The 112,094-nt window shown below is 72.6% G+C and carries 99 protein-coding genes and 2 pseudogenes; 46 read left to right on the top strand and 55 right to left on the bottom strand.

Features of this window, described 5'->3' with window-relative positions:
* Positions 1 to 105 precede the first annotated feature (105 nt).
* The gene (locus tag ABZV34_RS23245; RefSeq protein ID WP_356279742.1) at positions 106 to 1,059 is read right to left on the bottom strand and encodes a LysR family transcriptional regulator; all 954 of its coding nucleotides are present in this window, start codon (positions 1,057 to 1,059) and stop codon (positions 106 to 108) included.
* A gap of 107 nt (positions 1,060 to 1,166) precedes the next feature.
* Between ABZV34_RS23245 and ABZV34_RS23240 the strand changes: the two genes are divergently transcribed.
* Together ABZV34_RS23240 and ABZV34_RS23235 are read left to right on the top strand one after the other, a co-directional pair.
* Positions 1,167 to 2,060: an NAD(P)H-binding protein gene (locus ABZV34_RS23240; RefSeq protein ID WP_356279739.1), complete on the top strand. Its 894-nt coding sequence runs from the start codon at positions 1,167 to 1,169 to the stop codon at positions 2,058 to 2,060.
* A gap of 76 nt (positions 2,061 to 2,136) precedes the next feature.
* Positions 2,137 to 2,502 carry a darcynin family protein gene (locus ABZV34_RS23235; protein WP_356279750.1) on the top strand — a complete coding sequence of 122 codons (366 nt, stop codon included), beginning with the start codon at positions 2,137 to 2,139 and terminating at the stop codon, positions 2,500 to 2,502.
* A gap of 154 nt (positions 2,503 to 2,656) precedes the next feature.
* Here the strand turns inward: ABZV34_RS23235 and ABZV34_RS23230 are convergent, their stop codons facing one another.
* From ABZV34_RS23230 to ABZV34_RS23210, 5 genes are all read right to left on the bottom strand, one after another.
* Positions 2,657 to 3,385, bottom strand: a complete 729-nt coding sequence (locus ABZV34_RS23230; protein ID WP_356279736.1) for a peptidyl-tRNA hydrolase — start codon at positions 3,383 to 3,385, stop codon at positions 2,657 to 2,659.
* 215 nt (positions 3,386 to 3,600) lie between these two features.
* Positions 3,601 to 3,780, bottom strand: coding sequence for a hypothetical protein (locus ABZV34_RS23225; protein WP_356279733.1), 180 nt, complete (start codon positions 3,778 to 3,780; stop codon positions 3,601 to 3,603).
* A gap of 31 nt (positions 3,781 to 3,811) precedes the next feature.
* Positions 3,812 to 4,687, bottom strand: a complete 876-nt coding sequence (locus ABZV34_RS23220; RefSeq protein WP_356279730.1) for a polysaccharide deacetylase family protein — start codon at positions 4,685 to 4,687, stop codon at positions 3,812 to 3,814.
* A 130-nt stretch (positions 4,688 to 4,817) separates the two neighbouring features.
* Entirely contained in the window at positions 4,818 to 5,642 is an 825-nt protein-coding gene (locus tag ABZV34_RS23215) for an SDR family oxidoreductase (RefSeq protein ID WP_356279727.1), read from the bottom strand.
* A 147-nt stretch (positions 5,643 to 5,789) separates the two neighbouring features.
* Positions 5,790 to 6,614 carry a PPK2 family polyphosphate kinase gene (locus tag ABZV34_RS23210; RefSeq protein WP_356279748.1) on the bottom strand — a complete coding sequence of 275 codons (825 nt, stop codon included), beginning with the start codon at positions 6,612 to 6,614 and terminating at the stop codon, positions 5,790 to 5,792.
* Positions 6,615 to 7,642: 1,028 nt separating this feature from the next.
* Here ABZV34_RS23210 and ABZV34_RS23205 point away from each other — a divergent pair.
* Positions 7,643 to 7,945 carry a hypothetical protein gene (locus ABZV34_RS23205; RefSeq protein ID WP_356279725.1) on the top strand — a complete coding sequence of 101 codons (303 nt, stop codon included), beginning with the start codon at positions 7,643 to 7,645 and terminating at the stop codon, positions 7,943 to 7,945.
* Between the two features lie 228 nt (positions 7,946 to 8,173).
* Here the strand turns inward: ABZV34_RS23205 and ABZV34_RS23200 are convergent, their stop codons facing one another.
* Both ABZV34_RS23200 and zapE read right to left on the bottom strand, forming a co-directional pair.
* Positions 8,174 to 9,046, bottom strand: coding sequence for a slipin family protein (locus tag ABZV34_RS23200; RefSeq protein ID WP_356279722.1), 873 nt, complete (start codon positions 9,044 to 9,046; stop codon positions 8,174 to 8,176).
* Positions 9,047 to 9,206: 160 nt separating this feature from the next.
* Positions 9,207 to 10,310: a cell division protein ZapE gene (zapE, locus tag ABZV34_RS23195; protein ID WP_356279719.1), complete on the bottom strand. Its 1,104-nt coding sequence runs from the start codon at positions 10,308 to 10,310 to the stop codon at positions 9,207 to 9,209.
* 37 nt (positions 10,311 to 10,347) lie between these two features.
* Here zapE and ABZV34_RS23190 point away from each other — a divergent pair, with 37 nt between their 5' ends.
* From ABZV34_RS23190 to ABZV34_RS23170, 5 genes are all read left to right on the top strand, one after another.
* The gene (locus ABZV34_RS23190; protein WP_356279716.1) at positions 10,348 to 11,184 is read left to right on the top strand and encodes a pyrimidine reductase family protein; all 837 of its coding nucleotides are present in this window, start codon (positions 10,348 to 10,350) and stop codon (positions 11,182 to 11,184) included.
* 132 nt (positions 11,185 to 11,316) lie between these two features.
* Positions 11,317 to 11,790, top strand: coding sequence for an indole-3-glycerol phosphate synthase (locus ABZV34_RS23185; RefSeq protein ID WP_356279713.1), 474 nt, complete (start codon positions 11,317 to 11,319; stop codon positions 11,788 to 11,790).
* 121 nt (positions 11,791 to 11,911) lie between these two features.
* Positions 11,912 to 13,297, top strand: a complete 1,386-nt coding sequence (gene murC, locus ABZV34_RS23180) for a UDP-N-acetylmuramate--L-alanine ligase (protein ID WP_356279710.1) — start codon at positions 11,912 to 11,914, stop codon at positions 13,295 to 13,297.
* A gap of 28 nt (positions 13,298 to 13,325) precedes the next feature.
* A complete protein-coding gene (gene msrB, locus ABZV34_RS23175; protein WP_356279707.1) occupies positions 13,326 to 13,742 on the top strand; it encodes a peptide-methionine (R)-S-oxide reductase MsrB in 417 nt (138 codons plus the stop codon).
* 283 nt (positions 13,743 to 14,025) lie between these two features.
* Entirely contained in the window at positions 14,026 to 14,583 is a 558-nt protein-coding gene (locus ABZV34_RS23170) for a cysteine hydrolase family protein (protein WP_356279704.1), read from the top strand.
* 11 nt (positions 14,584 to 14,594) lie between these two features.
* On the opposite strand, the gene ABZV34_RS23165 is transcribed toward ABZV34_RS23170, so the two are convergent.
* The 5 genes from ABZV34_RS23165 to ABZV34_RS23145 form a co-directional block, all read right to left on the bottom strand.
* Positions 14,595 to 15,131, bottom strand: a complete 537-nt coding sequence (locus tag ABZV34_RS23165; RefSeq protein ID WP_356279745.1) for an ATP/GTP-binding protein — start codon at positions 15,129 to 15,131, stop codon at positions 14,595 to 14,597.
* Positions 15,132 to 15,252: 121 nt separating this feature from the next.
* Complete coding sequence (locus tag ABZV34_RS23160) at positions 15,253 to 15,609, bottom strand: DUF742 domain-containing protein (RefSeq protein ID WP_356279701.1); 357 nt, start codon at positions 15,607 to 15,609, stop codon at positions 15,253 to 15,255.
* A 1-nt stretch (position 15,610) separates the two neighbouring features.
* Positions 15,611 to 16,039: a roadblock/LC7 domain-containing protein gene (locus tag ABZV34_RS23155; protein ID WP_356279699.1), complete on the bottom strand. Its 429-nt coding sequence runs from the start codon at positions 16,037 to 16,039 to the stop codon at positions 15,611 to 15,613.
* An 11-nt stretch (positions 16,040 to 16,050) separates the two neighbouring features.
* Complete coding sequence (locus ABZV34_RS23150; RefSeq protein WP_356279696.1) at positions 16,051 to 18,624, bottom strand: nitrate- and nitrite sensing domain-containing protein; 2,574 nt, start codon at positions 18,622 to 18,624, stop codon at positions 16,051 to 16,053.
* Between the two features lie 191 nt (positions 18,625 to 18,815).
* Positions 18,816 to 19,823 carry a substrate-binding domain-containing protein gene (locus tag ABZV34_RS23145; protein ID WP_356279694.1) on the bottom strand — a complete coding sequence of 336 codons (1,008 nt, stop codon included), beginning with the start codon at positions 19,821 to 19,823 and terminating at the stop codon, positions 18,816 to 18,818.
* A gap of 266 nt (positions 19,824 to 20,089) precedes the next feature.
* Here ABZV34_RS23145 and ABZV34_RS23140 point away from each other — a divergent pair, with 266 nt between their 5' ends.
* The gene (locus ABZV34_RS23140) at positions 20,090 to 20,269 is read left to right on the top strand and encodes a hypothetical protein (RefSeq protein WP_356279691.1); all 180 of its coding nucleotides are present in this window, start codon (positions 20,090 to 20,092) and stop codon (positions 20,267 to 20,269) included.
* A 127-nt stretch (positions 20,270 to 20,396) separates the two neighbouring features.
* Complete coding sequence (locus ABZV34_RS23135) at positions 20,397 to 20,969, top strand: CGNR zinc finger domain-containing protein (RefSeq protein ID WP_356279689.1); 573 nt, start codon at positions 20,397 to 20,399, stop codon at positions 20,967 to 20,969.
* A 46-nt stretch (positions 20,970 to 21,015) separates the two neighbouring features.
* Here the strand turns inward: ABZV34_RS23135 and ABZV34_RS23130 are convergent, their stop codons facing one another.
* From ABZV34_RS23130 to ABZV34_RS23110, 5 genes are all read right to left on the bottom strand, one after another.
* Positions 21,016 to 22,068 carry an alpha/beta hydrolase gene (locus ABZV34_RS23130; RefSeq protein WP_356279687.1) on the bottom strand — a complete coding sequence of 351 codons (1,053 nt, stop codon included), beginning with the start codon at positions 22,066 to 22,068 and terminating at the stop codon, positions 21,016 to 21,018.
* A 21-nt stretch (positions 22,069 to 22,089) separates the two neighbouring features.
* Positions 22,090 to 22,368 carry a hypothetical protein gene (locus ABZV34_RS23125; RefSeq protein WP_356279753.1) on the bottom strand — a complete coding sequence of 93 codons (279 nt, stop codon included), beginning with the start codon at positions 22,366 to 22,368 and terminating at the stop codon, positions 22,090 to 22,092.
* Between the two features lie 48 nt (positions 22,369 to 22,416).
* Positions 22,417 to 22,995, bottom strand: a complete 579-nt coding sequence (locus ABZV34_RS23120; RefSeq protein ID WP_356279684.1) for a DUF6461 domain-containing protein — start codon at positions 22,993 to 22,995, stop codon at positions 22,417 to 22,419.
* 398 nt (positions 22,996 to 23,393) lie between these two features.
* Positions 23,394 to 23,813 carry a DUF6114 domain-containing protein gene (locus ABZV34_RS23115; protein WP_356279682.1) on the bottom strand — a complete coding sequence of 140 codons (420 nt, stop codon included), beginning with the start codon at positions 23,811 to 23,813 and terminating at the stop codon, positions 23,394 to 23,396.
* The gene (locus ABZV34_RS23110; RefSeq protein ID WP_356279680.1) at positions 23,813 to 24,472 is read right to left on the bottom strand and encodes a DUF6230 family protein; all 660 of its coding nucleotides are present in this window, start codon (positions 24,470 to 24,472) and stop codon (positions 23,813 to 23,815) included. The genes ABZV34_RS23115 and ABZV34_RS23110 overlap by 1 nt, the downstream gene beginning before the upstream one ends.
* Positions 24,473 to 25,123: 651 nt before the next feature.
* Between ABZV34_RS23110 and ABZV34_RS23105 the strand changes: the two genes are divergently transcribed.
* Positions 25,124 to 25,774, top strand: a complete 651-nt coding sequence (locus ABZV34_RS23105) for a Tat pathway signal sequence domain protein (protein WP_356279677.1) — start codon at positions 25,124 to 25,126, stop codon at positions 25,772 to 25,774.
* 18 nt (positions 25,775 to 25,792) lie between these two features.
* Here ABZV34_RS23105 and ABZV34_RS23100 read toward each other — a convergent pair whose 3' ends face one another.
* Complete coding sequence (locus ABZV34_RS23100) at positions 25,793 to 26,734, bottom strand: lytic polysaccharide monooxygenase (RefSeq protein WP_356279674.1); 942 nt, start codon at positions 26,732 to 26,734, stop codon at positions 25,793 to 25,795.
* Between the two features lie 357 nt (positions 26,735 to 27,091).
* Here ABZV34_RS23100 and ABZV34_RS23095 point away from each other — a divergent pair, with 357 nt between their 5' ends.
* Entirely contained in the window at positions 27,092 to 28,285 is a 1,194-nt protein-coding gene (locus tag ABZV34_RS23095) for a damage-control phosphatase ARMT1 family protein (protein ID WP_356279671.1), read from the top strand.
* A 10-nt stretch (positions 28,286 to 28,295) separates the two neighbouring features.
* Here the strand turns inward: ABZV34_RS23095 and ABZV34_RS23090 are convergent, their stop codons facing one another.
* Together ABZV34_RS23090 and ABZV34_RS23085 are read right to left on the bottom strand one after the other, a co-directional pair.
* A complete protein-coding gene (locus ABZV34_RS23090) occupies positions 28,296 to 29,561 on the bottom strand; it encodes a cytochrome P450 (protein ID WP_356279668.1) in 1,266 nt (421 codons plus the stop codon).
* On the bottom strand, positions 29,558 to 30,358 hold the full coding sequence (locus tag ABZV34_RS23085; protein WP_356279665.1) for an alpha/beta hydrolase: 801 nt from the start codon (positions 30,356 to 30,358) through the stop codon (positions 29,558 to 29,560). The genes ABZV34_RS23090 and ABZV34_RS23085 overlap by 4 nt, the downstream gene beginning before the upstream one ends.
* A 335-nt stretch (positions 30,359 to 30,693) precedes the next feature.
* On the opposite strand from ABZV34_RS23085, the gene ABZV34_RS23080 reads away from it, so the two are divergent.
* Positions 30,694 to 33,063: a terpene synthase family protein gene (locus ABZV34_RS23080; RefSeq protein ID WP_356279662.1), complete on the top strand. Its 2,370-nt coding sequence runs from the start codon at positions 30,694 to 30,696 to the stop codon at positions 33,061 to 33,063.
* Here ABZV34_RS23080 and ABZV34_RS23075 read toward each other — a convergent pair.
* Positions 33,008 to 34,018, bottom strand: a complete 1,011-nt coding sequence (locus ABZV34_RS23075; protein ID WP_356279659.1) for a hypothetical protein — start codon at positions 34,016 to 34,018, stop codon at positions 33,008 to 33,010. The genes ABZV34_RS23080 and ABZV34_RS23075 overlap by 56 nt on opposite strands.
* Before the next feature lie 187 nt (positions 34,019 to 34,205).
* Between ABZV34_RS23075 and ABZV34_RS23070 the strand changes: the two genes are divergently transcribed.
* The 3 genes from ABZV34_RS23070 (at position 34,206) to ABZV34_RS23060 (ending at position 37,182) form a co-directional block, all read left to right on the top strand.
* Positions 34,206 to 34,883, top strand: coding sequence for a PDZ domain-containing protein (locus ABZV34_RS23070; RefSeq protein ID WP_356279656.1), 678 nt, complete (start codon positions 34,206 to 34,208; stop codon positions 34,881 to 34,883).
* Between the two features lie 224 nt (positions 34,884 to 35,107).
* Positions 35,108 to 36,223 carry an aminopeptidase P family protein gene (locus ABZV34_RS23065; RefSeq protein WP_356279654.1) on the top strand — a complete coding sequence of 372 codons (1,116 nt, stop codon included), beginning with the start codon at positions 35,108 to 35,110 and terminating at the stop codon, positions 36,221 to 36,223.
* The gene (locus tag ABZV34_RS23060) at positions 36,178 to 37,182 is read left to right on the top strand and encodes an aminoglycoside phosphotransferase family protein (protein ID WP_356279651.1); all 1,005 of its coding nucleotides are present in this window, start codon (positions 36,178 to 36,180) and stop codon (positions 37,180 to 37,182) included. The genes ABZV34_RS23065 and ABZV34_RS23060 overlap by 46 nt, the downstream gene beginning before the upstream one ends.
* Positions 37,183 to 37,391: 209 nt before the next feature.
* Here ABZV34_RS23060 and treZ read toward each other — a convergent pair whose 3' ends face one another.
* The gene (gene treZ, locus ABZV34_RS23055; RefSeq protein WP_356279648.1) at positions 37,392 to 39,137 is read right to left on the bottom strand and encodes a malto-oligosyltrehalose trehalohydrolase; all 1,746 of its coding nucleotides are present in this window, start codon (positions 39,135 to 39,137) and stop codon (positions 37,392 to 37,394) included.
* A 193-nt stretch (positions 39,138 to 39,330) separates the two neighbouring features.
* Between treZ and ABZV34_RS23050 the strand changes: the two genes are divergently transcribed.
* The 3 genes from ABZV34_RS23050 to ABZV34_RS23040 all read left to right on the top strand — a co-directional run bounded on the left by ABZV34_RS23050 (position 39,331) and on the right by ABZV34_RS23040 (position 42,206).
* Complete coding sequence (locus ABZV34_RS23050; RefSeq protein WP_356279645.1) at positions 39,331 to 39,882, top strand: DUF1707 and FHA domain-containing protein; 552 nt, start codon at positions 39,331 to 39,333, stop codon at positions 39,880 to 39,882.
* 246 nt (positions 39,883 to 40,128) lie between these two features.
* Positions 40,129 to 41,496 carry a M14 family zinc carboxypeptidase gene (locus tag ABZV34_RS23045; protein WP_356279642.1) on the top strand — a complete coding sequence of 456 codons (1,368 nt, stop codon included), beginning with the start codon at positions 40,129 to 40,131 and terminating at the stop codon, positions 41,494 to 41,496.
* A 305-nt stretch (positions 41,497 to 41,801) separates the two neighbouring features.
* Positions 41,802 to 42,206, top strand: a complete 405-nt coding sequence (locus ABZV34_RS23040) for an SSI family serine proteinase inhibitor (protein WP_356279639.1) — start codon at positions 41,802 to 41,804, stop codon at positions 42,204 to 42,206.
* A gap of 1 nt (position 42,207) precedes the next feature.
* Here ABZV34_RS23040 and ABZV34_RS23035 read toward each other — a convergent pair whose 3' ends face one another.
* The 3 genes from ABZV34_RS23035 to glgX form a co-directional block, all read right to left on the bottom strand.
* The gene (locus ABZV34_RS23035; RefSeq protein WP_356279636.1) at positions 42,208 to 43,458 is read right to left on the bottom strand and encodes a M14 family zinc carboxypeptidase; all 1,251 of its coding nucleotides are present in this window, start codon (positions 43,456 to 43,458) and stop codon (positions 42,208 to 42,210) included.
* 274 nt (positions 43,459 to 43,732) lie between these two features.
* Entirely contained in the window at positions 43,733 to 46,201 is a 2,469-nt protein-coding gene (treY, locus tag ABZV34_RS23030) for a malto-oligosyltrehalose synthase (protein WP_356279633.1), read from the bottom strand.
* A gap of 258 nt (positions 46,202 to 46,459) precedes the next feature.
* Entirely contained in the window at positions 46,460 to 48,577 is a 2,118-nt protein-coding gene (gene glgX, locus ABZV34_RS23025; RefSeq protein ID WP_356279630.1) for a glycogen debranching protein GlgX, read from the bottom strand.
* A gap of 178 nt (positions 48,578 to 48,755) precedes the next feature.
* On the opposite strand from glgX, the gene ABZV34_RS23020 reads away from it, so the two are divergent.
* From ABZV34_RS23020 to ABZV34_RS23005, 4 genes are all read left to right on the top strand, one after another.
* Positions 48,756 to 49,565: a Tat pathway signal sequence domain protein gene (locus tag ABZV34_RS23020; protein WP_356279627.1), complete on the top strand. Its 810-nt coding sequence runs from the start codon at positions 48,756 to 48,758 to the stop codon at positions 49,563 to 49,565.
* A 93-nt stretch (positions 49,566 to 49,658) separates the two neighbouring features.
* Positions 49,659 to 50,975, top strand: a complete 1,317-nt coding sequence (locus ABZV34_RS23015; RefSeq protein ID WP_356279624.1) for a copper amine oxidase — start codon at positions 49,659 to 49,661, stop codon at positions 50,973 to 50,975.
* Between the two features lie 114 nt (positions 50,976 to 51,089).
* Positions 51,090 to 52,328 carry an SAV2148 family HEPN domain-containing protein gene (locus ABZV34_RS23010; RefSeq protein WP_356279621.1) on the top strand — a complete coding sequence of 413 codons (1,239 nt, stop codon included), beginning with the start codon at positions 51,090 to 51,092 and terminating at the stop codon, positions 52,326 to 52,328.
* A 105-nt stretch (positions 52,329 to 52,433) separates the two neighbouring features.
* On the top strand, positions 52,434 to 53,156 hold the full coding sequence (locus ABZV34_RS23005) for a 3'-5' exonuclease (RefSeq protein WP_356279618.1): 723 nt from the start codon (positions 52,434 to 52,436) through the stop codon (positions 53,154 to 53,156).
* 94 nt (positions 53,157 to 53,250) lie between these two features.
* On the opposite strand, the gene ABZV34_RS23000 is transcribed toward ABZV34_RS23005, so the two are convergent.
* Positions 53,251 to 54,114 (bottom strand): aminoglycoside phosphotransferase family protein, encoded by an 864-nt coding sequence (locus ABZV34_RS23000; protein WP_356279615.1) that lies wholly within the window; start codon positions 54,112 to 54,114, stop codon positions 53,251 to 53,253.
* Positions 54,115 to 54,346: 232 nt separating this feature from the next.
* Here ABZV34_RS23000 and ABZV34_RS22995 point away from each other — a divergent pair, with 232 nt between their 5' ends.
* The 5 genes and pseudogenes from ABZV34_RS22995 to ABZV34_RS22975 all read left to right on the top strand — a co-directional run bounded on the left by ABZV34_RS22995 (position 54,347) and on the right by ABZV34_RS22975 (position 58,553).
* Positions 54,347 to 55,282 carry a sugar ABC transporter permease gene (locus ABZV34_RS22995; RefSeq protein ID WP_356279612.1) on the top strand — a complete coding sequence of 312 codons (936 nt, stop codon included), beginning with the start codon at positions 54,347 to 54,349 and terminating at the stop codon, positions 55,280 to 55,282.
* Positions 55,279 to 56,112 carry a carbohydrate ABC transporter permease gene (locus ABZV34_RS22990; protein WP_356279609.1) on the top strand — a complete coding sequence of 278 codons (834 nt, stop codon included), beginning with the start codon at positions 55,279 to 55,281 and terminating at the stop codon, positions 56,110 to 56,112. The genes ABZV34_RS22995 and ABZV34_RS22990 overlap by 4 nt, the downstream gene beginning before the upstream one ends.
* A gap of 17 nt (positions 56,113 to 56,129) precedes the next feature.
* Complete coding sequence (locus ABZV34_RS22985; protein ID WP_356279606.1) at positions 56,130 to 57,410, top strand: extracellular solute-binding protein; 1,281 nt, start codon at positions 56,130 to 56,132, stop codon at positions 57,408 to 57,410.
* A gap of 128 nt (positions 57,411 to 57,538) precedes the next feature.
* Positions 57,539 to 57,942, top strand: a pseudogene (locus tag ABZV34_RS22980) (IS630 family transposase); the annotation flags it as partial.
* A 50-nt stretch (positions 57,943 to 57,992) separates the two neighbouring features.
* Positions 57,993 to 58,553: a histidine phosphatase family protein gene (locus ABZV34_RS22975; RefSeq protein WP_356279603.1), complete on the top strand. Its 561-nt coding sequence runs from the start codon at positions 57,993 to 57,995 to the stop codon at positions 58,551 to 58,553.
* An 18-nt stretch (positions 58,554 to 58,571) separates the two neighbouring features.
* Here ABZV34_RS22975 and ABZV34_RS22970 read toward each other — a convergent pair whose 3' ends face one another.
* Together ABZV34_RS22970 and ABZV34_RS22965 are read right to left on the bottom strand one after the other, a co-directional pair.
* Positions 58,572 to 58,943 carry a VOC family protein gene (locus tag ABZV34_RS22970; RefSeq protein ID WP_356279600.1) on the bottom strand — a complete coding sequence of 124 codons (372 nt, stop codon included), beginning with the start codon at positions 58,941 to 58,943 and terminating at the stop codon, positions 58,572 to 58,574.
* 165 nt (positions 58,944 to 59,108) lie between these two features.
* Entirely contained in the window at positions 59,109 to 61,379 is a 2,271-nt protein-coding gene (locus ABZV34_RS22965; protein WP_356279597.1) for an MMPL family transporter, read from the bottom strand.
* Between the two features lie 252 nt (positions 61,380 to 61,631).
* Between ABZV34_RS22965 and ABZV34_RS22960 the strand changes: the two genes are divergently transcribed.
* On the top strand, positions 61,632 to 62,180 hold the full coding sequence (locus tag ABZV34_RS22960; protein ID WP_356279594.1) for a DUF1697 domain-containing protein: 549 nt from the start codon (positions 61,632 to 61,634) through the stop codon (positions 62,178 to 62,180).
* Positions 62,173 to 62,583 (top strand): nuclear transport factor 2 family protein, encoded by a 411-nt coding sequence (locus ABZV34_RS22955; protein ID WP_356279591.1) that lies wholly within the window; start codon positions 62,173 to 62,175, stop codon positions 62,581 to 62,583. Before ABZV34_RS22960 ends, ABZV34_RS22955 begins: the two co-directional genes overlap by 8 nt.
* 339 nt (positions 62,584 to 62,922) lie before the next feature.
* On the opposite strand, the gene ABZV34_RS22950 is transcribed toward ABZV34_RS22955, so the two are convergent.
* On the bottom strand, positions 62,923 to 63,753 hold the full coding sequence (locus ABZV34_RS22950; RefSeq protein WP_356279588.1) for an aldo/keto reductase: 831 nt from the start codon (positions 63,751 to 63,753) through the stop codon (positions 62,923 to 62,925).
* Between the two features lie 51 nt (positions 63,754 to 63,804).
* Here ABZV34_RS22950 and ABZV34_RS22945 point away from each other — a divergent pair, with 51 nt between their 5' ends.
* Positions 63,805 to 64,845 (top strand): 2-dehydropantoate 2-reductase N-terminal domain-containing protein, encoded by a 1,041-nt coding sequence (locus tag ABZV34_RS22945; protein ID WP_356279585.1) that lies wholly within the window; start codon positions 63,805 to 63,807, stop codon positions 64,843 to 64,845.
* 91 nt (positions 64,846 to 64,936) lie between these two features.
* Here the strand turns inward: ABZV34_RS22945 and ABZV34_RS22940 are convergent, their stop codons facing one another.
* The 15 genes from ABZV34_RS22940 to ABZV34_RS22870 form a co-directional block, all read right to left on the bottom strand.
* Positions 64,937 to 65,674 carry a sirohydrochlorin chelatase gene (locus tag ABZV34_RS22940; protein WP_356279582.1) on the bottom strand — a complete coding sequence of 246 codons (738 nt, stop codon included), beginning with the start codon at positions 65,672 to 65,674 and terminating at the stop codon, positions 64,937 to 64,939.
* A 7-nt stretch (positions 65,675 to 65,681) separates the two neighbouring features.
* On the bottom strand, positions 65,682 to 66,575 hold the full coding sequence (locus ABZV34_RS22935; RefSeq protein ID WP_356279579.1) for an ABC transporter permease: 894 nt from the start codon (positions 66,573 to 66,575) through the stop codon (positions 65,682 to 65,684).
* Positions 66,562 to 67,359, bottom strand: a complete 798-nt coding sequence (locus tag ABZV34_RS22930; RefSeq protein ID WP_356279576.1) for an ABC transporter ATP-binding protein — start codon at positions 67,357 to 67,359, stop codon at positions 66,562 to 66,564. The genes ABZV34_RS22935 and ABZV34_RS22930 overlap by 14 nt, the downstream gene beginning before the upstream one ends.
* A gap of 36 nt (positions 67,360 to 67,395) precedes the next feature.
* Positions 67,396 to 68,508 carry an aliphatic sulfonate ABC transporter substrate-binding protein gene (locus tag ABZV34_RS22925; RefSeq protein WP_356279573.1) on the bottom strand — a complete coding sequence of 371 codons (1,113 nt, stop codon included), beginning with the start codon at positions 68,506 to 68,508 and terminating at the stop codon, positions 67,396 to 67,398.
* Positions 68,509 to 68,776: 268 nt separating this feature from the next.
* Entirely contained in the window at positions 68,777 to 70,132 is a 1,356-nt protein-coding gene (locus tag ABZV34_RS22920; protein ID WP_356279570.1) for a GTP-binding protein, read from the bottom strand.
* Between the two features lie 2 nt (positions 70,133 to 70,134).
* Entirely contained in the window at positions 70,135 to 71,085 is a 951-nt protein-coding gene (gene cysD / locus ABZV34_RS22915; protein WP_356279567.1) for a sulfate adenylyltransferase subunit CysD, read from the bottom strand.
* On the bottom strand, positions 71,082 to 71,648 hold the full coding sequence (gene cysC, locus ABZV34_RS22910) for an adenylyl-sulfate kinase (protein WP_356279564.1): 567 nt from the start codon (positions 71,646 to 71,648) through the stop codon (positions 71,082 to 71,084). The genes cysD and cysC overlap by 4 nt, the downstream gene beginning before the upstream one ends.
* A gap of 2 nt (positions 71,649 to 71,650) precedes the next feature.
* The gene (locus tag ABZV34_RS22905) at positions 71,651 to 72,370 is read right to left on the bottom strand and encodes a phosphoadenylyl-sulfate reductase (protein ID WP_356279561.1); all 720 of its coding nucleotides are present in this window, start codon (positions 72,368 to 72,370) and stop codon (positions 71,651 to 71,653) included.
* On the bottom strand, positions 72,367 to 72,573 hold the full coding sequence (locus ABZV34_RS22900) for a hypothetical protein (RefSeq protein ID WP_168530730.1): 207 nt from the start codon (positions 72,571 to 72,573) through the stop codon (positions 72,367 to 72,369). Before ABZV34_RS22900 ends, ABZV34_RS22905 begins: the two co-directional genes overlap by 4 nt.
* Positions 72,570 to 74,264 carry a nitrite/sulfite reductase gene (locus ABZV34_RS22895; RefSeq protein WP_356279558.1) on the bottom strand — a complete coding sequence of 565 codons (1,695 nt, stop codon included), beginning with the start codon at positions 74,262 to 74,264 and terminating at the stop codon, positions 72,570 to 72,572. The genes ABZV34_RS22900 and ABZV34_RS22895 overlap by 4 nt, the downstream gene beginning before the upstream one ends.
* Before the next feature lie 135 nt (positions 74,265 to 74,399).
* Positions 74,400 to 74,483, bottom strand: coding sequence for a putative leader peptide (locus ABZV34_RS22890; protein ID WP_309500612.1), 84 nt, complete (start codon positions 74,481 to 74,483; stop codon positions 74,400 to 74,402).
* 132 nt (positions 74,484 to 74,615) lie between these two features.
* On the bottom strand, positions 74,616 to 75,188 hold the full coding sequence (locus tag ABZV34_RS22885; protein WP_356279555.1) for a GNAT family N-acetyltransferase: 573 nt from the start codon (positions 75,186 to 75,188) through the stop codon (positions 74,616 to 74,618).
* A gap of 116 nt (positions 75,189 to 75,304) precedes the next feature.
* Entirely contained in the window at positions 75,305 to 76,672 is a 1,368-nt protein-coding gene (locus ABZV34_RS22880; protein ID WP_356279552.1) for a hypothetical protein, read from the bottom strand.
* A gap of 81 nt (positions 76,673 to 76,753) precedes the next feature.
* Positions 76,754 to 78,136 carry a GAF domain-containing protein gene (locus ABZV34_RS22875; RefSeq protein ID WP_356279549.1) on the bottom strand — a complete coding sequence of 461 codons (1,383 nt, stop codon included), beginning with the start codon at positions 78,134 to 78,136 and terminating at the stop codon, positions 76,754 to 76,756.
* Between the two features lie 298 nt (positions 78,137 to 78,434).
* On the bottom strand, positions 78,435 to 80,069 hold the full coding sequence (locus ABZV34_RS22870; protein WP_356279546.1) for an acyl-CoA dehydrogenase family protein: 1,635 nt from the start codon (positions 80,067 to 80,069) through the stop codon (positions 78,435 to 78,437).
* 17 nt (positions 80,070 to 80,086) lie between these two features.
* Between ABZV34_RS22870 and ABZV34_RS22865 the strand changes: the two genes are divergently transcribed.
* On the top strand, positions 80,087 to 81,259 hold the full coding sequence (locus ABZV34_RS22865; RefSeq protein ID WP_356279543.1) for a YihY/virulence factor BrkB family protein: 1,173 nt from the start codon (positions 80,087 to 80,089) through the stop codon (positions 81,257 to 81,259).
* Positions 81,260 to 81,334: 75 nt separating this feature from the next.
* Here ABZV34_RS22865 and ABZV34_RS22860 read toward each other — a convergent pair whose 3' ends face one another.
* Positions 81,335 to 82,195: an NAD(P)H-binding protein gene (locus ABZV34_RS22860; RefSeq protein WP_356279540.1), complete on the bottom strand. Its 861-nt coding sequence runs from the start codon at positions 82,193 to 82,195 to the stop codon at positions 81,335 to 81,337.
* 103 nt (positions 82,196 to 82,298) lie between these two features.
* Between ABZV34_RS22860 and ABZV34_RS22855 the strand changes: the two genes are divergently transcribed.
* On the top strand, positions 82,299 to 83,234 hold the full coding sequence (locus ABZV34_RS22855; protein WP_356279537.1) for an AraC family transcriptional regulator: 936 nt from the start codon (positions 82,299 to 82,301) through the stop codon (positions 83,232 to 83,234).
* 10 nt (positions 83,235 to 83,244) lie between these two features.
* Positions 83,245 to 83,937: a helix-turn-helix domain-containing protein gene (locus tag ABZV34_RS22850; protein WP_356279534.1), complete on the top strand. Its 693-nt coding sequence runs from the start codon at positions 83,245 to 83,247 to the stop codon at positions 83,935 to 83,937.
* Between the two features lie 36 nt (positions 83,938 to 83,973).
* Here ABZV34_RS22850 and ABZV34_RS22845 read toward each other — a convergent pair whose 3' ends face one another.
* Complete coding sequence (locus ABZV34_RS22845; protein ID WP_356279531.1) at positions 83,974 to 84,375, bottom strand: VOC family protein; 402 nt, start codon at positions 84,373 to 84,375, stop codon at positions 83,974 to 83,976.
* An 88-nt stretch (positions 84,376 to 84,463) separates the two neighbouring features.
* Here ABZV34_RS22845 and ABZV34_RS22840 point away from each other — a divergent pair, with 88 nt between their 5' ends.
* Positions 84,464 to 85,177: a ThuA domain-containing protein gene (locus ABZV34_RS22840; protein WP_356279528.1), complete on the top strand. Its 714-nt coding sequence runs from the start codon at positions 84,464 to 84,466 to the stop codon at positions 85,175 to 85,177.
* A 135-nt stretch (positions 85,178 to 85,312) separates the two neighbouring features.
* Positions 85,313 to 86,935, top strand: coding sequence for a carboxylesterase family protein (locus tag ABZV34_RS22835; RefSeq protein ID WP_356279525.1), 1,623 nt, complete (start codon positions 85,313 to 85,315; stop codon positions 86,933 to 86,935).
* Positions 86,936 to 87,071: 136 nt separating this feature from the next.
* On the opposite strand, the gene mmuM is transcribed toward ABZV34_RS22835, so the two are convergent.
* On the bottom strand, positions 87,072 to 88,016 hold the full coding sequence (gene mmuM / locus ABZV34_RS22830; RefSeq protein WP_356279522.1) for a homocysteine S-methyltransferase: 945 nt from the start codon (positions 88,014 to 88,016) through the stop codon (positions 87,072 to 87,074).
* Between the two features lie 147 nt (positions 88,017 to 88,163).
* Between mmuM and ABZV34_RS22825 the strand changes: the two genes are divergently transcribed.
* Positions 88,164 to 89,966, top strand: a complete 1,803-nt coding sequence (locus ABZV34_RS22825; protein ID WP_356279519.1) for a DUF2264 domain-containing protein — start codon at positions 88,164 to 88,166, stop codon at positions 89,964 to 89,966.
* Positions 89,967 to 90,055: 89 nt separating this feature from the next.
* The gene (locus tag ABZV34_RS22820) at positions 90,056 to 90,907 is read left to right on the top strand and encodes an isocitrate lyase/phosphoenolpyruvate mutase family protein (RefSeq protein WP_356279516.1); all 852 of its coding nucleotides are present in this window, start codon (positions 90,056 to 90,058) and stop codon (positions 90,905 to 90,907) included.
* A gap of 293 nt (positions 90,908 to 91,200) precedes the next feature.
* Here ABZV34_RS22820 and ABZV34_RS22815 read toward each other — a convergent pair whose 3' ends face one another.
* Positions 91,201 to 91,911 (bottom strand): TetR/AcrR family transcriptional regulator, encoded by a 711-nt coding sequence (locus tag ABZV34_RS22815; protein WP_356279513.1) that lies wholly within the window; start codon positions 91,909 to 91,911, stop codon positions 91,201 to 91,203.
* Between the two features lie 91 nt (positions 91,912 to 92,002).
* Here ABZV34_RS22815 and ABZV34_RS22810 point away from each other — a divergent pair, with 91 nt between their 5' ends.
* Positions 92,003 to 92,866 (top strand): NAD(P)H-binding protein, encoded by an 864-nt coding sequence (locus ABZV34_RS22810; protein WP_356279510.1) that lies wholly within the window; start codon positions 92,003 to 92,005, stop codon positions 92,864 to 92,866.
* 66 nt (positions 92,867 to 92,932) lie between these two features.
* Here ABZV34_RS22810 and ABZV34_RS22805 read toward each other — a convergent pair whose 3' ends face one another.
* The 3 genes from ABZV34_RS22805 to ABZV34_RS22795 all read right to left on the bottom strand — a co-directional run bounded on the left by ABZV34_RS22805 (position 92,933) and on the right by ABZV34_RS22795 (position 98,715).
* A complete protein-coding gene (locus tag ABZV34_RS22805; RefSeq protein ID WP_356279507.1) occupies positions 92,933 to 95,842 on the bottom strand; it encodes a glycoside hydrolase family 2 TIM barrel-domain containing protein in 2,910 nt (969 codons plus the stop codon).
* Between the two features lie 206 nt (positions 95,843 to 96,048).
* Positions 96,049 to 97,311 carry an ROK family transcriptional regulator gene (locus ABZV34_RS22800; RefSeq protein ID WP_356279504.1) on the bottom strand — a complete coding sequence of 421 codons (1,263 nt, stop codon included), beginning with the start codon at positions 97,309 to 97,311 and terminating at the stop codon, positions 96,049 to 96,051.
* Between the two features lie 153 nt (positions 97,312 to 97,464).
* Positions 97,465 to 98,715: an FAD-binding protein gene (locus ABZV34_RS22795; protein WP_356279501.1), complete on the bottom strand. Its 1,251-nt coding sequence runs from the start codon at positions 98,713 to 98,715 to the stop codon at positions 97,465 to 97,467.
* 179 nt (positions 98,716 to 98,894) lie between these two features.
* On the opposite strand from ABZV34_RS22795, the gene ABZV34_RS22790 reads away from it, so the two are divergent.
* The 6 genes from ABZV34_RS22790 to ABZV34_RS22765 all read left to right on the top strand — a co-directional run bounded on the left by ABZV34_RS22790 (position 98,895) and on the right by ABZV34_RS22765 (position 107,272).
* On the top strand, positions 98,895 to 99,902 hold the full coding sequence (locus tag ABZV34_RS22790; RefSeq protein ID WP_356279498.1) for a hydroxyacid dehydrogenase: 1,008 nt from the start codon (positions 98,895 to 98,897) through the stop codon (positions 99,900 to 99,902).
* Between the two features lie 187 nt (positions 99,903 to 100,089).
* Complete coding sequence (locus ABZV34_RS22785) at positions 100,090 to 100,752, top strand: pyridoxamine 5'-phosphate oxidase family protein (RefSeq protein WP_356279495.1); 663 nt, start codon at positions 100,090 to 100,092, stop codon at positions 100,750 to 100,752.
* A gap of 72 nt (positions 100,753 to 100,824) precedes the next feature.
* Entirely contained in the window at positions 100,825 to 102,171 is a 1,347-nt protein-coding gene (locus ABZV34_RS22780; RefSeq protein ID WP_356279492.1) for a radical SAM protein, read from the top strand.
* A gap of 257 nt (positions 102,172 to 102,428) precedes the next feature.
* On the top strand, positions 102,429 to 103,919 hold the full coding sequence (locus tag ABZV34_RS22775) for a cellulose-binding domain-containing protein (RefSeq protein ID WP_356279489.1): 1,491 nt from the start codon (positions 102,429 to 102,431) through the stop codon (positions 103,917 to 103,919).
* Positions 103,920 to 104,385: 466 nt separating this feature from the next.
* Positions 104,386 to 105,477, top strand: a complete 1,092-nt coding sequence (rsgA, locus tag ABZV34_RS22770; protein ID WP_356279486.1) for a ribosome small subunit-dependent GTPase A — start codon at positions 104,386 to 104,388, stop codon at positions 105,475 to 105,477.
* Positions 105,478 to 105,859: 382 nt separating this feature from the next.
* Positions 105,860 to 107,272 carry an AlkA N-terminal domain-containing protein gene (locus ABZV34_RS22765; RefSeq protein ID WP_356279483.1) on the top strand — a complete coding sequence of 471 codons (1,413 nt, stop codon included), beginning with the start codon at positions 105,860 to 105,862 and terminating at the stop codon, positions 107,270 to 107,272.
* 33 nt (positions 107,273 to 107,305) lie between these two features.
* Here ABZV34_RS22765 and ABZV34_RS22760 read toward each other — a convergent pair.
* A pseudogene (locus ABZV34_RS22760) lies at positions 107,306 to 107,581 on the bottom strand (PPOX class F420-dependent oxidoreductase); the annotation flags it as partial.
* A 111-nt stretch (positions 107,582 to 107,692) separates the two neighbouring features.
* Between ABZV34_RS22760 and ABZV34_RS22755 the strand changes: the two are divergent.
* Positions 107,693 to 108,937, top strand: a complete 1,245-nt coding sequence (locus ABZV34_RS22755) for an SGNH/GDSL hydrolase family protein (protein WP_356279480.1) — start codon at positions 107,693 to 107,695, stop codon at positions 108,935 to 108,937.
* Positions 108,938 to 109,064: 127 nt separating this feature from the next.
* Here the strand turns inward: ABZV34_RS22755 and ABZV34_RS22750 are convergent, their stop codons facing one another.
* Complete coding sequence (locus tag ABZV34_RS22750) at positions 109,065 to 109,547, bottom strand: DUF456 domain-containing protein (RefSeq protein WP_356279477.1); 483 nt, start codon at positions 109,545 to 109,547, stop codon at positions 109,065 to 109,067.
* Between the two features lie 36 nt (positions 109,548 to 109,583).
* Entirely contained in the window at positions 109,584 to 110,564 is a 981-nt protein-coding gene (locus ABZV34_RS22745) for a winged helix-turn-helix transcriptional regulator (protein ID WP_356279475.1), read from the bottom strand.
* Positions 110,565 to 112,094 lie beyond the last annotated feature (1,530 nt).

Raw genomic sequence — 112,094 nt, 5'->3', positions numbered from 1 at the left:
GGCCGGTGCGGCGGGCCCGGTCGGACCGGCGGTCGGGAGGGCCGCCTTGTCGTTTTCGAGGGCGCAGGTCATGCCCCTCGGGAGGACCGGAGTCACCGGACCGCTTCAGGCGGTCCGGCCGCCGGATGCGTGCAGGGTCCGGCGGACCGCGCCGCGGAGCCAGTGGTGGCCGCCGTCGGCCGCGTGGCGGGGGTGCCACGCCATGCCGATGGCCAGGGGCGGCAGGGGCAGCGGGATGTCGAGGAGGCGCAGGCCGAGGGCGGTGGCGGCCTCGGTCAGGGGGGAGCAGTCGGCGCCGGGGGGCGCGGTGGGGACGAGACAGACGACGTCGCTGCGGGCCGCGAGGGTCATCGCGGCCAGGTGACCAGGGAGGACGACGGCGACCCGCCGGTGGAGGTTCCGCTCGGCCAGGGCGGTGTCCAGAGGGCCGGTGAACCGGCCGCGGCGGCTCACCACGACGTGCTCGGCGGCGGCGAGCCGGTCCGGCGTCAGGGGGCCCTCGGTGAGGGGGTGGCCGGACCGGACGGCCGCCGCCATCCGGAGGGTGACCAGGTGCTCGACCCGCGTCTCGGGGTCGACGTGGTCGATGGATCCGACCTCCAGGTCGATCCGGCCGTCGCGGAGGGCCGGCCCGGCTTCCCACTCCTCGGCCCGGAACCGCAACGAGACCCCCGGCGCCTCCTGCCCGGCCAGGCGCAGGAGCCCGGGAGCCAGTGCCGCGCCGACCAGGTCGGCCGCCTGGAGGGTGAAGGTGCCGTGCAGGACGGCGGGGTCGACGCCGGCGCCGGGAGCGAGCAGCGCGCCGAGGCGGCGCACCACCGTGGCGGCCTCGTCGCGCAGGGCCTGCGCGCGGGGAGTGGGGACCATGGTCTGACCGGCCCGGACCAGGAGGGGGTCCTGGAGGACGCGCCGCAGGCGGGCGAGGGTGCGGCTCATGGCGGCGGGGGACGTGTGCAGGCGGGCGGCGGCGCGGGTGACGCTCTGCTCGGCCAGCAGCGCGTTCAGGGCGACGGCGAGATTGGCGTCGAGGACGGGCTCTGGGCTGCTGCTCATCGGCATAATTCCATTTCGGGCAATGATTCCCTGCTGAAGTTCCCATTGTGGCAACACCGAGGTCCTCCGCAGGATGAGGGACGTACCGATCCGGCACGACCCACGAGGTTTTCATGATCGTCATCACTGCTCCCACCGGGAACATCGGCCGCCGTCTGCTGCCCCTGCTCCTGGAGTCCGCCCCCGCCCACGACGAGGAACTGCGCGTCGTCGTACGCGACCCCGCCCGGCTGCCCGACGCGGTCCGCGAACGCGTCGAGGTGATCACCGGCTCGCACGGCGACGCCGAGGTCGTCGACCGGGCCTTCGAGGGTGCCGACGCCGTGTTCTGGCTCGTTCCCCCGGACGCCTCCCTGCCCCCGCACGACGCCTACTGCGGCTTCACCGGCCCCGCCACGAAGGCCCTCGTCGCCCACGGTGTCGGCCACGTCGTCGGCGTCTCCGCGCTCGGCCGCGGGACCCCGGCCGCCGGCCGCGCGGGACTCGTCACCGCGTCCCTCGCCATGGACGACCTCATCGCCGGCACCGGCGTCGCGTACCGGGCCCTGGCCAGCCCCTCGTTCTTCGAGAACCTCCTGGAGGAGGCCGGAACGATCCGGGAGAAGGGCGTCTTCACCGACGTCGTCGACGCCGGACGCAAGGCCCCCCTCGTCGCCGTCGCCGACCTCGCGGCCGTCGCCGCCGGGCTGTTGCTCGACCGCTCGTGGACCGGCAACGACAGCGTCCCGGTCCTCGGGCCGCAGGACCTGTCCCCCGACGACCTGGCCCGCATCATGAGCGAGCGGCTCGGCCGTCCCGTCCGCTACGAACGCCGTCCGCTCGGCGAGCTGTACACCACCCTCGTCGGCCACGGCCTCGACGAGACGTTCGTCCAGGGCATCGTCGACATGAAGCGGGCCAAGGACGAAGGCCTCGACGCGGGCGTCGTCCGCACCCCGGACACCGCCTCTCCCACCACCTTCGCACAGTGGTGCGCCCAGACCCTCGGGCCCGCCGTCCTCTCCTGATGACGCGCCCGCCCCCTCACCAGGACCCGGGATGCCCACCACACCGAAACCGTCCACCACTTCGGAGTCGCCCGTCATGCCCGCCGAGGAATCCGCGCCACCGGTCACCGCGTTCATGCTCATCAAGACCACACCCGAGTGGCTCGCCATGACCCCTCGGGAACGGGTTGACGCCTTCGCCACCCAGGTCGTCCCCGCGATCAGGGCCAGGACCACCGGCGTTCGGTCACGCTTCTACGACACGGAGTTCTACTCCACCCGCGTCACCGACGTCTGGGTCTGGGAGGCCGACGACCACGAGGCCTACCACCTCCTCGTCGACGCGCTGCGCGAAACCCCGTTCTGGGACCGGTACTTCGAGATCGTCGACCTCCTCGTCGGCACCGAGAACGGCTACGCCCGGACCTACGGCATCGACCCGGTCGCCACCATCACCACCTGATCGACCGTCCGTGAAGCGCCGCCCATGTCCTCCGGCTCCACCGGGCCGAGGGCGTCGGCGCGCGGCGGGCGCGGCGGGCGCGGCGCGGGGAAGCGGGCCGCGCGCGACCGTCGTCAGCGTGGGAGCGACCTGAAGCGGTCCATTCCTACCGTCGTCAGCGCGCGAGCGACCTGACGCGGTCCACCCCTTCGACCACGACGGTCTCCCCGGGCGCGATCTCCGTGAAGCCCGCGTCGCGGACCAACGGCATCCCGGACACGACGAGTTCACCCCAGCGGTCCTTCTCCGCCGTGCGGACCGCGAGCGGGAGACCGGCGTCGCGCCAGGCCGCCCGTTCCGCGTCCGACAGCTCCCACCAGGCCAGTTGGGCGCCGTGCCCGGCCTGCGCCATCGTCTTGCCGGCGGACATGTCGAGATGGGGGTTGAGCCACAGCGTCGGTCCGGTGGTGTCGGTGTCCACCGGTGGCTCCGGATCGTCGAGATCCGTACCGGACACCTGGAGCCGGGCGAGATCCTTCGGCCAGCCGTCCAGCGGGACCGGCGGGAAGACCCGTACCTCGGCCGACTTCCCGGTCACCGTGATGCCCGGCAGCGCCTCGGCCCGCCGCCACTCCGCACCACGCGCCCGGCGCACGACCTTGCGGATCCGGGCGTCCTGCCAGTCCAGCATGGCCTGCGCCCACTCGCCGTCCCCCAGCGACCGCTCGTCGGCGAGGATCGTCAGCACGGCGCGGGCCGCGGTCTCCAGCGCGTCCGTCCGCGCCGGGGGAGCGGTCTTCTCGATGCGCACGACCATGGGCAGTACGAACTGAGGTGCCTCGTCGCGCGCGATGCGCTCGTTGCGGAAGGGACTGTCGCCGGAGGGGGTGGGGTCGCTGCTCACCTCCCCAGTGTGCCAGGCGGAAGATCCGTTCTTCGGCGCGTGCCGCCCCGGGGCCGTCCGGCCGTTCCCGTCCGCCCCGCGACGGCGGAAACCGCCGGACAGGCCCTGGCCCGCGCGAGGACGACCGCATGAACAACGCGCTCCACGACTCACGGGCGTCGGGCGCCGTTACGGGCTCCGGGGCTCCTGGATCCCGTGCGGCGCCGACCTCGACGTCACCCGGAGCAGGCCGTCCGCTGTGCCTCCTGCCACGCGCAGACCGGGCAGAGCGTGATCCCCTTGTAGGACTCCGGGTACTCCGTCGGCTTTTGGCACAGCACACACTCGGCGAACGGCGGGCCGGCCACGGCGGGGGCGGTCGGCGTGCCCGGGGAGGTGCGGTTGTCCTCGCTCATGGGCCCAGCGTACGGCGGACGGCCGGGGTGCCTACCGGTGCTGGTTCGCCGCTCCGATCAGTTCGGACACCTTGACGAAGCGGAAACCCCTCTTCCGTAGTTCGGGGACGATCGTGCGCAGAGCCCGCTCGGTCGCCGGAGCCGCACTCCGTGTGCAGTGCATGACGACGACGGACCCGGGCCTCACCCCCTCGAGCACCTGCCGGGCCACGGCGTCGGAGTCGGTGGCGAACGCGTCCCCGCTCACCACGTCCCACTGCACGGCGGTCACCCCGGTCGCGCTCAGGGTCCGCAGCGCCTGCTGGTCGTAGCACCCGCCGGGGAAGCGGAAGTACGGCATCGGGTGGGGCACGCCCGCCCTCCTGAACGCGGCGTAGGCCCTTTCCACGTCGGCCCGCATCCTGTCCTTGGCGACGGTCGGCAGCCCGTAGCAGTCCTTGGTGAAGGCGTAGTGGCTGTACGAGTGGTTCGCGACCTCGAAGAGGGGGTCCCGCCCGACGGCCCTCGCTTCCGCCGGGTACTGGTCGGCCCAGCGCCCCGTCATGAACACGGTCGCCGGCACCTTGAACGCGCGGAGCGTGTTGATCAGCCGCGGATTGTCGAAGTGCTCCCCGCCCGCCGCCCGGGGTCCCTGGTCGGCCGTCATGTCCGCATCGAAGGTCAGGGCCACAGTTCTGCCCCGGGTGCGCGGGCCGTTCGTGAAGACAGGGGTCAGCCCGCCCGGGCCCGGGGCCAGCGTGGGCGGCCGTGGAGGCACGGCGCTGCCGGAGGCCGACGCCGGGGGACCCGGCGGGGCCGGCTTCGGGGCCCGGGCCCCGGGAGCCTCCGAGGTTCCGCAGGCAGCTAGGGCGACTCCTAGGGCCCCGAGGGCGCAGGTCGCGACGATGCGTCGTACTGGAATCAACACGGGACGAAGATATCTAGGTAAATGTGACCATCGGGTCGTCGATGAAATGAGTGGGTCGACCGCGGCACTGAAGCCACCCGTCCGGCTGCCTCGGGCCGACCGGCTGCCCGCGCCGACCCGGCGTCGTCGCTCAGCCCTGGGCGAGCTCCGCCACCGGCTGCCACTTCTCCCACGTCGCCAGACGCTGCTCGTAGTCGGCCTTCGCGATGCCCAGCGGGGCCGTGCCGAAGAAGCAGCGAAGGGGCGGCTCGGCGGCGTCCACGAGTTCCAGCACGGCCGCGGCGGACGCCTGCGGGTCCCCCGGGGTGCCCACGCGCGCACGGCGCTGTGCCTGCACCTGCTCGTGGTACTCGGCGTACGCCGGCAGCTGCTGGGACGTGCTCGACGAGGATCCGGCCCAGTCGGTGGCGAATCCGCCGGGCTCGATCAGGGTGACCTTGATGCCGAACGGCGCCACCTCCTGGGCCAGCGACTGGCTGATCCCCTCGAGCGCCCACTTCGACGCGTGGTAGATGCCGACCAGCGGGAACGCGCTGATGCCGCCGATGGAGGAGACCTGCAGGATGTGACCGCTGCCCTGCTCGCGCAGGAACGGCAGTGCCGCCTGGGTGACCCACAGCGCCCCGAACAGGTTCGTCTCCAGCTGCGCGCGGGCTTCCGCCTCCGTGAGCTCCTCGACCATTCCGAAGTGACCGTAGCCGGCGTTGTTGACCACCACGTCGAGACGTCCGAACCGCTCGTGCGCCTGGCGCACGGCGGCGAAGTCGGCGTCCCGGTCCGTGACGTCGAGCCGCAGGGGCAGGAACCGCTCCCCGTAGGTCGCGGAGAGATCGTCCAGGGTGGACAGATCGCGGGCCGTGGCGGCCACCGAGTCGCCGCGCTCCAGCGCCGCGATCGCCCACTCCCGGCCGAAGCCCCGTGAGGCACCGGTGATGAACCAGATCTTCTGCGTCATGGTGTGCTCCTCGTGAAACCCGGCGCCCACTCCGTCGAGACGCCGTGATGCTTCTCGCGCCAGCGAACACCTTGGAGTGCGCTCCATGGCAACTCCGGCCGCGGTGGGCTGCCCCGGAAAGCGCCGAGTAGCCCCCGCCGATGTGGATCAAACGCTCTTCAGCAGCTGATTCCGGTACTCCGTCACGTCGAAGTCGGCCTTCGGGTACCGCGGGTCCAGCGCTTCGAGGTGCTCCAGGAGCAGCGTGCCGATCGCCCAGTTCCGGTACCACTTGCGGTCGGCGGGAACCACGAACCACGGCGCCCGGGGTGTGGAGCAGCGGTCGAGCGCGATCTCGTACGCCTCGCGGTACTCGGGCCACAGCGCGCGGTCCTCGATGTCGCCGGCGCTGAACTTCCAGTGCTTGGCCGGATTGTCGAGGCGGCGCAGCAGACGGCGGCGCTGCTGGTCGTAGGAGAGGTGCAGGAAGCACTTCACGACGGTGACGCCGTCGTCGGCGAGGGACTCCTCGAAACGGTTGATCTCCCGGTAGCGGCGAGCGATCTCCTTGTGCGGAGCCAGCCCGCGGACCCGGGCGACCAGGACGTCCTCGTAGTGCGAACGGTCGAAGATGCCGATCTCGCCCGCTTCGGGCAGCGCCCGCCTGATCCGCCACAGGAAGGAGTGCTTGCGTTCCTCGGGAGTCGGCGCCTTGAAGGCGCGGATACGGCAGCCGGCCGGGTTGAACATCCCGACGACGTGCTTCACGGCGCCGCCCTTACCGCTGGTGTCCATGCCCTGCAGGATCAACAGCACCCGCCGCCGGTCGCCCGCCGTGCTCGCCGCCCACAGGCGTTCCTGCAGGTCGGCGAGGCCCTGGCGCATGTCCTCGGTGGCGGCCAGACCGGCGGCCTTGCCGTCCTGCCAGGCGGGGGTGTCCCGGGCGTCGTACGAGGTCAGGTCGACGCCGTCGCCGTCCGGAAGGCGCAGCAGCGCACTGACCCGGGCGGGCCCCTCGGGCTCCTGCGGGCCGCCCGCCTTCTCCCGTCCGCCCGCCTTCTTCGGCCCGCTGCCCTCTCTGCCGTCCTTCTCGCCCACCGCGCACCCCTTCCGGCCGTGTCCCTCGATGGTGCGTCGGGAGCGCGGGCCCCGCTACTCACGGCTCGGGCTCCCGACGTGGCGACGTGGTGATGTGGTGATGTGGCTCGGCATACGGCGCGGCGGGCGTGGGGTGTCGCGGTCCGGTCGAGTGGGTGCCGGTGCCGGTGCCGTGATCGGTGGGCATGGACGATCGGTGCGCTGCGGCGCGGTACGTCCCCGGTGGCCCGCGGACGCCGGGCGAGCCGGCCGTCGGCGGACAGCTTCGAGCGGTGGGGGACGGCTTCGAGCGGTACGCCGCCAACTCGGCGACACGCAGCGTGAGTTCGCGGTAGCTGTGTGAGCGGGACCGGTGGACGGGGGCAAGGGCCGGCAGCCGGCGCGCCGGGACACTCTCCGGCGTCGTCCTCCTTACGGCGGTACGCCGCATGCGTGCGAGGGGGGCAGGGGGAGCGTCCCATCGGGCGCGGCGATCGGAGCCGGCGGGGCCGGTCCCGGCGCACCTCAATTGCGCGATGGCGCGAGTGAATTGGGGGCGGGGTACGGTGCGGTTTCCCGGCGCCGGTGGCCGTTTCGCTCGGTTTGACTTCCCTGTCCGGTATGTCTAGGTTGGATGGAGATCAAACGAGATAGCCGCCTTTTACCTGGTATAGGGCGGACAATTTCCTCTCCTGATCGACGGCCAGATGGTCGCCGAACTGTTCGACGGAACGGGTGTCCCGCCGCGAGGTCTGCTGAACGCAGAGGCCTCGGTGGGCCCGATGCCACGCTTGTCGCGTGTGAGTCGACGACGGCAACTCCCGTTCATTCCACGGCCGATGTACCGGGCCCTCTCGCAGACGTCTCAGTGCCTCACCCGCGCTGAGCGTCAACGCGGTCACCAGGACATGGACCCGTCAACGCCCCCTGGAAGGGAAAGCACCATGCGGGTAAAGAAAGTAACGATCTTCAGGCTGCTCGCCAGCCTGTTCGCCACTCTGGCCCTGGCCATCGGTGGAGCGAGCATAGCGAGTGCCGCCACCACCACCAGTCACACCCAAGCAGTGGCATCCGACTACAACTGGGGCGGCCACGGTGGCGGCGGCTGGGGTGGCGGCGGCTACGGCGGTTACGGCGGCGGCGGCTGGGGCGGCGGCTACGGCGGCGGCGGTTGGGGCGGCGGCGGCTGGGGTGGCGGCGGCCACGGCGGCGGCTGGGGTGGCGGCGGCTGGGGCGGCGACTGCTGACACCTGAGAGAAACAGCGCACCGGGAGCCGGAGTCGGCAACGACTCCGGCTCCTGCCTGTCGCCCAACGGTCCGTCGCCGAGCGGTCCGTTGCCGCACGGCTCGCTGCTGAACGGTCCGTTGCCGCACGGCTCGCTGAGAGCGGTCCGTTGCCGAACGGTCCATGGCGGGAGAGTGATGCGAGCGCGGTCTCACGACGAGGCCGCCGGAACCACGCGTATCGCCGGTGTCACCCCCCGTCGCCGGGCCTGTCGCGGAGTTCGCCGGACTCGTCGCGAAGTTCGGTCGCTGGTGCGGCAGTTGAGGACGGGGGCGATGACGGCGTCGCCGGCGCGGTCGGCTGGGTCTGGGCCCGCTCCAGGAACCGCAGCAGTTCGACGGGGAAGGGCAGGACGAGCGTGGAGTTCTTCTCCGCCGCCACCGCCACCACCGTCTGCAGCAGCCTCAGCTGCAACGCGGCCGGCTGCTCGGACATCACCCCGGCGGCCTCCGCCAGCTTCCTCGACGCCTGCAGTTCCGCGTCCGCGTTGATGATCCGCGCCCGCCGCTCGCGGTCGGCCTCGGCCTGCCGGGCCATCGACCGCTTCATCGTCTCCGGCAGCGAGACGTCCTTGATCTCCACCCGGTCGATCTGCACGCCCCAGCCCATGGCCGGACTGTCGATCATCAGCTCCAGGCCCTGGTTGAGCTTCTCGCGGTTGGAGAGGAGGTCGTCGAGGTCGCTCTTGCCGATGATCGACCGCAGCGACGTCTGCGCCATCTGCGAGACCGCGAAGCGGTAGTCCTCGACCTGGATGACCGCGTCGGCCGCGTCCACCACCTTGAAGTAGATGACCGCGTCCACGCGCACCGTGACGTTGTCCCGGGTGATGCCGTCCTGCGCGGGCACCGGCATCGTGACGATCTGCATGTTGACCTTGCGCAGCCTGTCCACGCCTGGGACGACCAGGGTGAAACCGGGTGGGCGTACCCCACCCCTGAGCCGCCCGAGCCGGAAAACCACGCCCCGTTCGTACTGCTTGACGACCCGGGCCGCCGCCGCGACGTACACCAGCCCCGCGGAACCGACCGCCACCCCGGTCACCAGGATTTCCTGGAGCATGACGACCCCCTTTCGAGTCGCCCGCTGCGCCTGAGCGCACCAAGCCCGATATGCGAATTTTACGCCGGTCGGGCCGGGCGCGATCACGCCGTGCGTCCGCGTGACCTCCATCGCCCCGGGCGGGGTCGAGCCGGCGTCACGCCTCGCGGGGTGCTGGGAACTACGCCTCCACGAGCCCCTTGGCGTCCCGCGCGAGGGCGGTCAGCCGGGATATCGCGCGGAAGTACTTCTTGCGGTAGCCGCCGTTCAGCATCTCCTCGCTGAAGAGCGTGTCGAAGGGCATGCCGGAGGCGAGGACGGGCACCTCACGGTCGTAGAGCCGGTCGGCGAGCACCACGAGCCGCAGCGCCGTCGACTGGTCCTTGACCGGCTGGACGTCCGTGAGGCAGACGGCCTCGAGGTCGTCCGTGAGCGCGCCGTAGCGGCTGGGGTGCACGCGCGCGAGGTGGTCGAGCAGATGCGGGAAGTCGTCGAGGGACGCGCCCCCGGTGGCGTACGCGGCCTTCGTGACCTGCTCGTCGGTGAACGGAGCCGGGGCCTCGGGCAGCCCGCGGTGGCGGTAGTCCTCGCCGTCGATGCGCAGCGGACGGAAGTGTGCGGACAGGCCCTGGATCTCGCGCAGGAAGTCGGCCGCCGCGAACCGGCCCTCGCCGAGCTTTCCGGGCAGCGTGTTCGACGTGGCCGCGAGCGCGACCCCCGCGCCGACCAGCTTGCCGAGCAGCGTGGAGACGAGGACGGTGTCGCCCGGGTCGTCGAGTTCGAACTCGTCGATGCACAGGAGACGGTGGCCGGAGAGCGTCTGCACGGTCTTCTGGAAGCCGAGCGCGCCGACCAGGTTCGTCAGCTCCACGAAGGTGCCGAAGGCCTTGAGCGAGGGCTCCGCCGGGGTCGCGTGCCACAGCGAGGCGAGCAGATGGGTCTTGCCGACTCCGTAGCCGCCGTCGAGGTAGACGCCGCGGGGGCCGGCGGGGGTTTTCGGCGCCCTGCTCCTGCCGAAGCCGAAGAGGCCCCGTTTCGCTCCCCCCACGGCGTGTGCCCCGCCGAGCCCGGCCGCGAAGTCCGCGAGGACGCGTACGGCCTCGGTCTGGCTCGGCTGGTTCGGGTCCGGGATGTACGAATCGAAGCGCACCGAGTCGAAGCGCGGCGGCGGCACCATCTCGGCGACGAGCCGGTCCGCGGGCACGTGCGGCTCGCGGGCGCACAGGGACAGGGGGGCTGCGTCGGGTATCGGATCGATCCCGGAGGCGGCGGTGGAGGACGACACGGTTAACCACTCTAAGCGCCGTGCCACACTGCACGACATGCGACGCCTGTTCCCTGTGACCTACGAAACAGCAGCCCAGGGCGCGACCGGGACCCCTGCCACCCCTGACGCGCCCGGTGCGCGCGGTGCGGATGTGACGGACCGCGAGTGGGGGCTTCTGGAGCTGGCGGAGGTCTACGCCTACCCGGACGCGCGTGCCGACGGCGTCCGTACGCCCTGGCTGCGGGCCAACATGGTCTCCACGCTCGACGGCGCCGCTCAGCACGAGGGGAAGTCCCAGGGCATCTCCAGCGCCGCCGACATGCGGATCTTCGGGGTGCTGAGGGCGCTCGCGGACGTCGTGGTCGTCGGTGCGGAAACGGTACGCCAGGAGGGGTACCGCCCGGCACGCGCGCGGACCGAGTTCGCGGCGTCACGGGAGGCGTCCGGGCAGGGTCCCGCGCCCGCCATCGCCGTCGTCACGGCGGGTCTGGACCTGGACTTCTCGCTCCCTCTCTTCACCTCGCCCCTGGTGCCCACGCTGGTCGTGACAGGGGCCGCGGCGGCTCCGGACCGGGTCGCGGCCGCGGAGAGGTCGGGCGCCGAGGTGGTGTTCGCCGGGGAGGGCGCCGGGGTGGACCCCGTCCGGGCCGTCCGGGCCCTCGCCGACCGCGGGCTGACCCGGCTGCTCACGGAGGGGGGCCCGCGACTGCTGGGCCAGCTGGTGGCGGCCGGGGTGCTCGACGAACTGTGCCTGACGATGTCGCCGACCCTCACCGCGGGCGGCGCGCAGCGGATCGCCGGCGGCCCCTCGACGGAGGTCCCGAAGCGGTTCGAACTGGCGTCCTTGCTGGAAGAGGCCGGGTTTCTGTTCACCCGATACCGTCGATCCTGACCAGCCGTCGGAAGATCCAGTTCCGTTTATCTTCCGCTGGGCACAGCAAATCGCGCAGACCCCGTGCGATCACGGGGCAGGATGGTTTCCGCAGGGGGCCAGCGAGTCCCACGGAGGAGAAGGGCGTCTGTCGTGTTCACAAGCGTATTGATGATCGAGAAGGCCCTGACGTCCGCCGATATCGAGTTCGTCACCACCTTGCACGGTGATGAGACGGTCACCTTTCATGTGCTGCTCCAGCCACGGGGCGACCAGGCGGACCGGCTGCTGCGGGCCATCGACGACGTGGCGCTGGGCGAGCTGGACGAGGCGGCCCACGAGCGCGAGACCCCAGAGGGCGAGGAGGCGGCCGGCCAGGGACAGCGGGCGCTGGAGGTGTCGCTGGTGGCACTGCGCGCCTCGGGCAGCGAGGCCGAGGGCCGGCTCATCGAGGACCACCCGCTGGACGCGCTGAAGGGGCTGGTCGACGAGATCGGCGCGGACGAGGTCATCGTGCTGACCGACCCGCACTACGTGGAGGAGTTCTTCCACCGGGACTGGGCCTCGCGCGCCCGCCACAAGGTCGGTGTGCCGGTGCTGAAACTGTTCTCGCACAGCAAGGCATAGGCTTGGGCCGTCCGGCGTAGCACGCCGGACGCACCGCGGCGGCGGTCGTAAGACCCGTCGCACCACTCCTGTCGCAGTTCTTGTCGCAATTTCTTGTCGCACCACCTGGGGAGAGACACGCATGGCACCCGGCCTTCCTACCGCCATGGACCGACCGCACTTCATCGGGATCGGCGGAGCCGGGATGTCGGGCATCGCGAAGATCCTGGCGCAGCGCGGGGCGAAGGTGGCGGGCAGCGACGCGAAGGAGTCCGCGACCGCCGAGGCCCTGCGCGCGCTGGGCGCGACGGTGCACATCGGGCACGCCGCGGACCACCTGGCCTCCGACGCCACGTGTGTGGTCGTCTCGTCCGCGATCCGCGCCGACAACCCGGAGCTGGCCCGCGCCGCCGAGCTGGGTGTCCCGGTCGTCCACCGTTCGGACGCCCTCGCCCGGCTGATGGACGGGCTGCGCCCGATCGCGGTCGCGGGCACGCACGGCAAGACCACGACGACGTCGATGCTGGCGGTGTCGCTCTCGGAACTGGGGCTGCTGCCCTCGTACGCGATCGGCGGCGACCTGGACGAACCGGGCTCGAACGCGCTGCACGGCGAGGGCGAGATCTTCGTCGCCGAGGCCGACGAGTCGGACCGCAGCTTCCACAAGTACGCGCCCGAGGTGGCGATCGTCCTCAACGTGGAGCTGGACCACCACGCCAACTACGCGTCCATGGAAGAGATCTACGAGTCCTTCGAGACGTTCGCGGGCAGGATCGTCCCCGGCGGCACCCTGGTGATCTCCGCGGACAACGAGGGCGCGCGCGAGCTGACGCGTCGGCTGCCGGCCGACGTGCGCGTGGTGACGTACGGTGACTCGGCGGACGCGGACGTCCGTGTCCTGTCCGTCGTCCCCCAGGGCCTGAGGAGCGAGGTGACGGTGGACCTCGACGGTTCGCGGCTCACCTTCACGGTCTCCGTCCCCGGCCGCCACTACGCGCACAACGCGGTGGCCGCGCTGGCGGCCGGCGTGGCGCTGGGCGTCCCGGCGGCCGAGCTGGCCCCGGCGCTCGCCTCCTACACCGGGGTGAAGCGCCGCCTCCAGCTGAAGGGCGAGGAGGCGGGTGTGCAGGTCGTCGACTCGTACGCGCACCACCCGACGGAGATGACGGCGGACCTGGAGGCGATGCGCGCGAGCGTCTCCGGCCGCATCCTGGTCCTGTTCCAGCCGCACCTGTTCTCCCGCACGCAGCAACTGGCGAAGGAGATGGGCGAGGCCCTGTCGCTGGCGGACGCCTCCGTGGTCCTCGACATCTATCCGGCCCGCGAGGACCCGATCCCGGGGGTCACCAGCGAGCTGATCGTCGAGGCGGCGCGGGCGGCGGGCGCGGACGTCACGCCGGTCCACGACAAGGCGGAGGCACCTTCGGTCGTCGCGGGAATGGCGAAGCCGGGTGATCTCGTTCTCACGATGGGCGCGGGTGACGTGACCGATCTCGGCCCCGGGATCCTGGCCCGTCTGTCGAAGTAGTCACAGCGTTTGTAAGGGGTTGAGCTTCATGTCGTACGACATCGAAAAGCCGGACGAGCAGTGGCGCGCGGAGCTGACCCCCGCCGAGTACACGGTTCTGCGCCGGGCGGGCACGGAGCCGGCGTTCACCGGGGAGTACACCGACACCAAGGCCAAGGGCGTGTACTCCTGTCGCGCCTGCGGTGCCGAGCTGTTCACCTCCCACGAGAAGTTCGAGTCGCACTGCGGCTGGCCGTCCTTCTACGACCCGAAGGACTCCGAGTCGGTCGAGCTGATCGAGGACCGCGCGCACGGGATGGTACGGACCGAGGTGCGGTGCTCCCGCTGCGGATCGCATCTCGGACACGTCTTCGAGGGCGAGGGGTACGCGACCCCCACCGATCAGCGGTACTGCATCAACTCGATCTCACTGCGGCTGGCGCCGGACGGGGGTGATCAGGGCTGAGGTCGGCCAGATCCTCCAGGAGCGCGTCCGCCATCTGCTCCTCCAGGACCGCGACCCCGCTCTTGCGCAGGACGGTGCGAGCTCCGCGTCCCAGGGGCCCTTCGAACCCCACTGCCCCCCAGGTCCGGTGGTGGAGCAACGGTAGCCCAACGCCCCGTACACGAAGGGGAGTCAGGGAAGTCGGAAGACGCAGGTGCCCGGGGCCACGGCGACCGGGCCGTTGTCAGTGGCGCGTTCTAGTGTGGTGCGGCGGGAGATTTACGACGAGAGACAGGAGGTTCTCATGACGAACCTGCCCGATCGGCCGCACACCGCGCTGCTCGTCATCGACGTCCAGAACGGGGCGATGGCGGGTACCCACGGGCGCGACGAGGTGATCGCGAACATCAACACCCTGGTCGACAAGGCCCGTGCCGAGGACGTGCCCGTGGTCTGGGTGCAGCACTCCGACGACAACCTCGTGCTGGGCAGCGAGAGCTGGCGGTACGTGCCGGAGCTGGTCCGGCGGGACGGGGAACCGCTCGTCCACAAGACCTACGGCGACTCCTTCGAGAACACCGCACTGGAGGAACTGCTCGCCGAGCGCGGCGTGGGCCGGATCGTGGTCGCGGGCGCGCAGACCGACGCGTGCATCCGCGGGACCCTGCACGGTGGTCTGGTCCGCGGGTACGACGTGACGCTGGTCGGCGACGCGCACACGACGGAGGACCTCACGGCGTACGGCGCCCCGCCTCCGGACCAGGTGATCGCGCACACCAATCTCTACTGGCGTGAGGAGAGCGCGCCCGGCCGTCGCGGAGGGACCGTCGACACGGCCGAGGTGACGTTCGCGGCGTACTGAGCGACGCGCCGCTACCGCCGGCCCCGCGCGGAGGAGGCGAGCAACTCGTCGATGAGGGTGATCAGCACGTCCCGGCACGACCCCCGCTCCCGCGCGTCGCAGAGGAGCACGGGGGTTCGCTCCGGCAGGGCCAAGGCGTCCCGGATCTCCTCGGGTGTGTACGGATGCCGTCCGTGGAAGCCGTTGACGCCCACGACGAACGGGATACCGCGGCGCTCGAAGAAGTCGACGGCGGCGAAGCTGGACTCCGGCCGGCGCACGTCGATGAGGACCACCGCCCCGAGGGCGCCGATGGCGAGGTCGTTCCACATGAACCAGAACCGCTGCTGGCCAGGGGTTCCGAAGAGATACAGGACCAGTTCGGGGCTGAGGGTGATGCGGCCGAAGTCCAGGGCCACGGTGGTCGCCCTTTTCTCCTCGATGCCGTCGAGGTCGTCGACGTCCAGACCGGCGGAGGTGAGGGGTTCCTCGGTGCGCAGCGGGACGATCTCGCTGACCGATCCGACCATGGTCGTCTTGCCGACGCCGAATCCCCCGGCGATCAGGATCTTGACCGCTTCGGGTGCTTCGGACGCTTCGGCTGTCTGCGCTGTCTGCGCTGTCTGTGGTGCCTGTAGTGCTTCTTGTGTCTGTGGTGTTTCGGGTGCTGAAGTCCTCCGCGTGGCGGGGTCAGAGCCGGCCAAGGCCGTCCCTCACTTTCTGCAGCAGGTCCGGATCCGGGGTGCGGGAGACGAGACGCGGCGCCTGGACCGTGATCCGCCCCGCCTCCAGCAGATCGCAGAGCAGGATGACGACGACGCTCACCGGGAGGTCGAGCTGGGCGGCGAGTTCCGCCACCACGACCGGCCGCGCGCACAGCCGCACGATGCGCTGGTGCTCGGGCTGTGACCGGTCGGACCCGTCGGGCGGCGGATCCACGGCGGTCACCGAGGTGATGAGGGTGAAGTCGGCGCGGCTGGGCCGGGTTCGGCCTCCGGTCAGGGTGAACGGCCGTACCAGACGGCCGGCCGCGTCGCCTTCGCTCACCTCACTCGCCGTTGCCGGCGGGGGCGCCGCCCGCACGCGGCGCCGCCCTGAGGTGCTCGCCGATCTTCTTCACCAGCATGTTCATCTGGTAGGCCACCACGCCGACGTCCGCGCCCTTGTTGGTGAGCACGGCGAGATGGGCGCCGGGTCCCGCGGCGGTGAGGATCAGATAGCAGTCGCGCATCTCGATGAGCGCCTGCCGTACGGGTCCGCCGCGGAAGTCCATGCTGACCCCCTTGCTCAGGCTCATCAGGCCGGACGCGGTCGCCGCCAGCCGCTCGGCGTCGTCGCGGACGAACGCCGTGGACTTGCTGACGACCAGTCCGTCCTCGGACAGTACGACGGCGTGGTTCACGTCGGCCACCCGTTCCACCAGTCCGGTGAGCAGCTGGTCGAGCTGGCTGTGTGTGGCGGGGCTGGGGCGTGTCATTTCTCAGTCCTTCACGTGCGGTCTGCGGGTGGAGTCGACGAGCGGTCTGCGGGCGCGCCGGAAGAGTGGCCCGCGGGCGGGGACGACGAAGGACCCGCGGGCCGGGGCGACGAGCGGTCCGGGGTTGTGGTGCGGGATCGGTCCGCGGCGGGGACCCGGTCACCCGGCTTCCCGGGCGTGTTCCCCTGCTCGCCCGGTTCGGCTGGTTCGCCCGGTTCGTACGCCGCCCCGTCGTCGTCGGTGTCACGGGCCCGGAGCGTGCCGCGCTGGAAGCCGGCGAGTGAGGAGGCCGCCCGTTCCGCGGTGAAGTCGGTGACATCGCCGTCCGCGTCCTGGTCGCCGGTGCCGGCGGGCCCGGCGTCCTCCCGAAGTTCGGTGGCCAGGCTGGTCTGCGGCACCCGGCGCGGCAGCGGGGTGAGTCCATCCCGACGGACGGCGGCCGTGGCCGGGGCGGCGCCGGTGCCGTGGCCGGACCGGGAGGCGGAGGGGTCGGCCGTGCGCGTCCGGGCGGCGGGCCGCGCCTCTCCCGTGCGCTCGTGCGACGGCCGGCCCTCGGAGGGAGCGGCGCCCGGACCCGTCGCGGCCGTGGCCGGCTCTGGTACGCCGGCGTCCGCCGGGCCGGCGGCGCCCGTGTCCGGAGCGGACGCGCCCGGTGTCTCGCGCACCACGATCTCGTGCGGGATCAGCACGATCGCGGTGGTCCCGCCGTACGGCGAGGACCGCAGGGTGACGACGATGCCGTGCCGGGTGGCGAGCCGGGCGATCACGAACATGCCGAGCCGCAGGTCGTCGGCGAGCGCCACCACGTCGAACTGCGGAGCCACCGCCAACTGGGCGTTGAACGCCGCGTAGTCCTCCTCGGACAGGCCCAGACCCCGGTCCTCGATCTCCACGGCCAGTCCCTTGGCCACCATCGCGGCGCGCACGCCCACCGGGCCGGGCGCGGGGGAGTAGGCGGTGGCGTTGTCGATGAGCTCCGCCAGCAGGTGGATGACGTCGGCCACCGCGGGCGGGGTGAGGTACACCTCGTCGTCGGCGTGCACCTCCACCCGCTGGTACTGGGCGACCTCGCCGACGGCGCTGCGCAGGATGTCGATCAGCGCGACCGGCTCGGTCCAGCTGCGCCGGGGCTGCTCTCCGCTGATGATGACGAGGTTCTCCTCGTAGCGCCTCAACTGGCTCGCCGTGGAGTCGAGTTCGTACAGACCCTGGAGGAACCGCGGGTCCTGGAATTCGCGCTCCATCGCGTCGAGCCTGCTGAGCTGGAGGTTGACCAGGTTCTGGCTCTGCCGGGCGATGCCCAGGATCACCTTCTGGAAGCCGCGTCTGGTGTCGGCGAGTTCCACCGCGGTGTGCACGGCCGTACGCTGCGCGGTGTTGAAGGCCTCCGCCACCTGCCCGAGTTCGTCCCCGCCGTAGTCCAGCGGCGGGGTGGCGAGGTCCACGTCCACCTTCTCGCCCCGGTCCAGTCTGGCGACCACGTCGGGCAGCCGCTCCTGGGCCAGGCTGAGCGTGGCCAGCCGCAGACCGCGAAGCCGCCGGGACAGGGAGCGCGTGATGCGCCACGACATCACGACGCACAGCAGCAGGGCGACGAGTCCGCCCGCGCTCAGCGCGGCCGCCTTGACCAGCAGTCCGTGGGCCTTGTCGGCGCTGCGGTCGAGGAGTCCCGTGGTCTGCTGCCGGATCAGGTCCGAGTACCGGCCGGAGATCCTGGTGAGAGCGGCGTTCCAGCGCCGGCCCGCGTCCGGCAGCGGGACCGTCCGGGCCACCGCGCCGTGCGCCGTCCGGGCCGCGATCACCTGGTCCTCGACGGACTCCAGCGTCTTCCAGTCCTGGCTCTGCAGTACCCGTTCGACCCGCGCCTTGACGGCGCCGTCCAGGGAGGAGAGGGCCTGGCTCCGGAAGACCCAGCGCCGTACGTCGACGAGTTGCGCGAACCGTGTCCACGCCTTCTCGTCGAGCCTCCCCGACGGCCAGGCGAGTGCGAGTTCGGCGTCCTCCTGGGCGACCAGTTCCGCGCCGCTTCCCAGGGTGATCAGCGGGCCCGCCTGGGAGGTGAGGTCGCCGTCGTCGACCTGGGAGAGTTCCTGGAAGGCCTGGATCTGGCCGTCGATGATCGCGGTGTACTGGTCCAGCGCCTGCTGGGCGGTGATGTCGGTGGGGTGGTCCACCTGTCCCCGGTAGTACTCCAGGCTCCCCACCGACGCCAGGACCGAGTACAGCCGGTCCCCGATCCGGGCGGGCGCGTTCTTGATGTCGTCCGAGCGGCGCACCAGTTTCGCGACGGCCTCGTCGGTCCTCCCGCGCTGCTGGTCCAGTGCGGTCCGCGAGCCGTGCGGAGAGGCCAGCCACGCCGCCGACAGACTGCGCTCCTGTTGCAGCGCGAGTGTCGCGTCGGTGCCCATGGCGCCGGTGGACCTGCTCAGTTCGGTCTGCGACCGCAGCCGCAGCCCCTCCGAGAAGATCTGTGTGGTCGTCACACCCCACATGGCGCCGAGGGTGACGCTGGGCACCAGCGCCAGCAGGATCAGGGAGAGACGTATGGAGCCGAGACGGCGCCGGGCACCTGTCCGTGGAGACATCGTCGTCCTAGTGCGATCAGCGAGGGGAGGAGCGGTTCGGCGGAACGGGCGGTGGGTGACCGCGTGTCCGGTACGGCACTGGGGGTGCGCAGGATGCTATCCGTACAAGTGCCCGTACGCACCGTGAGTGTCCGAAAACCTTGGGGCGCGTGGTGCCGCTCGTGCGGCCGCGCACGAGCGGCGGGAGCGGCTCAACGGGTCCCGTCGGCCGCGAACTTGGCGACCGAGGCGACGTTCTCCTTGGTGACGAACGCCGGTCCGGTGAGTACGGGCGCGGTGCCGCCGCCGCTGAAGTTGCCGTTGGACTTGTAGAGCCAGAGCGAGTCCACGGCGAGATAGCCCTGCAGGTAGGGCTGTTGGTCCACCGCGAACTGCACGTCCCCGCTCCGCACCGCCTTCACCAGGCTGCTGTTGAGGTCGAAGGTGGCGACCGCGGCCCCGCTGCCCGCCTCCTTCACCGACTTCACCGCGCCGAGCGCGAACTGCGCGCCCATCATGACGACTTCGTCGATGCCAGGGTCCTGCCGAAGCCGGGCGGCGACGGCGGCGGTGACCGCCTTCATGTCGGTGCCGTTGACATAGAGCAGGTCGGTATCGCCGGAGAACGCCTTCTTCACCCCGGCGCAGCGCGCCTCCAGGGCGACGTTTCCCTGCTCGTGGATGACGCAGAGGGCGTGCTTGGCCTTGAGTTCGTCCAGCTTGTCGCCGAGCGCCCGGCCCGCGACGCTCTCGTCCTGGCCGAAGTACTCCAGCAGGCCCTCGGACCGCCAGGCGTCGATACCGGAGTTGAGGCCGACCACCGGTATGTCCGCGCCCCTGGCCTCGGTGACGGCGCTCTTCATCGCCTCCGGCTTGGCCAGGGTCACCGCGATGCCGTCGACCCGGTCGCGGACCGCGTCCCGCACCAGACTCGCCTGCCCCGCGGGGTCGGAGTCGCTCGCGTAGGTGAGGTCGATGTCGTCCTTGGCGGCAGCCGCCTGCGCGCCCCTCCGCACCATCTCCCAGAAGGCGTCTCCGTCTGCGCCGTGGGTGATCAGGGCGACCTTGATGTGGCCGGTGCCCGCCTTCCCCGCCGCTCCGGTGTCCGCGCCGGAGTCCGATCCGCCGGAGCAGCCGGCCAGAAGCAGGGTGACGGCGACGACCAGGACGGTGCCGTGCGCGGATCTGGGGGAGTGGTGAGGTGTGGGGGACGTGTTCATCGGAGTGCGGCACCTCGCTGTGCGGCCCAGCAGAAGGACGGGGAGGGGGAAGTCGGCGCGGCCATCGGGCTGTTGTGCACCGACTGTCGGACTTTCGTTGGGCCGGAGCCAATCGTGTGTGACGCACGGGCGTCAAGTGAGCGGTCATGAGCGGGGAGTGCGCACGGTCGAGTCCAGGCCTCGTCGGCACCCTGTCCGTCACTGCCTTGACAGGTGACGGATGGCTTGCGACCATCAGGCACAACATTCATGACGGGGAGGTCGCGATGACGGGTGAGGGGCAGAATCCGGGCATGGCCGAGGCAGCGGTCCGGCGGGCCCGGTTCGGCGCGCTTCCGGAGCGGATCCGCCTGGAGGACACGGTCGAGGAACGGCCGGCCACGGTGCCGGATCCCGCGAGGGACGCGTACAACGAGGACGAGTGGCTCGTCCGTACGTGCCTGTGAGGGCGCGTTCCGGCCGACCGGCGCGGGCGTCAGCCCCCTGTGGGCGGCGCTCCGCGCAGGGCTGAGGGGTCCACGCGGGATGGGCCGGTCGTTGCCTGTCGTGGCCGTCACCTGTCAAGATGGTGATGTGAATCTGGAACACGTCTTTCTCTGCGGAAACCCGGCCCTCGACTTCGCCGCCACCCTCAGGGCCCGCCGGACGCTGCGTTTCGAGATGTTCGTGTCGCCGCAACGGCTGGACGCCTGGTACCTGGGGTCCGGGATCGTCGACGCCCTCACGGTCGCGGCCCGGGAGTCCGACGTCCAGGAGGCCGTGGTCGTACGGGAGGCCGTCTACGAGCTGGTCACCGCGCGGGCCGCGGGGGAGGCGTACGACGCCACGGCCCTCGGTGTCGTGAACGGCACGGCGCGCGAGCCCTCCGTCACACCGCAACTGTCGGCCGCCGGGCGACGGGCGGAGGCGACGCCCGCCGAGGCCCTGTCCAGCGTGGCGCGGCAGGCCGTGGAACTCCTGGGCGGACCGGATGTCCCGCTGCTCAAGGAGTGCGGCAACCCCGAATGCACCCGGGTCTACATCGACCGGTCGCGCGGCATGCGCCGCCAGTGGTGCGGCATGGAGTCCTGTGGGAACAAGCTCAAGGCGGCGGCCTACCGCGCCCGCAAGAAGCAGCACGAGCGGAGCGCGGCCGCCGCCTCCTGACGCCGCCGCCTCCTGACGCAGCGGTCTCCTGACGCCGCCGGCGCGGTCAGCGCCCGGCGAGCCCGTCCGCCTCCACGACCGCCCGCGCGAAGGCCTCGGGCGCTTCCTGCGGCACGTTGTGGCCGATGTCGGCCAGGGTGCGGTGCGCGTAGGGCCCCGAGAACCGGTCGCGGTACGACGATCCGTCGCCGGCCGGGGTGAAGGGGTCCTTCCGGCCGTCGAGGGTGACGGTGGGCACCGTGACGACAGGCCCCGCGGCGAGCTGCCGCTCCAGCCGGTCGTAGCGCGGATCGCCTTGCGCCAGGCCGAGCCGCCAACGGTAGTTGTGGATCACGATGGCCACGTAGTCCGGATTGTCGAAAGCCTTCGCCGTGCGGTCGAACGTGGCGTCGTCGTAGTGCCACGTCGGGGAGTTGAACGTCCAGACCAGGCGTGCCAGGTCGGCCCTGTTCCGCTCGAGGCCGAGCCGTCCGCGCTCCGTGGCGAAGTAGTACTGGTACCACCACGCCCACTCGGCCTTCGGCGGCAACGGCTGCTTGTTGCGCTCACGGTCGGTGATCAGATAGCCGCCCACGGAGACCAGGGCCCGGCACCGCTCGGGCCGGAGCACGGCGATGATGTCGGCGGTCCGCGCTCCCCAGTCGAAACCGGCCAGCACCGCCTTCTCGATCTTGAGCGCGTCCAGCAGCGCGATGATGTCGAGCGCGACCACGGACTGCTGGGCGTTGCGGAAGGTCCTGGCGGAGCGGAAGCGCGTGGTGCCGTGGCCGCGCAGGTACGGGACGATCACCCGGTGGCCGCGAGCCGCCAGCAGCGGCGCGACCTCGACGAAGCTGTGGATGTCGTAGGGCCAGCCGTGCAGCAGGACGACGGCGGGGCCGTGGGCGGGGCCGGCCTCCGCGTAGCCGATGCTCAGTTCACCGGCGTCGATCCGCCGGAGACGGCCGAAGGACGCGTGCCCCGGTGAGAGCGTCGGCGAGGCCGTCGCCGTGGGCTCCTCGGCCGTCCCGTCCGCGCGGGCGTTCCCGGACCACCCGGTGAGCGACGCCCCTGCCGCGCCGACGCCCATGATCTTGCCGAAGCTCCGTCGGTCGACCATCCGAAACCCCTTCCGTCGTGGTCAGGGGACCGGCAGCGCCTGCTCGGCCCGGAACGCCTTCCCGGCCGAGGTCGTGCGGGTGCCCCAGCGGTCGGTGAGCTGGGTGACGAGGAGCGGACCGCCGCGGCCCCCCTCGTCGTAGGCGCGGGTCCTGCGCCAGGCGTACGTGCGCGGCCCGGCGAGGGAGCGGGTCCAGCACTCGTGGGGGACCGGCCGTCCGGTCGCTCCAGCCCCTGACCACGCCGTGTGCGCCGACCGCCGCCATGGCGTCGCCTCTCGCGGCCGCGCATCCCGCAGCACCCGGTGATGTCAGCATATGTATCAGCATGCGGTGATCGGGCAGCCGCATCAACCCAGGGGCCGGAGCGGGCGCCGGGCTCGTTCGGGTGTCTCGCGCACGATGAAGAGCGGGAGCCGTCCGTGCAGCACGTCGGTCCGCGGCAGCCGCAACCCGAAGTGTTCCTCGATCGTCAGTACGCTCAGTCGGCGGACCCGTTCGGCGTCGGCTTCGCGGAGATCCGACCGTGCCGGCAGGACTCCCACCTCGGTGAGAGCCGGGACCAGCAGGTCAGGGCTGTGGCCCCACCGACGGGCTTCTTCCCCGATGCCGAAGGAACAGACGTGGGCGCGGTCGCGGTAGTGGCTGAACATCGACGGCGGGTGCCACGGAGTCAGGAGGAAGTTGACCGTCTCCACACCCTCGGCCGAGACGGCCCCCAGGCCGGTGGCGGTGGAGCCGACCGCGTCGCCGTACTCGACGGCGAAGGACCAGTCGCCGGTACGGCCCACCCTGGCGACGCCTGTGACGCCGTCACCGGAGAGCAGGTCCACCGCGTCCTCGGCGGAGCCGCGAGGTGCCGGCCGGCCTGGGCGTGCTCCCAGCCGGGAGGCGAGACCGACCGGATCGATGCCACGGGCGAACGTCACGCACTCGATCGGACAAGGCTCCAGAATCCAGGCGATGCCGCCGGCCACACTCTCCCCCTCGACGCGAACCTACCTCGCATCCTCTCCCGTGCCACTGACAACGCGGGGCAGCCCCGCCCCCGCAGGGCCCGAGCCGCCGGGCACGGCTTGGCGGGGCGCAGTCCGTGCGCCCCACGGCGACTTCCCCGTGCGTGAGGGAAGGCGCGTGCTGCAGGCGTCGTACGGTCATGCGGTCCGTCAACTCACCTCTGTGAGTGCGGACTTCGAGAACGGCTGGATCCCCTGGTAGCGGCCGGCCCGCCATCCGGGGCCGTGCCGTCACGGCTTCCACCCCGGCCGTCCCCTGTCCTGCGCCCGGCCGGGGCGTGCTGTTGGGCCGGGCCCTCCGAGACGCTGGGCTACGCCTTCGTCGCCGTGGTCTGCCGCTGCCGGCGCCCGCGCAGCAGACGTCTGCGCGGCTCCTGGTCGGGCAGCCAGCCGAAGGCCATGCAACTGCCGACCGCCCCGAGGAGCAGGCCGATGAAGAAGCCGCCGAGATTGGAGGTGAGCCAGGTGCCCAGCGACAGAAGGATGCCGAGCAGCGAGTAGAACAGCCGCTGCGCCGGGTTGAAGAGGATCAGCAGACCGCACACGAGCATGACCGTCGGCAGCAGATAGCCCGCCACGCCCTGCATGCCGATGTGCATGACGACCTTGAGGGACGCCTTCTCGGTCAGGAGGATCTCCGCGCCGCCCAGGGTGAGCAGCAGCCCGCCCCAGAAGGGGCGGCGCGCGCGCCACTGCCGGAAGTCCGACCTCGGATTCCGGAGCCGGGACATCAGCAACCCGTGCCGCTGAAGCGGAGCTTGAGGCCCGGAAGTTTGAACACGGCGGCGGTGGTGGCGTAGTTGGTCTGCCGCAGATTGCCGATGTGGACGGTGTCGGCCTGCTGGCTGAAGACGCCCTTGTTCCCCTGGGCATCGGCCTTGTCGAGCGTGCTCGCGTCGTTGCCGATCTCGATGTTCCCGAAGGACGCGTCACCCGACAGCTCGGTCGAGTCGGTGGTCAGGTTTGTCGCCTGCACCTTGTCCGAGCCGCCGCCCGCGGTGATGACCAGGTTGGTGCCGCCCAGGTCGACGCTCTGGCACAGCTTGGTGAGCGTCGCGTTCTTGATGGCGGAGGTGACGACGAGGACCTGGCCGCCGGTGTCGCCGGCGTTCGGGCTGTCCTCGGCCATGTTGTCGAGGTTCCCGAACTGCTCGAAGCCGGTGCCGTTCAGCTCCGTGGCCGTCACGACGAACGGCATGCCGGAGATGGCGAACTGCACGCCCAGGGCTCCCTGGGCGGTGAGGATCATCAGTCCCGCGGCGATCGCGGTGGCGGGCACCGCCATCACCGCGGCGCGGCGCAGACGGACCCGCCCGCGTCGGTCGGAACCGCTTTCGGGGTTCACGGGGGTGGGGCCGGTGGACGCCGTGGCGTCCGAGGACGAGGCCATGTTCTGCTCCCTGGACATAGTCAACGCAGGTGCGGCTTGAGGCACGTGTCCTGGCGCGGACAGGGCTGCCGCGCACGCCTCCTCGCGACTCCCGGCGGTCGCAAGGGCTTTCTCGTTACGCGGCAGTAGCCTTCCTGGAAGTTACCGGGGGTTACATTCGTGGGTCAAGGGACTTGTGGCAAGCGGATGTCGATTGTGTGGCATCTGTGTGCACGGCTTCATACCGACGACTCGCTGACCTCCAACTTCCCTACTGTGCCTTGACGTTGACCATCCATCAGGTCTACAACTCAGCCTTGTTTCCGATGGATCCGTGGCGCCGGGTCCGTCAGCACGGCGCATGTCACCCTCCCGGCCCCCGCCCCCTGCGGCGGGGCGTGCGTGACACCTCCGAACGTCCCGTGCGTGTCCTCGTCACCGTCGTCACCCCCCCACGGCACCGGCACGGCCGCCTTCCCCCCTTGGGGCCGCGCCCGGTAGCCCCTCGCCGCTGCCGGTCCGTCGCGTACGGAGAAGACGTCACGGGCCGGCAGTGGCCCGCAGCTCCGTGTCCACCGGGACGGCCAGGACCATGCCCCCCGGTGAGCCCGGGACCGCACCTCTCTCCGAACCAGGCCCCGCACCCCCGTCAGATCAGAAAGAGGCTCCCCCATGCGTACGCGATCCCTGTTCGCCCTCGTCGGTGTCGCCGCGGCCCTCTCGGTCTCCGCGATCTCCCCCGCCTCCGCCGACGACACCCCGGTGCTCACCGCGGGCGGCGCCGCCGTCGCCACCGGCGATGTGCTCACCGCCTCGCTGGCGAGCGGCACCAAGGCCACCCTCTACTCCAGCAGCACCGGCACGAGCGGCGTCTCCTGTGCCGCGTCGGCTTTCACCGCCACGGCCACCGCCAATCCGACAGCCCCCGGCGCCGCCACCGAGTCGCTCACCGGTCACACCTTCGGAAGTTGCACCAGCAACGTCATCGGTGTACTCGGCGTCACCGGCGTCACGGTCAACAACCTCTCGTACACCACCACCGTCGCCTCCGACGGCACGGTCACCGTCACCCCGGCCGCCGGCTCGACCATCCAGACCACCGTCGTGCTGCGCACCCTTCTCGGCAGCATCACCTGTGTCTACCAGGCCCCCAGCCTGACCGGCGCGGCGAGCAACGCGGACAACAGCATCACCTTCACCAACCAGCAGTTCGCGAAGGCCTCGGGCTCGTCCCTGTGCTTCAGCAACGGCTACTTCACCGCCAAGTACGCCCCCGTCACCGACACCACCCAGCCGGGCAGCCCGGTGGTCACCGTCAACTGACCGACCACCGGACCACGGTCACCGCCGGCGTCGCAGCGTGAGCGCGACGCCCGCGGTGAGCAGGAGGGCCGCCGCTCCCCCCGCCCCCGCGACGAGGGGGAGCGAGCCGCTGCCCCCGGACGAGGTGTCGGCGGCCGGAGTGAGGTGGTCGGGCGCGGACACCTGCGCCACGGACGGCGCGGCCGACCGCGACGGCTCCGGGGACTGCTCGGCCGGGGACTTCGTCGGCTGCGCGGTCTTCCCGGCCGCGCGGTCGGGCGCGGTCGTCCGCGGCGCAGGTGCCGTCGACGCCGCCTTGCCACCGCCGCCCGCGCCACGGGCGGCGGCGGGGAAGACCACGTCCGAGCACGAGTAGTAGGTGTCCGTCGTGCTCGTGTTCTGCCAGATCGTGTACAGCATCTGACGGCCGGTGCGGTCGGACGGGAGCGTGGCCCTGATCCGGTACGCGCCGTTCACCAGCGCCGGGTCGGTGGCCGTGGCGAACGGCTTGGTCGGCAGGTCGGACCAGGTCAGGGGCTTGGACGGGTCGTAACCCGGCTTGCTCAGATACAGCTTGAAGGTCCCCGTGTGCGGAATCGTCGAACTGTAGGAGAGCGTGAAGGCCGCGCCCGGTGTCATCCGGGTCGAGGGCCAGTCGGCGCGGGCGAGGTCGAGTCCCTTGTACGCGGGCAGGTTCCCGCTGCACAGCTTCCCGTCGGGGATCACCTGCCGGTCCCTGCCGTTGACGCCGGCCACCCGGAGGTTGTCCCACGCGGTGAAGGGCGCGCCGTTCGCCGCGATCGCCGCCCCGCAGGCCGCGGTGCGGTTGTTGCTGCCGCCCTCGGGGGAGCAGGCCACCACCCGGCTGACCGGATCCGTCGGCGCTCCGTGCGCCTGGGCCGGTCCCACGGCCCACGTCAGCAGGAGCAGCGGGGCCGCCGCGGCGACAGCGGCCGCGGTGGCGGTGCGGTGTGCGGTCATCCGGTGGGTCTCCTCGACGGCTGGGGATGCGGGCGCTGCCGTACCGCGTCTCGCGGCGACGGCCGCAGGGCTGCACTGCATGACGGCCGCAGGGCTGCACTGCAAGGTGGAGTACGGGGGCGCGCGGCCATGTGTTCAGATCCGGAGTACGCCGGTGTGCGGGGGCGTGCGGCCGTGGGCCGGGATCCGGGGTGCGGGGCGGTTCGCCGGATGTCCGCGTCCGGGGCGGGCTGCCGGGCGCGTGAAGGAGCACCTCCGGCGGGCCGGGGCCACTGCCGGACGGGGAGCGCCGACGCGCTGCCGCGGCCCGCCGCCGGCTCGGCCGGTACCGCCGCCGCGGCCGGTACGGTGAGCCGCATGCCTGAGCCCGTCGCTTCCGCCGAACCCCCCGCTCCCTCCGGCGCGCCCGTGATCCTCGGCAACGTACCGGGCTCGTTCCCCCGGAGCGTGCTGGCGGAACGGCATCCGGCGCTCATCCGGAAGGTGCGGGACGCCTTCCCGTACGGCCCCGAACAGCGCCGCGCGCTCGACGCCCTGCTGAAGAACTCCGCCGAGGGTGTCATCGAACCGCTCGGCGAGCGGGCGCGGGACCGCGGGCAGTGGGAGGCCTGGGGCGGCCGGGAGTACTTCGGCCGGCCCTGGTTCGACGTGCCCTTCCTCTGGTCCGAGAGCTACTTCTACCGCCAACTTCTCGACGCCGTCGACTACTTCACCCCCGGCCCCTGGCAGGGCATCGACCCCTTCCGGCCGTTCAAGCTCGCCGAGCTCGACACCCCTGAGGCGGACGAGGAGCTCGCCGCGCTCGACGAACTGGCCGACCGGCCCGTGGCGGAACAGGAGGAGGCGCTGCTGCTGGGATCGCTGTGGGGCAACCGCGCGGACCTCGGATTCCGCCTCGCGGCCGCGGACGACGAGACGGCCGCCGACTCCCAACTGGTCGTCCACGAGGGCGAGATGCTGCGGTCCCTGTTCGCCGGCGGCACCCTCTGCGTGGTCGCGGACAACTCCGGCCGGGAACTCATCCCCGATCTGCTGCTCATCGACCACCTCCTGCGCGGTCGTCACGCCGAGCGGGCCGTACTGCACGTGAAGCCGTACCCGTACTACGTCTCCGACGCCACCACCGCCGACGTGATCGACGCCCTGCGCCGCCTCACGGCCGCTCCCGGGGCGGCCGGAGCGTCGGGCCACCGCCTGTGGTCGGCGATGACCGACGGCCGCCTCACGGTCCGGGCCCACCCCTTCTCCTGTGCCCCGCTGCCGTACGCCGACATGCCCGACGACCTGCGCCGGGACTTCGCGGAGGCCGACGTCACCCTGATGAAGGGCGACCTGAACTACCGCCGCCTCGTCGGCGACCGGCGCTATCCGGCCACCACTCCCTTCGCCGGGACGACCGCCTACTTCCCGGGGCCGGTGGCCGCCCTGCGCACGCTCAAGTCCGACGTGGTCGTCGGTCTCGACCCCCGCACCGAGACCGCGCTCGTCGCGGCCGGGGGCCAGCGCTGGCGCACCGGCGGCACCCACGCGCTGATCCAGGTACGGCGCTGAGCCCGCGGGCTCATCCCACCCGCACGGGCAGTGACTTGAGACCGTTGATGAAGTTCGAGACGAGACGGCGCGGGGCCCCCGCCGTGGTCAGTGACGGCAGCACGCGCAGCGACTCCTCGTAGAGCACCCGCAGTTGCAGCCGCGCGAAGTGCGCGCCCAGACAGACGTGCGGCCCGTCGCCGAAGGAGACATGGGGGTTGGGGGAGCGGGCCAGGTCGACCCGGTGCGGGTCGGTGAAGACGCGCTCGTCATGGTTGGCCGAGGCGTGGAAGACGACGACCTTGTCGCCCGCGCGGATGCGCTGCCCCGCCAGCTCGGTGTCGACGGCCGCCGTACGGCGGAAGGTCAGGACGGGCGGGTGCAGACGCAGCAACTCGTCCACGGCCGTGTCGAGCCCGACCCGCCCGGAGCGCAGGGCGGCATACGCGTCCGGATGCCGGGCGAGCGTCAGAAGGCCGCCCGGAGCCGCGCCGCGCACGGTGTCGTTGCCCGCGACGGTGAGCAGGAAGAAGAACATCTCCAGTTCCGCCGGGGCGAGTTCGGGGTCGGTGGCGAGCGTGGTCATCACGTCGTCGCCCGGATGGGTCTTCTTGTGGAGCGCCAGTTGGTGGGCGTAGGCGAACATGTCCCGCAGCAGGGCGGGGGAGCGCGGATCGACGGGCCTGCCGTGCGCGTCGTGGACGGGCTTGCCCGCCTCGTCAGGGTCCTGGTAGCCGATCACACGACGCGTCCAGTGCAGCAGCAGTCCGCGGTCGCGCTCCGGTACGCCGAGCAGGTCCGCGAGGTTGAGCAGGGCGTAGTCGTCGGTGACGGAGGCGACGAGGTCGCAGCGCCCGTCACCCGCGCGGGCCTCGCGGACCGCGCCTTCGAGCAGGGCACGGGCCCGTCCGCGGACGGCCGACGCGAAGCGCTCGGTCCGGCGGGGTGTGAAGGCGCGGCTGACCAGCCGCCTCAGCCGGCCGTGGTCCGGAGGGTCCTGATTGAGCATCATCCGGCGGATGAACGGCAGGTCGTCCGGGTCGGGGTCCCGGATCTGGGTCGCTCCGAGACGGGAGGAGTACGTCCCCGTGTCCTTGAGGACCCGGACCACGTCCGCGTGCCGGGTCACCGCCCAGAACCCGGTTCCGGCGGGCCAGCCGAGCACCTCGGGTTCGTCCTGCCAGGCCACGGGGTGATGGTCGCGCAGCGTGCGGTAGGCGGCGTGCGGGACCCCGTCGGCGTACCGCCGGGGGTCGAAGACGTCGGGCACGGGCGGCGCGGTCTCCCGTACGCTCACGCCTCGACCCCGGCCCCGGCCGCGTCGGCTTCCTCCGCGCGCAGGAAGGACTCCACCACGCCGATCAGGTCGAGCGGACTCTCGTCCATCGCGTAGTGCCCGGTCCTGGCCAGTTCATGGAGTTCGGCGTCCGGGTACCAGCGCATCCAGGTCTCCCGCATCAGCGCCGCCGACAGGGCGGGGTCCAGCGCGCCCGTGACGGCCAGCGCCGGCACCCGTGCGCCCTCGACCTCGGCGTGGAAGTCCGCGCCGGCCCACGAGTCCAGATAGGCGCGAAACGCCTTCGGGTCGCTGAGCGCCAGTGACCGCGTCACCATCCGGTCCAGCCAGGCCGCGGGCAGCCGGCCGCCGGTCGTGACGTCCATGATGGCCCGCCGGTTCTCCGGCCGGTGCGCCGCGTCCGCGAACAGCTCCCACTGGTCCACCGGCAGGGACAGCCCCGACGCGGGCACCGGCGAGACCCCGACCAGTCGGCGCAGCCGGTCCGGGGCGAGCGAGAGCACGCGCTGCGCGACGGCGCCCCCCATCGAGTGGCCGATCACCGAGAACCGCGCCCACCCCAGCCGGTCGGCCAGTTCGACGACGTCGGCTGCCGCCTCGGAGGTCGTGTACGCGCCCGCGACGTCCCTCGCCTCCCCGTAGCCGCGCAGGTCGACCAGCGCGTACTGGAACGCGGCGCGGTCGAGGTCGGGCAGCACGGCCGCGTACGCGGACCGGTCGGCGAACCAGCCGTGCACGGCGATCACCTTGTGGGCGCCGTCGCCGTGCACTTCATGAGGAAGCACGAAGGAGGTCATGCGCCCACGGTGACGCCGGGCGCCCGCGTCGGCAAGAGCGCCCGCGGACGACCGGCCGACCGCCGGGGGAGCGTCCGGCCCCGCGACCGTCACCACTCCGCATCCGGGGCGAGCCTCACCGCGTCGGGGAACCGCCGGGGTGAGCTCACCGCGTTCCGGGTGCCGTTCTTCGCCGGCGATGTCACGCCACAGCCGGGCGGGTTCGTGCCGGTCTCTCGCGGGATCCGCTCGGACAGCGGCACCTTGGTGGGTGCCCTTTCGTAGGGATTCACGCGATGGTGTGATCATGTCCCGGTGGGTGGATGTGCCCGGAGGGCCATGGGTAGGGCCCGGCCATGACGCAGCCGTTCGCACTCCCGCACTTCTACATGCCGTATCCCGCGCGGCTGAACCCGCACCTCGACGAGGCGCGTGCCCACACGGTCGAATGGGCCCGGGGGATGGGCATGCTGGAGGGCTCCGGGATCTGGGAGCGGTCCGACCTCGACGCGCACGACTACGGCCTGCTGTGCGCGTACACACACCCCGACTGCGACGGGCCGGCCCTCTCGCTCATCACCGACTGGTACGTGTGGGTCTTCTTCTTCGACGACCACTTCCTGGAGACCTTCAAACGCACCCAGGACCGCCAGGGCGGCAAGGACTACCTGGACCGGCTGCCCCTCTTCATGCCGCTGGACCTCTCGGCTCCCGTGCCGGAGCCGCGGAACCCGGTCGAGGCGGGGCTGGCCGACCTCTGGGCGCGCACGGTGCCCTCGATGTCGCTCGGGTGGCGCGAGCGCTTCGCGGTCTCCACCGAGCATCTGCTCAACGAGTCGATGTGGGAACTGTCCAACATCAACGAGGGGCGGATCGCCAACCCCGTCGAGTACATCGAGATGCGCCGCAAGGTGGGCGGAGCCCCCTGGTCGGCCGGACTCGTCGAGTACGCGACGGCCGAAGTGCCCGCCCCGGTGGCCGGGTCGAGGCCGCTGCGGGTGCTCATGGAGACGTTCTCGGACGGCGTGCACCTGCGCAACGACCTGTTCTCCTACCAGCGGGAGGTCGAGGAGGAGGGTGAACTCAGCAACGGCGTCCTCGTCCTGGAGACCTTCTTCGGCTGCACCACCCAGCAGGCCGCCGAGACCGTCAACGGCATCCTCACCTCCCGCCTGCACCAGTTCGAGCACACGGCCCTGACCGAGGTCCCCGCGCTCGCCGTGGAGAACGGTCTCACCCCGGACCAGGTCGCGGCGGTCGCCGCGTACACCCAGGGGCTCCAGGACTGGCAGTCGGGCGGCCACGAGTGGCACATGCGGTCCAGCCGGTACATGAACGAAGGCGCCCTGGAGGAGAACCGGCCGTTCGGCGCCGGCGCCCTGGGCACCTCGGCCCTGGACGTAGGCGCCCTGCTCTCCGCCGCCGGGGCGGAGCGGCTGCGCGCGTACACCCATGTCCCGTTCCAGAAGGTCGGCCCGTCGCGACTGCCCGACTTCCTGATGCCGTTCGAGGTGACGCTCAGTCCTCATCTCGACGGGGCCCGGCACCGCCTCACCGACTGGATGCACACCATGGGCATGCTCCAGGAGGGCGTCTGGGACGAGGACAAGCTGGACGCGTACGACCTTCCGCTGTGCGCGGCCGGTATCCATCCGGACGCCACCGCGGACGCCCTCGACGTCAGCTCGCGGTGGCTGGCCTGGGGCACGTACGGGGACGACTACTATCCGCTCGTCTTCGGCAACCGCCGCGACCTGGCCGCGGCCAAACTGGTCACCGCGCGTCTGTCGGCCTGCATGCCCGTCGACGGCGAGGAGGTCCCCGTCCCCGCCAACGGCATGGAGCGAGGCCTCATCGACCTCTGGCAGCGCACCGCCGCGGGCATGAACACCGACGAGCGGCGGCAGTTCCGGTCCGCGATCGACGTGATGACGGAGAGCTGGGTGTGGGAGCTGTCCAACCAGCTCCAGCACCGCATCCCCGATCCGGTCGACTACCTGGAGATGCGCCGGGCCACCTTCGGCTCGGAGCTCACCATGAGCCTGTGCCGGCTCGGCCACGGCCGGAAGGTCCCGCCGGAGGTCTACCGCAGCGGTCCCGTCCGGTCGCTGGAGAACGCGGCGATGGACTACGCGATGCTCCTGAACGACGTCTTCTCGTACCAGAAGGAGATCGAGTACGAGGGTGAGATCCACAACGGAATCCTCGTCGTCCAGAACTTCTTCGGCTGCGACTACCCGACCGCACTCGGCGTCATCCACGACCTGATGACCCAGCGCATGCAGCAGTTCCAGCACGTCGCCGCCCACGAACTTCCCCTTCTGTACGAGGACTTCAAACTCCCGGAGGAGGTGCGCGAGATCATGGAGGGCTATGTCGGGGAGCTGCGGAACTGGCTGGCCGGAATCCTCAAGTGGCACCGGGAATCCCGCCGTTACGGTGCCGAGGACCTCGCCCGTCGCGCCCACGGCTTCGTACCGGACCGGGTACCCGGGGTTCCCCTCGGCGGTGCGGGAACCGGCCCGGCGCCGGTTCCGGTGCCGGGCCGGTTCCCGGCACCGGCTGCCGAGGCCGCGTCCGCGTTCCGTCTGCCCGCCGGGGTGGGGGCCGGGGGAACCGGTGACGCGAAGGCCTTCAGGCCTCCCCGGGGCACGGGAGCGGCCGCCCAGTTCACCCTGCCGTGGGATCCCAAGGACCCGGCGGACCCGGCGGACCAGAGGGAGTAGGCGAATGCGGCGGGTCCGACGGATCGGGTGACGGACCGGAAGGCACCGACCGCTCCGGCGGTGCCGCAGCCGGGGTGACGCCGGCCGTCTCCTCGGCGCGGCTCCGCCCGGCGAACGCCCTGGCCGCCCCGGAGAGGCCCGCGAGCAGCTCCTCGGCGGCCGCGGTGACCTCACGGACCTCCTGCGCGAACGTCGCGTCGACGGCCGCGGTCCGGGCGAGCGCGTGCGGCAGGTCCTCCGGGAGGCCGTGCAGGCCCACCAGGACGGCGGCGAGGCGCAGTTCGTCGGTCATGGACGCCTCGGCCCCGTGCCGCAGCAGGTGCCGCAGCGGCGGAAGATCACCGTCGCGCCGGTCGAACTGGGCGGCACGCAGCGCGAGCGCGCGCCGCGTCCGGTCCCCGGCCACCTCGTCCCACGCGGTGCCCGCCCGCAGCAGCGCCAGGTCGGCGCGGCCCCGCGAGAGGACCGTCTCCCACAGCGGCGGACGGGGGTGCGGGTCCAGGAGGTCGTAGGTACCGCCCTCCTCGGCGCCCAGCAGCAGGAAGTCGGGCTCGGCCCGCAGCTCGGTCCGCTCGGCGTCGGTCCCGTAGGACTCCCGGATCTCCTCCTCCGTCCCGGCGACCGCCGCGAGGATCCGCTCCTCCCCCTCGGCCGGCGCCAGCCGCAGGTGGTCGTGCCAGCCGGGCAGTCCGACCAGCACCTCCAGTGCCTCGTCCACACTGTCGCCGATGACTCCGGCCGAGCCCTCGGAGTCCGCGTACAGCACGGAGCCGTCCCCGCACACGAAGTACGTGCCCCCCGTGTCGTCGCCCGCTATCGGCTCCAGCGGACCGCCGGAGGCGAGCCGCACGTCCTCGGCGTGCTCCGCCCGGTCGATGTCGAAGGAGAAGGGGAATGCGGCCAGTTCGGCCAGGCGGCGGTTCCTCCGCAGCAGACGCAGAGCGTGATCGGTCATGTCACCGAACGTAACAGCCGCCACCGACAACGGGACTTCCGGCTTCGCCCGGGTGCGGTTCGGGCGGCGGGCGCGCGGGCGGTTCGAACGCGGGTGTCAGTCTCACTCGTTCGTGAATCGTCGTGCGCCGGGGCGCGGGGTAGCAACAGCCGGGGGCGGTCCGTACAGCAGCTGCCGGAGGCGATCCATGGAACAGACCGCGTTGCGTCCCAAGCCGATGCCCGGTCAGGAGCCGGGCGGTGACGGCCGTCCGGCCCCCGTCGTCCGGCGCCCGCACGCCGTGCGACGCCGCGGCAGGCGGCTGATGTCCCTGCTCTTCGGTCTCTTCGTCGGGACCGTCCTGGTCCTGTCGGGCGTCGGTCTCGGCACCGTGGGCGCCACGGTGATCGGCATGAGCAGGCTGGCGGACCTGCAGAAGCAGGCCGCGGACGCCAGGACCGGGCGGGGTCCGGGGCAGGGACCACGGGAGGGACAGGGGCAGGGGCAGGGGCAGGAGCCAGGGAAGGGGCAGGGGCGGAGCCCGGGGCATGGGGCGGCGGGTGGTGCGGGCGTGGCACCCCGGTCCGGGTCCACGCCTGGAGGAGTCGGGGCGGTCACCGGGGCGACGCTCGGGGTCGAGGCCGTCGACGCGCCCGGGGGTGCCGGTGCGCTGATCACGGGTGTCCACAATCCAGGCCCGGGCTTTACGGCCGGTCTGGTCCGCGGAGACGTGCTCGACGCCTTCGACGGGACGCGCCTCGGCTCGGCCGCCGAGCTGGCGCGGGCCGTCGCCGCGGCGGCCCCGGGGAGCGCCGTGACGCTCGGTGTGCGCCACGCGGACGGCGGCCGTCAGCAGCTGACCGCCGTGCCGGGCATCGTGACCTGACGCGGGCGGCGGCGCCCGGCTCGCCCCGGTACACGGCCCGGCCCGGGGAACCGGGCGTCGGGCGCGGTCGCGAACCGGCGGATCTCAGGTCACAGAGGCATACCATCGTCCATAAGACCCCCGGGTCGGCTCCGTGGCCGTCGTGAGCGGCTCGCGGGGGCCGCGGCGAAGGAGCAGGATGCTCGCCGTAGCCCCTGGGGGAACTCGGACATGCGGAGGCATGGATGACCGGCACGCCCACGCCCTTCACCGCCGGTGACTACGAGGCCCGTATGCGGCGCGCGGTCGAGGCCGCCACGGCGGCCGGACTCGACGGCCTCCTGGTCGCTCCCGGGCCCGACCTGGTGTGGCTGACCGGCTACCGGCCGGTGGAGACGGAGCGCCTCACCCTGCTGGTGCTGCGGGCCGGACGGGACCCCGTGCTGGTGGTGCCGACCCTGGAGGCCCCGGACGCGGCGGCCGCGGCACCCACGCTGACCCTCCGTGACTGGACCGACGGCAAGGACCCGTACGAGGCCACCGCGTCGCTCGTCGACGCCGCCGGCCGCTTCGGCGTCAGCGACAACGGCTGGGCACTGCACCTGCTCGGTCTCCAGAAGCGGCTGCCCGACTCCCGCTACGTCGCCCTCACCGAAGCCCTCCCGATGCTCCGCGCCGTCAAGGACACGGCGGAGCTGGAGCGGCTGGCGGCCGCGGGCGAGGCCGCCGACGCGACGTACGAGGAAATCCGGAAGGTTCCCTTCGGGGGACGCCGGGAGACCGATGTCGCCGCCGACATCGCCGATCTGCTCCGGCGGTTCGGCCACTCCCAGGTCGACTTCACGATCGTCGCCTCGGGACCCAACGGTGCCAACCCGCACCACGAGGCGGGCGACCGTGTCATCGAGCGCGGCGACATGGTCGTCCTCGACTTCGGCGGCCTCAAGCACGGCTACGGCTCCGACACCTCCCGCACGGTCCACGTCGGTGAACCGGACGCCCAGGAGCGCGAGGTCCACGACGTGGTGCGCGAGGCCCAGGAGGCGGGCGTCGCGGCGGTCAGGCCGGGCGCCGCCTGCCAGGACGTCGACCGGGCGGCCCGCGCGGTCGTCGCCGAGGCGGGATACGGGGAACGCTTCATCCACCGCACCGGGCACGGCATCGGCGTCACCACGCACGAACCGCCCTACATGATCGAGGGCGAGGAGCGGCCCCTCGTACCCGGGATGTGCTTCTCGGTGGAGCCCGGCATCTATCTGCCCGGCCGCTTCGGGGTGCGCATCGAGGACATCGTCACGGTGACCGAGGAGGGCGGATGGCGCCTCAACACCACGTCCCGCGAGATGGCGATCGTCGACTGACCGGCGACCGGGAGGACCGCGGCACGACCACGACCCAGGCACCGGCACCGACCGCGGACGCCGTCCGCCGGCTGGTCCGTTCACTGACCGCCGACGGCGAGCCGGCCGACGCGGGGCCCGAGGTACGGCCGGTGACCGAGGACGGCGGCCACTCCACCTGGTGGGTCGGCGGCCGGCAGGTGCTGCGGCTCACCCGGGACCGCGAGGCCGCCGTGCGCGGACGCCGGGAGCTGAGGGTGCGCGACCTGGTCCGTCCGCTGGTCGGGGTCGCCGTGCCGAGGAGCGTCGCGCACGGGGACTGGGCGGTCGGACTGGCCTACACCCTGGACACCAGACTGCCCGGGCGCTCCGGCGAGGTACGGGAGGTCTCGGCCGTCGGGGAGGCGGACCTGGCCGGTCTGCTCACCGGGCTGCGCGAAGTGCCCGTACGGCAGGCGGAGGCGCTCGGCGTGCCCCACGCTGAGCCGCGCTCCCTGGAAGAACTGCGGGCGGTGGCCGAGCGGGCCGCCGAGCGGCTGGCCGCCGAGGACGAGTTCGACCCCGGGAACCTCGCGCAGCTCACCGCGGCCGCCGTCGGACAGCTCGCCGCCCAGACCGCGGCCGCCGTCCTCGTGCACCACCATCTCAGGGGTGAACACCTGGTGATGAGCGCGGACGGGCGGGTGCGGGGCGTCCTCGACTGGACCGGCGCGGTCCTCGGGGACCCCGCCGAGGACATCGCCGGGCTCGCCGCGGCCGTCGGCGCTCCCGCCGCCGTACGCGCCGCGACCCTCGCCGGATACGGTGCCCGGCCCTGCCTGCGTGGCCTGTGGCTGTCCCGCTGCGACACGGTGATCCGGCTCGCCGACCGGCTCGCGGGCCGGGACGACAGCCCCTTGGCGCCGCTGCGGACCCAACTCCGCCACGCCTGGGAGTCCATCCTCCTGGAACGGGTCACGGAACTGCCGGGCGACGACTGAGCCGCCCGGCACCCGGCAGTTCCGTGACCCGTACTGCGTACTCCGGACCCCGCACCCCGCACTCCGCCGAGCCCGCGAGCGACGCCGGACCCGCGCCGTCCGAGGCACCCCGTACGCCCATGACGGCACGCTCACGCCTCCGTACGTGGTCTGTGGTCTGCGGTCTGTGGTCAGCGGTCCGTCGTCCGGGCGTGCCGGGGTCCGCGTCCTCACTCCTGCGTCAGCACCACGCACGACTCGCCGGGCACGCTCAGCAGTCCGTCCGCGTCCGGTGTCCGTACCGGCTCCCACGCGGCCAGCACGCGCGCCCGGCTGAGGCCGAGCGGGATCACGGCCGCCTCCTGGCCGAGGTTCACCGCCACCCGGACGTCCCCGCGCCGCAGGGCGAGCCAGCGGGCCCCCTCGTCGTGGGCGATCCTGACGGCGGCGAGATCGGGGTCCGAGAGATCCGGGTGACGCCGGCGCAGGGCGATCAGGTCGCGGTACCAGGCCAGCACGCGCGCGTGGAGCGCCTTCTCGGGCTCCGACCAGTCCAGGCAGGAACGCTCCCGCGTCGCCGGGTCCTGCGGGTCGGGGACGTCCTCCTCGGCCCAGCCGTGCGCCGCGAACTCCCGGCGCCTGCCCCGCCGTACGGCCTCCGCCAGTTCGGGGTCGGTGTGGTCGGTGAAGAACTGCCAGGGAGTGCCCGCGGCCCACTCCTCGCCCATGAACAGCATCGGGGTGAAGGGCCCGGTGAGCGTCAGCGCGGCCGCGCAGGCCAGTTGTCCGGGGGAGAGGGACGCCGAAAGCCGGTCACCCTGGGCGCGGTTGCCGATCTGGTCGTGGGTCTGGGAGTAGCCGAGCAGCCGGTGCGCCGAGACGCGGGTCCGGTCGAGCGGCCGGCCGTGGCGGCGCCCGCGGAAGCTCGAATACGTGCCGTCGTGGAAGAAGCCCGACGTCACCGTCTTGGCGAGGGCCGCGAACGGGGCCCGCGCGAAGTCCGCGTAGTAGCCCTGCGTCTCACCGGTCAGAGTGGTGTGCAGCGCGTGGTGGAAGTCGTCGTTCCACTGCGCGTGCAGCCCGAGACCGCCCTCCTCACGGGAGGAGATCAACCGAGGGTCGTTCAGGTCGGACTCGGCGATCAGGAAGAGCGGCCGGCCCAGGTCGGTGGCGAGCGCGTCCACGGCCGTGGACAGCTCCTCCAGGAAGTGCAGCGCGCGGGTGTCGCGCAGCGCGTGGACCGCGTCCAGCCTCAGCCCGTCCAGCCGGTAGTCCCGCAGCCACGCCAGTGCACTGCCGACGAGATACGCCCGCACCTCGTCCGAACCGGGCGCGTCCAGGTTCACGGCCGAGCCCCAGGGGGTCTGATGGGTGTCCGTGAAGTACGGCCCGAACGCGGGCAGATGGTTTCCGGACGGCCCGAGGTGGTTGTGCACCACGTCGAGGACGACGCCGAGACCCAGCTCGTGCGCCCGGTCGACGAATCGCTTCAGCGCCTCGGGGCCGCCGTACGGCTCGTGCACCGCCCACAGCGAGACACCCTCGTAGCCCCAGCCGTGCCGCCCGGGGAACGGGCACAGCGGCATCAACTCGACGTGCGTGACGCCCAGTTCCGCGAGATGCCCGAGCCGCTCGGCGGCCGAGTCCAGGGTGCCCTCGGGGGTGTACGTCCCCACGTGCAGCTCGTACAGGACCGCGCCCTGCAGCGGACGCCCGGCCCACTCGGCGCGCCAGGCGTACCGGTCCTGGGCGACCACCGCGCTCAGCCCGTCGGGACCGTCCGGCTGCCGCCGCGAGCGTGGATCGGGCAGTACGGGACCGCCGTCCACCGCGAACCCGTAGCGCGTCCCGTCCCGCGCCTCCGCGTCTCCCGTCCACCACCCGGGGCGCTCCGGATCACGCTCCAGCGCGCTCGTGGCGCCCTCGCAGCGGAGTGCCACCCGGCCGGCCTGCGGTGCCCACACCTCGAACCGCACTGACGGTTCCCCCTTGTCCGCTCTCCGTGACGTAGCCCGTCCATGGTGCGCCACACGAGATCGATTCGCGCTCCTCTCCACCCATTTGCCGCGCGTTCGCCACGTGATGGACGCGCGGCGGGAACGTGCTGGTGGCGACGGCCCTTTCCGGGTCTTCTGGACACCCCGCCCCTCCTGACCGACAATCACCTGCGTGACGTCGTCTTTCGAGTTCCACACGTACCCCGCGCGGTTGTCCGACGCGGAACGCGACCGGGCGCTGAAGGCCCTCCGTGACGGCGTCGCTCTCGGACGTCTCTCGCACGACACGTTCATCCACCGCATGGAGCTGGCGCTCGCCGCCCGACGGTCCGACGAACTCGCCGCGCTCACCGCCGACCTGACCACCGAGGGCCGCTGGTCGAAGCTGGTGTTCGGCACCGTCGAGGCGGTCTCCGGATTCACCGTACGGGTGCGCAGGGCCTGGCAGGCCGAGCGGCTTCCGAAGCTGCTGCTGCCCCACCCGGGCAACGGCTATCCGTTGCGGATCGGCCGCGACCCCGCCAGCGGGCTGCGGCTCAACCACGAGACGGTGTCGCGGATCCACGCCGAACTGAGCCGCCAGGGCGGCCTGTGGGTGCTGCGCGACCTGGGTTCGACCAACGGGACGACGGTCAACGGACGACGGGTGATCGGCGCCGCCGTCGTCAAGGACGGCGACCAGATCGGTTTCGGACGGATGTTCTTCCGGCTGTCGTCCTCCTGATCCGTCCGGCCCGCCCGATGCGCGCGGCCCGTCGGATGCTCCCGGTCCGCCCGCTGCTCCCGGTCCGTCGGATGCTCCCGGCCCGCCGGATCCCCGCGTCGTCGGCCCGCCCGGACCGAGCTCTGGCCTGGGTTTCACTCAGCGATTTCCTCGCCTTCCCTTACGTTCCGCGGTGTTGACGTACCTTCACAGTCGTGACTGACTGTGCGTACACCGTGTACGTCAGGTGAAGCGACGGCACCATATGTGTGGAGGTGCGCCCTGCCGCCACTCCTCCGCTACCCGACCGTGGACGAGCTGGGTGCCCGTGCCGCCGCGCTCGTCGCCCGCCGTCCGGGTGACGCCCGGCTGCGCCGCGTGGGCACGTCCCGGGCCGGCACACCCCTCTGGCTCCTGTCCGTAGGGCACGGCCACCGCCAGGCCCTCGTCGTCGCCGGACCGCACGCCAACGAGCCGGTGGGCGGCGCCACGGTCCTCCGCCTCGCGGAACGGGTGCTCGCCGATCCCCGGCTGCGAGACGGCGCGGACGCCACCTGGAACCTGCTGCTCTGCCTCGACCCCGACGGCTCCCGCCGCAACGAGGCATGGCTGTCCGGCCCGTACACCCTCGGCCGCTACTTCCGGCACTTCTTCCGCCCCGGCTTCCTCGAGCAGCCCGAGTGGCTGCCCGAAGGCGCGGACGGAGTGACCCTGCCCGAGACCCGCGCCCTCCTCGACCTCCAGGACGAACTGCGGCCGTTCTTCCAGTGCTCCCTGCACGGCGTCGACGTCGGAGGAGCCTTCGTCGAACTGACCCGTGAGCTGCCCGGCCTCGCCCAGCGCGTCGCCCACACCGCCGCGCGGCTCGGCATCCCGCGCGAGCTCGGACCGTACGACACGCTCTACTGGCCGACCCTCGGGCCCGCCGTCTACCGCATCCCACCGCCGCACCGCGGCGACCTGGCCGCCGCGATCACCGAGGCCGCGGTGGAGTCCACCTGGTTCCATCCACACCGCCACGGAACCGTCACGGCGGTCGTCGAGGCACCCATGTGGGGGGTGGCGGCCGTGGAGGACGCCGCCCGGCCCGCCGACGCCGACGCGGTGCTGCGCTCCGTCAGCCACACGCTGCGCCACGACACACGCGTTCTCGAGGGCATCCTCGCGCGCGTGCGCCCCGGTCTCGGCACCGCTCCGGACACGGCCCGCCTCCTCGCGCCCGTCGACGACTATTTACTGGTCGGCCCCGGCCTCGCGGACTCCTGGGACCCCGATCTGCGGGACTCCGGCTCACGGCCCCTGCCGTCGCTCGGCACCGCCCGCCTGACCTCCCTGCGCCTCGCCGGGCGCCGGGTCGCCCTGCGCACGGCCGGGCTGCTGCACCAGCTCGTCACCCGTTCCGGGCACGATCCGCGCGAGGCGCTGCCGGAACTGGACCGGCTGATCGACGCCTGGTGCGCCGACTACCGCGACGGCTGCGGGGCGCGCTGGATCCCGGTCGCACGCCAGGTCGAGTACCAGGCGCGGGTGGTGATCGCCGCGTTCGAACTCGCCGGGCGACACGCGCCGGTGGGCTCCCCTTCGGGTGAGACGGGGTGGAGTTCACAGGCCGCGCTGCCGATGCATCGGGAATGACGAGAACCACCGAAGCGTCGCGCGGCGCTGTGCTGGCCGCGGCGGTCCTGCTCACAGCCGTCGCGGCACCGGCCCAGGCCTCGGCCTCCGCACGGGTCCAGGCCTCGGCCTCCGCACCGGCCTCTGTACCGGACCTGACTCCTGTCCCTGCCCTGGCCTCGGCCCCTGTACTGACCCTTGCACCGGGCCCGGTATCGGCCTCTGAACCGGCGCCGGCGCTGTCCCACCGGGCCTTCCCCGGCAACCGGCTTCACCTCACGGTCACCCGGGGCGAAGCCTCGCCACAAGCTCTCTCACCCGTCCGCGTGCCCTTCCGAGTCGCAGTCCGGCACACCCTGGGAATTCCCGGCGCGTCCTCGCGCGCGCTTCTGGAGCCCTCTCCTCCGCAGCCCCCTCGTCCGGCACCCCGGCGAGCAGTCTTCCGGGCGGAGGTCTTCCCCGGCACCGACACCCGCGGCACCCTCCTGCTCTGCGACCCGCCCCAGGGCCACCCCCACGCGGCACAGGCCTGCGCCGAACTCGCCACGGCCGAGGGGGACATCGGCCGGATCCCGGCCACGCCCGGCGCGCTGTGTCCCATGATCTACGCACCGGTCACCGCCGCCGCGCGCGGCGAGTGGAACGGCCGTCAGGTCGGCTACACGCACACCTTCGCGAACTCCTGTGTGATGGGCGCCGCCACGGGCGCCGTGTTCGCCCTGGGGGAGTAGCTCAGGCCGCGTTGTCGCGTGCGTGCAGGGCCGCCGCGACCACCGTGCGGGACTGGTGCTCGACCTGATGCTCCAGGGGCACCCAGCGGGCGCCGAAACGCTCGGCGAAGGTGTCGCTCCAGGAGGCGACAAGGCGTTCGAGGCGCGGCGCCGCCCGGTCGTCGGCCTCCTGGAGGACGCGCAGCAGCATCGCCGCGGCCCGCAGCGGCAGTCGGCGCCCGAACGCGTCCACACTGCCGACGTACGCCCTCGTGGTGTCCGCCGGCGGCGTCCGGACCCAGTCGTCGGCCAGCCCCGGCACCAGCTCCAGCGCCCACTTGGCGGCCCGCAGGAGCGGCCCGTCGGGGCCGGGCAGCCGCGGTACGACCTCCCTCAGCACTGTCTCCACCTGACGCGCGTCCCGCCGCAGCCGGCCCGCCAGATCCCGCATCGCCTCCGCCGGTGCCGGGTGCGGCGCGGGGTCGGCCACCAGATCACTGGCCCACATCGGGACCTCGACGACCGCGGTCAGCCCCCCGTACCGGTGCGCGTGGTACCAGGTGCTGTGCCGCGCGTCGTCGGGCATGCTCGGATAGGCCGCGGCCGAGCCGGGCGCCGGCATCACATGGACGCCGGGCCCGGAGGCCGGCCAGCCCGCGGCGTCCGACGCGCCCGTCTCCACCGGGATGTGCAGCTCCGCCGCGGACTTGGCGAACGGCTCGGCGAGCCCCGGGATGTCCTTGGTCAGCTGCACCCAGCTGCCGCCGAGATCCGTGCCGTGCAGGGTCGCCTGGAGGTAGGGCCGCAGCTCGTCGATGACCCGGGTGAGGGCGCGGGTCTCCGGCGGCAGCCGGTCTGGCGGCAGTACGGACGGCGACCACTCCGGCTGCTCGGGTCCGGCCGGACGGAAGAATCCGAGGTGGTAGTCGAGCAGGGTGCGCGGCGCCGGCGTCACATGCAGGCTCGCCCCGTCCGGATCCGCGCAGAGCAGGAAGTGCCAGGAGGTGTCGGCCCGCAACTCCGCGCCGAACAGGACGCGTTCGGCCAGGGACAGCAGCGTCGAACCACCGGCCGGCTCGTTGGCGTGGGCGCCCGCGACGACGAGGACCGCACGCCGCGCGTGACCGACGGACAGCAGGTGGAGCGGTCTGCCCGCGCGGGAGACACCGATCTGTCTGAGCGAGCACAGGCCGGGCCGGTGAGCCGCCAACGCCCGTGCGGAGGCGACGATTTCGGACACACTGGGGTAGCGCAGCTCCTGCAGGAGACTCACCCCCGACTTGTCCGCCCTGCATCGCTGTCCGCAGTACTCCACGGACTGCGGTAACTGTCAAGCGGAGGCGGGGCGGCGCCGGGCCCGCCGGGTGGCGTCCGCCTCCGGCGGCCAGGGCGCGGACCACCGAAAGAAGGAGGTCCGCCGGGGCGTTCGTCGGCCTCCCGCGCAGGCCGGGGCCCGGCGGGGCGCCCCCGACCTCACCCGTATGGGTGTACCGGGGGCCGCGTCGCGTGCCCGGCCCCGGACCTTCGGCCCGTCGCGGCGGCCCTGATCAGCCGCTCGCCGCGGTGTCCGCGGACTCCGCGGCGACCGCTGGGCCGTCCTCACCGACGCGTTCCAGCAGCGCCACCGGCAACCTCGCGAAGAGCTCCGCCACGCGCGCGTGCCCCGTGAACTCCCGTCCCGGAGTGAGCAGGTCCGTCCAGCGCCCCGCGGGCAGCGTGAGGAGCGTGTCGCGCCAGCCGCCCTCGTCCGCCAGCCGCAGCGACAGCCGGGTGACGGCCGAGACCACCTCCCCGGAGCGTGCGAACCCCACACAGTGCGCGGCACCGGGACCCTCCGCAGCCAGCGGCGTGTACGTCGCCGTGTCGCCGAAGACGTCGGGGCGCCGTCCGCGCAGCCGGAGCGCGGCCGTGGTGAGCGCGGCCTTCTCGGAGACCTCTTCGCAGACTTCATCGGAGACCTCCGCGGCGCCCCGTGCGGAAGACCGCGGCGGTGCGAACGGCTTCCGGTTGTCCGGGTCCACCAGCGCCAGGTACTCGTCCTCGGTGCCCTGGTAGACGTCCGGCACCCCCGGCATGGTCAGCTGCACCAGGGCGGCCCCCAGGACGTTCGCCCGGACGTGGGGAGCGAGCCCGGCCCTGAAGTCGGCCACGTGCCGTCCGGGCGCCCCGCAGGGGCCCGCCGAGACGAACGCCGCGACCGCCGCCTCGTACGCGGGGTCCTGCTCGGTCCAGGCGGTGTGCAGGCCGGCCTCGCGGATGTGCTTCAGCAGCGCGCCCTGGACGCGGTCCGCGTCGGCGGGGCCCAGCCCGAAGACCGTCTGCCACGCGGTCCACGCCACCTGGGGGTCGGGCACGCCCGCCGCCCCCCGCGGCGCCACCTCGGCCAGGAGACCGCCCCACCGGCGCGGGCACTGGGTGAGTACGGACAGGGCAGCGCGGACGTCGGCACTGCGCTTCGTGTCGTGGGTGGACAGGGCCGTCCCGGTGCCGGGCCAGTCCCGCTGCACACGCGCGCAGTAGGCGTGGAAGTCCTCCGGGGACACGGCCGGAGCCCCCGGGGCGCCACCCACCTCGTTGGCCGACAGCAGGGGCACGTAGCGGTAGAACGCCGTGTCCTCCACGGACTTCGCCCGTAGCGCGGACGAGGTCTGGGCGAACCGCGCCCGGAACTCCGCGTGTTCGGGCCCGTCCCCGCCGCGCCCGAGCACCAGGTTCCGTACGACGTCCACGGCGTGCGCCTCCTCCGGAACGGTGAAGACCGACCGGGCCTCGGCGGCGGCCTCCGCGGTGACGACCGCGGAGGCGTCCGTGGAGGGATACGGCCGGTACACGCCGACCCGCACGAGAAGCTCGCGCAGCGCGGCGGCCAGGGCCCAGGGAGCGTGATCGCGCAGTCCGGGGTCCGATGAGCGGGCGCACAGGCGCTCCGCCACCCGGGTGAGGCGGTCGAACTCGGTGGCCAGCTCGTGGGTGATCACCTTGTACGCCGCCCGGCGCACCGTCGCCTCCCAGGAGCCGCCCAGGTCGTCCTGCGGGGCCGCGAACCGCCGGTACTGGAGCAGGAGTTCATTGGCTCCCGCCGAGTCCGTGAAGAGGCCGTCGACGTGCCGCAGCGCGTCGTAGCCGGTGGTGCCCGCGACGGGCCAGGCGGCGGGCAGCGGCTCACCGTCCGCGAGGATCTTCTCGACGACGGTCCAGCGCCCGCCGGTCGCCTCGTGCAGTTGGCGCAGATACGCGTCCGGGTCCGCCAGGCCGTCCGGATGGTCGACGCGCAGCCCCTCGATCACGCCGTCGGCCAGCAGCTCCAGGATCTTGCCGTGGGTCGCCGCGAACACCACCGGGTCCTCCACACGCACGCCGATGAGTTCCGAAATGCTGAAGAAGCGGCGGTAGTTCAGTTCGGTGCGGGCCAGCCGCCACCAGGTCGGGCGGTACCACTGCGCGTCCAGGAGCTCGGGCAGCGGCAGTTCCCGCGTGCCCTCGCGCAGCGGGAACTCGTGGTCGTGGTAACGCAGTACGTCGCCGTCCGCCTTGAAACGGTCGATCTCCGTGCCGAGACGGCCTCCGAGCACCGGCAGCAGCAGCCGGCCGCCCTGAGCGTCCCAGTCGATGTCGAACCAGCGCGCGTACGGTGACTCGGGCCCCTCGCGCAGCACCTCCCACAGCGGGCGGTTGTGACGCGGGGCCATGGCCATGTGGTTGGGCACGATGTCCACGACCAGACCGAGCCCGTGCGCCCGCGCCGTGCGGGCCAGGGAGCGCAGTCCGCCCTCGCCGCCCAGTTCCCTCCGTACGCGCGTGTGGTCCACCACGTCGTAGCCGTGCGCCGAGCCCGGGACGGCCTCCAGGACGGGGGACAGGTGCAGATGGGAGACCCCGAGCGAGGCCAGGTACGGCACGGCGGCCTCGGCGGCCGCGAAGGGGAACTCCGGTTGCAGCTGGAGCCGGTACGTGGCGGTCGGGGTGGCGGGAACCATCGAGTCCGGGATCTCCCGTTCGGGACGCTCAGGTGTCATGGGAACCTACGTACCCCTCTCGCCCGGTTTCGTGACATCGACGCCCGCATACGGGTCCCTGTGGTGCCGGGTCCCGGACCCGGGAAGCCCCGACCCGTGCCCCTCGTGCCCCTCGTGCCCTTCGTCCACGGGGCAGCCGCCGGGGGACCGTCCGGCCGCGATCGGCGGGACGGTCCGGGGCGGCCGGACAGCGGCCGGGTACGGTCTCCCGGGCCGCGCCCCGGCCGCCCCCGGCGTCCGCCGCTGCGACGCGAACGGTCAGAGGTCCTGGGCGGGCCGCTGCAGCACCGTCACGCTCCGGTCGATCAGCGTCAGCCGGTCCCCGGCCTGGACCTTGGCGCCGGTGCCCGGCACCGGCCCCTCGGGGAGGGCGGTGTCGACCACCACCTGCCACTGCCGTCCGTGATCGACGGGCACCACGAACTCCAGTGTTCTCGGTGAGGCGTTGAACATGAGCAGGAAGGAATCGTCGGCGATGTGCTCCCCGCGCGGACCCGGCTCGGAGATCGCGTTGCCGTTGAGGAAGACGGACAGGGCGTGCGTCTGCGTCGCCCCCCAGTCCTGCTGGGTCATCTCGGCGCCCGAAGGGGTGAACCACGCGATGTCGGACAGTTCGTCGTGCGTGCCCTGGACGGGACGGCCGTGGAAGAAGCGGCGGCGCCGGAAGACCGGGTGGTCGCGGCGCAGCCACACCATCGCGCGCGTGAAGTCGAGCAGCTCGCCGCCGCCCTCGGGCCACGGCACCCAGGCGAGCTCGCTGTCCTGGCAGTACGCGTTGTTGTTGCCGCCCTGGGTGCGCGCGAACTCGTCGCCGTGGCTGAGCATCGGCACACCCTGGGAGAGCATCAGCGTCGCGATGAAGTTGCGCTTCTGGCGCGCCCGCAGGGCGAGCACGGTCTCGTCGTCGGTCTCGCCCTCGGCCCCGCAGTTCCAGGAGCGGTTGTGGCTCTCGCCGTCGCGGTTGTCCTCTCCGTTGGCGTGGTTGCGCTTGTTGTTGTAGGAGACGATGTCGTTGAGGGTGAACCCGTCGTGACAGGTGACGAAGTTGATGGAGGCGAGCGGGCGGCGGCCGTCGTCCTGGTAGAGGTCCGACGAACCCGTCAGCCGGGAGGCGAACTCGGCGAGCGTGCGGGGCTCGCCGCGCCACAGGTCACGGACGGTGTCGCGGTACTTGCCGTTCCACTCCGTCCACAGCGGCGGGAAGTTGCCCACCTGGTAGCCGCCCTCGCCGACGTCCCAGGGCTCGGCGATCAGCTTCACCTGGGAGACCACCGGGTCCTGCTGTACCAGGTCGAAGAAGGACGACAGCCGGTCCACCTCGTGGAACTGCCGGGCCAGGGTGGCCGCGAGGTCGAAGCGGAAGCCGTCGACGTGCATCTCGGTGACCCAGTAGCGCAGCGAGTCCATGATCAGCTGGAGCACGTGCGGGGAGCGCATCAGGAGGGAGTTGCCGGTCCCCGTGGTGTCCATGTAGTAGCGGGGATCGTCCGCCAGACGGTAGTACGAGGCATTGTCGAGGCCCCTGAAGGACAGCGTCGGGCCCAGGTGGTTGCCCTCGGCCGTGTGGTTGTAGACCACGTCCAGGATGACCTCGATGCCGGCCTCGTGCAGCGCCCGGACCGCCGACTTGAACTCCAGGACCTGCTGGCCGCGATCGCCCCAGGAGGCGTACGTGTTGTGCGGGGCGAAGAAGCCGATGGTGTTGTAGCCCCAGTAGTTGTTGAGCCCCATGTCCACCAGCCGGTGGTCGTTCACGAACTGGTGCACCGGCATCAGCTCCAGTGCCGTCACCCCCAGTTCCGTCAGGTGTTCGATGATCGCGGGGTGTGCGAGTGCCGCGTACGTGCCGCGCAGTTCGTCGGGCAGCGCCGGATGCCGCATCGTGAGGCCTTTCACATGGGCCTCGTAGATCACGGTGTGGTGGTACTCGGTGCGCGGGCGCCGGTCGTCCCCCCAGTCGAAGTACGGGTTGACCACGACCGACGTCATGGTGTGCGGCGCCGAATCCAGGTCGTTGCGCTTGTCGGGGGACCCGAAGGGGTAGCCGTACACCTCCTCGCCCCAGCTGATCGAGCCACTTATCGCACGCGCGTACGGATCGAGCAGCAGCTTGGCGGAGTTGACGCGCTGTCCGCGCTCGGGCGCGTACGGCCCGTGCACCCGGAACCCGTACCGCTGTCCGGGCATGATCCCGGGCAGGTACGCGTGCCGTACGAACGCGTCGCTCTCGCGCAGCTCCACCGCCGTCTCCGAGCCGTCGTCGTGCAGCAGACACAGCTCGATCCGGTCGGCGGCCTCCGAGAAGACCGCGAAGTTGGTACCGGCGCCGTCGTACGTGGCACCGAGTGGATATGCCTCACCAGGCCAGACCTGCATGGATACGACTCTCCCAGTAGTGCCGCGCCCCGGGGGGCGACTCCGAAGCGAGTCTCCCCGAAAGTGATGGAACCTCCTATGACTTACACCCCTCTTACCCGCTGACCAGGCATACGTCGTATGCCGAACCAGAGGTACTGAAGTCGCTCCTAGGGAAACAGGGGGAGTAGGGGGAAATGTGCGCAAGATAGTGCACCGCCATCTGGGAAAAGTGGTGGCGGGTGCGGCCATCGCGGTGGCCGGGACGGCCGTGATGGTCGGGATCACCCTGCCGGGCTCGGCGGGGGCCGACGAATCGGGCCGGGGTCCGGCCGGCGCCGGCCCGCAGCAGGCGGGACAGGAACAGGGGCAGGCGGCCGTAGGGCCCGGCGTCGTGGAACAGGCTCCGGCGCAGGGCGACAAGGGCACCGGCCGTGACCCGCTGACCGACGACGAGACGGCACGGGTCGAACGGATCGCGGTGAACCGGCAGTTGTTCGGCTCCAGCGAGAACGTCGAGGGGAACCGGGGCCCGCAGCGCATCGGTGTCGACCTCGCCGAGCCGGAGGAGAACGAGCTCGACGACCCCGCAGCGCCGCGCCGCGCGGATGTCACGTTCTACGACTACCGGAACGACACGCTCGTCACCAGGACCGTCAACCTCGACACCGGGAAGGTGGAGAGGACGGACACCCAGCACGGGACCCAGCCGCCGCTGGGCCGTGACGAGATGACCGAGGCGGCCAAGCTGCTCATCGCCGACCCGCTCGGCGCGGGCCTGCGGGCCGACTACAAGGACGCCACCGGCAAGGAACTCACCTCGCCCGACCAGCTCACGCTGAACAGCATGGTCTACCGGGCGACCCCGGGCGCCCAGCCCGGCCTCCTCGCGAAGTGCGGCGAGCACCGCTGCGTGAGGCTCTTCCCGAAGGTCAGGAACGGGTCCTGGATCGACAGCCGTGACCTGGTGATCGATCTGAGCGCCCGCAAGGTCGGCACACTCGGCTGACGTCCGCGTCCGCCGCTCCGAAGCGGCGCCGACTTCACCTTCTCCCTCTCCAACTCCCTTCTTCCGCATGCTTTCGCGAGGAGTTCCTTCGTCATGCGCGTGAACAGAAACAGCCGTGCCCGCAGCCGGACGGCGGTGGGCCTGTCGGTGGCCGCGCTGGCCGTCGGCGCGACGACGGCCGCGGGTCCGGCGGTCGCCCAGCCGAAGTCCGCCCCGGCGGCCGCCAGTTGCAGCACGGCCTACAAGATCGAGCAGAAGCTCTCCACCGGCACCACCTGGCGGATGTGCTGGCACTACGAGAGCGAGGCCGGGCTCGTCCTGGAGAACATCTCGTACCAGCCCAAGGGCGAGGCCCAGCCGATCAAGGTCCTCACCAGCGCCAAGCTCGGCCAGATCCACGTCCCCTACGACGACGGCAAGGCCGAGTACGACGACCTCACGGGCGCCGGCTTCGGCCAGGGCCTGATGAAGATGGCGCCGGGCGAGTGTCCCGGCGGCACCATCAAGAACGTGAAGATCCCCAACGCCTGGGACCCGCAGCACCCGAACGTCAACGGCCTGTGCACCACGACCCGTTCGCGTGGTCACGCCTACCGCATGGAGGCCGATTCGGGAAACAAGGTCTACCAGACCCAGGGCAAGGACCTGTTGATCTACACCGTCAACAAGGTCGGCTGGTACGAGTACATCACCGAATGGCGCTTCCAGGACGACGGCGCCGTCAGCATGAACATCGGCGCCACCGGCAGCCTCTCGCCCGGCGACTACGACGCGGGCGACGGCCGCGGCTGGCCCATCGGCAAGGGCGCGAAGGCGTACGCCACCAGCCACAGCCACAACGTCTTCTGGCGGCTCGACTTCGGCCTGGACGGCTCGTCCAAGAACAAGATCGAGCAGTACGACTCGGTGGTCAGCCCGCCTCGCAACGGCAACGAGGGCCCGACCAACAAGACCACCCGCACCAAGATCACCAAGGAGCTCGCGGGCGACGCCAAGAACATGCGCTGGTGGCGCGTGGTCAGCGCCACCGGCAAGAACAGGGACAACCACGCGCGCTCCTACGAGATCGTCCCGGGTGCCACCACCAAGTACCTCGGCCGCACCTTCACCAAGCACGACCTGTACTTCACCGAGTACAAGAAGTGCGAGCAGTTCGCCAGCAACAACCTGCTGAACTGCGGAGCGGGGGCGGGCAAGTCCGTCGACAAGTACGTCAACGGACAGACGCTCACCCACCCCATCGTCTGGGTCAACGTGGGCTTCCACCACATCGCGCGCGACGAGGACCAGCAGCCCATGCCGGTCCACTGGCAGGGCTTCTCCATCGCTCCGCGTGACGTCACGGCTATGAATCCGCTCACTCCGCCGGAGCTGGCCGACCAGAACGGGCATGTCGAAAACGGTAGTTGAGAAACAGCCTGTCCATCGGGCTGCACCGCCCGCCGCTCCCGGAGTACCCTTCCTTGATCGTTGAGTGGGGCTGGACCCACGGGAGAGCTCGGGGGAGCGGAAGGCGGTGCGCGGGTGGGCTCGGGAGGGCTGGAGTTGCCTCCTGGTGACGAGGGTCACGAGGGGAACTCCACAGATGTCCCGCCCGGCGCGGTGTCCCTGGCGCGGCCTATGGAGATGGGATCCATCGGACCGGAACTGGACTGGGGCGCCGACGCCTGGCGCGAGGTGCGTACGCGCGCCCAGCGGGCCGGACGCGCCTACATCTGGCTGAACCTGGTCGAACAGCGGCTGCGCGCGGTCGTGGCCGCTGTTCTGCGCCCCATCTACGAACCCGTCCACGGGGACGACTGGGTGGTCGCGGCGGCCGGTCCCGCCGGGCAGGAGTGGGTGCAGCGCGCGGTCGCCGTGCGCGAGGTCAGCCGGCGCAAGGGCTATCTGCTCGACCCCGCCGACGACAACGTGCTGAGCTTCCTCACCCTGCCGCAGCTGCGTGAGCTGATGGTGCAGCACTGGCCGTGCTTCGAGCCCTACTTCGACGAGCGCCGGGACGTCGAACTCGCCCTGGACGAGCTGGAAGTCACCCGGAACGTGGTCTCGCGCAACCGGGCCCTGTCCGAGGCGGTGCTGAGCCAGGCGGAGCGGGCCGCCGCGAAGCTCCTGGCGATACTCGGCGCGGGCAGCGACACGCCCTCCGCGCGGCGGCTGCCCGTCGACGCCGTCGAGGACCTGGTCGGCGACCGGTACGCGGACGTGGTCGGAGTCCACTCCGACCGGGTGCGGCTGCTGCGGCAGTTCCCCGCGGAGGACATTTTCGGCGGAGCCCGCCGCCTCGACGCCATCGGCATCGGCCTGAACCTGCTGGTGCAGAACTTCTCAGGGCGGCGGCTGGTGCGGCTCGCCGAGACGGGCTGCCGGGTCAGGCTGCTGTTCCTCAACCCGGCCTCCAGCGCGGTCAAGCGCCGCGAGCGCGAACTCGGCATCAAGCGGGGCGAGCTGAGCCGGGCCGTCGAGATGAACATCCTGCACATGCGCAGGGTCCGGGCCCGACTGCGTGATCCGGGCGCGTTCGAGATCCAGGTCTACGACGAGACACCGCGCTTCACGGCGTATCTCGTCGACGGGGACGGCTCCGACGGCATCGCGGTCGTGCAGTCGTATCTGCGTCGTGCGCGCGGCATGGAGGCGCCGGTGCTGGTGCTGCGTGGCGGTGGCCGCGTGGTCAAACCCGACGAGATCGGCGAAGAGGGACTCTTCCCGACATACCGCGAGGAGTTCGAGGTGGCTTGGGCCGATTCGCGTCCGGTGTCCTGAAGTGTCGGCCTCCCCCGGAAGCGGAACGCGGTCCTCGGGTTGTCAGTGGCTCGTGCGATCGTGGAGACCACTGGGGGAAAGCACCACGAAGAAGGGGGGCCGCCGATGGGCTGGCACCAGGAGCTGCTGATCGGCTTCGACCTGGAGACGACCGGGACCGATCCACGCGAGGCGCGCATCGTCACGGGCGCCGTGATCGAGGTCAAGGGCGGGGAACCGCTGGGGCACCGGGAGTGGCTGGCCGATCCGGGCGTACGGATCCCGGCGGACGCGGTGGCGGTGCACGGGATCTCGAACGAGCGCGCGGCCGCGGAGGGCCGCCCCGCCGACCAGGTCGCCGACGCGATCGCCGAGGTCCTCGTCGGGTACTGGAAGACGGGCGTCCCGGTGGTCGCGTACAACGCCGCCTTCGACCTGACCCTGCTCTCCGCCGAACTGCGCAGGCACGGGCTGCCCTCCCTGCGCGAGCGGCTCGGCGGGAGCGATCCCGCCCCGGTCATCGACCCGTACACGATCGACCGCTCCGTCGACCGCTACCGCCGCGGCAAGCGCAACCTCGAAGCGGTCTGCACGGAGTACGGGGTGGAACTGCGCGCGGCCCACGACGCCTCGGCCGACGCCCTCGCCGCGGCCCGGCTCGCCGGGGCGATAGCCGGCCGGCACCCGAAGGTCGCGGCACTCGGCCCGGCGGAGCTGCACCGCCGCCAGATCGAGTGGTACGCCGAGTGGGCGGCGGACTTCCAGAGCTTCCTGCGCCGCAAGGGTGACGCGGGCGCGGTGGTCGACGGCACCTGGCCCCTGCGGGATCTGGCCGACGAGCGGGTCTGACGACCCGCCCGGACCCGGAGAGGGGAGCGGGGATCCGTGGAGTTCGGCACGGGCGCCGGCTCAGGCATGTCGGCCCGGGCGGGGAACCACCGGTTCAGAACGGGTACCAGCGCACCGACTCGTCCCCGTCCCGCAGTGACGCGACCCGCCGCTCGAACTCGGCCAGCGCCTTGGGGTCGGCCGGCGCGTGTTGGGCCACCCACGCGCAACTGGCGGTCTCCCGCGCACCCCGCAGCACGGAACAGCCCTCCCACGCACGCACGTCCCAGCCGTAGACCCGGGTGAAGGAGTCGTACGCCTCGGCGGGCATCCCGTAACGGTCCCGGGCGAGCGCCATGACCACCAGATCGTGCTCACGCAGATCGGCGGAGAAGGTCTCCAGGTCGACCAGGACCGGGCCGTCGGGACCCACATGGACGTTGCGCGGCAGCGCGTCACCGTGGATCGGACCCGGGGACAGGTGCGGGGTGAGCGCGGCAGCGGCCGCCGCGAAGCCGTCGCGCCGGGCGCGCAGACAGGCCGCGTCCTCCGGGTCGATCGCGTCGCCCGCGAGACGCAGCCAGCGCTCCACACCGCCGAGCAGTTCACGGGGCGGCAGGGAGAAGGAGGGCGAGGGCAGCGCGTGCACCACCCGGAGCAGTTCGGCCAGATCGCGCGGCTCGGCCGGGCGTACGGGCTCGGGCAGCCGGTGCCACACCGTCACCGGATGACCGTCCACCAGCAGCGCCCCGGCCCCGGCCGCCCGCACCGCGGGGACGTCCGCCTCGGCGAGCCAGGCCGCGACGGCCAGCTCCCGCCGGGCGCGGTCGAGGAGTTCGGCGTCCCGTCCCACCTTGACCACCAGATCACCGGCGGCGAACACCGCGTTCTCGCCCAGGGCGAGGAGGGCGGCCTCCCCGGCCGGCCCCGGCAGTACGTCCGCCGCGGCCAGTACGTCCCGCGCCCGTGCCTCGTCCATCCGTCGCCTCCGTCTCCTCGCGCGATGCCCGCGCGGTCCTCACGTCCGCGCGGCGCGGTCCGCACCGGGCCCGCGCGCACGGCGTCGCGTTCACGCCATTCGCCGCCAGTCTCGCATTCGCACAGGTCGGACCGTGTGCACGGTGTCTTGACGGTGCCCGTCGCCTTCACGACCATGACGAGGGTCGCCGGGACGGCCGGATCCGCACGACCCGCACGAAGGAGCCGTGTCCATGACCTTGGCGAGCGCGACGAACCGGCGGGCCGGACCCGTGCCCCACCGGGGCGGGGGCCGGCGCCCCCTCGACCACGGGGCCTGGTTCCTGGTGCTGCCCGCGCTGATCCCGATCCTGGTGCTCAGCGTCGGACCGCTGCTGTACGGGATCGCGCTGGCGTTCACCGACTCCCAGTCGGGCCGCACCGCCCCCACCCGGTGGATCGGGGGCCTCAACTTTCAGGACCTGCTGCACGACACCCTGTTCTGGGACTCGTTCCGCATCGGTCTGCTGTGGGCGGTCGGGGTGACGGTGCCGCAGTTCCTCCTCGCGCTCGGACTCGCCCTCCTGCTCCACCAGGAGCTCCGCTTCCGGTGGCTCGCCCGCGCCCTGGCGATCGTCCCGTGGGCCATGCCCGAGGTGGTCGTCGGCATCATCTGGCGGCTCGTCTACAACCCCGACGCGGGCGTCCTCAACGAGACGCTGCGCGACGTCGGCCTCGGTGACGGCCGCGACTGGCTCAGCGGCCTCGGCACCGCGCTGCCCGCGGTGATCGTCGTCGGTGTCTGGGCCGGCATGCCGCAGACCACGGTCGCGCTGCTCGCCGGACTGCAGAACACCCCGCGTGAACTCCACGAGGCCGCCGTGATGGACGGCGCGGGTGCCTGGCGCCGCTTCCTGACCGTCACCTGGCCCGCCCTGAGACCGGTCGCGCTCGCCATCACGGCGCTCAACCTGATCTGGAACTTCAACTCCTTCGCCCTGGTCTACGTGCTGACCAACGGCGGCCCCGGCGGCCGTACCCGGCTGCCGATGCTCTTCGCGTACGAAGAGGCCTTCCGCTACGGGCAGTTCGGCTACGCCGCGGCGATGGGCTGTGTGATGGTCGCGGCGGTCTCGGTGATCCTCGCGATCCGGCTGGCGGCCCGGCTGGGCGGAGGTGAGGACGCGTGAGGACCCGCAAAGGCGCCCGCGCGGGGCAGTACCTCGCACTGCTGGGCTATCTCGTCTTCCTGGGCTTCCCCTTCCTGTGGCTGATCTCCACCGCCTTCAAACCGGCCCGCGAGCTGGCCGGCCTCCACCCCACCTGGATCCCCCGGCACCCCACCCTCGCGAACTTCCGGCAGGCCTTCGACGAGCAGCCCCTGCTGCAGGCAGCGCTCAACTCCCTGCTCGCCGCGCTCGGCGCGGCGGTCATCGCCGTACTGATCGCGACCCCGATGGCCTACGTCATGGCCCGCCGGCGCACCGTGCTCGCGAGGGCCGCCACGGGCTGGGTCGTGGTCAGCCAGGCGTTCCCGTTCGTCCTCGTGATCATCCCGCTCTTCCTGATCCTCAAGAACCTCCACCTGATCGACTCCCGCGCCGGGCTGGTCATGGTGTACGTCGTGTGGGCGCTGCCGTTCGCGCTGTGGATGCTGGTGAGTCACGTACGGGCCGTGCCCACCGAGCTGGAGGAGGCCGCCGCGGTCGACGGGGCGGGGCGGGTGCGCACGCTGGTCTCCGTCACCGCGCCGCTGCTCGCGCCCGGCATCGTGGCGACGGCGCTGTTCGCCTTCGTCAGCGCGTGGAACGAGTTCTTCTTCGCGCTCGTCCTGCTCAAGACGCCGCAGAAGCAGACGCTGCCGGTCGTCCTGACGCACTTCATCGGGGCGGAGGGGGTCGCGGACCTCGGCCCGCTCGCCGCGGCGTCGCTCCTCGCGACCCTGCCGTCGCTGGTCGTCTTCGCGGTTATCCAGAAGCGGATCACGGGCGGCATGTTCGCCGGGGCGGTGAAGAGCTGATGCGGACAAGACTGTTGATGCGGACGAGACTGCTGGTGGTCCCGGCCGTCCTCGGCCTGCTGCTCACCTCGTGCACGGGCGGCGGGGGCGGCCCGCGAGGAGCGATCACCCTCCGTTTCCAGTCCCTCGCCTGGCAACAGGAGTCCGTGGCCGCCAACAAGGAACTGGTGAAGGAGTGGAACACCGGCCACCCGGACGTCAAGGTCGAGTACGTGCAGGGGAGCTGGGACAGCGTCCACGATCAGCTGCTCACCTCCTTCGAGGGCGGTGAGGCGCCGGACATCATCCACGACGCCTCGGACGACCTCGCGGACTTCGCGTACGGCGGCTATCTCGCGGATCTGCGTGGTCTGCTGTCCGAGCGGCTCACGTCCGACATCCCGCGGCGGAGCTGGGAGGCGGCGACCTTCGGGGGAGGGGTCTACGGCGTGCCGTTCCTGCAGGAGCCACGCGTCCTGATCGCCGACGCCGACCGGCTGAAGAAGTCCGGCGTCCGCGTCCCGACCCCCGAGAGGCCCTGGAGCTGGGGCGAGTTCCGCACGATCGCGAAGCGGCTGAGCGGCAAGGGCACCTACGGTGTCGCGTGGCCGCTGAAGGAGCCGGTCTCCGCGACGCTCAACCTCTCCCTCTCCGCGGGCGGCCGGCTGTTCCACCGGGGCGCGGACGGCAGGGTGACCGTGCGCTTCGACGCGGCCGACGCCGTGGTTCCGAGAACCGTGCACGACGAGGTGAACGTGGACGGGAGCGCGTCGGGCGCGACGCTCGGCATGGGCGGCTCGGACACGCTGCCCGGGTTCTTCGGCGGCAGGTACGCGATGGTGCCGCTCGGGTTCTCCTACCGTCAGCAGATCGCGCAGCAGGCCCCCGAGGGCTTCCACTGGCAGGTGCTGCCCGCCCCGGCCGGCGCGGACGGCCTCACCCAGGGGGTGAGCCCGCAGACCCTGTCCGTCGCGGCGGACAGCCCGCACAAGAGGGAGGCCGCCGCGTTCGTCGACTTCCTGCTCCGGCCGAAGAACATGGTCCGGCTCGCGCTCGGGGACTGGATGCTGCCCACGGGAACGCGGGCCCTGGCGGACCCCGCCCTGCACACCGCCGAGGACGGCTGGGCGACGGGCACCGCCCTCGCCTCCCACCTCCGCCCGGCGCCCGCCCAGTCCGTGCGCGGCTACCCCGAGTGGAAGGACAAGGTCGCGACGCCGGCCTTCCAGGAGTACTACAGCGGGGCGATCGGCCTGGCGGAACTCCGCAGACGGCTGGTGAGGGACGGCAACCTGGTGCTGGCCCGGTACCAGCGCTGAGCGACCTGCCGGCGGCGACCTGCCGGCGGGCGTCCGGCGGCGGCTGTGCGGCGGCGGCTGTGCGAGACCTTCGCCCGCCGGACCGCCGGAAACGGCATGGACCTGAGCGTCACCGGGTACGCACCGGAGTGCGGGGGCGGCGCCGGTCCGGAGCGCCCTCCACCACCCGCCCGGCCAAGCTCGGCCAGCCCTTCACCCGCTGGTCCATCCGCGAACTCGCCGCCTACCTGCGGAAATTCCATGGCAGGGTCATCCGCATCGGCCGCGAGGCCCTACGCCGCCTGCTGGCCCGCCGCGCATCACCTTCCAGCGCACAAGGACCTGGAAGGAGTCCCCGGACCCCGACCGTGAGGCGAAGCCGGACCGCATCGAGCACGTCCTGGAGCACCTCCCGGACCGGGTCTTCGCGTTCGACGAGTTCGGCCCGCTCGGCATCCGCCCCACCGGCGGTGCGGGCTGGGCCCCCGCCAGTCACCCCGAGCGGCACCCGGCGACCTACCGTCGCACCCACGGCGTCAGGTACTTCCAGGGGAGGCCGCCGACTCGCCAAAGCAGCCTGACCCACCGAGAAGAGAGCCTCCGATGGCAGTAGAGATCATCTACGAGACTCACGCCACCACCACCGACAACCAGGCGGGCGTCGCTACCGGCTGGCTCCCGGGCCGGCTCTCGGACCTGGGCCGTAGCCAGGCCGGGGAACTGGGCGAGCGCCGACGCGGCGACGCGCTCGCGGCCGTGTTCACCTCCGACCTTCACCGCGCCGTGGAAACCGCCCGGATCGCGTTCCCCGGCGGCAGGCCCGCGATCCATCAGGACATCCGACTACGCGAGTGCAACTACGGCGACCTCAACGGAACATCCGCCATCCTCATCGCCGCCCAACGGGCCCGCCGGATCGACGAGCCCTTCCCCGGTGGACAGAGCTACCGCCAGGTCCTGGCGGCCACCGACGCATTCCTCCATGACCTGGCCACTGACTGGGACGGCTGCCGGATCCTGCTGATCGCCCACTCGGCCAACCGATGGGCTCTGGACAGTCTGCTCACCGGAGCATCACTGGATGACCTGCTCGAAGCCCCACCTGCGTGGCGCCCGGGCTGGCGCTATACGCTTCCCGCCGACTGGCCTGCCCCAACCCGGTGAACCTTCTGAGTCACGGCACTAACCGATGAGGGTCGTCTTCGGGCGGACCACGCAGAACTCGTTCCCCTCCGGATCGTGGAGCACGGTCCACGACTCACTGCCGCTCTGTCCGACGTCCGCCCTGCGTGCGCCGAGCGCGAGGATGCGCTCGATCTCGGCCTCCCGGTCCTCCGCGGCGGAGGTCAGATCGAGATGCAGACGGTTCTTGACGACCTTGCGGTCCGTCACCGGCATGAAGCAGATGCCCACCGGCGCGGTCTCGTCCGGTCCGATCACGACCTCCCGCTCCCGTTCGGAAAGGATCCGCCAGTCCAGCACCCCGGCCCAGAAGCGGGCCAGTGCGGGCAGGTCATGGGCGTCGATGACGAGGTGATGCAGCGAGACGGGCATGTCCGCCAGTGTGCCCGGTGGCCGCCGAGGTCGCGCACGGCGTGGACCGGGTGCCGCACGATCCGGCCGGACCGCGCAGGCCGCCCGTCGGTCCGGGGCAGCCCACCGCGAAGGGCCCGTCGGTCCCTCCCCGGTGGGGACCGACGGGCCCTGGCGCGGCCGGAGTTACACCCGGGCCCGCTCGTCCTGCCTGGCGGGCGGCAGCACGGCGCCCGGCGACTCGTCGTGGGTGAGGTCCGGAAGGCGGTTCAGCCACTTCGGCAGATACCAGTTGCGCTCGCCGAGCAGTGCCATCACGGCCGGCAGCAGCACGCCGCGGATGATCGTCGCGTCGATGAGCACCGCGGCCGCCAGGCCCACACCCATCTGCTTCATGGACTGCATGGACAGCGTCCCGAAGATCGCGAAGACGGCGACCATGATGACGGCGGCGCTGGTGACGACACCGGCCGTGGTGACCACCCCGTGCCGGATCGCGTCCTTGGTGTCACGCCCCCGCAGCCGCGCCTCACGGATCCGCGAGACCACGAACACGTGGTAGTCCATCGACAGTCCGAAGAGGATCACGAAGAGGAACAGCGGCAGCCAGGTGACGATGGCGCCCACCCCCTCCGCGCCCACCAGTGAGGCGCCCCAGCCGTGCTGGAAGACGGCGACCAGGATGCCGTAGGCGGCCGCGACCGACAGGAGGTTGAGCACGATCGAGGTGATCGCGATCGTCAGCGAGCGGAACGAGAGCAGCATCAGCAGGAAGGCGAAGACGACCACGAACGCGAAGACCGGGGTCACCGAGCCCACCAACTGGTCGTTGAAGTCGCGTGATCCGGCGACCTGTCCGGTGATCGGCGCCTGCACCCCGTCCACCTTGCCGAGCGTGGCGGGCCGCACCGTGTCGCGCAGCAGCTCCAGGCTCTTCTCCGCGTTGTCCTGGTCGGAGCCGCCCACCAGCGGGACGTACACGAAGGCGACGTTCTGCGCCGCGTGCACCTTGATGTCGACGGGGCCGCGCGAGGCACCCGAGGAGATCGCCCGGGTGCGGAAGTCGTCGAGCGCGGACCGTACGTCGGCGGCGTTGATGTCGTGCGCCTTGACGACCACCTCGGCCGGCTCGGAGCCGCCCGGGAAGGCGTCGTTGACCCGGTTGTACGTCCCCACGATCGGCAGCGAGTCGCCGAACTCCTTGTCCAGCGTGAGCTGCTGGGTCTTCATGCCGAGGGCGGGGGAGGCGATGGCGAGCAGCACCCCGGCCGCCACGACCAGGGAGAGACCGGGCCTGGCGAGCACGACCCGCAGCACGGCACCCCAGAAGCGGCTGCCCTCCTCGCCCGGCCGGCCGTTGTCCCGGCGGTCGCCCGTGCCCCGCTTGTCCCGGTGCAGGAACGGGATGCGGCCCTTCTCCACCCGCTCCCCGAGCAGCGACAGCAGCGCGGGCAGCACGGTGACCGAGCCGACCATGGCGACCGCCACGACCATCAGCGAGGCCAGCCCCATCGCCTCGAACTCGGCGAGTCCGGTGAAGAGCATGCCGGCCATCGCCACACAGACCGTGACACCGGAGACGACGATGGCCCGGCCACTGGTCGCGGCGGCGATCCGCAGCGCGGTCTGGGCGTCCCGGCCCGCCTCGCGCTCCTCGCGCTCACGGCGCAGATAGAACAGGCAGTAGTCGACCCCGACGGCCAGACCCACCAGCAGCATCACGGAGTTGGCGGTGTCGCTCATCGGCTGCACATGGCTGACGATGCCCATCAGTCCCATCGTCGCGACGATCGCGGTGACCGCGAGCGCCACCGGGAGCAGTGCCGCCACCAAGGCGCCGAAGGCGATCAGCAGGATGCCGAGAGCGACGGGCACGGCGGACAGCTCGGCCTTCTGGAAGTCGTCGCCGAACGCGTCGTCGAAGGTCTTCTGCATGCTGGCGCCGCCGATCTCCTCGATCCGCAGCCCCGTGTGCTCCTTCTGCACCCCCTTGACGGCCTCCAGCACCGGCGTGACGCGATCGCCCGCGGTCTTCGAGTCGCCCCGCATGTCGAACTGCACCAGGGCGCTGCGGCCGTCCTTGGAGATCGTCCTGGTGTCGTACGGCGAGGTCACGTCCGTGACCTCGCCGGTCGCGCCGACGGCCTCGACGACGGCGGCGACGGCGCCGCGGAACTCGGCGTCCGTGGAGGTGGTCTTCCCGTCCTTCGCCTGGATCAGGACGCTCTCACTGGAGGGTTCCTTGATCCCCGAGTCCTCGATGATCTTCGCGGCGGTGTGCGTCTCGCCCTTGAGCTGATCGCTCTCGTTGACGTCCACGCGTCCCGCCGCCGAGCCGAGCCCCATCGCCAGCACGACGAACAGCACCCAGATTCCGACGGCGGCCCATCGGTGCCGGGCGCTCCAGCCGCCTGCCCGCGCGGCGATGCCCCGCACCCGTATGTCTCCGTTCCCCATGACGGGCCAGCCCCTTTGTGCGCGGTGACAGCCCCCTGCCGCCACCTTTCGTTATGAAGGTACGGCCTGGGCAGGACCGTCTCCTCGTACTGCCCGGTGAACCGTCCGGCCCCCGGCTCCTCCCCGCGGACCCCGCCGTCTCCGCACTGGGGAGGATAGAAGCCCCTTACACACGAGGAGGGTTCTCGGGGATCGGGGTCAGGGTGCGGGTGTTGGTGGGGATGCGCCGGACGGCCGTCCTATGGTGAACGGATGACGACGACGTACGCGGCGCTGCTGCGCGGGATCAACGTGGGCGGTAACAAGAAGGTGCCGATGGCCGAACTCCGCACCCTCCTGCAGCGGCTCGGTCACGGCGGTGTGGGCACCTATCTCCAGAGCGGGAACGCCATCTTCTCCTCCGGCCGCGGTGACGAGGTCTCCCTCGCGGCCGAGTTGGCCGACGCCGTCGAGAAGCACTTCGGCTTCACCGTCGAGGTGCTGGTGCGCGACCACGCCTACCTGAGGGCCGTACGGGAGGCGTGCCCGTTCCCGGCCGCCGAACTGGAGGCCAAGCAGGTGCACGTCACCTACTTCTCCGCGCCGGTCGACCCCGGACGTTTCGCGCCGGTCGAACCGGCGGCCTTCCTGCCGGAGGAGTTCCGGCTCGGCGACCGCGCCCTGTACCTGTACGCCCCTGACGGCCTCGGACGTTCCAAGCTGGCCGAGGCCCTGGCCAAGCCCAGGCTCCTCAAGGGTGTCACCGCCACCACCCGTAACTGGAACACCGTCGTCAAACTCGAGGAGCTGACAGGTGCCTGACCACAATCCCGCCGTGGAGGCGGCCATCGAGGGCGAGCTGAGCCTGCTCGACGCGGAGGTCCGCCGCTCGCCGGAGCGGCTGGGCGCCCTGCTGCACCCCGGCTTCCGCGAGTTCGGCTCCTCGGGCCGGCTGTGGGACCGCGCCTCGATGCTCGTGCATCTCACCTCGACGACGCGGCCGGGGTCACGGCCCATCACCGCCTCCCGCATGAAGGGCGTCCAGGTGGCGCAGGACGTGGTCCACATCACCTTCGACACGGAGGGGGACAACGGACGTCTGGTGCACCGGAGTTCGCTGTGGTGGCGGACGGCCGACGGCTGGCGGCTGTACTTCCATCAGGGCACACCGTTCAGCGCGGAATCCTCGGACGCGAACTCGGGCACGCCCTCGGAAGCGGAGTGACCTTCCGTACACCCGGACAGGTGGTGTACGAGACGATCTCGTCCGGGACGGCGAGGCGCGGGTCGCGGTACAGCCGCCGCACTTCCTCCTCGGTACCCGGTGACCCGGTGGCCGTCGTGGAAGCCCTCCTCGGAGTACGTGGCGAAGCCGGGGCGGATCCGGGCCGGCGTCCCGGTGGCCCGCAGCAGCGAACGGAGCAGCAGCGCGAAGTCCCGACGAGCGCGGCCGGCCGGGATCCCGCGGTAGCCCGCAGACGTCCGGGTCACCGGGGTCGCTGTACCGGCTCCGCGCCAGGCCGAGGTCCATGTCGGCAGACTGCGTCCTGCCCCAGGGGCGGGGTCAACCCAGCGCCCGCATGTCCTCGGCGGTGAGCCGCACCGCGGCCGCTTCGAGGTTCTCCTCCAGGTGGGCGAGCGACCCCGTGCCCGGCGTGGGGCAGAGCACCGGCGAACGGTGCAGCAGCCAGGCGAGCGCGAGCTGGCCCGGAGTCGCCCCGCGCGCGGCGGCGATCTCCGCGTGGGCCGCGCCGGCGGTGAGCGAGCCGTTGCCGAGAGGGAACCACGGCAGGAAGGCGATCCCCCGCGCCTCGCACAGCTGCAGGAGCGGATCCGAGGCACGGTCCAGCAGGTTGTAGCGGTTCTGGACCGCGGCGATGTCGGTCAACTCCATGGCCGCTTCCAGCTGTTCGACGGTCACGGTGTCAAGCCCGATGTGCCGGATCTTGCCCTCGGCGCGCAACTCGTCGAGGGCGCCCAGCTGTTCGGCCATCGGCACCTCCGGGTCCAGACGGTGCAGCTGATACAGACCGATCGTGTCGAGGCGCAGTCGCCGCAGGCTCCCCTCGCACATCTCCCGCAGCACCTCCGGCCGCCCGGACACGTGCCACGCGCTGTCACCGGTGCGGACGACGCCGCCCTTGGTGGCGATCAGCAGATCCGCGGGGTAGGGACGGAGGGCCTCGGCGACCAGCTCCTCCGCCACCCACGGGCCGTAGTTGTCGGCGGTGTCGACCAGCGTGACCCCGCGCTCGACGGCCCGCCGCAGGACCGCCACCGCGTCCCGGGAGTCCCCGCGCGGGCCCCAGTAGCCCGGTCCCGTCAGCTGCGCCGTGCCGTATCCGAGCCTGCGCACCGGCAGCTCCCCGCCGAGCGTGAATCGTCGCGCAACCATCCGACGGAGGGTACAGACACCGGTGCGGGACGACTGTGCGAGGCTCGTCCCATGCGTTACGTCATCATCGGAGCGGGAGCCGTCGGCGGGGCCATCGGCGGGCGGCTCGCCGAAGCGGGACACGACGTCGTCCTGGTCGCGCGGGGGGCGCACCACGAGGCGCTGCGTGCCTCTGGACTGCGCCTCATGACCGCGGAGGGCACCCGCACCCACCTGCTGCCCGTGGCCGACGGGCCCGCGGCACTCGGCGCGCTGCGTGCCGACGACGTCCTGCTGCTCGCCGTCAAGACGCAGGACAGCGCGGCGGCCCTGGCGGCCTGGGGCGCGGCCCCCGTGGCGGGCGGCGGCACGGCCGCCGAGCGACTTCCGCTGGTCTGCGCGCAGAACGGCGTGGAGAGCCAGCGCCTGGCACTGCGCCGGTTCCGGCGGGTGTACGGGGTCTGTGTCTGGCTGCCCGCCACCTTCGTCGAACCCGGCGCCGTGTCGGCGGCCGGCACCCCCCTCACCGGCATCCTGCACCTCGGCCGGTATCCGCACGGCACGGACGAGACGGCCCGCCGGATCGCCGCCGACCTGGAGAAGTCCCGTTTCGAGGCGCCGGTGGTGACGGACGTGGCGCGCTGGCAGTACGCCAAGCTGCTCGGCAACCTCGCGAACGCGATGGAGGCGGTCAGCGGCCCGGTGTCCGGTGAGGAGGGCCTGGAGCTCCTCGGACGGGTGCGCGCGGAGGGCGAGGCGGCGCTCGCCGCCGCCGGGATCGCGTACGCGAGCGAGGAGGAACAGCGGCGGGCCCGCGGCGACAGGATCACCCTCCAGCCATTCGACGGCTCCCCGCGCCGCGGCGGCTCCTCCTGGCAGTCCCTCGACCGCGCCACCGGCACCATCGAGGCCGACTACCTCAACGGCGAGATCGCCCTCCTGGGCCGGCTGCACGGTGTACCGACCCCGCTCAACGACCTGCTCCAGCGGCTCGCGAACACCTTCGCGCGCGAACGCAGGGCGGCCGGCTCGATGCCGGTCGGGGAACTGGTGCGGCTGGCCGCGGAGGCCGTCGCACCGGTGCGCGAGGACGAGCGGCCACCGCGTTCGTAGCGCGACCGGCGCGAACGGCGCGAACGGCACGGTCAAGACGTCGAGGGACGCGCGCCCGCCACGGGACCACGGGACGGCCCGTAGGTTTCGGCTACGCCCCGACCGCGGCCAGCGCCGGCATCCGTGCCTGGTCGTAGCGCTCCAGCAGCACCCGCGCGACCTCCGGCGCCGGGCCCAGCACGTCCGCGAGGACGTCCGCCTCGGCCGCACCCCGGGCGATCCGGTCCGGCAGGAAGCCAGGGGCCAGCACATACGGCGCGACGGCCACCCGCGCGCAGCCGAGCGCGCGCAGCTCGCGCACCGCGTCCTCGGTGCGGGGGAGCGCGGCGGAGGCGAACGCGGGCCGCACGGCACGCCAGCCGGTGCGCCGCCACGCCCGTGCGATGTCCGTGATCACCGCGATCGCCTCCGGGTCCGAGGAGCCCGCCGAGGCCAGGACGACCCCGGTCGAGGACTTGTCCGCGGGCGACAGCCCCGCCTCGTACAGACGCCGCTCGAGCGCGTCCGTCAGCAGCGGTGACGGGCCGAGCACCGCCGCCTGACGGATGTGCAGCCGCGCCGGAGCCTGCCGCAGCACCGCCGGGATGTCCGACTTCGCGTGGAAGGCGCGGGTGAGCAGGAGCGGCAGCGCCACCACGTCCCGTACGCCCTCCGCCGCCAGGGACTCCAGCACCCCGTTCACCGACGGGACGTTGAAGTCCAGGAAGCCGGTCTCCACGCGCAGGCCGGGCCGCCGCGCCCGGACCCGCCGGACGAGGGCGTGGACCGTCGCGGCATGGCGCGGGTCGCGGCTGCCGTGGGCGATGACGAGGAGGACCGGGCGGTGCATGAAGGGCTCAGCTCCTCACGAGGAGACCGCGACCGCGCAGTACCCGCCGCTCCAGGGGGCTGAAGACGAGCAGGTCGATCGCGATACCGACGAACAGGATGAGGAAGATGGCGAGGAACACCATCGACATGGAACTGGCGTTGCGGCCGTTCTCCAGCAACTGGCCCAGTCCGACGCCCAGATCGGGTGAGGACGCGATGATCTCGGCGGCCATCAGCGAGCGCCAGGAGAACGCCCAGCCCTGCTTCAGACCCGCCAGATAACCCGGCAGCGCCGCGGGCATGACGATGTGCCAGGTGCCGCGCAGCCCGGTGGCACCGAGCGTCCGCCCCGCTCGCAGGAACAGCGGGGACACCTGGTCGACACCCGAGACCAGGCCGTTGGCGATCGAGGGGACGGCGCCGAGCAGGATCACGGCGTACATCATCGAGTTGTTCAGGCCCAGCCAGATCACGGCCGGCGGCACCCAGGCCACCGAGGGCAGGGACTGCAGACCGGACAGGACCGGACCGATCGCGGCGCGTACGAACCTCACCCGCGCCACGAGCAGACCCAGCGGCGTGCCGATCACCAGCGCCAGCAGGAAGCCGAGCAGGCCCCGGGAGACGCTGGTCCACACGTAGTCGAGGAGGGTTCCCTGCAGCCACGCGGTCTTCGCCTCGTCCCAGACGGCCGAGGGCGAGGGCAGCTTGCTGGGGTCGGTGACGATGTCGAACGAGACCAGCGACTGCCAGACCACCAGCACCAGCGCGACGGCGACGAGGGGCGGCAGCACCTTCGCGACGAAGGTCTGCCGCAGGGAAGCCCGGTCCGTGGGGACGGCGGTCTCCAGGGCGTCGAGACCGGCCAGGTCGTTGTCCCCCCTGACGGCCGCGTCGTCCTTGGTCTCAGTGCTGGCCATGACGGCGGATCTCCCCACGCAGTTGTTCGGTGATCTCGACGGACAGCTCCGCCACGGCGGTGTCCTCGATGCGGCGCGGCTGCGGAATGTCCACGGCCCACTCGTGCGCGACCCGTCCGGGCCGCGAGGAGAGGAGTACGACGCGCTGCGCGAGCCGTACCGCCTCGCGCACGTTGTGCGTGACGAAGAGGACCGACACCCGCGTCTCCCGCCAGATCCGGGTCAGTTCGTCGTGCAGGACGTCCCGTGTGATGGCGTCCAGTGCTGCGAACGGCTCGTCCATCAGCAGGAGTTGACTGTCCTGGGCGAGCGCGCGGGCCATCGCGACGCGCTGGCGCATCCCGCCGGACAGCTCGTGCACCCGCTTGCCGTACGCGCCCTTCAGCCGTACGAGTTCGAGCAGCTCCTCCGCCCTGTCATGTCGCTCGGACTTCGCGACGCCCCGCAGACGCAGGGCGAGTTCGATGTTCTTGCCCGCGGTCAGCCACGGGAAGAGGGCGTGCTCCTGGAACATCAGGGCCGGACGCCCGTTGGTCGTGATGCTGCCCGCGGTCGGGGCGTCGAGCCCCGCCACCAGATTGAGCAGCGTCGACTTCCCGCACCCCGAGGCCCCCAGGAGGGTGACGAACTCGCCCGGCGCGACATCGAGGGTGATGTCGTCGAGGACGAGCTGGGGCCCCGCCGGTCCGGCGAAGGACTTCGACACGTGCTCGATCCTGGCGGCGTGGTCGACTGCTTCGGCGCTGTCGACGCTGCCGGCGGTCTTGGCGAAGGTCGTGGCCATGGTCGTCACCTCCTGGGAACTCATCGGGATCCGGGCCTACTTGACGCCGAGACCGGCGTCGCTGACGGTGCTCTCGCCCTCGGCCGCGAGGACCTTGTTCAGCAGGGTGAGGTCGTAGATTCCCGTCAGGGTGGGCTTCTCCAGCAGGCCGGCCTTCACCGCGTGGTCGGCCTCGGTGTTGAGGGTGGACGCCAGCGGGTCGTCGGTGACCTGGATGGACTTCCAGGCCGGGTCGAGCACACCGGCCGGCAGGGCCTTGCCGGAGTCGGCCTCCAGCTGCTTGTTCGCCGCCGCCTTCGCCTCGTCCGGGTTGGCGTTGATCCACTTGTTGGTCTCGACGGAGGCCTTCAGTACGGCCTCGACGGCCTTCGGGTGCTCCTTGAGGAACTTCTGCGACACGATGATGTTCGTGATCACGAACTTCTTGTCGGGCCACAGCGACGACTCGTCGAGCAGGACCTTGCCGCCCTCGGCGACCAGCTTCGACGCGGTCGGCTCGGGCACCCAGGCGCCGTCGATGGAGCCGGACTTGTAGGCGTCCGGGGTGATCTTGTTGTCCGTGCGGACGACCGAGACGTCGCCCTTGCCGCTCTGCGGGTCGACCTTCCAGCCCTGCTCCGCGGCCCAGTTGAGGAACGCGACGTCCTGCGTGTTGCCGAGCTGCGGGGTCGCGATCTTCTTGCCCTTGACGTCCTTCAGGGACTTGATCTTCTTGGGGTTCACCACCAGCTTCACGCCGCCGGACGCCGAACCGCCGATGATGCGCAGGTTCTTCCCGGCGGACTTGGTGTAGCCGTTGACGGCCGGCGAGGGGCCGATCCAGCCGATGTCGATCGAGCCCGAGTTCAGTGCCTCGATCTCGGAGGGACCGGCGTTGAAGATCTGGTACTTGGGCTGCGTGGCCCCGAGCTCCTTCTGGAAGTAGCCCTTCTGGTTGGCCACGAGCGCGGTCGCGTGCGTCAGGTTGCCGAAGTAGCCGATCTTCACGGCGTCGAGGCCGTCGATCTTCTTGGACCCGGCGGCGACCTTCGCCTTCGAGCTGTCGTCCTTGGACTCGGAGCCGTAGCTGCACGCGGCGAGGGCGAGCAGCGGGAGTGCGACGGCGACGGCTGTGCCACGGCGTGCGAGGGTGGAGCGGATGGCAGGCACGGGAGGCTTTCCTCTCGGTGGCCCGGCGGTCACGGTTTCAGTTCGTGGCCGGGAGGTCGGCAGGTCTTCGTCGTGTCCGGAGTGGAGGTACCACCCGGTTCGAGCGAAGCCGAGAACGTGGGGCGGGGTGGGGGGACGGGGCGCGCAGGCAGTGCGCGTACGTCACTTCGCACATCGCGCCACCCCGCCCTGTCCGCTGCCGAGGGCGCCGCTGCCGACGCGGCCGCCCTCCTTGGCGAACGTGGAGTAGAAGTCGGTGGACGTCATGTCAGAAGTCCCACCCGTCCTCGTCGCCCTCGTTCTTGACCGGCTGCGGCGCGGCGAAGGACTCGCCGACCATGCCCGCCGTGAGCGTGGTGCCGTCCGAGGGGTCGATCAGGATGAACGCGCCGGTGCGCCGCGAGTCGGCGTACGAGTCGAGCGGGAGCGGCTCGGCGGTACGGATCTTGACGCGGCCGATGTCGTTGGCGGCGAGCCGGCCCGGGTGCGGGTGCAGCGAGAGGTCGTCCAGCGTCAGCCGGGACGGGATGTCCTTGACGATCGCCTTGACCGTGCGGGTGCCGTGCTTGAGCAGGACCCGGTGGCCGACCGTGAGCGGCTGGTCCGCCACATGGCACACGGTCGCCTCGACGTCCTGCGTGGTCGGGGGCGCGTCCTTGCTCGGTACCAGCAGGTCACCGCGGGAGACGTCGATGTCGTCCGCCAGCAGGAGGGTCACCGACTGCGGGGTCCACGCGACGTCGACCGGCGTGCCGAGCAGATCGATTCCGGCGACCTTCGTGGTGCGCCCGGAGGGCAGCACGGTCACGCTCTCCCCGACGCGGAAGGTACCGGCCGCGATCTGACCGGCGTACCCCCGGTAGTCGGGGTGTTCGGCGGTCTGCGGGCGGATCACGTACTGCACGGGCAGCCGCGCGTGGCAGTGCGCCAGGTCGTGGCTGACCGGGACGGTCTCCAGGTGCTCCAGGACCGTGGGGCCGCCGTACCAGTCCATGTTCGCGGACGGTTCCACCACGTTGTCACCGGCGAGCGCCGAGATCGGGATGGCGGTGATCTCGGGGACGCCCAGCTCGGAGGCGTACGCCGTGAACTCCTCGGCGACCGCCGCGAAGACGGACTCCTGGTAGCCGACGAGGTCCATCTTGTTGACGGCGAGGACGACGTGCGGGACGCGCAGGAGCGCGGCGACGGCGGCGTGGCGCCGGGTCTGCTCGATGACGCCGTTGCGGGCGTCGACCAGGACGACGGCCAGGTCGGCGGTCGAGGCGCCGGTGACCATGTTCCGGGTGTACTGCACATGGCCCGGGGTGTCGGCGAGGATGAACCTGCGGCGCGCGGTGGCGAAGTACCGGTAGGCCACGTCGATCGTGATGCCCTGTTCCCGCTCGGCGCGCAGGCCGTCGGTGAGCAGCGCGAGGTCGGGGGTGTCCTGGCCGCGGTCGGCCGAGACCCGCTCCACGGCCTCCAGTTGGTCGGTCAGGACCGACTTGGAGTCGTGCAGCAGACGGCCCACGAGGGTGGACTTGCCGTCGTCGACGGAGCCGGCGGTGGCGAAGCGCAGCAGCGTGGTCGCCGACAACTGCTCGACCGACAACGGCTCGGTGGGTTCGGTGGCGCTCGTCATGACTAGAAGTACCCCTCGCGCTTGCGGTCTTCCATCGCGGCTTCGGACATCTTGTCGTCGGCGCGGGTGGCGCCCCGCTCGGTGAGCCGGGAGGCGGCGATCTCGGTGATCACGGCGTCCAGCGTGGTCGCGTCGGAGTCGACGGCGCCCGTGCAGGACATGTCGCCGACGGTGCGGTAGCGGACCCGCCGCTTCTGGGTCGTCTCGCCCTCCTTCGGACCGCCCCACTCGCCGGCGGTCAGCCACATGCCGGCGCGCTGGAAGACCTCGCGCTCGTGCGCGAAGTAGATCTCGGGGAGTTCGATGTGCTCGCGGGCGATGTACTGCCAGACGTCCAGCTCGGTCCAGTTGGAGAGAGGGAAGACGCGGACGTGCTCGCCGGGGGCGTGGCGCCCGTTGTAGAGCTGCCACAGTTCGGGACGCTGGCGGCGCGGGTCCCACTGGGAGAACTCGTCGCGGAGGGAGAAGACACGTTCCTTCGCGCGGGCCTTCTCCTCGTCGCGGCGTCCGCCGCCGAACACGGCGTCGAAGCGTTCCGACTGGATCTTCTCGGTCAGCGGCACGGTCTGCAGGGGGTTGCGGGTGCCGTCCGGACGCTCCTTGAGGACGCCGCGGTCGATGTAGTCCTGTACGGAGGCGACGTGCAGGCGCAGGCCGTGGGCGGCCACCGTGCGGTCGCGGTACTCCAGGACCTCCGGGAAGTTGTGCCCGGTGTCGACGTGCAGCAGCGAGAAGGGGACGGCTGCGGGGGCGAAGGCCTTCAGCGCCAGGTGCAGCATGACGATGGAGTCCTTGCCGCCGGAGAAGAGGACCACCGGCCGCTCGAACTCGCCCGCGACCTCACGGAAGATGTGCACCGCCTCGGACTCCAGCGCGTCCAGGTGCGACAGCGCGTAGGGGCCGGCGTCCTCCGAGTCGCCGGCCGCCTCGGACACAGTGGCTGCGGTCGTCATGCGAGACCCCTTTCGGTGAGCAGCGCATGCAGCGCGGCCGCGGACTCCTGCACGGACTGGGTGTGCGACTCGATGCGCAGATCGGGCGCCTCGGGCTCCTCGTAGGGGTCGTCGACGCCGGTCAGTCCCGAGATCTCGCCCGCGGCCTGCTTGGCGTACAGCCCCTTCACATCACGTACGGAGCACACCTCGACCGGGGTCGCCACGTGCACCTCCAGATAGGCGGTGCCACCAGCCCCGTGACGTTTCCGCACGGCCTCCCGGCTGTCCGCGTACGGCGCGATGACCGGCACCAGCGCCTTGACGCCGTTGCGGGAGAGGAGTTCGGCGAGGAATCCGATGCGCCGCACGTTGGTGTCGCGGTCGGCGCGCGAGAAGCCGAGGCCCGACGAGAGGAACTCGCGGATCTCGTCGCCGTCGAGGACCTCGACGCGGTGGCCCTCCTCGCGCAGCCGGCCGGCCAGCTCGCGGGCGATGGTGGTCTTGCCGGCACTCGGCAGACCCGTGAGCCAGATCGTGGCTCCGGTCACTTGGTTCTCCTGGTTCTCCGCGATCTCGGTCATGGTCAGCCGTGCAGCCCGCACTCGGTCTTGGAACGCCCCGCCCAGCGGCCGGCGCGCGCGTCCTCGCCCTCCAGGACGCGGCGGGTGCAGGGCGCGCAGCCGACGGAGGCGTAACCGTCCGTCAGCAGCGGGTTGGTGAGCACGCCGTGCTCGGTGACGTAGGCGTCCACGTCGTCCTGCGTCCAGCGGGCGATCGGCGAGATCTTGACCTTCCGCCGCTTCTCGTCCCAGCCCACGACCGGGGTGTTCGTCCGGGTCGGGGACTCGTCGCGGCGCAGGCCCGTCGCCCAGGCGTCGTACGACGTCAGGCCCTCTTCGAGGGGCTTGACCTTGCGCAGGGCGCAGCACAGGTCGGGGTCGCGGTCGTGCAGCGCGGGTCCGTGCTCGGCGTCCTGTTCGGCGACCGTCCGCCGGGGGGTGAGCGTGATGACGTTGACGTCCATCACGGCCTCGACCGCGTCCCGGGTGCCGATGGTCTCGGGGAAGTGGTAGCCGGTGTCGAGGAAGACCACGTCGACCGGACCGCGGGCGGGGCGGGCACGGGAGGCGAGATGGGCGACGACCGCGTCCTCCATGGAGGAGGTCACGCAGAACTTCGTGCCGAAGGTGTCCACGGCCCACCGGAGGATCTCCAGGGCGGACGCGTCCTCGAGGTCGCGCCCGGCCTGTTCGGCGATGCTCCTCAAGTCCCGGGTGTCGCGGTCTTCCTGAACGGTTGTCATATCTCGTCCCCTCCGCCTTCGTCGCGCCGGACGTTCCCCTGGTGAGAGGCGCGGTTCACGCCTTGGGCCAGCAGCCCGAGGAACTTCAGCTGGAAGGCTCGGTTGCACGCCGCGCATTCCCACGCGCCGTGACCCTGTTCGCTGGGGCGCAGATCCTCGTCTCCGCAGTACGGGCAGTAGAACGGTGCGGCGCGCTCGCTCATGTCAGGTCCTCCTCGGGGGCCCGGGAGGCCCAGGCGGCGAAGCGCTCGCCGTCCGCGCGCCCCGCCTGGAAGCGCTTGAGGACCCGCTCGACGTAGTCGGGCAGCTCGTCCGAGGTGACCTTGAGGCCGCGGACCTTGCGGCCGAAGCCGGCCTCCAGGCCGAGCGCGCCGCCCAGGTGCACCTGGAAGCCCTCGACCTGTTCGCCCCGGTCGTCGAGGACCAGCTGGCCCTTGAGACCGATGTCCGCGACCTGGATACGGGCGCAGGCGTTCGGGCAGCCGTTGACGTTGATGGTGATCGGCTCCTCGAACTCGGGGAGACGCCGTTCGAGCTCGTCGATGAGGGAGGCACCGCGGGCCTTGGTCTCGACGATCGCGAGCTTGCAGTACTCGATACCGGTGCAGGCCATCGTGCCGCGCCGGAAGGTGGACGGCCGGGCGGTCAGGCCGAGGGCTTCGAGACCCTCCACCAGCGAGTCGACCCGGCTCTCCTCGACGTCGAGCACGATCATCTTCTGCTCGACGGTGGTGCGCAGCCGGCCGGAGCCGTGGGCCCCCGCCAGCTCGGCGATCTTGGTGAGGGTGGTGCCGTCCACCCGGCCGACGCGCGGTGCGAAGCCGACGTAGAAGTTGCCGTCCTTCTGCCGGTGCACTCCGACGTGGTCGCGCCAGCGGGCGACGGGCTGCTCGGGCGCGGGGCCGTCGACCAGCTTGCGCTCCAGGTACTCGTCCTCCAGGATCTGGCGGAACTTCTCCACACCCCAGTCGGCGAGCAGGAACTTCAGGCGGGCGCGGGTGCGCAGCCGGCGGTAGCCGTAGTCGCGGAAGATCGAGATGACGCCCTCGTAGACGTCCGGGACCTCGTCCAGCGGGACCCACGCGCCGAGGCGCTGTCCGATCTTCGGGTTGGTGGAGAGACCGCCGCCGACCCAGAGGTCGAAGCCGGGACCGTGCTCGGGGTGGTTCACGCCGACGAACGCGATGTCGTTGATCTCGTGGGCGACGTCCAGCAGCGGCGAGCCCGAGATCGCGGACTTGAACTTGCGGGGCAGGTTCGAGAAGTCCTTGTTGCCGATGATCCGGCGGTGGATCTCGTCGAGCGCGGGGGTGCCGTCGATGATCTCGTCCTCGGCGATCCCGGCGACGGGCGAGCCGAGGATGACGCGCGGGGTGTCACCGCAGGCCTCGGTCGTGGACAGGCCCACGGCCTCCAGACGGTTCCAGATCTCCGGGACGTCCTCGATGCGGATCCAGTGGTACTGCACGTTCTGCCGGTCGGTGAGGTCGGCGGTGCCGCGCGCGAACTCCTGCGAGATCTCGCCGATGACGCGCAGCTGGTCGGTGGTGAGCCGGCCGCCGTCGATACGGACGCGCAGCATGAAGTACTTGTCGTCCAGCTCCTCCGGCTCCAGGATCGCGGTCTTGCCGCCGTCGATCCCGGGCTTGCGCTGGGTGTACAGCCCCCACCAGCGCATCCGTCCGCGGAGGTCGTTGGGGTCGATCGAGTCGAAGCCCCGCTTGGAGTAGATCGTCTCGATGCGTGTCCGCACGTTGAGACCGTCGTCGTCCTTCTTGAACTGCTCGTTCCCGTTGAGCGGGGTGAAGTGACCCACGGCCCACTGCCCCTCACCGCGGTGACGGCTCACCTTGCGGCGGGGCGCGGCGTCGGGATTCTGCGGGGTGGCGGCCATGGTTGATACGTCCTTCGGGACTGCGGGACAGGAAGGAGGGCGCTCTCGAGCGCGCACATGGGCACGTACGGACGTACGCGCGCGCCATTGCGCGGAGAGAGGCGAAAGGGGGGAATGCCGGCTCGGCCGGGGCTGTCAGCCCGCCGGACAGATGGCGCTGGACATGCGGCCGAGGTCGACGTGCCGCCGACTCACCAAGGCAATTCCAGTTCCGGACATGACGGAAGCGTGTCACGGGCATCTCGGGGGAGTCCACCATCATCCATCATCTGGACACCCTTGTCCCGAGTGGTGGGACAAGGGCGGTATCGGTCACTCGGCCGGCCCTCTCCCGGGCACCGCCGTGGCAGGTCAGACCGCCCGCGCCCCGGACCAGGTGCCCGGAGTGGCCATGTCCGCCATGTCCTCGACCTCGGTGTCGAAGAGCTTGAACCCGCGCCGCAGGTAGTTGTCCATGGCGTGCTCCCCGTCCAGGCTGCAGGTGTGCAGCCAGACCCGCTTGGTCTCGGCCCGCCCCGGCACGCGCTCCGCCAGGTCCCAGGCCCGCGCGACCCCGTACGAGAGGAGGTGGCCGCCGATGCGCCGGCCGCGGAAGGCCGGGATCAGGCCGAAGTAGACGATCTCCACGACGCCGTCGTCCTGCGGCTCCAGCTCGACGTAGCCCGCGGGCGTCCCCCGGTCGTAGGCGACCCAGGTCTCCACGCCCGGCCGGTCCAGGAACCGCTCCCACTGCGCGTACGTCCAGTCCAGCCGGTCGGTCCAGCGGATGTCGGCGCCGACCGAGGCGTACAGGAAGCGGCTGAACTCGGGCGAGGAGACCTCGGCGCGCACGATCCGGACGTCCCCGTCGGGCGCGACCGCGGGGAGCAGGTCGGCCGGGGCCGTCTGCTCCAGGGACCAGGTGGTCACAGTGACGTTGCTCATGAGGTCAGGGAACCACGGCCGCCCGGCCCCCTCCAAGGCCGACCCCGCCGCCCCCCACCGCAACCGGCGGCGAGCCACCCCTCACCGGGATGACCACCGTCGCTGGGCGGTACGGGCTAGCCCAGCGAACCGTCCACCGACGTCAGCGGCACCGCGTAGAGCGTCCGCTCCGGCGTCGTGTCCGAGCCCGCGCCGCTCAGGGTCCACAGCTCGCCGGTCTCCTGCCAGTACGACAGGGAGGCGGTGTGCTGCCCCCAGCAGGCGTACGACTGGTCGCCGCTGCACCGCACCGCCTCGGCGCGGCTTCCGCTCTGCCGCCACAGGGTGCCGTGCCGGCCGCCGCTGTCGGGGGTGTGGCCGACGTACCAGTCGGCCCTGCGCGCCCCGGCGGGCGTGTGCGACAGGACGCCGGACAGACCGGCGGCCTTGGTCGTGTAGGCCTCGTCGGCGTCGACCCGGCCCAGGGAGTCGCTGCGGAGCAGGCCCTCGCGGCCCGCGCCGGTGCTGTAGGGGTAGCGCCAGATCCGGGTGCGCTCGCCGCCGCCCGCCCCGGTCGCCTCCGTGGCGACCAGGCTGTCCGGCGTCGACGTACGGTCCAGCGAGAGCGAACCGAAGCAGGGGACCGTCCCGCCGGAGGAGCCGCAGGTGCCGCCCGCCGGGCTGTACGAGCCGACGGCGGGCAGTACGTACTGGTAGCCGTGCGCGGAGTAGCCGCCCCGCACCCTGCCGACCGCTCCGCTGTTCACACCGGCCTTGAGGATGTGGTGCAGGTCGAAGACGAGCAGCGCGTCGTCGGGGCCTGCGCCGCCCCGCCCGGTGACGATCAGCTTGCCCTGGTACCAGACCATGCCGCCCATCCGGGAGCGGACCGCGCCGAAGTCCCGGCCCCCGTCGCGCGGGGCGACGAGCAGCACCCAGCGGTAGGTGAGAGCCCGTGGGTCGCTCGCGTCGATGAGGGCGATCCGGGCCAGGCCCCGGTCCCCGGCCGTCGTGCCCGCCGTCCGGTCGTCGTGCGTCCAGCCGGCCATCATGACGCGCTGCCCGCCCCACTGGCCGTCGTCGCCGGAGGTGGTGACGGAAGCGGGCCGCCACTGCCGGGTGCGGGCGTCGTCCCCGGCCCAGCAGTACGCCCGTGTGGCGACGGGTTCGAGGGGCAGCGCGGCCCGCTCGGTGCCGGAGCACTCCGCCCGGTCACGCATCACGTGGTCGGTGTCCGCGAGGACGCCCGGGACTCCGACGTTCCCGCCCATGCTCCTGGTGAGCGTGGCGAGGGTGTCCGCGGCGACCAGGTTCTCGTGCAGCCGGAAGCCGCCGGCCGCCGCCGCGGAGCTGAGCGGGGTCAGTGACCCGGGGCTGTTGCTGCCGGTGGCCTGGGAGGTGCTGATCAGCGTGGCGGCCGCGGTGAGCGCCAGGGCGGTTCCGGCGAGGGTGGCGCGCAGCGCCTGTCCCCTCCGTTGTCGGCGATGCCTGCCGCGCTGCTTCATGCGTCCTCCCGAGGAAGGCCAACTGCCTCTCATGATCAGTACGTTGACGGAGAGACGGGTGGGGTGGCCTGTGAGGGGATGCTACGGCAGGGAGCGGCGTACCTGGTCGAGGACCCCCGAAGACGGTCCCGAAATACGCTCCTTGTGGTTCTCCGGGGACGCGGCGGCCCCCGGTGCGGTACAAGGGGGTCCCGCGACGCGCGCCCTGCGTACCGCCGGTGCCGTCGAGTGGGCGAGCAGGTCCCGGGGATCGTCGGGGAGGTTCAACTCCACCTCGGTGTCGTCGCAGAAACGATACGGCCGGTGTTCCAGGAAGGCCCCGAGATACCGCCGTACGCGCGACATCTCGGCCCGTACCGTCACCGTGCGGCCGGAGTCGCCGAACAGGTCGTCCGCGAGGCCCGCGGCGCTGCGGCCGGCCGGGCGCGCCGCCAGCAGATAGAGCAGTTCGGCGTGCCGGGGGGTCAGCTCCTGGCACCAGGTTCCCGCGTCCGAGGCGACCGTCACCGACCAGCGGCGCGGCTGCGCCAGGTCCAGCACGATCCGCGCGGGCCGCCGGGGCGCCGGATCGTCGGCCCGGACCAGCCAGCCGCCGGGCAGCGGTTCCACGAAGCACGTCCCGAGCGACGGCAGCCAACCCCGCCCGGCGCTCGGCTCCTTGGGCAGCGCGAGGCGGTTCGTGTACGGCATCCCGGTGACCGCGGCGGTCCAGCCGTCCCGGTCGACGGCGATCGCGCGTCCGCCGAGCCGGGCCAGCACGGGCGCCGCCACCGCGCGCAACCGCTCCAGCGAGGTCAGGTGCAGCTCGCGCAGCCGCGCCTCGGCGAGTCCGGCGACCGAGCCGACCAGCGCCAGGGTGGCCGGGTGCAGGGTGTCCAGCGGCCCGCTCACGTCCACCACACCGAGCAGACTGCCGTCGCGCGGGTCGGTGACCGGGGCACCGGCGCACGTCCACGAGTGATGGGTGCGCACGAAGTGCTCGGCGGAGAACACCTGTACGGGTTGGCGGGTGACCAGCGGAGTGCCCACCCCGTTGGTGCCGACGACGCTCTCGCGCCAGTCCGCACCGGGCTCGAGACCGAACCCGTCGGCCCTGCGCAGCACCGACGCGCAGCCCTCGCGCCACAGCACCCGGCCCTCCTGGTCCGCGACCACCACGATGTGATGGGCCGCGTCCGCGACCGAGAGCAGCCCCTCGCGCAGCACCGGCAGTACATGCCGCAGCTCCGAGGTCTGCCGCCGCCGCTCCACCTCGTCGCGCACGAGCAGCCCCGACCGGACGTCGTGGTCCGGGTCGACGCCGCCGCGCAGCATGCGCTCCCAGGACTGGCCGATCACCGGGCGCGGCGCGATACGGGCCGGATGTCCGGCCAGCGTGGCCTCGCGCACCTCGCCCAGCACACGGGCCGCCTGCGCGGCGTCCAGGGCGGCGAGCCGTGTCACGTCGATCGGCGGGTGCGCCACTCTTCCTCCCCGGGCGGACGGCGCACGGTGGCGGACGACCGGACGCTCGGCCCTTTCCGGCCAAGGGAACTCCACCCCGTACTGACTGTGGTTCTCATAGTGCCGCCCGGCGGCGACGGAGGGACGCGGTCCGCACACACTCCGCGCGAAAGTTGCAACCCTCTGCAACCCTGGCGAACAGTCGTACGGAGTCCGAAACTTGAGCAACGCCGCCCGTGCGGCGTTCATGCTCCTCGCGACGGGGCCAGAGAGCGGGGGTGGTGCCGTGTCGGCGCAGCACCACCCCCGCGCCTCCGGTTCAGGACACCGGACGCGCCCGCTCCACCACCGTGGCCAGATCCAGACTGTGCGGCAGGGTGCCGAAGGCCGAGCCCCAGTCGCCGCCCAGGCGTGAGGCACAGAACGCGTCGGCGACCTCCGGGGGCGCGTACCGGACGAGCAGCGAACCCTGGAGCACCAGGGCGATGCGCTCCACCAGGCGGCGGGCACGCGCCTCGATGCCGTCCAGATCGGCGAGTTCGGCCAGCAGGTTCTTGATCGCGCCGTCCAGCCGGTGGTCGGCGCCGCGGGCCAGGCCCACCTCGCGCAGGAACGCGTTCAGCGCCTGCGGTTCGCGCTGGAGCGCGCGCAGCAGGTCGAGGGCCTGTACGTTGCCCGCGCCCTCCCAGATGGAGTTGAGCGGCGACTCGCGCAGCAGCCTCGGCATGCCGGACTCCTCGACGTACCCGTTGCCGCCCAGGCACTCCAGCGCCTCCACCGCCAGCGGCGTGCACCGCTTGGTCACCCAGTACTTGGCGGCCGGCACCGCGAGCCGCAGGAACGCCCGTTCCTCCTCGCCGCCGTCGTCGTACGCGGCCGCCAGACGCATCGCCAGCGTCGTGGCCGCCTCCGACTCCAGCGCCAGGTCCGCCAGCACGTTGCGCATCAGCGGCTTGTCGATCAGCTTTCCGCCGAAGGCCTCCCGGTGGGCGCTGTGGTGCACGGCCTGCGCGACGGCCTGGCGCATCAGCGAGGCGGCACCGAGCACACAGTCGAGCCGGGTCGCCGAGACCATCTCGATGATGGTGCGCACCCCGCGGCCCTCGTCGCCGACCCGGCGCCCCCAGGTCCCGTCGAACTCGACCTCACTGGACGCGTTCGACTTGTTGCCGAGCTTGTCCTTGAGCCGCTGGATGCGGAACACGTTGCGGGTCCCGTCCTCCAGGACCCGCGGCACCAGGAAGCACGTCAGGCCGCCCGGGGCCTGCGCCAGCACCAGGAAACCGTCCGACATGGGCGCCGAGCAGAACCACTTGTGCCCGGTCAGTTCATAGGTTCCGTCCTCGGCCAGCGGCCGTGCCTCCGTGGTGTTGGCCCGTACGTCGCTGCCGCCCTGCTTCTCCGTCATGCCCATCCCGAAGAGCACCCCGGCCTTCTGGGCGGCGGGCCGCAGCCCCTGGTCGTAGACGGTGGAGGTCAGGCGCGGCTCCCACTCGGCGGCGAGCGCGGGGTCCGTGCGCAGCGCGGGCACCGCCGCGTGCGTCATCGACAGCGGGCAGCCGTGGCCCGCCTCGGCCTGCGTCCAGACGATGAACCCGGCCGCCCGCCTCAGATGTCCGCCGGGGCGCGACCAGGCGGCCGTCAGCCCGGCCGAGACCCCCTTGCCGAGGAGCCGGTGCCAGGAGGGGTGGAAGTCGACCTCGTCGACACGGTTGCCGTAGCGGTCGTGGGTGCGCAGCTTCGGAGGGTTCTCGTTGGCGAGCGCCCCCCACTCCTGCACCTGCGCGGAACCGGTCGTGCGGCCGAGCGTCGTCAGCTCGTCCCGCGCCTCCTCGAGAAGCTGTGGATCCAGGTGCCGCTCGACCGCCTCCACGAGGGCTCGGTCGGCGGCAAAGACGTCATATCCGACCAGGGGCGGAGCCTGGTTGGTCACGGTGTGGGTGCTGGCTGCCATACGGATACGGTAAGGATGTGCACCAGGCAAAAGAAACACCTGAACGGCCTCCCTCGGGCCGCTTCCACCGCGCTCGCGCGCTGTACAGGAACGTGTCGAAGCGCAGGACCGCCTGGCTGCTGCTCAAGGACACCGTCAACTCCTGCATGGAGTACCGGATCCTGGGGCTGGCGGCCGAGTCCGCCTTCTTCACCCTGCTGTCCGTGCCGCCCCTGCTGCTCAGCCTGATCGGGCTGCTCGGTTACGTGGACGACTGGACCGGCGCGCACTCGATCGCGAGCCTGGAGTCCAACATCCTGGAGGCGTCCCGCACGGTCCTGACCGACAAGGGCGTGCACCAGATCGCCGAACCGATCCTCCACGACGTGATGAAGGGCGGCCGCCCCGACGTCATCTCCATCGGCTTCCTGTTCGCCCTGTGGTCGGGCTCGCGCGCGGTGAACGTCTTCGTCGACACCATCACCGTGATGTACGGCCTCGACGGCACCCGCGGGATCGTGAAGACCAGGATGATGTCGTTCCTGCTCTTCGTCGTGGCGCTGCTGATCGGCTCGATCGCCCTGCCGCTGATGGTCGCGGGCCCGGACGCGGTGGTGCAGATCGTGCCGTGGTCGGCGACGCTCGTGCAGGTGCTGTACTGGCCCGTCGTCATCGTGCTCTCGGTCGTCTTCCTCACCACGCTCTACCACGTCTCCGTGCCGGTGCGCTCGCCCTGGGTCGAGGACGTGCCGGGCGCCCTGGTCGCGCTCGCCATGTGGGTCCTCGGCAGCTTCCTGCTCCGGATCTACCTGACCAGCACGGTCGAGGGCCCGACGATCTACGGTTCGCTGGCCGCGCCCGTCGCCGTCCTCCTCTGGATCGGCGTGTCCGCGTTCGCGGTCCTGGTGGGTGCCGCGGTCAACGCGGCGATCGACCGGGTCTGGCCGGCCGCCGCCACGGCCGCGGCCCGCGCCGCCAACGAACGGCTGCGCCACGAGCAGGCCGCCGAGTACGTGGCCCGCGCGGCCGCCTCCCTCGCCGCCGACCCCGACCCCGACCCCGACGACCCGGACATGCCCTCCGAGTTCCCCGAGCGCTGGTCGCGCTTCCTGCCCCCGGAGGACGTGACGTCCCGGCTCCGGGGCCATGTGAGGAGCACGCACCACCCCCACAAGAACCACGACGGCGAGGGCGGCCGGCCGGCCGGGTGACCTCGCCCCGGCCGACCGCTCCGCCCTTTCGTGTGTGTCCTCCGTTCCCGCCGGAGAAGCGGGCGCCCGGCGCTCTCAGGCCTTCCACGCTCCCGCCGCCGCGGCCTCCCGGGCGAAGTCCGTGAAGTCGCGCGGCTCGCGGCCCAGGACCTGCCGCACCCCGTCCGACAGACGGGCGTTGCGGCCGTCGAGGAGGCTCCCGAAGAGCCCGACGAGGAACTCGGCCTCCTCGGGCGGCACGCCGAAACCGGCCAGGCTCTCCCCGTACTCCCGCGCCGTCACCGGGACATAGACCAGTTCACCGCCGGTCGCCCCGGCGATCTCCGCGACCGCCTCGCGGAAGGACAGCAGCCGGGGCCCCGAGACCTCCAGATCCTCGCCCGTGTACCGGTCACCCGCGGTCAGCACGGCCACCACGACGTCCGCGATGTCCCGCACGTCGATGAACGGCTCGCGCACCTCGCCGGCCGGGAACACCAGCTCACCGTGCCGGAGCCCGTCCACCAGCGGGCCCTCGCTGAAGTTCTGCGCGAACCAGGCGGCCCGCACGACCGTCCAGTCCGCGCCCGACGCCCTGAGCGCCTCCTCGGCCGGGCCGGCCTGCTCCTCGCCCCGCGACGACAGCAGCACCAGCCGCCGCACACCGAGCCCGACCGCCTCCCGCGCCAGGGCGCCGACCGCCCCGGCCGCGGCCGGCGAGCCGATGTCGGCCGGGTGGGCGAGATACGCCGCGTCCGCGCCGCGCAGGACGTCCGCCCACGTCGACCGGTCCGTCCAGTCGAAACCCCGGGCGCGGGAGACCGCCCGGACCGTGAGCCCCGCCGCCCGCGCGGCCCCCGCCACCCGGCGGCCGGTGCGCCCCGACGCCCCCGTCACCACCACCGTCATGTCCCGCGCGGCGCGGATGTCCTGATCATGTGCCGTGTGATCCGTCATACCGTCAGTCAAGCGCCGCGCGCGCCGGGGTCCCATCGCTGAAGGGCTCGTTCCCATAAGCGGACGTCCACGACGGCGCGACGGGGCCGTCTACGCTGGCGCCATGGACGCACTCGCCGGCCTGCTGGAGGGCCCCCGGGCACGTGGCGCCTTCCTGATCAGGGCGGCCTTCGACCCGCCCTGGTGCGTACGCGTCGAGGACCGCGCACCCCTGACGATCATCCTCGTGGTCCGCGGCCGGGCCTGGATCACACCGAACGAGGGGGAGCGACTCCCGCTGCGCGCCGGTGACCTCGCCATCGCCCGCGGCCCGGACCCGTACACCTGTGCCGACGACCCCGGAACCGCGCCGCAGGCGGTGATCCTGCCGGGCGGGGAGTGCGCCTACCCCGACGGACGCTCGCTCCAGGGCCACTGGGACCTCGGTGTGCGCAGCTGGGGCGAGCGCCCCGACGGCTCCACGGTGCTGCTGATCGGGACGTACATGATGCGGGGCGAGATCAGCGGCAGGCTGCTCGGCGCGCTCCCGCCACTGCTCTCCCTCACCCAGGACGAGTGGGACTGCCCGCTCACGCCCCTCCTCGCCGAGGAGATGGCGCGCGACGCGCCGGGCCAGGAGGTCGTCCTCGACCGGCTGCTCGACCTGCTGATGATCACCGCGCTGCGCGCCTGGTTCTCCCGTCCGCAGGCGGCGGCCCCGGCCTGGTACCGGGCGCTCGCGGACCCCGTCGTCGGACGGGTGCTGCGGCTGCTCCAGGACGACCCGGCGCACCCCTGGACGGTGGCGGCGCTCGCCGCGAGGGCCGGGGTCTCGCGGGCCGCGCTGGCCCGGCGCTTCGGCGAACTCGTGGGCGAGCCCCCGATGACGTACCTCACCGGCTGGCGCCTCGCCCTGGCCGCCGACCGGCTGCGCGAGACGGACGACACCCTCGAGGCGATCGCCCGCCGGGTCGGTTACGGCAGCGCGTTCGCCCTGTCCAGCGCCTTCAAACGGGTGTACGGGATCAGCCCGCAGGAACACCGGACCCGGGCGGCGTAGCCTGGCGTCCGTGTACGTGGAGCGTGCGTCCCGGTTGCCCGGCGCGGTGGTATGGAGCCGCGTCGTGTCCACGCCCGCCGCGGCCGCACGGCCCGTGCTCCCGGACGGCTGCATGGACCTGCTGTGGACCGAGGGCCGGCTGCTGGTCGCCGGTCCCGACACCCGCGCGTACGTTCCCGGCGGCGCGCCCGCGGGCTGGGCGGGGGTCCGGTTCTTCCCCGGTACGGCGCCCGCCCTCCTCGGTGTCCCCGCGGACGAACTCCGCGACCTGCGGGTGGATCTGGCCGATCTGTGGCCCGCCGCCGAGGTACGGCGCCTGACCGCGCGGATCGACGCGGCCGCCGACCCCGTCACCGCGCTCGAAGAGGTCGCGCTGGACCGGGCGGCGGGCACCGGGCCCCCCGATCCGCTGGTGCGGGAGATCGTGGCAGCCCTGGACGCCGGACGGCCGGCGGCGGCCACGGCCGCCCGACTGGGCCTGAGCACACGCCAGTTGCACCGCCGCTCCCTGACGGCCTTCGGTTACGGACCCAGGACACTGACCCGGGTCCTGCGACTGCAACGGGCCCTCGCCCTCGCGTGGGACGGTGTCCCCTTCGCGGAGGTCGCCGTCCGGTCCGGCTACGCCGACCAGCCGCATCTGGCCCGGGACGTCAAGGAGTTGGCGGGCATGCCGCTGGGCGAACTGCTCGCGCGCGTCTGAGAGCCCCTGGCCGCAGGGCCGCCGTCGGGTGCGGGGCTACTTCTCCGGGAGCCGCGCGAACAGGTCCACGCCGTTGCCGTCCGGGTCGTGCACGACCGCGTACCGCATGCCCCACACGGCGTCCCACGGCTTGAGCTCACCGTGATGACCGGCGCCCACCAGATCCTCGTACACGGAGTCGACCTCCGCCGGGCTGTCACAGAGGAAGGCGAGCGACGTCCGGCCGCCCCCGGAGGCCGCAGGCCGCCACCCCGGGTGGAACGACCGGATCGTCTCCTCGGTGTCGATCGCCAGCCGCGGACCGCCGGGCAGCGCGGCCTCGACATGCGGCTGGTCCTCGGCTCCCTCGGGGAAGACGAGACCGAGACGGCGGTAGAAGGCGAGCGTGGCGGCCATGTCGGAGGCGACCAGGCCGATCACATCGAATCGTGGAGTCATGGGAGCACGGTAGGCGGACGGCGGGGCGCGGGTCTTGAAGGAATCGGACAGCCGGAGCGCCGGGCCGCGGCGGAATAGTCTCGCCCTCATGGCCTACCGCGTGCTCGTCCACACCCGCACCACCGCCTACCGGCACGACTCCATCCCGGCCGCCGTGGCCGCCGTACGCTCCCTCGGCGACGCCCACGGGTTCGACGTCGTCGCCACCGAGGACCCCGGCCTCTTCGAGCGGCCGCTCGACGCGTACGCCGCCGTGGTCTTCCTCTCCACCAGCGGCGACGTGCTGACACCGGCGGGCCGGACCCTGCTCGCGGCGTACGTCGAGGGCGGCGGCGGGTTCGTCGGTGTGCACGCGGCCGCCTGCACCGAGTACGACTGGCCGTACTACGGCGAACTGCTCGGCGCGCGCTTCGACCGGCACCCCGACCTCCAGCCGGGCCGGGCCCTCGTCGGCGACCGCACGCATCCGGCGACCCGACACCTGCCTCCGGTCTGGGAGTTCACCGACGAGTGGTACGACTTCCGCCCCGGACCGGACGGTTCGGCGCGCGTGCTCGTGCGCGCCGACGAATCCTCCTACGAGGGAGGCGGCATGGGCGACGACCACCCGCTCGTGTGGTGCCGCGAGCAGGGAGCGGGCCGGGTCTTCTACACCGCGCTCGGCCACACCGCGCAGGCTTACGGGGACCTGGACTTCCGCACCCACCTGCTCGGCGGCATCACCTGGGCCGCCCGCGGCCGGGCCGGCTCCGTTCAGCGGGCTCCAGTAGCGGGGTCCGGCCGGTCGGACCCCGGCGCGTGACGCGGTAACCGCGCCCGTGTGCGCCGTCCGGGGGCCTCGGGCCGGACGCCGGACGGACGCCTGCGCGCGAACGGCCGGAAGGGATGTGATGCTCTGCCGGGAAGGATGCGCGAGCGGCGAGGAGCTGGTGGTCGGATGGCGGCGGACGCGGTACGGCAGACGGATCCGGTGGTCACCACCCCCTACGGAGCGGTGCGCGGCAGGTACGAGAACGGCATCGCCGTCTTCCGCGGCATCCCCTACGCGGCCCCGCCGTTCGGCCCGCGCCGCTTCAGGCCGCCGGTGCCCCCCGAGCCCTGGGACGGCGTGCGCGACGCGGGCTCCTTCGGGCCGACACCGCCCAAACCGCCGTACTCGGAGGCCTTCGCGCGGCTGCTGGCCGACCCCGTCGTGCCCGGCGACGACTGCCTCAACCTGAACGTGTGGACGCCGGAACCGGGCCCCGGTGCCCGGCTCCCCGTACTGGTGTGGATCCACGGTGGGGCGCTGACCCGCGGTTCGTCGGCCGTGCCCGTCTACGACGGCCGCGCCTTCGCCCGTGACGGAGTCGTCCTGGTCTCCCTCAACTACCGCCTCGGCGTGGAGGGTTACGGTCTCTTCCCGGACCGGCCGGCCAACCCGGGCCTGCGCGACCAGCTCGCCGCCCTGGAGTGGGTGCGCGCCTCGATCGCGCGCTTCGGCGGCGACCCCGGCCGCGTGACCGTCTTCGGGGAGTCCGCGGGCGCCGTCAGCATCGGCGCGCTGCTCGCCGGTCCCCATGCCCGGGGACTCTTCCACCGGGCCGTCCTGCAGAGCGGCCCGCCGGAGACGGCCGACCGGGACAAGGTGCGCCGGATGGTCCGCAGGATGGCCGCCCGGCTGAAGGTCCCGGCGACGGCCGAGGCGTTCGCCGCCGTCGACCGCGGCCTGCTGCTGCGCACCCAGGCGGAGGTGAGCCGGCTCAGCAGCCCCTTGCTCGGCGGGCCCTCCTTCGGCATCGTCGTCGACGGAGACCTGGTCCCGCGCGACCCGCTGGAGGCCCTCCTGGCGGGCGCCGCCCCCGGCGTCGACCTGCTTCTCGGCTGGACCGGTGAGGAGTACCGGCTGTGGCTGGTCCCCGGCGGCCTGCTGGAACGCGTCGACCGGCTCGGTGCCCTCGCCGTCGCCGGAGCCATGGCCCGCTGCCGTTGCGGGCACGAGGTGCCGCGCGGCTACCGTGCGATCCACCCGGCGGCGAGCACCGGCGACCTCGTCGGCCAGATGGTCACCGACCACCTCCTGAGGGTCCCGCTGCACCGGCTCGCGGACGCCCGCCGAGGGCACTCCCGCTCGTACGCCTACGAGTTCGCCTGGCCCTCGAACGTGCCCCGCCTCGGCGCCTGCCACGCCCTGGAGCTCGGCTTCGTCTTCGACACCGCCGGGGCACCGGAGTCGGCGATGCTCGCCGGCGAGGGCGCCCCGCGGGAACTCGCCGACGCGATGCACGCGGCCTGGGTGCGGTTCGCGGCCGAGGGTGACCCCGGCTGGCAGCCCTGGGACACCACCCATCCGGTCCGTGTGTTCGGCGCGGGGGAACCGCACACCGTCCACGGGCCACGTGACCGTGAACTCGCGCTCTGGGCAGCTGAGTTGAGCAAGCCCGCGAGCGCCCGGGGTCCGTTCGGCGGTCCGGAGTCCCCACCCGCGTCGCGCCCTCGCGCCGGTTCGCCCGCACGGACAGCCGCGCCGCTGTCGGCCGCACGCCGTCTGCGTCGCTCCGGCGGAACCCCTCGGTCCTGACGCCGGCCACCCCCGGGCCCGCGCAAGAGGCCCGGTCGTCCGGTCGTCAGGTCGTCCGTCCGCGGGATCACCCGGCGGGTTCGCGTGAGCGACCGGCGGACACGGGTCTTCCTCACCCGCCCGCGTCGCGCGGCCGTCACCGTCCTGAGGTCAGCGACTCCCTGATCCTCGTGATCGCCGCGGGGCCGACCCGGCAGCAACCGCCGACCAGCCGGGCCCCGCCCCGCCGCCAGCCGGTCACCTGCTCGGCGGTGAACGTCGAGCGTCCGCTCCACGCGCGGGCCCCCGCGTCCCACACCTCACCGCTGTTCGGATAGACCACGACCGGCTTGCCGGTCACCCGCGCCGCCGTCGCGACCGCGCCGTCCACGTCCTCGGGCGCGCAGCAGTTCACACCGACCGCGATGATCTCGTCCGCGTCGGCTGCCACGGCGAAGGCCTCCTCCAGGGGCTGCCCGGCCCGGGTACGGTCACCGGCGACGCTGTACGACAGCCATGCTGGTACGCCGAGCCCGCGCACCGCCCGCAGCAGCGCCCGGGCCTCGTCGGTGTCCGGCACGGTCTCCAGGGCCAGCACGTCGGGCGCGGCGGCGGCCAGCACTTCCAGGCGCGGCCGGTGGAAGCGCTCCAGCTCGGCCACGCTCAGCCCGTACCGGCCCCGGTACTCCGAGCCGTCCGCGAGCATCGCCCCGTACGGGCCGGCCGACGCGGCCACCCACAGGGGCCGTGTGACCCCCTGCGCCCGCGCCCGCCGGGCCGCCTCGCGCGCCGATCCGACGCTGAGGCGCAGCAGTCCGGCCGCCCGCTCGTGCGGGATGCCGCGCCTCGCGAAGCCCTCGAAGGTGGCCTGGTAGCTGGAGGTGATCGCCACGTCCGCGCCCGCCTCGAAGTAGGCGAGATGGGCCTCGGTGATCGCCTCCGGCCGCTCCGCGAGCAGCCGCGCCGACCACAGCTCGTCGCTCAGATCGTGTCCGGCGGACTCGAGCTGGTTGGACATCCCGCCGTCCAGGACCACCGTTCCCGACACGAGCGCGTCGGCGAGGGTGTGGGGCCGGTCACTGCGGGAGGCGTCGCTGGTCATGCCACGACGCTAGCCGATCCGCGGGGCGACGCCCGCCGGGCCCCGTTGACCTTCCCGTACCCCACCTCTACCTTTTCGTCGTTCCCACGGCACGGATCCGATGCCACGGATGCCACGGACGCCACGGCACAGAAAGGAAGTCCGCCGATGCCGCCCCTTTCGCCGCCGTCGTTCCTCGCACTCCCCGAGGACCGCGCCCTCAGCCCGTACACCGGCTGCACGCGTGCCCACTGGGAGGCGGCCGCCGACTCCCTGCTCGCGGCGGTCGCCCCGTACGCCACCGGCGACGGCGCGCTCTACCACCTGCCCGCGGACCGCACGAGCTGGTCCGGCAGGCTCTCCGACGGTCTGGAGGGCTACGCGCGCACCCTGCTCCTGGCCGCCCTCCGCCGCGACGAGAAGGTCCTGGAACGCTACGCCGACGGCCTCGCCGCCGGAACGGCCGGTGTCTGGCCGCGGGTCCGGGACCGTAGCCAGCCGCTCGTCGAGGCCGCGTCCGTCGCCCTGGCCCTGCGGCTGACCCGGCCACTGCTGTGGGACCGTTTGGACGACGCCGTACGGCAGCGCGCGGCGGGGTGGCTCGGCGACGCGCTGACCGCCGAACCCTGGCCCTGCAACTGGGAGTTGTTCCCGGTGACGGTGGGCGGGTTCCTGGCGGAGATCGGCCACGAGCCGGAGGCCGCGCGCGCCGCGGTCGACCGCGGTCTGGACCGCATCGAGCAGTGGTACCTCGGCGACGGCTGGTACAGCGACGGTCCCGGCCGCGCCTTCGACTACTACAACGGCTGGGCGATGCACCTGTATCCGGTGCTGCACGCCCGGCTGGCCGGAGACGAGCGGCTGCTCGACCTGTACGGCGGCCGGCTGGCACGTCATCTCGAGGACTACGCGCGGCTGTTCGGCGCCGACGGTGCCCCGGTGCACCAGGGCCGCTCCCTCACCTACCGATTCGCGACCGCCGCGCCGATGTGGCTGGGCGCCCTGACGGGTCGTACGCCCCTGGCGCCGGGAGCGACCCGGCGCCTCGCGTCCGGTGTTCTGCGCCACTTCCTCGACCGGGGCGCGGTCGACGGCCGGGGGCTGCTCACCCTCGGCTGGCACGGCCCCGACGAGTCGGTCCTGCAGGGCTATTCGGGCCCCGCGTCCCCGTACTGGGCGAGCAAGGGCTTCCTCGGCCTGCTCCTCCCGCCCGACGACGAGGTGTGGACGGCCCGCGAGGAGCCCGGCCCGACGGACCGCGCCGACGCGGTCACCCCCGTCGGCCCGCCCAACTGGCTGCTCCAGACGACCGCTTCGGACGGTCTGGTCCGCCTCCACAACCATGGCAGCGAGGACGTCCGCTACGACCCGTACTACACGCGGCTCGCCTACTCGACGGTCACCCGGCCCTCGGCGCAGGACGACGCCTGCGCCTCGACGGACTCCGGTGCCCCGGCCGACGGCGGCGCCCCGGCCGGCGGCAGCCCCCTCCGCGACAACAGTGTGATCGTCGGCGGTGACCCGAGCCGTACGCGCATCGAGCCGCTGGGCGCCGGGAGCGGCTGGGTGGCGTCCCGGCACACGAACGGGGACGGCGTCCGGGTCACGAGCCTCGTCGTCGCGCACGGCGCGGTCGAGGTGCGGGCACACCTGGTGGCGGGAGCCGCTCCAGGAACACCGGTGCGCGTGACGGGCTGGCCGCACGGATTCTCGGCGCGTTCCGAACTCCTCTCCCTGCACGGCCTTTTGGAGGGGGCCGGTGCGATGGGAGACGACGCGACCCTCTTCGTCGCCCTCGCCCGGCTCACCGCCGAGCCGGATCCCCGGCCCCTCGACGAGCTGGTGTCCGTGACGGTGGAAGGGGCGTTCGACGTAAGCGTGAGCTGGGCCTCCGGTCCGGCGGCGCGATTCCGCTTCGGCGCCGCGGACGGGCCCTCCACGGCGTCGTCGTGGTCGGTGGCGCCCCTGTGATCGCCCGTTCGCGCCGGTGATCGCCCGCTCGCGCGCCGGCGGACACGGTTCGGCCGGCGCCGAAAGGTCGTACCGCTAGCGTGGGGAACATGAACGCCGACCAGCCCACCGCGGGAATCCGGCGCCCCGCCTCCCGCCCGGCCCCCTTCGCCGCACTCCACCGCACCGGTGCCCCGCTGCTGCTGCCCAACGCCTGGGACCACGCCTCCGCGGCCCTCCTCGCCGCCGAGGGCTTCGAGGCGATCGGGACGACGAGTCTCGGTGTGGCGGCCGCCGCCGGGCTGCCGGACGGTGCCGCGGCGACCCGGGACCTGACGGTGCGCCTGGCCCGGCGGCTCGCCGCCGGCCCGTACCTGCTGTCCGTGGACGCCGAGGACGGCTTCGCACAGGACCCCGACGAGGTGGCCGGGCTGGCACGCGAACTGGCCGCCGCGGGGGTCGTCGGTGTCAATCTCGAGGACGGGCTCGGTCCCGCCGAGTCGCACGCGGCCAAGATCGCGGCGGTCAGGGCCGCCGTACCTGACCTCTTCGTCAACGCCCGCACCGACACCCACTGGCTCGGCGACGGCACGGACGAACGGGAGACGCTCCGCCGCCTCGACCTCTACCAACAGGCGGGCGCCGACTGTGTGTTCGTCCCGGGCCTGACCGACCCCGCCCGGATCTCCGCCCTTGTGAAGAGCCTCGACGTGCCGCTCAACATCCTCTACTCGCCGTCCGGGCCGTCCCTCGCGCACCTCGCCGACCTCGGCGTACGCAGGGTCAGCCTCGGCTCGTTCCTCTACCGGCGGGCGCTGGGCGCGGTCCTCGACGCCGTGCGGGACATCCGGGCCGGCCGTCCGGCGCGGGGCACGGCGCCGACGTACGACGCGGTCCAGGGGTTCAGCCGGGGGGACGAGGGGCAGCCCGGCGGCACTGGCGACCCCCGGCCGCCCCGGTGAAGAGGGCCGTGAGCCGGTCCGCGAACGGGACGGGGTGCTCGATGACGCCGAGGTGACCGCCGGGGAACTCGGCGAAACGGCCGCCGCTGAGCTCGGCGATCAGGCATGGAAGTCGTCCTCCGTGGTGTCGCTGGCGACCGGGCTCGGACAGCCCGTACGCGCCGAGCATGCCGCAGACGGTCCCGACAGTGCGGCGGAGGGCGGCGGAGTCCACGACGGGGGCCGGGCCGGGCGGGTTGTGCGGGGCACCTGGACTCCGGCCTCGCGAACTCCGGTCGCTCCCCGGGGCGTTCTCAGTCGGCGGTGTCGGCGATGCGGTCGAGCCAGGCCTCCATGAGGCCGCGTTCCGGGGCGGTCAGGGCGTCGGTCCGGGGGAGTACGGCGCGCAGGGTGACGGCGGCCGCGACGGGGCCCGGGGCCGCCGTGGCGGGAGCGTCCGTGGTGATCGCCGCGATGACCGCCTCGCGGGCGGTGCGGGACAGCTCCGGGTCGCGGCGCTCCTCGGGGGTGGCGATGAGCGTCAGGGTCGTGCCGGAGCCGGCCGCGTGGACGAGGGCGGCGGCGCGCTCCTCGGGGACGGCCAGCCGGCCCGCCTCGGCGACGCGCCGGATGTGCCGGGCCAGGACCGCGAAGGCGGCGACGGCCGCGGGCGAGGACGTGCCGGGACGGTAGCGGCCGTACATCAGCGTGTACAGCGCCGGGTTGGCCAGGCCGAGGCCCACGTGCAGGTCCCAGCCGGCGCGCAGGTCCTCGACCGGGTCGTCGGTCGGTTCCCGCGCTGTCTTGCTGGTCAGGTAGGCGGTGAAGCCGTGGGCCACGACCGCGTCGAGCAGGCCCTCCTTGTCGCCGAAGAGCCGGTAGATGGTCGGTGGCTGCACCCCCGCCGCCGCACTCACGGCCCGGGTCGAGACCGCCTCGGGTCCGCCCTCGGCCAGCAGCCGGGAGGCGGCCGTGACGATGCGCTCGCGGTGCCCGTCCGGGGGCGTGACATCGACGTTCTCCATGTTTCCGACGATAACAGAATCGCGTTAGCGCCCCTCGGCTTCCGGTGATACGGTCATTTTGTTATCAGTGGAAACATCGAAGGGGATCATCATGATCATCGTCACCGGGGCCGGCGGCGTACTCGGCCGGGCCGTCGTCGAACAGCTGCTGGAGCGCGTGCCCGCCCAGCGGATCGGCGTCAGCGTGCGCGAACCGGAGCGGGCGCGTGGATTCATGGACCGGGGCGTACGCGTCCGGCGCGGCGATTTCGCCGACCCCGCGAGCCTCGCCCACGCCTTCGAGGGAGCCGCCAAGGTCCTCGTGGTGTCGACGGACGCCACCGGCGAGGCGGCCGTCCGCCACCACCGCACGGCCGTCGAGGCCGCGGTGGCGGCCGGAGCCGGGCACGTCCTCTATACGAGCCACATGGGCGCGAACCCGTCCTCGCCCTTCCCGCCGATGCCCGACCATGCCGCCACCGAGGCGGCCCTGCGGGACTGCGGCGTCGCCTTCACCGCGCTGCGCAACGGGTTCTACGCCACCTCGGCCGTGATGCTGCTCGGCGCGGCGGCGCGGACGGGCGAACTGGTCGCGCCGGAGGACGGGCCGGTCGCCTGGACCGCCCACGCCGACCTCGCCGAGGCGGCGGCGCTCGCGCTCACCGGGGAGGACCTCGACGGGGTGACGCCCGCCCTCACCGGTTCCGAGGCGCTCGACCTGGGCGGTGTCGCGGAGATCGCCTCGCGGCTGACGGGCCGCCCGGTCCGCCGGGTCGTCGTCTCCGACGCCGACTACCGCGCGGGCCTGGTCGCCCACGGGCTCCCCGAGCCGACGGCCGACCTGCTCGTGGGCCTGTTCGCGGCGAGCCGCCAGGGTGGGTTCGCGCCCGCCGACCCCACGCTCGGCCGGCTTCTCGGGCGGCCCACGATCCCCTTGGCGGACGTCCTGAGGCCGGCGCTCACAGGGGCCCGCTGACGTCCGCCCGGCCCGCGTGTCCACGAGGCCCGCCCCGACCGGACTGCCACGATCCCGGTGCGGGGGTCAGCCATCCGTCTCCGCGAAGAAGAAGGTGAACTCCGCGGGGGCGGCACGCAGTTGGTACGGCGGCAGTACACCGGGGCCGCACGACTGGGAGCCGATGCCCTGCTGGCCGTGGTCGAGGTTGACCCACACCGTGTCGCCCGCCGACAGATCCGTGAGGTGCCCGGCGGCGTCGAGCCGCTCCGACGTCCAGCGGCGCGCCGTGAACCAGAACTCCGGCTCGCCGTCGACCCGCAGTCCGCCGATCTCCGCCCACCGGACGTCGGGGCGGGCGCCGTTCTCCTGCGGACGGACGTACGGCGTCTGGAGCTCGTCGACCGTCGACTCCCAACGAGCCACGACCGAAGCCGACTTGGTGTCCGGGTATCCCTCACCGGGACCGCCGCCGAACCACCTCACCCGGTCGGCCGTGCCCGCGAGCCCCAGCCGGACCCCGAGCCGGGGCAGCGGCAGCGTCCAGCCGCCCTCCGGGGCCACGGACACGGTCAGCCGCAGCCCGGTCCCGTCGGACGTCCACCGGTACGCGGTACGCAGGGCCACGTCCGTCGCCGCCGGCGCCACCCGGGTCCGTACGGTCAGCGCGTCGTCGCCCGCCTCCACCGCCTCCAGGCGGTGCCGCATCCGGTGCAGGCCCAGCTTGCGCCAGAGCGGGCCGAGGCGTGGATCCGCCTGCCAGGCGGCACCGTCGTCGTTGTCGGTCGGCGCACGCCACACGTCCAGACGCAGCCCGGTGACCCCGACCCCGCCGACCGAACGCAGCGCACCCGTACGGGCGTCGAAGGCGGCCGGGCCGAGGGTGATCACGCCGTCGCCGCGAACCGGACGCTCACCGGCGGTCATGGCGATCGGCGCGCGCCCGGCGAGCGGAACCTGGGCCCAGGCCACCTCGTGGTCCTTCGGTCCCCACGCCGTGTCCGCCGCCAGCAGTGCCCGCACCGTCCACCCCGTCTCGGCGCCCCCGCCACAGCCGGCGGGCCGCTCCGGCAGCTTCACCACGGCCGACTCGCCCGCGGCCAGGGCGGGCACGGCCAGCGGGCCCGTCCCGACGGTCTCGCCGTCGGCCTGGAACGACCAGGTGAAGGCCAGCGCGGCGAGGTCCGCGAAGTCGTGGGCGTTGCTGATCCGTACGGTCCCGTCCGCGGCGCGGACGTCGATCAGGACCGGCTCGATCACCTTCTTGTACTCGGCCAGTCCGGGCGAGGGCGTCCGGTCCGGGAAGACCAGTCCGTCGCAGACGAAGTTGCCGTCGTGCAGTTCCTCGCCGAAGTCGCCGCCGTACGCGAACCCGTACCGCTCGTCCTTGACGCCGTGGTCGATCCACTCCCAGACGAAGCCGCCCTGGACGCGGTCGTGGGAGGTGAACAGGCGCTGGTAGTCGGCCAGTCCACCGGGGCCGTTGCCCATGGCGTGTCCGTACTCGCAGAGGATGAAGGGAAGTCCGCGTCGCTCGGGCGGCCCGCCGTCCAGGCCCCGGCCGATCCGCTCGACCTCGTCGTGGACGGTGTACATCAGTGAATACATGTCCGTGTCACGGCAGTCGTGGTCGCCCTCGTAGTGGATGAGCCGCGAGCGGTCCCGGCCGCGGATCCACTCGGCCATCGCGGTGAGCCCGCGCCCGGTGCCGGCCTCGTTGCCGAGTGACCAGACGACGACGCAGGGGTGGTTCTTGTCCCGCTCGACCATGCGGGCCGCGCGGTCGAGCAGCGCCGGGGTCCAACGGTCGTCGTCCACCGGGTTGCCGCGCCAGGCCTGCGCGACGAAGCCGTGGGTCTCGAGGTCGCACTCGTCGATCACCCACAGGCCCAACTCGTCGCACAGATCGAGGAAGGCGGGGTGCGGCGGGTAGTGCGAGGTGCGGACGGCGTTGACGTTGTGCCGCTTCATGAGCAGCACGTCCGCGCGCATGGTCTCCAGGTCCAGGGCCCGGCCCCGCTCCGGATGCCACTCGTGCCGGTTGACGCCCTTGAAGAGGATCGCCCTGCCGTTGACCCTGATCCGGCCGTCCTCCAGGGCCACCGTGCGGAAGCCGATCCGCAACGGGACGCGCTCGCCCGCGGTCGCCAGCACCCCGTCGTACAACCGTGGTGTCTCCGCGGTCCACGGCTGGACCGGCACGGTCACGGACTCGCCGGTCGCGGCATCGATACCGAGGGCGGGCACGGTGACCCGTCCGTCCACGTCGGAGTCGACGCGCAGGGTCCCGGCGCCGGCGGCATGGTCGTACGAGGCGTGCACGAAGAAGTCGAGCACCCCGTCCGCCGGACGGTGCAGCAGCGTGACGTCACGGAAGACGCCGGGCAGCCACCACTGGTCCTGGTCCTCCAGGTACGAGCCAGCCGACCACTGGTGGACCCGGACGGCCAGCACATTGCCCGTGGGTTTCAGCAGAGGGCCCACCGCCAACTCGTGCGGCAGCCGTGAGCCCTTGAACTCCCCGACGTCGGTGCCGTTGAGCCAGACCCGGGCGCAGGACTCCACGCCGTCGAAGCGCAGCACCGCCCCGCCGTCGGCGGGCCACTCGGACGGCAGGTCGAAGGTGTGCAGATGATCACCGGTCGGGTTCTCGGTCGGCACGTGCGGCGGGTCGACCGGGAACGGGTAGCGGTGGTTGGTGTAGATCGGCGCGCCGTGTCCCTGCAGCACCCAGTGACCGGGCACGGCCACCCGGGCCCAGTCCCCGGCGTCGTAGCCCTCCGCCGCGAAGGAGTCGTCGTGCGCGTCGGCGGTGGGTGACAGACGGAAGCGCCAACTGCCGTTCAGGGAAAGAGACATGGCGTCCGAGGACGCGTACCGGGCGCGCGGCGGGAGTGCTTCGCCGCTGGGTGAGACGTCCTCGACGTAGGCGATGGCGGACGGATGTTCCTCCGGGCCGGGGGCGGCCGGGAGCCTGGGCGGGGTGCGGAAGGACATGGGTCTCCTGGTTCGGCCCTGGACGCCGGTCTCCCCGAGCCCCGCACCGGCCGGCGCCGAGGGCGGAGGTACGCGAACGGCACGAACGGCACGAACGGCACGAACGCACGAACGCACGGACGGCACGGACGGCACGAACGCACGAACAGCACGGACGCCAGGGGCAGGGCGGGTGGTGCGGTGCGGCGGGAGCCTCCCTTCCGGTGTCAGGACAGTGGTGCGGTACGGCTTCGCGCGGGGACGGAGCGGCGCACGGCGGTCCTGCCGTGCACCGGTCTGAGTCCCACCGCGTCGAGGGCCCCTTCCAGGGCGAAGGTGGCGGCGCCCAGACAGACCGGGTCGCCGGGAACGGGGGAGAGGACGATCTCGGTGGCGGCCAGCGGCCGCTTCAGCGCGTGCCGGGCGACGGCCTCACGCACCTCGCGCAGCAGCGGCTCACCGAGCGCGGCGGCGACCCAGCTGCTGAGCACCACGACCTCCGGGTTCAGCAGATTGACGAGGACCGCGATGCCCGCGCCGAGGTAACGGGCCGTGTCCCGGACGACCTCGACCGCCACCGGATCACCGGCGGCGACCCCTTGTGCGAGTGCGTCGATCGTGGCGGTCTGGTCCCCGGGACGCAGCAGCGGACTGTCCGGGCTCGACTCCCGCAGATGGAGCATGATGCCGGGCGCCCCGACGTACGTCTCCACGCAGCCGTGATTGCCGCAGTGACAGGGCCGTCCGTCCAGGACCAGTGTCGTATGGCCCCACTCGCCCGCGCTGTTGCTGACCCCGCGGTGCAGCGCGCCGCCGAGCGCGAGTCCGGCGCCGACCCCGGTCCCGAGATTGACCACGACCGCGTCCCCGCGCCCCCGGGCCGCCCCGAACCACAACTCGGCGACCGTGCAGGCGCGCAGGGGATTGTCGAGGTGGAGCGGGTACGCGAGGTGCTCGGAGAGCAGGTCGAGCAGTGGCACGTCGTGCCAGTCCCAGTTCGGGGCGTATTCGGAGATCCCGGTGTCGCGGTCCACCTGACCCGGCACGCTCACGCCGACACCGAGGACGCGCGCGCCCCCGGGGCCGGCCTGGGCGACCACCGATTCCACGGCCGTGACGACATGTCCGACGACCTGCTCCGGGCGGCTCTCGCCGGGCCGCATGTCCTCGGCGGCGCGGGCGAGCACGTTCAGCGCGAGGTCGAACAGCTCGACACGGACGTAGGTCTCCGCGATGTCGACGCCGATCAGCGCGCCCCCCGTCGCGTCGACCGCGACCAGACCCCGCGGGCGGCCTCCCGCGGAGTCCTCGAACCCGACCTCGGTCAGCATCCCGAGGTCGAGCAGCTCACCGACGAGGGTGGCGACCGTGGCCAGACTGAGCCCGGTGGCCGCCGCCAGTTCCTGTCGGGAGGTGGGGGACTCGGCGATGATCTGGCGCAGTACCTCGTAGCGGTTCGCGGTGCGGATGTCGCGTGATGTGCGCTTCACGGGCCTTGCCACCTCGGTCCTCCGAACCACGAGCGGGGTCCCGGGCGGTCGTCGCCGACGCGTGCCGTGCGGTTCGGACCGGGACCCGGGACGGGACGCGTGAGCCCCGGCGCGGCGCAAGGCTACGGCCGGGGAGGGCCGTTCGACAAGGGGTTAGGAAAGGGGGTGGAGGAAGTCCGACAGGAAGGCGTTGGTGAACTTGCCCGCCGGGTCCGTCGCACGGGCCAGCGCCCGGAAGTCGTCCAGTCGCGGATAGCGCCCGCGCAGCGCGTCCGGCGGCACGGTGAACACCTTGCCCCAGTGCGGCCGCGGATCGAACGGTTCCAGCGCCGCTTCGACCCGCCGTACCACCGGCAGCACGGCGTCGGTGTCCTCGACCCAGGTGAAGTGCAGGGCCACGGTGTCCCGTCCGTAGGCGGGGCTCAGCCACTGCCGGTCGGCGGCGACCGTCCGCACCTCGCAGATCTGCAGCAGCGGGGCGATGCTCCCTCGGATCGTGTCCAGTGCGCGCAGCGCGTCCGCCGCGTCCGGACGCGGCAGCAGGTACTCGGACTGCAGCTCGGACCCGCTGCTGGGGGTGAACTCCGCCCGGAAGTGCGGCAGTCGCTCGTGCCAGGGGCCGGGGACACCGAACTGCCCGGTGCAGTGCACGGCGGGCATGCCCGGGACCGGGTGCATCGCCTCGGTGGCCGGTGTCCCCCACGGGAAGTCCGGCAGCGGCTGGTCGGTGCGCCGCTTGAGCCATGCCTGCCGGAAGCCGGGCCGTCCCCAGTCGGTGAACAGACTCACGCTGTACGCCGTCGCCGCCACCGTCTCGAAGTCCAGCCCGTCCTCGGGGAGTTCGGTGAACACGTGCTGGCTCACCTCGAAGTCCGGCTCCAGGTCGAGGGTGAGCGCGGTGACGACGCCGAGCGCGCCGAGCGAGGTCACCGCCCCGTCGAAGCCCGCGTCCTCGCGGCCGATCGTCAGGGCCGAACCGTCGGCCGTGATCAGCTCCACCTCGCGGACGGCCGAGGCGAGCGAACCGTTGCGCGTGCCCGAACCGTGCGTGCCGGTCGCCACGGATCCGGCCACCGAGATGTGCGGCAGCGAGGCCATGTTGTGCAGAGCGAGCCCGCGCTCGTGCACCCGGCGCGCCAGCTCCGCGTAGCGGACGCCGCCCGCGACCCGGACCGTACGGGCCGTCGTGTCGACGTCCACGACCGGGGGCAGCGCGGACAGCGAGAGCAGGACCCCGCCCCGGCCCGGGTCGGCGATCTCGTTGAAGGAGTGCCCGCTGCCCAGCGCCCGCACCCGGTCGCTCTTCGCGACCAGGGCCGCGAGCGCGTCCAGCGACCGCGGCCGGTGCAGTTCCTCGGCGGTGTACGTGATGTTGCCGGCCCAGTTTCTCAGGGGCTTCGTCATCCCTGTCGTCCTTCCCCGGGAAGTCGCCGTTCGCGGCCGTGCGGTGTGCGGCGGCCACGACGGGAAACTACCTCGTCGCCCCAGACGTCCCACCGGCCCGTCCATTGACCCTCTCACGCGCGGCCGCCTAACGTAGAGAACGCTTTCCCCCGAGGTCGCCGAGCCGGAAGGCCGACTCCTTGTCCGAGCGCCCCGTCGCGATGTTCGCCATGACCGCGGAGAACGTGCCGCGGATCTTCCCGCCCGGGGTACTGGCCCGGCTGCGGGAGCTCGTCGACATCGATCCCGGCCTGGTCGCCGGGGACTTCACCCGGCCCGCCGTCCGCGAGGCGCTGGCCGGGACCGAGATCCTGATCAGCGGCTGGGGATGCCCCCCGCTGGACGCGGCCGCGCTGGGGGCGGCACCGGAACTGCGTGCGGTGCTGCACGCCGCGGGCTCCGTGAAGGGCTGGGTGACGCCCGCGGTCTGGGAGCGGGGGCTCGTGGTGTCCTCGGCGGCCGGGGCCAACGCGCTGCCCGTCGCCGAGTACACGCTCGCCATGATCCTGCTCGCGGGCAAGGACGTCTTCACGTACCGGGACCGCCTGCGCACCGAGCGGGTGTTCCCCCATCGGGGGGTCGTCCCCGGCATCGGCAACCTCGGCCGCCGTGTCGGCGTCATCGGGGCCTCGCGCACCGGACGTCGCCTCATCGAACTGCTGCGGCCCTTCGATCTCCGGGTGAGCCTCGCCGACCCGTACGTGGACGAGGCCGGGGCCGCCGCGCTCGGGGTCGCACTGCTGCCGCTCGACGCGCTGCTCGCCGGCAGCGACATCGTCAGCGTGCACGCACCGGAGACCGCCGCGACACGGCACCTGATCGGACGTCGCGAACTCGCCCTGATGCCCGACGGTTCGGTGCTCGTCAACACCGCGCGCGGCTCCCTCGTCGACCACGACGCGCTGACCGACGAGCTGCGGGCGGGACGGATCGCGGCGATTCTCGACGTGACCGAGCCCGAGCCGCTCCCGGCGGACTCCCCGCTGTACGACCTTCCGAACGCCTTCGTCACGCCGCACCTCGCGGGTTCCCAGGGCAACGAACTCGCCCGGCTCGGCCTGGTGGTGGTCGGGGAGGCCGAGCGGCTGGTCTCCGGCCGGGCGCCGGAGTTCCGCGTGGACGAACGGGAGCTCGGGCGGATGGCGTGATGAGGGCGACGGGGCGACGGGGGCGACGGGGGGTGGCATCGGTGAGGCGTTCCCCCAGGCGTCGGAGCGCATCGGAGCCCATCGGAGCACCACGTGGGCGCGACGGATTTCGTCGACAAGGGTTGTATCTGTTGCTGATTTCGTCGATAGATGACCGGATGTCTGCGCTATCGGTAGTATCCGCTTCATGGTCCACAATCCGCTCCCCGAGACCGACCTCACCCGCCACCGCCGTCTGCGCGAGCAGGGCTCACTGGACAGAGGCGACCTGGACGCCATCCTGGACGCGGGATTCGTCTGCCATCTGGGGGTGGTCGTCGAGGGCCGCCCGGTGGTCGTGCCGACGGTCTACGGACGCGACGAGGAGTCGTTGTACGTCCACGGGTCGGTCGCCGGCAGGAGCCTCGCGGCGGGTGCGCCGGTCTGCGTGACCGTCACCCACGTCGACGGGCTCGTCCTGGCACGGTCCGTGTTCGAGCACGGGGTGAACTACCGGAGCGCCATGATCCACGGGGTACCGCGCAAAGTGACCGACCCGGCCGAGAAGACGGAAGGGCTGCGCCGGCTCACCGAGCACGCCACGCCGGGCCAGTGGGCCTATGCCCGCCGCCCCAGCAGCCGGGAACTGGCCGCGACCACCCTCCTCGCCCTCTCCCTGGAAGAGGCCTCCGTGAAGATCCGTACGGGCGCCCCGGGCGACGGGGACGGGCCGGACGCGGCACTCGGACTCTGGGCCGGGACGCTGCCGCTCGCGGCGGTCTGGGGCGCACCCGAGCCCGACCCGCTGCTGCCGCCCGAGCTGCGCCCGCCCGCGCACATCGCGCGACGCGAGGGGACCCGGCACGGCTGACGCGCAGGCAGGGGCATACCGTGAGGAGTCGAGCCACAGGGCTCGGCACGAGCCGGGAGCGAGGAGAACGGGATGGACGGCAGCCGCACCGCGCTGGTCGAGGATCTGATGGAGCGGTTCCCGCACGTACCACGGGAAGCCGTCTTCAAGGAGGACCTGCTCCGCGGGGGTGTGGCCTTCGACGCGTCCGCTCTCAGCGACAACGAGAAGGGCGAGGTCAAGCCCAAGTCGTACTTCATCTTCTCCTTCGACCACGGCACCCTGCCCGAGCTGGGCGAGGCGGCCCTGAGGCGCCCGCCCGAGGAGATCATCCTCACCGGCGGCCCGTACGACCTGCGGCGGACGGTCGTGTCCGTGCGCGTCAACCCCTCCTCGCCGTACCGGGTGGCCGCCGACGAGGACGGGATGCTCGGGCTGTACCTGGACGGGAAGCGGATCTCCGACGTCGGCGTGCCGCCGATGCCCGAGTACTACCGGCACACCCTCTCCAACGGGAAGTCCGTGATGGAGGTGGCCCCCACCATCCAGTGGGGCTACCTGATCTACCTCACCGTCTTCCGCGTCTGCCAGTACTTCGGTGCCAAGGAGGAGTGCCAGTACTGCGACATCAACCACAACTGGCGCCAGCACAAGGCGGCCGGACGCCCGTACACCGGCGTGAAGGACGTGGAGGAGGTCCTGGAGGCGCTGGAGATCATCGACCGGTACGACACCGCCAAGGCGTCCACCGCGTACACCCTCACCGGCGGCGCCATCACCTCGCGGGTCGCCGGACGTGACGAGGCCGACTTCTACGGGCACTACGCCAAGGCCATCGAGGAACGCTTCCCGGGACGGTGGATCGGCAAGGTCGTCGCACAGGCGCTGCCGCGCGACGACGTACAGCGGTTCAAGGACTACGGGGTGCAGATCTACCACCCCAACTACGAGGTGTGGGACCGCCGTCTCTTCGAGCTCTACTGCCCCGGCAAGGAGCGCTACGTCGGCCGCGACGAGTGGCACAAGCGGATCCTCGACTCGGCGGAGATCTTCGGCGCGCGCAACGTCATCCCCAACTTCGTGGCGGGCGTGGAGATGGCCGAGCCGTTCGGCTTCACCACGGTCGACGAGGCCATCGCCTCGACCACGGAGGGGCTGCGCTTCTTCATGTCGCACGGCATCACCCCCCGCTTCACCACCTGGTGCCCGGAGCCGACGACCCCCCTCGGCAAGGCCAACCCGCAGGGCGCGCCGCTCGAGTACCACATCCGCCTCCTGGAGGCGTACCGCTCGACGATGGACGAGTTCGGGCTCGCCTCCCCGCCCGGATACGGGCCGCCCGGACCGGGCAACGCGGTCTTCTCGGTCAGCTCCTTCATGGACAGCCTTCCGGCGCTGGAACCCGCGGCCGTGGACGCGAGCGGGCCCGCGGTCTCGTGAAAACCGCCTGAGACCGAGACTTCCCGACCTCCCTTCCGTACTACGGGAGGGAGGCCTTCCACGGTGCCGGACCGGTGCCACGCCTCGCCGCGACCGCCCGCCGCACGAATTGGATGCCTCGCTTGTCAGTTGTGCGGAAGCCGTGAAAGGCTCGGGCGCCGTCGTTAAGACGGTCTCCAACTCTCCAGTACAGAAGACGAGTTGGGATTTGCGTTCTTTGACGTAGTACATGGAAGCAGTTGATGCAGGAGCCCCCCATGCCCGACCTGCCGACCCCCCAGGACGCCGCCGAGGCCGCGCTGCTCTCGGAGTGCTGGGACGCGGTCCTGTCGTACGCCGATCTGTGCACGTCCGGTTCGGCCGCGGCCACGCGACTGGCGACCGAGGCCTTCACCCACGGCATCACCGAACTGCGCGCCGCCACCGCGGCATCGAAGAGCACCGGCACCGGGCGCAGGGTGCTCCGGCTGCCCCGCGTTCCCCTGATGCTGACCTCGGTCCGGGCCGCGGCCGCCGCCTGGGAGACGGGCGGTCTTGGCCACCGGCTCGACCCCGACCTGCGGCTGTGGCTCAACTCCGAGAAGGCCGACCGCTACACCGGTCCGCCGCTGCACCGCCCCGTCGCGCTGCGCGGCCTGCAGGACATGCAGGAGCCGGACGCCGCCCTCCTGTGGCTGGCCGAGGTCGAATCGCTGCCCCTGCCCGCCGTGGCCCGGCGGCTCGGCCTGGACCCGACGGCCGTGGGCACCGAACTCACCCAGGTTCGGGCGCTGTTCCGGGACCGTTGCCATCGCAACCACCTCGACACCCCGATGGACGCCGACTGCCGCAGCTACGCACGGCTCCTCGACGCGGTCACCCGCTCGTCCGGCACCGAGACCCCCGCGGACCTCTCGCGGCACCTCGCGCGCTGCGTGCGGTGCGCGGAGGCGGCCGCCTGCCTGCGACTGCACGGCGGCGGGCTGCCCGCGGCGATCTCCGGCGGTGTGATCGGCTGGGGCGGCCTCGCGTATCTGGAACGGCGGCGCCGCGCCGCGGAGGCGGGGCTGACCGGCGGCCGTACGGACGCGGCCGTGGACACGGGCCTCGCCGAGGGCGGCCCGGTCCGGCCCCGGATCGGGCGGACCGGGATCCTGGTGGCCGCCGCCGTCGTGTCGGCGCTGGCGCTCACGGTCTCCCTGATGCCCTTCGGCGGTTCGCACGGCGGCGGTACACCCGCGAGCGGCGCGCCGGACGAGCGGCAGCCGGTGGCGGAGCCCGTGCCTTCCCTCCCGGTGGCCACGTCGGGTTCGCCCGCCACGGCCAACGCCACCGCCACCGCGGCCTCGACGACACGGCCGGAGGCCGGCTCCGACCCGGAGGCCCAGGGCGAGTCGTCCGAGCCCGCGGACAAGTCGCACCGGCCGGCGGACGTCACCAAGAGCGCGTCGGCGGACTGCGAGGTCACGTACGAGATCGTCAACCAGTGGCCGGACGGCTTCCAGGCCACCGTCACCGTGACCTCCGCCGAGGCCCTCGGCGCCTGGCGGCTCGGCTGGACCTTCGACGACGGCCAGCGCGTCGGCCAGATGTGGGACGGCACCTTCGCCCAGGACGACGCCAGGGTCACGGCCACCGCGGCCGACTACAACAAAACCGTCGCCGCCAACGGCACCTTCACCTTCGGCTTCCTCGGCTCGTGGAGCGGCGCCAACTCGGCCCCGCACGGTTTCACCCTCAACAACGGCCGCTGCGACGACGGTAGTTGAGGCGGGGAGGGTCCTGTAGGGCGGCGGCCGGGGAGGCAGGGGAGGCCTGACCGGGCCGGTCGGAGCGGTCGGGAGGGGCGGTCGGGAGGGCTGGCCTCCGGGCCCGGCCCCGGTCCTGGCCTCGGCCCCGGTCCTGGCCCCGGCTCGGGGGCGCGAGGGCCATGGGGGCCGAATCAGAGGGCCTCCGGCCCGCGCCGGCGGGTGCCGGGCCGGTCCGGCACCGGAGCGGAAATAACCGGTGGCGCCGAGAATCGGCTCTCTATACAGTGAGGGCCGCTTCACACGGTGGCCGTCGGCCGCCGCTGCCGGCTGAGCGATGAAGGAGGTGTGACCGATGGCTGTCACTGAGATGGGCGCTGCCCGCATCGAGAAGTTCATCAAGTCCACCTCCGTGGCCGCCGGCTGACCTTCCACCTTCTTCGCGCCCGAGTGCGCGTGCCGGGGCCACCCTTGTGAAGGGTTTCCCTTGACTTCCTCCGTTTTCCCCGCGGCGCACCCTCTCCAGCCGTACGGCTGGGACGACGCCTGGGCGGACGAGTTCGCTCCGTACGACGCCGAAGGGCTGTTGGCCGGGCGGGTCGTCCGCGTCGACCGCGGGCAGTGCGACGTGGTCACCGCCGACGGTGTGCTGCGCGCGGACACCGCGTTCGTGACCCCGCACGATCCGCTGCGGGTCGTGTGCACCGGCGACTGGGTCGCCGTCGAACCCGCGGGCCACCCGCGCTACGTACGGGCGTATCTGCCGCGCCGTACCGCCTTCGTGCGCTCCACCTCCTCCAAGCGCTCCGAGGGACAGATCCTCGCGGCCAACGTCGACCACGTCGTCGTCGCCGTGTCGCTCGCCGTGGAACTCGAACTCGGCCGCATCGAACGTTTCCTCGCGCTGGCCTGGGAATCCGGCGCGCACCCCGTCGTCGTCCTCACCAAGGCCGACCTGGTGCCGGACCCCGTCACCCTCGGTCACCTCGTACAGGACGTGGAGACCGCCGCACCGGGGGTCGCCGTACTTGCGGTGAGCGCCGACACGGGGGAGGGGCTCGACGTGCTGGCGGCCGTCCTCTCCGGCGGCACGACCGTGCTCCTCGGACAGTCCGGCGCGGGCAAGTCCACCCTCGCCAACGCCCTGATCGGCGAGTACGTGATGGATGTCCAGGCCGCGCGTGACGTGGACGGCAAGGGCCGCCACACCACGACGACCCGCAACCTTCTCGCCCTCCCCGGCGGCGGCGTCCTCATCGACACGCCCGGTCTGCGCGGCGTCGGCCTCTGGGACGCCGAGTCCGGGGTCGGGCAGGTCTTCTCGGAGATCGAGGAACTCGCCGCGGACTGTCGTTTCCACGACTGCGCGCACGTCGCGGAGCCCGGCTGCGCGGTGCTCACCGCCGTCGAGTCCGGTGCCCTGCCCGAGCGACGCCTCGACAGCTACCGCAAGCTCCTGCGTGAGAACCAGCGCATCGTCGCGAAGACCGACGTGCGGTTGCGGGCGGAGATCCGGCGGGACTGGAAGCGGAAGGGGGCGGAGGGGAAGGCGGCCATGGAGGCCAAACGGGGGCGTTGACACTGGGGCTGGGCTGGGGGGCGGGGTGCGGGTGCCGTGGGGAGCGGGCTCGTCCCCGCCTCGCCGAGGCTCCGCCCCCGGACCGCGCCAACGGCGTTGCGCCCCCTGGACCCCCGCCATCGCCCGAAGGGCTCGTCCTCGAACGCCGGACGGGCTGGAGATGCGGGCCCGCGCCGGCGACGAGGGCGCGAACTGGAGGTTTCGGGCGCGAGGTCCCGGTTCCGGGCGGGACCATGTCTTTCAGCCCGTCCGGCCTTCGAGGACGAGGCCGTCCAGGCCGCAACGGGGGTCCGGGGGCGGCAGCCCCCAGGCACGGCGGAAGACGAGCGTCGCGTCCGATTCCCGCCAGCCCCGGCGGCAGTCGCCCCGCACACTGGGACACGTGATCGACGAAGAGACCAGGTACGAGGCCGTGCGGAGCAGGGACGCCCGGTTCGACGGGGAGTTCTTCTTCGCGGTGGAGACGACGGGGATCTACTGCCGGCCGAGCTGCCCGGCGGTGACCCCGAGGCGGCGGAACGTGCGCTACTACACGACCGCGGCGGCCGCCCAGGGCTCGGGATTCCGGGCCTGCCGCAGATGCCGCCCGGACGCCGTGCCCGGCTCCGCGGAGTGGAACGTACGGGCCGATGTCGTGGGTCGCGCCATGCGGTTGATCGCTGACGGTGTGGTGGACCGCGAAGGCGTCGGCGGGCTCGCCGCCCGGCTCGGGTACAGCACCCGCCAGGTGCAGCGGCAGCTCACCGCCGAGGTCGGCGCGGGCCCGGTCGCGCTGGCCCGTGCCCAGCGGGCGCACACCGCGAGGGTCCTGTTGCAGACCACCGGACTGCCGGTCACGGAGATCGCGTTCGCGGCCGGGTTCGCCAGCGTGCGGCAGTTCAACGACACCATCCGCGCGGTGTACGCCTCGACGCCCAGCGCACTGCGCGCCGCGGTCTCGCGCGGCGCGCCCGGTGCCCGGCACGCGGACACCCCGGCCGCCGGGATCCCGCTGCGCCTCGCCCACCGGGGGCCCTACCGGTCGACGGCCGTCTTCGACCTCCTCGCCCGGGAGACGGTCGCGGGCGTGGAGGACATGAGCGGCGCCCGCGGTCGCCGCACCTACCGGCGCACCCTCCGCCTTCCGTACGGCGGCGGGGTCGTCGCCGTGAGCGAGTGCGCGGAGGGGCCGGCGTCCCAGCCGGGCGGCTGGCTCGACACCCGGCTTCACCTCACCGACCTGCGTGACCTGACCACCGCCGTCCAGCGGTTGCGGAGACTGTTCGATCTCGACGCCGATCCGCACGCGGTGGACGAGCGGCTGGGAGCCGATCCGCGGCTCGCGCCGTCGGTCGCCGCGCGACCCGGTCTGCGGTCGCCGGGTGCCGTGGATCCGGACGAACTGGCCGTGCGGGCGCTGGTGGGGCGGGCGGCCGCGGAGCGGCTGGTGCGCCGGTACGGGAAGGCGCTGGACGCCCCGCACGGGACGCTCACCCATCTGTTCCCGGAGGCGGCCGTCCTCGCGGAGGCCGAGCCGGACGGCCCCCTCGGTACGCTCACCGCCGCCCTCGCCGACGGCACGCTGCGGCTGGACGCGGGCGCCGATCGTGGCGCGGCGGAGGCGGCCCTGCTCGCGCTGCCGGGCCTGGACGCGCACACGGTCGCCGTCGTCCGGACCCGCGCCCTCGGCGACCCCGACGTGGCACCGCCCGGCGAGGACGTCCCGGAGGCATGGCGCCCGTGGCGTTCGTACGCGGTGCGACACCTCGGGGCGGAGCGGGAGGACGCGGCGGCAGCGCGGGGCGAAGGACGGTAGCGGCGGCAGCACGGGGCGAAGGGCGGTAGGAGGTCAGGCGTCCAGGCCCCGACGGTGGATCCGCCGCGGGTGGACGCGGATCAGTTCCTCGCTGAAGTGAGGGTCCAAGTCGTACGGACCGGTGCGGAGTTCGGCCTCACCGCGGATGTCGATGCCGCGTACCTTCCACGGCCGGAGACTGACGACGTCGTCGACGACCACGGCGACCCTCGGGTTCTTCCGCAGGGTGCGCCACCTCTTGGTGGTGCCCACGGCGTGCTTGGTGATGCCCATGGCGTGGCCGCCGATCAGGATCGTCCCGACGTCCCGGGTCCCGGAGGGAGGCGGGAGCGGGTGCCACGGGTCAATGCCCTTGCATCGGGATGCGGCTGACGGTGTGACATGCCGTGAGGGCGCCGGTGACCGGGGAAGCCATGCCGCATGACCCGCGTGATCACGGTCCGGCACCTTGTCGCCGCCCTGGCAACCGTCCTGACGCTCGCCACGCCGTGCGCGAGAGCCGACACGGGCCACGGCCCCGCCCCGGGAGGTGACCCCGCCGCCGGCCGGCACTGGACGGGCACCTGGGAGGCCGCCCCCTCCGGCACCGCTCCGGCCCGGCCCGGCGCCTCGATCCGCAACGTCGTGCACACGAGTGTCGGCGGCGAGGCGGTCCGCGTCCGGATCTCCAACCGGTTGGGCACCGAACCCCTGCTGCTCGGGGCCGTCACCGTCGCGTTGCAGGAGCCGGGGGAGCCCGCGGGACCGGACGCCGTCCCGGGATCGATGCGGACGGTGACCTTCGCCGGTGCCGGGTCGGTGGTCGTCCCGCCGGGCACGGACCTGGTCGGCGACCCCGTCCGCCTGCGCATCCCCGCCGACGCCAACCTCCTGATCTCCGTCCACACCCCGGCCGACTCCGGCCCGGCGACGTACCACCGCTCGGCCCACCAGACCAACTTCCTCGCCCCCGAGGGCGATCGGACCGGGGACGAGCGCGGTACCCGGTACACCGTCGCCCTCGGCAACTGGTTCTACGTGACCGGCGTCGACGTCCTGGGCGCCCCCGCCGCGGGGAGCGTGGTCACACTCGGGGACTCCATCACCGACGGGACCGGTTCGACCCCCGACACCAACCACCGCTGGCCCGACCGGCTCGCCGCCCGGCTGCGCGACCTCCCCCCGTACCGCCGGCTCGGTGTCCTCAACGCGGGGATCTCCGGAAACCGGCTGCTGCTCGCGGGCAGCGGTCCCAGCGCCCTGGACCGGCTCGACGCCGACGTGTTCTCCCGCACCGGGGTGCGCGCGGTGATCGTGATGGAGGGCATCAACGACATCAAGGGCACGCCGGAGCAGCGGGACCCCCGTGCCCTGGAGGACGCCTACCGCCGGATCGTGACGCGCGCCCACGCCCTCGGGCTCCGGGTCGTCGGCGCCACGATCACGCCGTACGGCGGCCATCCGGCGTGGACCGAGGCGCGCGAGGCCGTCCGGCAGGAGGTCAACGCCTTCCTCCGCCGGGGCGGTCTCTTCGACGCGGTGGCGGACTTCGACGCCGCCGTCCGCGACCCGGCCGACCCGTCCCGCATCCGCCCCGCCTACGATCCCGGCGACCACCTCCACTTCAGCGACGCCGGTATGCGGGCGATGGCCGACACGGTGGACCTGGGAACACTTGTTCCCTAGGTCGGTCGTTCGGGCAGGTGGCGGCGGGGCGCGGTGCCGTGGCGGCTGGGCCGGCGCGGCCGCCCCGCGTCCCGCCACACGATCCGGACGACAGGCACCGGGAGGGGGCGGGCCTCACGCGGGAGCGTCAGCCCCAGACCACCGCGCCCAGCCACGCACCCGCGATCAGCAGACAGGCGAAAAGCTCCGCCAGGACGCTCCAGCCGCCGGACCGCATCAGGGTCCGCACGGTCGACCAGGCCCGCTCGTGCCCGCCCACGCCCAGCCGCTCATGGAGATAGATCCCGCCGAGGAACCCCGGCACCGCGCCGATCACCGGCAGCAGGCAGAAGCCGAGCAGCGCCCCGGTTCCCGCGTACAGCCCCGTACGAGGGGTGGCGCCGCCCTCACGGAGCCGCCGGGGAGGCAGCGCCCAGCGGACGGCCTGGGCCAGCAGCAGGACCAGGGTCGCCCCCACGAGCACGCCCCAGGCCAGTACCTGCGGGGCGCTCAGCGCCCACCACAGGACCGCGGCCCAGACGAGCCACGACCCCGGCACACCGGGCACCAGCACTCCGCACACGCCGAGCGCGATCACCACGCCGACCAGCAGGAGTTCCCACACTCCCATCTGTCCAGAGTGCCGGAGCGGACGTAAGACCGCAGGTCAGCCCCGGGCCACCCAGCCCTTCTCGTAGGCGTGCCAGCCCAGCTGCAGCCGGGTCGTCACATCCGTCAGCTCCATCAGCCGCTTCACCCGGCGCTGTACGGTCCGCAGGCCCAGGTCGAGCTGTTTGGCCACGCTCGCGTCGGTCAGCCCGGCCAGCAGCAGCGAGAGGATCTCCAGATCGGTGCCGTCCGGGCCGTCCGGCCCCTGTTCCTCGAAACCCCGGCTGCCCAGCCGCAGCGGCAGCGCGTCCCGCCACACCGACTCGAACAGCCCCGACAGCAGCTCCAGCAGCCCGCTGGCGTGTACGACCAGCGCGGCGGGCTGGGCGGTGTGGGAGGTGAGCGGCACCATCGCGAGCGTCCGGTCGGCGATCACCAGTTTGGTCGGCACCTTGTCCCGCACCCGTACCTGCTCCTCGCGGCCGAGCGCGGCGGACAGCTCCGTGACGCCGGCGGGCTGGTCGAGGACGGCGCGTTCGAGGACCACGCGGTAGCGGACGCCGCGCCCGGCCGCCTGCTCCTCCGCGTCGTTGTCCGGTCCGGAGACCGCCACCGGGGTCCCGGTGACCAGGGCGCACACCTCCTCGCTCGCGCCGAGCTGGAGCTGCAGGAAGCGCTGGGTGACCGCCGCCGCGCCGATCACCACCTCGACCAGGTCGTGGACGGCGGGTTCGGTGGCCCGCGCGCGGTACTCCTCGGCGAGCAGCGCCGCCGCGAGCTCCGCCTTGTCCAGCTCGTGCCGCTGCTGGGTGAGCAGCGCGCCGAGCGCGACCCCCGGAGGCGCCGCGACCCAGCGTCCCGGCCGCGCCGACGACTGGGCCGCGAGTCCGTGCCGTTCGAGCCGGCGCAGGGCGCGTTCGGTGTCGTACTCGCCGAGCGTGAGCCGGCGCGCGAGATCGGGCACGTCCGCGGCGCCCACGGACACCAGTGCCCGGTACGCCGACTCGTGCGTCTCGTCCAGACCTATCGCTCCCAGCATGCGGCGATGCCCTCCCCAGGTTCCGTTCCGGCCGGGCCGTGGCGGAAACCGGCCACGGCGCAAACCCGCCTCGGCACATCATCGCCGCAGCACCCGCAACTCTGCCAAGCTCACGTCACCGGGGCACCGGCCACCGCCGGTGGAGGCCTGCCGGGAATCCCAGGGGAGTCCCGGAGAGTTCCAGGGAAGTCCCGGGGAAGTCCCGGGGAAGTCCGGGGAAAAGCAGGTCGCGCTCAGGGGTGATTCCGGCCGACCTGAGCGACGCCTCGGCGGGCCGGACCGTGGCACGGGCCCATGAGGTGCGCGAGGCCCGGCCACCCGGTCGCCGCCGGGCGGTTCTCCCGTGGGGGGTGGGATCGTCCGGCGGTTTCACCCGAACCTCCTTTGCCCGCGCCGTTGTTCGAGATTTCGAAGGCTGGGCGTGCAGCGGACCGGTCGGGTGGCCGGATTTCCGGATGCCCCGTTTTCAACCGGCTCCCGCGGTGACAATTAGGGGCATGAGCCAGCAGGGGGAGAGCCGCACCGGTCACGAGGACGATTGGTGGAGGCAGTTGTACGACGACTCCACCCAGGACACGGGGCCGGCCGTCGCGCCCGATTCCCTCGACGACCGGTTCGCGTCGGCCGCGGGGACGGTCGGTGCGGGTACGGCCGGGGCGGAGCCGGCCGGGGCGGGTTCCGCCGCCGGGCCGCGGGCGCCGGAGCGTGACACCCCGCCGTCACCGGGGGAGCCTTCCGCGCCGCCTGAGCGACGCGGGGGCGCGGCGGAGCCCTGGCACGGCGCCTCGCGCCGCGGCGTGGCCCCCGAGCCGCTCCCGACCCCGCCGCGCCCGGACGACCTCGCACGCCGGCGGGCCCCCTGGGAGCCGCCGCAGGCCGATCCTCCGACATCTTTCACCCCGCCCGCGCCCGCCGGCCCGTGGACACCCGACGATTCGTCCGAGCCGGCCGGTCCGCCGAGGCCCGCGGATCCGCCGACCTCCGCCCGGCCGTCGGCGCAGGCCTCCCCGCCCGTGTCCGCCGGACCATGGGCGGGTGCCGATTCGTCGGTCCCCCTCGGTCCGGCGCTCCCCGTCGGTCCGTCCGGCCCCGCCGGTCCGCCTGTGCCGGCCGATCCGCCGCCCTCTGCCGGACTGTCGGCGCCCGCCGCCCCGCCTGCGTCCGCGGGCCCGTGGGCGGGTCACGGTCCGTCCGCGCCCACCGGTCCGTCCGTGCCCGCTGATCCGCCGGCGCCGGCCGGTCCGCCGAGGCCCGCCGAACCGCCGGCAGCGGGCCGCCCGTGGGCAGGCGCCGATTCGTCGGCCCCCGCAGGTCCGTCCGCGCCCGTCGGTCCGCCGAGGCCCGCCGCCCCACCGACGCCCGCCGGTCCGTCCGCGCCCGTGGCCTTCCCGCCCGGACCGACGCCTCCGGGGTACCGCGCCGAGGTACCGCCGAGCGCCGTGGCCCCGCCCCCCCCCACCGAGGCCCCCGGGGGCCCCCCCCCGGGCCCGGGGCCCCCGCCCCGGCGGGCGCCCCGCCCCCGGGGCGCCG

The organism is Streptomyces sp. NPDC005195, assembly GCF_040608315.1.
GTDB lineage: Bacteria > Actinomycetota > Actinomycetes > Streptomycetales > Streptomycetaceae > Streptomyces > Streptomyces kaempferi.
The sequence above is the reverse complement of the archived record's forward strand: the minus strand, read 5'-3'. Positions and strand labels throughout refer to the sequence as shown.

Bases quoted from the DNA above. Each gene is read 5' to 3' on its own strand.
- ABZV34_RS23245 (WP_356279742.1), bottom strand. From the start codon at position 1,059: ATGCCGATGAGCAGCAGCCCAGAGCCCGTCCTCGACGCCAATCTCGCC.
- ABZV34_RS23240 (WP_356279739.1), top strand. From the start codon at position 1,167: ATGATCGTCATCACTGCTCCCACCGGGAACATCGGCCGCCGTCTGCTG.
- ABZV34_RS23235 (WP_356279750.1), top strand. From the start codon at position 2,137: ATGCCCGCCGAGGAATCCGCGCCACCGGTCACCGCGTTCATGCTCATC.
- ABZV34_RS23225 (WP_356279733.1), bottom strand. From the start codon at position 3,780: ATGAGCGAGGACAACCGCACCTCCCCGGGCACGCCGACCGCCCCCGCC.
- ABZV34_RS23215 (WP_356279727.1), bottom strand. From the start codon at position 5,642: ATGACGCAGAAGATCTGGTTCATCACCGGTGCCTCACGGGGCTTCGGC.
- ABZV34_RS23205 (WP_356279725.1), top strand. From the start codon at position 7,643: ATGCGGGTAAAGAAAGTAACGATCTTCAGGCTGCTCGCCAGCCTGTTC.
- ABZV34_RS23200 (WP_356279722.1), bottom strand. From the start codon at position 9,046: ATGCTCCAGGAAATCCTGGTGACCGGGGTGGCGGTCGGTTCCGCGGGG.
- ABZV34_RS23190 (WP_356279716.1), top strand. From the start codon at position 10,348: ATGCGACGCCTGTTCCCTGTGACCTACGAAACAGCAGCCCAGGGCGCG.
- murC (WP_356279710.1), top strand. From the start codon at position 11,912: ATGGCACCCGGCCTTCCTACCGCCATGGACCGACCGCACTTCATCGGG.
- msrB (WP_356279707.1), top strand. From the start codon at position 13,326: ATGTCGTACGACATCGAAAAGCCGGACGAGCAGTGGCGCGCGGAGCTG.
- ABZV34_RS23170 (WP_356279704.1), top strand. From the start codon at position 14,026: ATGACGAACCTGCCCGATCGGCCGCACACCGCGCTGCTCGTCATCGAC.
- ABZV34_RS23155 (WP_356279699.1), bottom strand. From the start codon at position 16,039: ATGACACGCCCCAGCCCCGCCACACACAGCCAGCTCGACCAGCTGCTC.
- ABZV34_RS23150 (WP_356279696.1), bottom strand. From the start codon at position 18,624: ATGTCTCCACGGACAGGTGCCCGGCGCCGTCTCGGCTCCATACGTCTC.
- ABZV34_RS23145 (WP_356279694.1), bottom strand. From the start codon at position 19,823: ATGAACACGTCCCCCACACCTCACCACTCCCCCAGATCCGCGCACGGC.
- ABZV34_RS23140 (WP_356279691.1), top strand. From the start codon at position 20,090: ATGACGGGTGAGGGGCAGAATCCGGGCATGGCCGAGGCAGCGGTCCGG.
- ABZV34_RS23130 (WP_356279687.1), bottom strand. From the start codon at position 22,068: ATGGTCGACCGACGGAGCTTCGGCAAGATCATGGGCGTCGGCGCGGCA.
- ABZV34_RS23115 (WP_356279682.1), bottom strand. From the start codon at position 23,813: ATGTCCCGGCTCCGGAATCCGAGGTCGGACTTCCGGCAGTGGCGCGCG.
- ABZV34_RS23110 (WP_356279680.1), bottom strand. From the start codon at position 24,472: ATGGCCTCGTCCTCGGACGCCACGGCGTCCACCGGCCCCACCCCCGTG.
- ABZV34_RS23105 (WP_356279677.1), top strand. From the start codon at position 25,124: ATGCGTACGCGATCCCTGTTCGCCCTCGTCGGTGTCGCCGCGGCCCTC.
- ABZV34_RS23100 (WP_356279674.1), bottom strand. From the start codon at position 26,734: ATGACCGCACACCGCACCGCCACCGCGGCCGCTGTCGCCGCGGCGGCC.
- ABZV34_RS23095 (WP_356279671.1), top strand. From the start codon at position 27,092: ATGCCTGAGCCCGTCGCTTCCGCCGAACCCCCCGCTCCCTCCGGCGCG.
- ABZV34_RS23085 (WP_356279665.1), bottom strand. From the start codon at position 30,358: ATGACCTCCTTCGTGCTTCCTCATGAAGTGCACGGCGACGGCGCCCAC.
- ABZV34_RS23080 (WP_356279662.1), top strand. From the start codon at position 30,694: ATGACGCAGCCGTTCGCACTCCCGCACTTCTACATGCCGTATCCCGCG.
- ABZV34_RS23075 (WP_356279659.1), bottom strand. From the start codon at position 34,018: ATGACCGATCACGCTCTGCGTCTGCTGCGGAGGAACCGCCGCCTGGCC.
- ABZV34_RS23070 (WP_356279656.1), top strand. From the start codon at position 34,206: ATGGAACAGACCGCGTTGCGTCCCAAGCCGATGCCCGGTCAGGAGCCG.
- ABZV34_RS23065 (WP_356279654.1), top strand. From the start codon at position 35,108: ATGACCGGCACGCCCACGCCCTTCACCGCCGGTGACTACGAGGCCCGT.
- ABZV34_RS23060 (WP_356279651.1), top strand. From the start codon at position 36,178: ATGGCGCCTCAACACCACGTCCCGCGAGATGGCGATCGTCGACTGACC.
- treY (WP_356279633.1), bottom strand. From the start codon at position 46,201: ATGACACCTGAGCGTCCCGAACGGGAGATCCCGGACTCGATGGTTCCC.
- glgX (WP_356279630.1), bottom strand. From the start codon at position 48,577: ATGCAGGTCTGGCCTGGTGAGGCATATCCACTCGGTGCCACGTACGAC.
- ABZV34_RS23015 (WP_356279624.1), top strand. From the start codon at position 49,659: ATGCGCGTGAACAGAAACAGCCGTGCCCGCAGCCGGACGGCGGTGGGC.
- ABZV34_RS23005 (WP_356279618.1), top strand. From the start codon at position 52,434: ATGGGCTGGCACCAGGAGCTGCTGATCGGCTTCGACCTGGAGACGACC.
- ABZV34_RS23000 (WP_356279615.1), bottom strand. From the start codon at position 54,114: ATGGACGAGGCACGGGCGCGGGACGTACTGGCCGCGGCGGACGTACTG.
- ABZV34_RS22995 (WP_356279612.1), top strand. From the start codon at position 54,347: ATGACCTTGGCGAGCGCGACGAACCGGCGGGCCGGACCCGTGCCCCAC.
- ABZV34_RS22985 (WP_356279606.1), top strand. From the start codon at position 56,130: ATGCGGACGAGACTGCTGGTGGTCCCGGCCGTCCTCGGCCTGCTGCTC.
- ABZV34_RS22975 (WP_356279603.1), top strand. From the start codon at position 57,993: ATGGCAGTAGAGATCATCTACGAGACTCACGCCACCACCACCGACAAC.
- ABZV34_RS22970 (WP_356279600.1), bottom strand. From the start codon at position 58,943: ATGCCCGTCTCGCTGCATCACCTCGTCATCGACGCCCATGACCTGCCC.
- ABZV34_RS22965 (WP_356279597.1), bottom strand. From the start codon at position 61,379: ATGGGGAACGGAGACATACGGGTGCGGGGCATCGCCGCGCGGGCAGGC.
- ABZV34_RS22960 (WP_356279594.1), top strand. From the start codon at position 61,632: ATGACGACGACGTACGCGGCGCTGCTGCGCGGGATCAACGTGGGCGGT.
- ABZV34_RS22950 (WP_356279588.1), bottom strand. From the start codon at position 63,753: ATGGTTGCGCGACGATTCACGCTCGGCGGGGAGCTGCCGGTGCGCAGG.
- ABZV34_RS22945 (WP_356279585.1), top strand. From the start codon at position 63,805: ATGCGTTACGTCATCATCGGAGCGGGAGCCGTCGGCGGGGCCATCGGC.
- ABZV34_RS22940 (WP_356279582.1), bottom strand. From the start codon at position 65,674: ATGCACCGCCCGGTCCTCCTCGTCATCGCCCACGGCAGCCGCGACCCG.
- ABZV34_RS22935 (WP_356279579.1), bottom strand. From the start codon at position 66,575: ATGGCCAGCACTGAGACCAAGGACGACGCGGCCGTCAGGGGGGACAAC.
- ABZV34_RS22930 (WP_356279576.1), bottom strand. From the start codon at position 67,359: ATGGCCACGACCTTCGCCAAGACCGCCGGCAGCGTCGACAGCGCCGAA.
- ABZV34_RS22920 (WP_356279570.1), bottom strand. From the start codon at position 70,132: ATGACGAGCGCCACCGAACCCACCGAGCCGTTGTCGGTCGAGCAGTTG.
- cysD (WP_356279567.1), bottom strand. From the start codon at position 71,085: ATGACGACCGCAGCCACTGTGTCCGAGGCGGCCGGCGACTCGGAGGAC.
- cysC (WP_356279564.1), bottom strand. From the start codon at position 71,648: ATGACCGAGATCGCGGAGAACCAGGAGAACCAAGTGACCGGAGCCACG.
- ABZV34_RS22905 (WP_356279561.1), bottom strand. From the start codon at position 72,370: ATGACAACCGTTCAGGAAGACCGCGACACCCGGGACTTGAGGAGCATC.
- ABZV34_RS22900 (WP_168530730.1), bottom strand. From the start codon at position 72,573: ATGAGCGAGCGCGCCGCACCGTTCTACTGCCCGTACTGCGGAGACGAG.
- ABZV34_RS22895 (WP_356279558.1), bottom strand. From the start codon at position 74,264: ATGGCCGCCACCCCGCAGAATCCCGACGCCGCGCCCCGCCGCAAGGTG.
- ABZV34_RS22890 (WP_309500612.1), bottom strand. From the start codon at position 74,483: ATGTCCGGAACTGGAATTGCCTTGGTGAGTCGGCGGCACGTCGACCTC.
- ABZV34_RS22885 (WP_356279555.1), bottom strand. From the start codon at position 75,188: ATGAGCAACGTCACTGTGACCACCTGGTCCCTGGAGCAGACGGCCCCG.
- ABZV34_RS22880 (WP_356279552.1), bottom strand. From the start codon at position 76,672: ATGAAGCAGCGCGGCAGGCATCGCCGACAACGGAGGGGACAGGCGCTG.
- ABZV34_RS22870 (WP_356279546.1), bottom strand. From the start codon at position 80,069: ATGGCAGCCAGCACCCACACCGTGACCAACCAGGCTCCGCCCCTGGTC.
- ABZV34_RS22860 (WP_356279540.1), bottom strand. From the start codon at position 82,195: ATGACGGATCACACGGCACATGATCAGGACATCCGCGCCGCGCGGGAC.
- ABZV34_RS22855 (WP_356279537.1), top strand. From the start codon at position 82,299: ATGGACGCACTCGCCGGCCTGCTGGAGGGCCCCCGGGCACGTGGCGCC.
- ABZV34_RS22845 (WP_356279531.1), bottom strand. From the start codon at position 84,375: ATGACTCCACGATTCGATGTGATCGGCCTGGTCGCCTCCGACATGGCC.
- ABZV34_RS22840 (WP_356279528.1), top strand. From the start codon at position 84,464: ATGGCCTACCGCGTGCTCGTCCACACCCGCACCACCGCCTACCGGCAC.
- ABZV34_RS22835 (WP_356279525.1), top strand. From the start codon at position 85,313: ATGGCGGCGGACGCGGTACGGCAGACGGATCCGGTGGTCACCACCCCC.
- mmuM (WP_356279522.1), bottom strand. From the start codon at position 88,016: ATGACCAGCGACGCCTCCCGCAGTGACCGGCCCCACACCCTCGCCGAC.
- ABZV34_RS22825 (WP_356279519.1), top strand. From the start codon at position 88,164: ATGCCGCCCCTTTCGCCGCCGTCGTTCCTCGCACTCCCCGAGGACCGC.
- ABZV34_RS22820 (WP_356279516.1), top strand. From the start codon at position 90,056: ATGAACGCCGACCAGCCCACCGCGGGAATCCGGCGCCCCGCCTCCCGC.
- ABZV34_RS22815 (WP_356279513.1), bottom strand. From the start codon at position 91,911: ATGGAGAACGTCGATGTCACGCCCCCGGACGGGCACCGCGAGCGCATC.
- ABZV34_RS22810 (WP_356279510.1), top strand. From the start codon at position 92,003: ATGATCATCGTCACCGGGGCCGGCGGCGTACTCGGCCGGGCCGTCGTC.
- ABZV34_RS22805 (WP_356279507.1), bottom strand. From the start codon at position 95,842: ATGTCCTTCCGCACCCCGCCCAGGCTCCCGGCCGCCCCCGGCCCGGAG.
- ABZV34_RS22795 (WP_356279501.1), bottom strand. From the start codon at position 98,715: ATGACGAAGCCCCTGAGAAACTGGGCCGGCAACATCACGTACACCGCC.
- ABZV34_RS22785 (WP_356279495.1), top strand. From the start codon at position 100,090: ATGGTCCACAATCCGCTCCCCGAGACCGACCTCACCCGCCACCGCCGT.
- ABZV34_RS22780 (WP_356279492.1), top strand. From the start codon at position 100,825: ATGGACGGCAGCCGCACCGCGCTGGTCGAGGATCTGATGGAGCGGTTC.
- ABZV34_RS22775 (WP_356279489.1), top strand. From the start codon at position 102,429: ATGCCCGACCTGCCGACCCCCCAGGACGCCGCCGAGGCCGCGCTGCTC.
- ABZV34_RS22755 (WP_356279480.1), top strand. From the start codon at position 107,693: ATGACCCGCGTGATCACGGTCCGGCACCTTGTCGCCGCCCTGGCAACC.
- ABZV34_RS22750 (WP_356279477.1), bottom strand. From the start codon at position 109,547: ATGGGAGTGTGGGAACTCCTGCTGGTCGGCGTGGTGATCGCGCTCGGC.
- ABZV34_RS22745 (WP_356279475.1), bottom strand. From the start codon at position 110,564: ATGCTGGGAGCGATAGGTCTGGACGAGACGCACGAGTCGGCGTACCGG.